This is a genomic window from Microvirga arvi, assembly GCF_016892765.1.
GTDB lineage: Bacteria > Pseudomonadota > Alphaproteobacteria > Rhizobiales > Beijerinckiaceae > Microvirga > Microvirga arvi.
The window spans coordinates 1-109979 of sequence record NZ_JAFEMD010000013.1; the positions used below are offsets into that span (position 1 = coordinate 1).

General features: G+C 64.9%; 112 protein-coding genes and 1 tRNA gene (1 of these 113 running past the window's edge). 43 read left to right on the forward strand and 70 right to left on the reverse strand.

Annotation, left to right across the window (positions count from 1 at the left end; all coding sequences use genetic code 11):
- The 4 genes from ILT44_RS31875 to ILT44_RS10010 form a co-directional block, all read left to right on the forward strand.
- Window positions 1–107: DNA translocase FtsK (locus ILT44_RS31875; RefSeq protein ID WP_203275659.1), on the forward strand; the 107-nt coding region annotated here is incomplete at its 5' end.
- A gap of 100 nt (window positions 108–207) precedes the next feature.
- Window positions 208–1128: an outer-membrane lipoprotein carrier protein LolA gene (locus ILT44_RS10000; RefSeq protein ID WP_204239425.1), complete on the forward strand. Its 921-nt coding sequence runs from the start codon at window positions 208–210 to the stop codon at window positions 1126–1128.
- 421 nt (window positions 1129–1549) lie between these two features.
- Window positions 1550–2365, forward strand: a complete 816-nt coding sequence (locus ILT44_RS10005) for an exodeoxyribonuclease III (protein ID WP_204239426.1) — start codon at window positions 1550–1552, stop codon at window positions 2363–2365.
- Window positions 2366–2428: 63 nt separating this feature from the next.
- A complete protein-coding gene (locus ILT44_RS10010) occupies window positions 2429–3556 on the forward strand; it encodes an HWE histidine kinase domain-containing protein (protein WP_204239427.1) in 1128 nt (375 codons plus the stop codon).
- Between the two features lie 18 nt (window positions 3557–3574).
- Here ILT44_RS10010 and ILT44_RS10015 read toward each other — a convergent pair whose 3' ends face one another.
- Both ILT44_RS10015 and ILT44_RS10020 read right to left on the reverse strand, forming a co-directional pair.
- Complete coding sequence (locus tag ILT44_RS10015; RefSeq protein WP_204239428.1) at window positions 3575–4081, reverse strand: cyclic nucleotide-binding domain-containing protein; 507 nt, start codon at window positions 4079–4081, stop codon at window positions 3575–3577.
- Window positions 4082–4091: 10 nt separating this feature from the next.
- Window positions 4092–4778 carry a response regulator transcription factor gene (locus ILT44_RS10020; RefSeq protein WP_204239429.1) on the reverse strand — a complete coding sequence of 229 codons (687 nt, stop codon included), beginning with the start codon at window positions 4776–4778 and terminating at the stop codon, window positions 4092–4094.
- 236 nt (window positions 4779–5014) lie between these two features.
- On the opposite strand from ILT44_RS10020, the gene ILT44_RS10025 reads away from it, so the two are divergent.
- Complete coding sequence (locus tag ILT44_RS10025; RefSeq protein ID WP_204239430.1) at window positions 5015–5548, forward strand: L,D-transpeptidase family protein; 534 nt, start codon at window positions 5015–5017, stop codon at window positions 5546–5548.
- 232 nt (window positions 5549–5780) lie between these two features.
- Here the strand turns inward: ILT44_RS10025 and ILT44_RS10030 are convergent, their stop codons facing one another.
- Both ILT44_RS10030 and ILT44_RS10035 read right to left on the reverse strand, forming a co-directional pair.
- Window positions 5781–7295: an ABC-F family ATP-binding cassette domain-containing protein gene (locus tag ILT44_RS10030; protein WP_204239431.1), complete on the reverse strand. Its 1515-nt coding sequence runs from the start codon at window positions 7293–7295 to the stop codon at window positions 5781–5783.
- Window positions 7296–7632: 337 nt separating this feature from the next.
- Window positions 7633–8310 carry a YggS family pyridoxal phosphate-dependent enzyme gene (locus tag ILT44_RS10035; protein ID WP_204239432.1) on the reverse strand — a complete coding sequence of 226 codons (678 nt, stop codon included), beginning with the start codon at window positions 8308–8310 and terminating at the stop codon, window positions 7633–7635.
- A 384-nt stretch (window positions 8311–8694) separates the two neighbouring features.
- Here ILT44_RS10035 and leuS point away from each other — a divergent pair, with 384 nt between their 5' ends.
- From leuS to holA, 3 genes are read left to right on the forward strand one after another with little or no spacing between them, the layout of a single operon-like run.
- A complete protein-coding gene (gene leuS / locus ILT44_RS10040; RefSeq protein ID WP_372441148.1) occupies window positions 8695–11337 on the forward strand; it encodes a leucine--tRNA ligase in 2643 nt (880 codons plus the stop codon).
- Window positions 11324–11860, forward strand: coding sequence for an LPS assembly lipoprotein LptE (gene lptE, locus ILT44_RS10045; RefSeq protein WP_204239434.1), 537 nt, complete (start codon window positions 11324–11326; stop codon window positions 11858–11860). Before leuS ends, lptE begins: the two co-directional genes overlap by 14 nt.
- A gap of 4 nt (window positions 11861–11864) precedes the next feature.
- On the forward strand, window positions 11865–12884 hold the full coding sequence (gene holA, locus ILT44_RS10050; protein ID WP_204239435.1) for a DNA polymerase III subunit delta: 1020 nt from the start codon (window positions 11865–11867) through the stop codon (window positions 12882–12884).
- A gap of 65 nt (window positions 12885–12949) precedes the next feature.
- Here the strand turns inward: holA and ILT44_RS10055 are convergent, their stop codons facing one another.
- From ILT44_RS10055 to mnmE, 5 genes are all read right to left on the reverse strand, one after another.
- The gene (locus ILT44_RS10055) at window positions 12950–13834 is read right to left on the reverse strand and encodes a ParB/RepB/Spo0J family partition protein (RefSeq protein ID WP_204239436.1); all 885 of its coding nucleotides are present in this window, start codon (window positions 13832–13834) and stop codon (window positions 12950–12952) included.
- 17 nt (window positions 13835–13851) lie between these two features.
- On the reverse strand, window positions 13852–14691 hold the full coding sequence (locus ILT44_RS10060) for a ParA family protein (RefSeq protein WP_239468060.1): 840 nt from the start codon (window positions 14689–14691) through the stop codon (window positions 13852–13854).
- Window positions 14688–15311 (reverse strand): 16S rRNA (guanine(527)-N(7))-methyltransferase RsmG, encoded by a 624-nt coding sequence (gene rsmG / locus ILT44_RS10065; RefSeq protein WP_204239437.1) that lies wholly within the window; start codon window positions 15309–15311, stop codon window positions 14688–14690. Before rsmG ends, ILT44_RS10060 begins: the two co-directional genes overlap by 4 nt.
- Window positions 15308–17203, reverse strand: a complete 1896-nt coding sequence (gene mnmG / locus ILT44_RS10070) for a tRNA uridine-5-carboxymethylaminomethyl(34) synthesis enzyme MnmG (protein ID WP_239468061.1) — start codon at window positions 17201–17203, stop codon at window positions 15308–15310. Before mnmG ends, rsmG begins: the two co-directional genes overlap by 4 nt.
- Before the next feature lie 218 nt (window positions 17204–17421).
- A complete protein-coding gene (mnmE, locus tag ILT44_RS10075; protein WP_204239439.1) occupies window positions 17422–18732 on the reverse strand; it encodes a tRNA uridine-5-carboxymethylaminomethyl(34) synthesis GTPase MnmE in 1311 nt (436 codons plus the stop codon).
- Window positions 18733–18861: 129 nt separating this feature from the next.
- Between mnmE and ILT44_RS10080 the strand changes: the two genes are divergently transcribed.
- Complete coding sequence (locus ILT44_RS10080) at window positions 18862–20886, forward strand: thioredoxin domain-containing protein (protein WP_204239440.1); 2025 nt, start codon at window positions 18862–18864, stop codon at window positions 20884–20886.
- Between the two features lie 8 nt (window positions 20887–20894).
- Here the strand turns inward: ILT44_RS10080 and ILT44_RS10085 are convergent, their stop codons facing one another.
- On the reverse strand, window positions 20895–21404 hold the full coding sequence (locus ILT44_RS10085) for an Lrp/AsnC family transcriptional regulator (protein WP_204239441.1): 510 nt from the start codon (window positions 21402–21404) through the stop codon (window positions 20895–20897).
- Window positions 21405–21526: 122 nt separating this feature from the next.
- Here ILT44_RS10085 and ILT44_RS10090 point away from each other — a divergent pair, with 122 nt between their 5' ends.
- On the forward strand, window positions 21527–22465 hold the full coding sequence (locus ILT44_RS10090; RefSeq protein ID WP_204239442.1) for a DMT family transporter: 939 nt from the start codon (window positions 21527–21529) through the stop codon (window positions 22463–22465).
- 207 nt (window positions 22466–22672) lie between these two features.
- Here the strand turns inward: ILT44_RS10090 and rho are convergent, their stop codons facing one another.
- Entirely contained in the window at window positions 22673–23938 is a 1266-nt protein-coding gene (rho, locus tag ILT44_RS10095) for a transcription termination factor Rho (protein WP_204239443.1), read from the reverse strand.
- Between the two features lie 259 nt (window positions 23939–24197).
- Between rho and ILT44_RS10100 the strand changes: the two genes are divergently transcribed.
- Complete coding sequence (locus tag ILT44_RS10100; protein ID WP_204239444.1) at window positions 24198–24632, forward strand: pyridoxamine 5'-phosphate oxidase family protein; 435 nt, start codon at window positions 24198–24200, stop codon at window positions 24630–24632.
- A 3-nt stretch (window positions 24633–24635) separates the two neighbouring features.
- On the opposite strand, the gene hemJ is transcribed toward ILT44_RS10100, so the two are convergent.
- Together hemJ and hemE are read right to left on the reverse strand one after the other, a co-directional pair.
- Window positions 24636–25061, reverse strand: a complete 426-nt coding sequence (hemJ, locus tag ILT44_RS10105) for a protoporphyrinogen oxidase HemJ (RefSeq protein ID WP_239468066.1) — start codon at window positions 25059–25061, stop codon at window positions 24636–24638.
- An 8-nt stretch (window positions 25062–25069) separates the two neighbouring features.
- Window positions 25070–26107 (reverse strand): uroporphyrinogen decarboxylase, encoded by a 1038-nt coding sequence (gene hemE, locus ILT44_RS10110; protein WP_204239446.1) that lies wholly within the window; start codon window positions 26105–26107, stop codon window positions 25070–25072.
- Between the two features lie 380 nt (window positions 26108–26487).
- Here hemE and ILT44_RS10115 point away from each other — a divergent pair, with 380 nt between their 5' ends.
- The 5 genes from ILT44_RS10115 to dnaQ are packed head-to-tail and all read left to right on the forward strand — an operon-like array spanning window position 26488 to window position 30141.
- Window positions 26488–27318, forward strand: coding sequence for a pyruvate, water dikinase regulatory protein (locus tag ILT44_RS10115; RefSeq protein ID WP_204239447.1), 831 nt, complete (start codon window positions 26488–26490; stop codon window positions 27316–27318).
- 3 nt (window positions 27319–27321) lie between these two features.
- The gene (locus ILT44_RS10120; protein WP_204239448.1) at window positions 27322–27939 is read left to right on the forward strand and encodes a Maf family protein; all 618 of its coding nucleotides are present in this window, start codon (window positions 27322–27324) and stop codon (window positions 27937–27939) included.
- A gap of 12 nt (window positions 27940–27951) precedes the next feature.
- On the forward strand, window positions 27952–28800 hold the full coding sequence (locus ILT44_RS10125; RefSeq protein WP_204239449.1) for a shikimate dehydrogenase: 849 nt from the start codon (window positions 27952–27954) through the stop codon (window positions 28798–28800).
- Window positions 28797–29402, forward strand: coding sequence for a dephospho-CoA kinase (gene coaE, locus ILT44_RS10130; RefSeq protein ID WP_204239450.1), 606 nt, complete (start codon window positions 28797–28799; stop codon window positions 29400–29402). The genes ILT44_RS10125 and coaE overlap by 4 nt, the downstream gene beginning before the upstream one ends.
- A 16-nt stretch (window positions 29403–29418) precedes the next feature.
- A complete protein-coding gene (dnaQ, locus tag ILT44_RS10135; protein ID WP_204239451.1) occupies window positions 29419–30141 on the forward strand; it encodes a DNA polymerase III subunit epsilon in 723 nt (240 codons plus the stop codon).
- A 93-nt stretch (window positions 30142–30234) separates the two neighbouring features.
- On the opposite strand, the gene ILT44_RS10140 is transcribed toward dnaQ, so the two are convergent.
- From ILT44_RS10140 to secB, 3 genes are all read right to left on the reverse strand, one after another.
- Window positions 30235–30462: a helix-turn-helix domain-containing protein gene (locus ILT44_RS10140; protein WP_307826408.1), complete on the reverse strand. Its 228-nt coding sequence runs from the start codon at window positions 30460–30462 to the stop codon at window positions 30235–30237.
- A gap of 7 nt (window positions 30463–30469) precedes the next feature.
- The gene (locus tag ILT44_RS10145; RefSeq protein ID WP_204239453.1) at window positions 30470–30910 is read right to left on the reverse strand and encodes a type II toxin-antitoxin system RelE/ParE family toxin; all 441 of its coding nucleotides are present in this window, start codon (window positions 30908–30910) and stop codon (window positions 30470–30472) included.
- Window positions 30911–31165: 255 nt separating this feature from the next.
- Entirely contained in the window at window positions 31166–31645 is a 480-nt protein-coding gene (gene secB, locus ILT44_RS10150) for a protein-export chaperone SecB (RefSeq protein ID WP_204239454.1), read from the reverse strand.
- A 265-nt stretch (window positions 31646–31910) separates the two neighbouring features.
- Between secB and ILT44_RS10155 the strand changes: the two genes are divergently transcribed.
- The 5 genes from ILT44_RS10155 to ILT44_RS10175 all read left to right on the forward strand — a co-directional run bounded on the left by ILT44_RS10155 (window position 31911) and on the right by ILT44_RS10175 (window position 36168).
- Window positions 31911–32633, forward strand: coding sequence for a Tim44/TimA family putative adaptor protein (locus ILT44_RS10155; protein WP_239468069.1), 723 nt, complete (start codon window positions 31911–31913; stop codon window positions 32631–32633).
- Between the two features lie 50 nt (window positions 32634–32683).
- A complete protein-coding gene (gene mltA, locus ILT44_RS10160) occupies window positions 32684–33802 on the forward strand; it encodes a murein transglycosylase A (RefSeq protein ID WP_204239456.1) in 1119 nt (372 codons plus the stop codon).
- Window positions 33799–34365, forward strand: a complete 567-nt coding sequence (locus ILT44_RS10165; protein WP_204239457.1) for a Smr/MutS family protein — start codon at window positions 33799–33801, stop codon at window positions 34363–34365. The genes mltA and ILT44_RS10165 overlap by 4 nt, the downstream gene beginning before the upstream one ends.
- 63 nt (window positions 34366–34428) lie before the next feature.
- Window positions 34429–34845: a helix-turn-helix domain-containing protein gene (locus ILT44_RS10170; RefSeq protein WP_204239458.1), complete on the forward strand. Its 417-nt coding sequence runs from the start codon at window positions 34429–34431 to the stop codon at window positions 34843–34845.
- A gap of 321 nt (window positions 34846–35166) precedes the next feature.
- Complete coding sequence (locus tag ILT44_RS10175) at window positions 35167–36168, forward strand: adenosine kinase (RefSeq protein WP_204239459.1); 1002 nt, start codon at window positions 35167–35169, stop codon at window positions 36166–36168.
- 41 nt (window positions 36169–36209) lie between these two features.
- Here the strand turns inward: ILT44_RS10175 and ILT44_RS10180 are convergent, their stop codons facing one another.
- Both ILT44_RS10180 and ILT44_RS10185 read right to left on the reverse strand, forming a co-directional pair.
- The gene (locus tag ILT44_RS10180; RefSeq protein ID WP_204239460.1) at window positions 36210–36905 is read right to left on the reverse strand and encodes a gamma-glutamylcyclotransferase; all 696 of its coding nucleotides are present in this window, start codon (window positions 36903–36905) and stop codon (window positions 36210–36212) included.
- 83 nt (window positions 36906–36988) lie between these two features.
- Window positions 36989–37510, reverse strand: coding sequence for a YidH family protein (locus ILT44_RS10185; RefSeq protein ID WP_204239461.1), 522 nt, complete (start codon window positions 37508–37510; stop codon window positions 36989–36991).
- A 255-nt stretch (window positions 37511–37765) separates the two neighbouring features.
- On the opposite strand from ILT44_RS10185, the gene ILT44_RS31430 reads away from it, so the two are divergent.
- A complete protein-coding gene (locus tag ILT44_RS31430) occupies window positions 37766–38728 on the forward strand; it encodes a DUF2279 domain-containing protein (RefSeq protein WP_204239462.1) in 963 nt (320 codons plus the stop codon).
- A gap of 101 nt (window positions 38729–38829) precedes the next feature.
- On the opposite strand, the gene coaA is transcribed toward ILT44_RS31430, so the two are convergent.
- From coaA to hisB, 8 genes are all read right to left on the reverse strand, one after another.
- Complete coding sequence (gene coaA, locus ILT44_RS10195; protein WP_204239463.1) at window positions 38830–39807, reverse strand: type I pantothenate kinase; 978 nt, start codon at window positions 39805–39807, stop codon at window positions 38830–38832.
- Between the two features lie 21 nt (window positions 39808–39828).
- Window positions 39829–40149, reverse strand: a complete 321-nt coding sequence (locus ILT44_RS10200; RefSeq protein ID WP_204239464.1) for a phosphoribosyl-ATP diphosphatase — start codon at window positions 40147–40149, stop codon at window positions 39829–39831.
- Between the two features lie 7 nt (window positions 40150–40156).
- The gene (map, locus tag ILT44_RS10205; protein ID WP_204239465.1) at window positions 40157–40906 is read right to left on the reverse strand and encodes a type I methionyl aminopeptidase; all 750 of its coding nucleotides are present in this window, start codon (window positions 40904–40906) and stop codon (window positions 40157–40159) included.
- 58 nt (window positions 40907–40964) lie between these two features.
- Window positions 40965–41786: an imidazole glycerol phosphate synthase subunit HisF gene (gene hisF, locus ILT44_RS10210; RefSeq protein WP_204239466.1), complete on the reverse strand. Its 822-nt coding sequence runs from the start codon at window positions 41784–41786 to the stop codon at window positions 40965–40967.
- Between the two features lie 137 nt (window positions 41787–41923).
- A complete protein-coding gene (gene hisA, locus ILT44_RS10215) occupies window positions 41924–42679 on the reverse strand; it encodes a 1-(5-phosphoribosyl)-5-[(5-phosphoribosylamino)methylideneamino]imidazole-4-carboxamide isomerase (RefSeq protein ID WP_307826411.1) in 756 nt (251 codons plus the stop codon).
- The gene (gene hisH / locus ILT44_RS10220) at window positions 42667–43317 is read right to left on the reverse strand and encodes an imidazole glycerol phosphate synthase subunit HisH (protein ID WP_204239468.1); all 651 of its coding nucleotides are present in this window, start codon (window positions 43315–43317) and stop codon (window positions 42667–42669) included. Before hisH ends, hisA begins: the two co-directional genes overlap by 13 nt.
- Window positions 43314–43802 (reverse strand): DUF2628 domain-containing protein, encoded by a 489-nt coding sequence (locus ILT44_RS10225; protein ID WP_204239469.1) that lies wholly within the window; start codon window positions 43800–43802, stop codon window positions 43314–43316. Before ILT44_RS10225 ends, hisH begins: the two co-directional genes overlap by 4 nt.
- A 76-nt stretch (window positions 43803–43878) precedes the next feature.
- Window positions 43879–44466: an imidazoleglycerol-phosphate dehydratase HisB gene (gene hisB, locus ILT44_RS10230; protein ID WP_204239470.1), complete on the reverse strand. Its 588-nt coding sequence runs from the start codon at window positions 44464–44466 to the stop codon at window positions 43879–43881.
- A gap of 317 nt (window positions 44467–44783) precedes the next feature.
- Here hisB and hslV point away from each other — a divergent pair, with 317 nt between their 5' ends.
- The 4 genes from hslV (at window position 44784) to ILT44_RS10250 (ending at window position 48180) form a co-directional block, all read left to right on the forward strand.
- Entirely contained in the window at window positions 44784–45311 is a 528-nt protein-coding gene (gene hslV, locus ILT44_RS10235) for an ATP-dependent protease subunit HslV (protein WP_204239550.1), read from the forward strand.
- A gap of 119 nt (window positions 45312–45430) precedes the next feature.
- A complete protein-coding gene (hslU, locus tag ILT44_RS10240; RefSeq protein ID WP_204239471.1) occupies window positions 45431–46741 on the forward strand; it encodes an ATP-dependent protease ATPase subunit HslU in 1311 nt (436 codons plus the stop codon).
- A 143-nt stretch (window positions 46742–46884) separates the two neighbouring features.
- Window positions 46885–47649: an endonuclease III domain-containing protein gene (locus ILT44_RS10245; protein WP_204239472.1), complete on the forward strand. Its 765-nt coding sequence runs from the start codon at window positions 46885–46887 to the stop codon at window positions 47647–47649.
- Between the two features lie 72 nt (window positions 47650–47721).
- A complete protein-coding gene (locus tag ILT44_RS10250; RefSeq protein ID WP_204239473.1) occupies window positions 47722–48180 on the forward strand; it encodes a BA14K family protein in 459 nt (152 codons plus the stop codon).
- Window positions 48181–48240: 60 nt separating this feature from the next.
- Here the strand turns inward: ILT44_RS10250 and ILT44_RS10255 are convergent, their stop codons facing one another.
- On the reverse strand, window positions 48241–48591 hold the full coding sequence (locus ILT44_RS10255) for a RidA family protein (RefSeq protein WP_204239474.1): 351 nt from the start codon (window positions 48589–48591) through the stop codon (window positions 48241–48243).
- A 134-nt stretch (window positions 48592–48725) separates the two neighbouring features.
- On the reverse strand, window positions 48726–49340 hold the full coding sequence (locus ILT44_RS10260) for a pyridoxamine 5'-phosphate oxidase family protein (RefSeq protein ID WP_204239475.1): 615 nt from the start codon (window positions 49338–49340) through the stop codon (window positions 48726–48728).
- Window positions 49341–49522: 182 nt separating this feature from the next.
- Between ILT44_RS10260 and ILT44_RS10265 the strand changes: the two genes are divergently transcribed.
- Window positions 49523–51163: an adenylate/guanylate cyclase domain-containing protein gene (locus ILT44_RS10265; protein ID WP_239468062.1), complete on the forward strand. Its 1641-nt coding sequence runs from the start codon at window positions 49523–49525 to the stop codon at window positions 51161–51163.
- Between the two features lie 81 nt (window positions 51164–51244).
- Here the strand turns inward: ILT44_RS10265 and pnp are convergent, their stop codons facing one another.
- On the reverse strand, window positions 51245–53419 hold the full coding sequence (pnp, locus tag ILT44_RS10270; RefSeq protein ID WP_204239477.1) for a polyribonucleotide nucleotidyltransferase: 2175 nt from the start codon (window positions 53417–53419) through the stop codon (window positions 51245–51247).
- 217 nt (window positions 53420–53636) lie between these two features.
- Window positions 53637–53906: a 30S ribosomal protein S15 gene (gene rpsO, locus ILT44_RS10275; protein ID WP_204239478.1), complete on the reverse strand. Its 270-nt coding sequence runs from the start codon at window positions 53904–53906 to the stop codon at window positions 53637–53639.
- Window positions 53907–54207: 301 nt separating this feature from the next.
- Between rpsO and ILT44_RS10280 the strand changes: the two genes are divergently transcribed.
- Window positions 54208–54750 (forward strand): ferritin-like domain-containing protein, encoded by a 543-nt coding sequence (locus tag ILT44_RS10280; protein ID WP_204239479.1) that lies wholly within the window; start codon window positions 54208–54210, stop codon window positions 54748–54750.
- 110 nt (window positions 54751–54860) lie between these two features.
- Here the strand turns inward: ILT44_RS10280 and truB are convergent, their stop codons facing one another.
- The 6 genes from truB to rimP form a co-directional block, all read right to left on the reverse strand.
- A complete protein-coding gene (gene truB / locus ILT44_RS10285) occupies window positions 54861–55781 on the reverse strand; it encodes a tRNA pseudouridine(55) synthase TruB (protein ID WP_204239480.1) in 921 nt (306 codons plus the stop codon).
- On the reverse strand, window positions 55778–56206 hold the full coding sequence (rbfA, locus tag ILT44_RS10290; protein ID WP_204239481.1) for a 30S ribosome-binding factor RbfA: 429 nt from the start codon (window positions 56204–56206) through the stop codon (window positions 55778–55780). Before rbfA ends, truB begins: the two co-directional genes overlap by 4 nt.
- A 157-nt stretch (window positions 56207–56363) precedes the next feature.
- A complete protein-coding gene (gene infB / locus ILT44_RS10295; protein ID WP_204239482.1) occupies window positions 56364–59243 on the reverse strand; it encodes a translation initiation factor IF-2 in 2880 nt (959 codons plus the stop codon).
- A complete protein-coding gene (locus tag ILT44_RS10300) occupies window positions 59240–59911 on the reverse strand; it encodes an RNA-binding protein (protein WP_204239483.1) in 672 nt (223 codons plus the stop codon). Before ILT44_RS10300 ends, infB begins: the two co-directional genes overlap by 4 nt.
- 28 nt (window positions 59912–59939) lie before the next feature.
- On the reverse strand, window positions 59940–61559 hold the full coding sequence (nusA, locus tag ILT44_RS10305; protein ID WP_204239484.1) for a transcription termination factor NusA: 1620 nt from the start codon (window positions 61557–61559) through the stop codon (window positions 59940–59942).
- Window positions 61560–61675: 116 nt separating this feature from the next.
- A complete protein-coding gene (rimP, locus tag ILT44_RS10310; protein ID WP_204239485.1) occupies window positions 61676–62293 on the reverse strand; it encodes a ribosome maturation factor RimP in 618 nt (205 codons plus the stop codon).
- Window positions 62294–62546: 253 nt separating this feature from the next.
- On the opposite strand from rimP, the gene ILT44_RS10315 reads away from it, so the two are divergent.
- Genes ILT44_RS10315 through ILT44_RS10325 form a run of 3 tightly spaced genes read left to right on the forward strand, consistent with a single transcriptional unit; the run spans window position 62547 to window position 65493 of the window.
- A complete protein-coding gene (locus tag ILT44_RS10315) occupies window positions 62547–63545 on the forward strand; it encodes an efflux RND transporter periplasmic adaptor subunit (RefSeq protein ID WP_204239486.1) in 999 nt (332 codons plus the stop codon).
- Window positions 63546–63547: 2 nt separating this feature from the next.
- The gene (locus tag ILT44_RS10320) at window positions 63548–64795 is read left to right on the forward strand and encodes an ABC transporter permease (RefSeq protein WP_204239487.1); all 1248 of its coding nucleotides are present in this window, start codon (window positions 63548–63550) and stop codon (window positions 64793–64795) included.
- Entirely contained in the window at window positions 64792–65493 is a 702-nt protein-coding gene (locus tag ILT44_RS10325; protein WP_204239488.1) for an ABC transporter ATP-binding protein, read from the forward strand. The genes ILT44_RS10320 and ILT44_RS10325 overlap by 4 nt, the downstream gene beginning before the upstream one ends.
- Before the next feature lie 3 nt (window positions 65494–65496).
- Here ILT44_RS10325 and trmB read toward each other — a convergent pair whose 3' ends face one another.
- The 10 genes from trmB to ILT44_RS10375 form a co-directional block, all read right to left on the reverse strand.
- Window positions 65497–66180 carry a tRNA (guanine(46)-N(7))-methyltransferase TrmB gene (gene trmB / locus ILT44_RS10330; protein ID WP_204239489.1) on the reverse strand — a complete coding sequence of 228 codons (684 nt, stop codon included), beginning with the start codon at window positions 66178–66180 and terminating at the stop codon, window positions 65497–65499.
- A gap of 153 nt (window positions 66181–66333) precedes the next feature.
- Window positions 66334–67512, reverse strand: coding sequence for a methionine adenosyltransferase (metK, locus tag ILT44_RS10335; protein ID WP_204239490.1), 1179 nt, complete (start codon window positions 67510–67512; stop codon window positions 66334–66336).
- 105 nt (window positions 67513–67617) lie between these two features.
- Window positions 67618–68031 carry a helix-turn-helix domain-containing protein gene (locus tag ILT44_RS10340; RefSeq protein ID WP_204239491.1) on the reverse strand — a complete coding sequence of 138 codons (414 nt, stop codon included), beginning with the start codon at window positions 68029–68031 and terminating at the stop codon, window positions 67618–67620.
- Window positions 68032–68081: 50 nt separating this feature from the next.
- Entirely contained in the window at window positions 68082–69680 is a 1599-nt protein-coding gene (lnt, locus tag ILT44_RS10345; protein ID WP_239468063.1) for an apolipoprotein N-acyltransferase, read from the reverse strand.
- Window positions 69677–70717 (reverse strand): hemolysin family protein, encoded by a 1041-nt coding sequence (locus ILT44_RS10350; protein WP_204239493.1) that lies wholly within the window; start codon window positions 70715–70717, stop codon window positions 69677–69679. The genes lnt and ILT44_RS10350 overlap by 4 nt, the downstream gene beginning before the upstream one ends.
- 21 nt (window positions 70718–70738) lie before the next feature.
- Window positions 70739–71197, reverse strand: coding sequence for an rRNA maturation RNase YbeY (ybeY, locus tag ILT44_RS10355; protein ID WP_239468075.1), 459 nt, complete (start codon window positions 71195–71197; stop codon window positions 70739–70741).
- Window positions 71198–71211: 14 nt separating this feature from the next.
- Entirely contained in the window at window positions 71212–72309 is a 1098-nt protein-coding gene (locus tag ILT44_RS10360; RefSeq protein WP_204239495.1) for a PhoH family protein, read from the reverse strand.
- Window positions 72310–72378: 69 nt separating this feature from the next.
- The gene (miaB, locus tag ILT44_RS10365; RefSeq protein ID WP_204239496.1) at window positions 72379–73737 is read right to left on the reverse strand and encodes a tRNA (N6-isopentenyl adenosine(37)-C2)-methylthiotransferase MiaB; all 1359 of its coding nucleotides are present in this window, start codon (window positions 73735–73737) and stop codon (window positions 72379–72381) included.
- Between the two features lie 230 nt (window positions 73738–73967).
- Window positions 73968–74651 (reverse strand): glutathione S-transferase family protein, encoded by a 684-nt coding sequence (locus ILT44_RS10370; RefSeq protein WP_204239497.1) that lies wholly within the window; start codon window positions 74649–74651, stop codon window positions 73968–73970.
- A 21-nt stretch (window positions 74652–74672) separates the two neighbouring features.
- The gene (locus ILT44_RS10375) at window positions 74673–74912 is read right to left on the reverse strand and encodes a DUF1127 domain-containing protein (protein WP_204239498.1); all 240 of its coding nucleotides are present in this window, start codon (window positions 74910–74912) and stop codon (window positions 74673–74675) included.
- Window positions 74913–75034: 122 nt separating this feature from the next.
- Here ILT44_RS10375 and gcvA point away from each other — a divergent pair, with 122 nt between their 5' ends.
- Window positions 75035–75970, forward strand: coding sequence for a transcriptional regulator GcvA (gcvA, locus tag ILT44_RS10380; RefSeq protein ID WP_204239499.1), 936 nt, complete (start codon window positions 75035–75037; stop codon window positions 75968–75970).
- A gap of 10 nt (window positions 75971–75980) precedes the next feature.
- Here the strand turns inward: gcvA and olsA are convergent, their stop codons facing one another.
- From olsA to ILT44_RS10430, 10 genes are all read right to left on the reverse strand, one after another.
- Entirely contained in the window at window positions 75981–76748 is a 768-nt protein-coding gene (gene olsA, locus ILT44_RS10385; protein WP_204239500.1) for a lyso-ornithine lipid O-acyltransferase, read from the reverse strand.
- A complete protein-coding gene (locus ILT44_RS10390) occupies window positions 76745–77119 on the reverse strand; it encodes a Fur family transcriptional regulator (RefSeq protein WP_204239551.1) in 375 nt (124 codons plus the stop codon). Before ILT44_RS10390 ends, olsA begins: the two co-directional genes overlap by 4 nt.
- 130 nt (window positions 77120–77249) lie before the next feature.
- On the reverse strand, window positions 77250–77735 hold the full coding sequence (locus tag ILT44_RS10395; RefSeq protein WP_204239501.1) for a GNAT family N-acetyltransferase: 486 nt from the start codon (window positions 77733–77735) through the stop codon (window positions 77250–77252).
- An 11-nt stretch (window positions 77736–77746) separates the two neighbouring features.
- Window positions 77747–78430, reverse strand: coding sequence for a tRNA (adenosine(37)-N6)-threonylcarbamoyltransferase complex dimerization subunit type 1 TsaB (gene tsaB / locus ILT44_RS10400; RefSeq protein ID WP_204239502.1), 684 nt, complete (start codon window positions 78428–78430; stop codon window positions 77747–77749).
- 190 nt (window positions 78431–78620) lie between these two features.
- Window positions 78621–79181, reverse strand: coding sequence for a NifU family protein (locus tag ILT44_RS10405; protein WP_204239503.1), 561 nt, complete (start codon window positions 79179–79181; stop codon window positions 78621–78623).
- Window positions 79182–79308: 127 nt separating this feature from the next.
- A complete protein-coding gene (locus tag ILT44_RS10410) occupies window positions 79309–79806 on the reverse strand; it encodes a universal stress protein (protein WP_204239504.1) in 498 nt (165 codons plus the stop codon).
- Window positions 79807–79936: 130 nt separating this feature from the next.
- Window positions 79937–80977 (reverse strand): tryptophan--tRNA ligase, encoded by a 1041-nt coding sequence (gene trpS, locus ILT44_RS10415; protein WP_204239505.1) that lies wholly within the window; start codon window positions 80975–80977, stop codon window positions 79937–79939.
- Between the two features lie 169 nt (window positions 80978–81146).
- Window positions 81147–82670 carry a murein biosynthesis integral membrane protein MurJ gene (murJ, locus tag ILT44_RS10420; RefSeq protein WP_204239506.1) on the reverse strand — a complete coding sequence of 508 codons (1524 nt, stop codon included), beginning with the start codon at window positions 82668–82670 and terminating at the stop codon, window positions 81147–81149.
- Between the two features lie 199 nt (window positions 82671–82869).
- The gene (locus ILT44_RS10425; protein ID WP_204239507.1) at window positions 82870–83496 is read right to left on the reverse strand and encodes a thioredoxin domain-containing protein; all 627 of its coding nucleotides are present in this window, start codon (window positions 83494–83496) and stop codon (window positions 82870–82872) included.
- 125 nt (window positions 83497–83621) lie between these two features.
- The gene (locus ILT44_RS10430; protein WP_204239508.1) at window positions 83622–86261 is read right to left on the reverse strand and encodes a GGDEF domain-containing phosphodiesterase; all 2640 of its coding nucleotides are present in this window, start codon (window positions 86259–86261) and stop codon (window positions 83622–83624) included.
- Between the two features lie 325 nt (window positions 86262–86586).
- Between ILT44_RS10430 and ILT44_RS10435 the strand changes: the two genes are divergently transcribed.
- The gene (locus ILT44_RS10435; protein ID WP_204239509.1) at window positions 86587–87177 is read left to right on the forward strand and encodes a hypothetical protein; all 591 of its coding nucleotides are present in this window, start codon (window positions 86587–86589) and stop codon (window positions 87175–87177) included.
- 45 nt (window positions 87178–87222) lie between these two features.
- Here ILT44_RS10435 and fabI read toward each other — a convergent pair whose 3' ends face one another.
- The 3 genes from fabI to fabA all read right to left on the reverse strand — a co-directional run bounded on the left by fabI (window position 87223) and on the right by fabA (window position 90172).
- Complete coding sequence (gene fabI, locus ILT44_RS10440; protein WP_307826417.1) at window positions 87223–88053, reverse strand: enoyl-ACP reductase FabI; 831 nt, start codon at window positions 88051–88053, stop codon at window positions 87223–87225.
- A gap of 157 nt (window positions 88054–88210) precedes the next feature.
- A complete protein-coding gene (gene fabB, locus ILT44_RS10445) occupies window positions 88211–89434 on the reverse strand; it encodes a beta-ketoacyl-ACP synthase I (protein WP_204239511.1) in 1224 nt (407 codons plus the stop codon).
- A 216-nt stretch (window positions 89435–89650) separates the two neighbouring features.
- A complete protein-coding gene (gene fabA / locus ILT44_RS10450; protein ID WP_204239512.1) occupies window positions 89651–90172 on the reverse strand; it encodes a 3-hydroxyacyl-[acyl-carrier-protein] dehydratase FabA in 522 nt (173 codons plus the stop codon).
- Between the two features lie 248 nt (window positions 90173–90420).
- On the opposite strand from fabA, the gene irrA reads away from it, so the two are divergent.
- Entirely contained in the window at window positions 90421–90891 is a 471-nt protein-coding gene (gene irrA, locus ILT44_RS10455) for an iron response transcriptional regulator IrrA (protein WP_204239513.1), read from the forward strand.
- Between the two features lie 36 nt (window positions 90892–90927).
- Window positions 90928–91803 carry an EamA family transporter gene (locus tag ILT44_RS10460; RefSeq protein WP_204239514.1) on the forward strand — a complete coding sequence of 292 codons (876 nt, stop codon included), beginning with the start codon at window positions 90928–90930 and terminating at the stop codon, window positions 91801–91803.
- Window positions 91804–91818: 15 nt separating this feature from the next.
- Here the strand turns inward: ILT44_RS10460 and ILT44_RS10465 are convergent, their stop codons facing one another.
- Both ILT44_RS10465 and ILT44_RS10470 read right to left on the reverse strand, forming a co-directional pair.
- Complete coding sequence (locus tag ILT44_RS10465; RefSeq protein ID WP_204239515.1) at window positions 91819–91965, reverse strand: DUF3096 domain-containing protein; 147 nt, start codon at window positions 91963–91965, stop codon at window positions 91819–91821.
- Window positions 91966–92038: 73 nt separating this feature from the next.
- Entirely contained in the window at window positions 92039–92587 is a 549-nt protein-coding gene (locus ILT44_RS10470; RefSeq protein ID WP_204239516.1) for an SH3 domain-containing protein, read from the reverse strand.
- 149 nt (window positions 92588–92736) lie between these two features.
- On the opposite strand from ILT44_RS10470, the gene ILT44_RS10475 reads away from it, so the two are divergent.
- From ILT44_RS10475 to ILT44_RS10490, 4 genes are all read left to right on the forward strand, one after another.
- Entirely contained in the window at window positions 92737–93729 is a 993-nt protein-coding gene (locus ILT44_RS10475; RefSeq protein WP_204239517.1) for a 2-hydroxyacid dehydrogenase, read from the forward strand.
- 148 nt (window positions 93730–93877) lie between these two features.
- Window positions 93878–94255, forward strand: coding sequence for a response regulator transcription factor (locus ILT44_RS10480; protein WP_204239518.1), 378 nt, complete (start codon window positions 93878–93880; stop codon window positions 94253–94255).
- A 197-nt stretch (window positions 94256–94452) separates the two neighbouring features.
- Window positions 94453–95172 carry a Crp/Fnr family transcriptional regulator gene (locus ILT44_RS10485; RefSeq protein WP_204239519.1) on the forward strand — a complete coding sequence of 240 codons (720 nt, stop codon included), beginning with the start codon at window positions 94453–94455 and terminating at the stop codon, window positions 95170–95172.
- Window positions 95173–95193: 21 nt separating this feature from the next.
- Window positions 95194–95472, forward strand: coding sequence for a hypothetical protein (locus ILT44_RS10490; protein WP_204239520.1), 279 nt, complete (start codon window positions 95194–95196; stop codon window positions 95470–95472).
- On the opposite strand, the gene ILT44_RS10495 is transcribed toward ILT44_RS10490, so the two are convergent.
- Complete coding sequence (locus ILT44_RS10495) at window positions 95473–96732, reverse strand: flavin monoamine oxidase family protein (protein WP_204239521.1); 1260 nt, start codon at window positions 96730–96732, stop codon at window positions 95473–95475.
- A gap of 167 nt (window positions 96733–96899) precedes the next feature.
- On the opposite strand from ILT44_RS10495, the gene ILT44_RS10500 reads away from it, so the two are divergent.
- Complete coding sequence (locus tag ILT44_RS10500) at window positions 96900–97631, forward strand: sulfate transporter family protein (RefSeq protein WP_204239522.1); 732 nt, start codon at window positions 96900–96902, stop codon at window positions 97629–97631.
- A 19-nt stretch (window positions 97632–97650) separates the two neighbouring features.
- Here ILT44_RS10500 and ILT44_RS10505 read toward each other — a convergent pair whose 3' ends face one another.
- Window positions 97651–98754 (reverse strand): complex I NDUFA9 subunit family protein, encoded by a 1104-nt coding sequence (locus tag ILT44_RS10505; RefSeq protein WP_204239523.1) that lies wholly within the window; start codon window positions 98752–98754, stop codon window positions 97651–97653.
- A 314-nt stretch (window positions 98755–99068) separates the two neighbouring features.
- On the opposite strand from ILT44_RS10505, the gene ILT44_RS10510 reads away from it, so the two are divergent.
- A tRNA-Leu gene (locus ILT44_RS10510) sits at window positions 99069–99153 on the forward strand.
- Window positions 99154–100175: 1022 nt separating this feature from the next.
- Here the strand turns inward: ILT44_RS10510 and ILT44_RS10515 are convergent.
- The 5 genes from ILT44_RS10515 to acnA all read right to left on the reverse strand — a co-directional run bounded on the left by ILT44_RS10515 (window position 100176) and on the right by acnA (window position 107709).
- Window positions 100176–101225 (reverse strand): hypothetical protein, encoded by a 1050-nt coding sequence (locus ILT44_RS10515; RefSeq protein ID WP_204239524.1) that lies wholly within the window; start codon window positions 101223–101225, stop codon window positions 100176–100178.
- Window positions 101200–102573: an MBOAT family O-acyltransferase gene (locus tag ILT44_RS10520; protein WP_204239525.1), complete on the reverse strand. Its 1374-nt coding sequence runs from the start codon at window positions 102571–102573 to the stop codon at window positions 101200–101202. Before ILT44_RS10520 ends, ILT44_RS10515 begins: the two co-directional genes overlap by 26 nt.
- A gap of 347 nt (window positions 102574–102920) precedes the next feature.
- Window positions 102921–103799: a GntR family transcriptional regulator gene (locus ILT44_RS10525; protein WP_204239526.1), complete on the reverse strand. Its 879-nt coding sequence runs from the start codon at window positions 103797–103799 to the stop codon at window positions 102921–102923.
- Between the two features lie 176 nt (window positions 103800–103975).
- Window positions 103976–104941, reverse strand: a complete 966-nt coding sequence (locus ILT44_RS10530) for a Bug family tripartite tricarboxylate transporter substrate binding protein (protein WP_204239527.1) — start codon at window positions 104939–104941, stop codon at window positions 103976–103978.
- A gap of 53 nt (window positions 104942–104994) precedes the next feature.
- A complete protein-coding gene (gene acnA, locus ILT44_RS10535) occupies window positions 104995–107709 on the reverse strand; it encodes an aconitate hydratase AcnA (protein WP_204239528.1) in 2715 nt (904 codons plus the stop codon).
- 178 nt (window positions 107710–107887) lie between these two features.
- Here acnA and ILT44_RS10540 point away from each other — a divergent pair, with 178 nt between their 5' ends.
- Window positions 107888–108643 carry a HugZ family pyridoxamine 5'-phosphate oxidase gene (locus ILT44_RS10540; RefSeq protein ID WP_204239529.1) on the forward strand — a complete coding sequence of 252 codons (756 nt, stop codon included), beginning with the start codon at window positions 107888–107890 and terminating at the stop codon, window positions 108641–108643.
- A gap of 67 nt (window positions 108644–108710) precedes the next feature.
- Here the strand turns inward: ILT44_RS10540 and ILT44_RS10545 are convergent, their stop codons facing one another.
- The gene (locus ILT44_RS10545; RefSeq protein WP_204239530.1) at window positions 108711–108872 is read right to left on the reverse strand and encodes a hypothetical protein; all 162 of its coding nucleotides are present in this window, start codon (window positions 108870–108872) and stop codon (window positions 108711–108713) included.
- 221 nt (window positions 108873–109093) lie between these two features.
- Here ILT44_RS10545 and ILT44_RS10550 point away from each other — a divergent pair, with 221 nt between their 5' ends.
- Entirely contained in the window at window positions 109094–109582 is a 489-nt protein-coding gene (locus ILT44_RS10550; protein WP_204239531.1) for an Hsp20 family protein, read from the forward strand.
- Window positions 109583–109792: 210 nt separating this feature from the next.
- Here the strand turns inward: ILT44_RS10550 and ILT44_RS10555 are convergent, their stop codons facing one another.
- Window positions 109793–109979, reverse strand: the end of a protein-coding gene (locus tag ILT44_RS10555) for a sigma-70 family RNA polymerase sigma factor (RefSeq protein WP_204239532.1). Its footprint extends 365 nt past the window's final position; the window shows 187 of its 552 coding nt (coding positions 366–552); its start codon lies beyond the right edge, outside the window; the stop codon is at window positions 109793–109795.

Genomic DNA, 109979 nt, shown 5'->3' on the forward strand with positions numbered 1-109979 from the left:
CCGCCTCGCTCATGGAACGCATGGAGCAGGAGGGCATCGTCGGACCCGCAAACCACGCCGGGAAACGAGAAATCCTGCTTGAATCTCCGGGAGTGGGAGACGATTAAAGGCTCTCTTCGGAACCTTGGCCGTGGCCCTGCGTCATTGTTGAGCTATGTGCAATGGCCAAGCAGCGGTCATAATCGTTCCGGTCAGGAGATCCTTCGGATGCGCCCCCTTCCTTCCCTCAGCCTGGCCATGGCCCTGTCCGCTTGCGCGGGCATCCTGCCGGCCGCGGGGCAGACGCTTCCGATCGAAATGCTCCTTCCGCCTGCCCGGCCGTCAGCCCAGGGTTTCAGCCGCGCGGTTGCCCCCCTGCCGACCGGCTCCTTCCGTCACGCAGGATCTCCGCAACAGGCAGCCCTGCCGGCCCGGCCCGTGATCCCCAGACCCGCCAACGCGGAGCAGGTTCTGGCCGCGACGGCACCCCTGCCGCCGAGCCGGCCGGTCATGGAGGAGCCAGAGGCGGCTCTCGAGCCCATCATGATTGCGCCCAAGCCCATCGTCACGGCCTCGGCCGTTCCGGTGGCCCTCAACCAGCCGCTGCCCAACAGCGTCGTGGTGGAGCGGGCCAACGCCTTCTTCACGAATTTGAGCTCCATGGTGGCGGACTTCACCCAGGTGGGAGGGGACGGACGCCGGCAGGGCGGCACCCTCTATCTCCAGCGGCCCGGCAAGGTGCGGTTCGAATACGACCCTCCGGCCACCCTCCAGGTGATCGCCGACGGCCGCTCGGTCGCCGTGCGGGACCGCAAGCTGGCAACCCAGGATCTGTATTCCATCTCGCAGACGCCCCTGAAATTCCTCCTGCGCGAGCGGGTCAATCTCGGCCAGGACATCCGCATCACCGGCATCACACATGACGGCAACGGGGTGAGGATCAACCTGGAGGATTCCTCGACGCTGGGCGGCACCTCGCGGATCACCCTCTTCTTCGACCCGCAGATCGAAGCCTTAAGCCAATGGCGCATCGTCGATGCCCAGGGCTTCCAGACCATGGTGTTGCTCGACAAGGTCGAGCGGGGCCGGCGAATCGATCAGGACCTGTTCAAGATCCAGTACGAGACCATCATCGGCAACAACCGGTAGTCCTCAAACGCCATCGGGTAGCTCCTTGAGGCTGCGGTGGATGCTTCCCTCCCCCTTGCGGGGAGGGAGCGAGGGTGGGGGTCGCAAAGTCGGAGCGGCGCCCTTTTCCGGTTCAGCGCTGAAGCTGCCAGAGCCATACCTCTCCCCGGTGGGGAGAGGTCGTGCGCAGCGAGGGTGAGGGGGAGAGCGCTTGCCGGAGAGGACTGCAACCCCTCACCCGCCGCGCTGACGCGCGTCGACCTCTCCCTCAAGGAGAGGTGAAGCGGAGCCTCATCCGGGAATCTCTCACCCGGTCGCACCACCCCTACCCCTCCCCGCAAGGGGGAGGGAATGAGGGTGCGCGAGTCTGGCCTGAAAGCTGCCCTTCCCTCCGGACGAAATCTGTCGTAGCCGGGAAGGAACTTCCGAGGGGCCTCTTTCCGTGCAACTGACCGTCTCGACCTGGAACATCAATTCCGTTCGCCTGCGCCTCGACCAGGTGGGCCGTTTCCTGAAGGAACGGCGCCCCGACATCCTGTGCCTGCAGGAGACCAAATGCCCGAACGACAAGCTGCCCCTGAAGGAGCTGCAGGCCTTCGGCTATCCCTTCGTCGTCCATATGGGCCAGAAAGGCTATAACGGCGTCGCGATCCTCTCCCGGTATCCGTTCGCCGAGACGAGCGTGATGGAGATGTGCGGCCGCCAGGATGCCCGCCACATCAGCGTCACCTTGAGCCGGGAGGCCAAGGCGGCGGCGGGCCTGACCATCCATAACTTCTACGTGCCGGCCGGCGGCGACATTCCCGACCCGGACCTCAATGAGAAATTCCGGCACAAGCTCGACTTCATGGCCGAGATGCGCAGCTGGGGCAGCAAATCCAAGCCGGCTTCAGGCCCCGCGATCCTCGTCGGCGACCTCAACGTGGCGCCGCTCGAGCACGACGTGTGGAGCCACAAGCAGCTCCTCGACGTGGTTAGCCATACGCCGGTGGAGACCGAGGCGCTCGAGGAGCTGCGCCAGGAGGCGGAATGGCTCGATGCCATGCGCGTGCTGCGCCCAGAGCCCGAAAAGATCTATTCCTGGTGGAGCTACCGCTCGCCGGACTGGGCTGCCGCCGACAAGGGCCGGCGTCTCGATCACATCTGGCTGTCGAAGGGCCTGAAGGACACCCTTCGCACCATCGACGTGACCCGCGGCACCCGCGGCTGGGACCGCCCCTCCGATCACGCCCCGGTGACGGCGGTGCTGGAGCTTTAGCCCAGGCAAAAAGCTTCGCCGCTCATCGGTTTCATAGCGGCAAAACTCTGTTATGGTTTTCCCATGACACAAGGGAATGCCGCCGCTCGCGATGAATCGGGCATAGTCCAGGACGACAGTGCGGCTGTCGAAGCAATCGGCCGCATCAATGTCGTCTCCTCCGTTCTGGAACTCCTGCTGGACAGCACGGGCCTCGGTTTCGGAGCGGTCGCCCGGGTGACCGAAACCTCGTGGACGGCCTGCGCCGTGCTCGACCGGATTGGCTTCGGTCTGCCCGTCGGGGGGACCTTGGAGGTCGCCACGACCTTCTGTTCGGAGATCCGCGCCTCCGGCACTCCCATCGTGATCGATCAGGCCAGCACGGACGCAGTCTATTGCACGCATCGGACGCCGAAGATGTATGGCTTCGAGAGCTATATCGCGGTACCGATCATCCTGCGCTCGGGCGAGGTCTTCGGCACCATCTGCGCCCTCGATCCGAAGCCGGCCAAACTCACCGATCCCAAGATCCTGAAGACCTTGCAGCTCTTCGCCGAGCTGATCGGCTCGCAGCTCGAACTCGGAGACACGTTGGCCGATCAGAGGAAGGCGATCGACCATCAGAACCTCCTGATCAACGAACTGAACCACCGGGTGAAGAACACCCTGGCAACTGTGCAGTCCATCGCCTACCAGTCGTTCAAGAATGCTCAATCCCTGGCCCATGCTCATGAGAGGCTCGAGCGCCGTCTCATGGCGCTCGCGCGCGTTCATGATGTCCTGACGCAGGAAAGATGGGACAGTGCCGAGCTGGAAACTGTCGTTCAGAAAGCGATCCTGCCCTTCGAGGGGGTCGATTTGCAGCGTTTTCGCCTGTCGGGCCCTTCGATCCGGCTCCCGCCATGGCAGGTGCTGCCTCTGTCCATGGCTATCCACGAGCTGCTCACGAATGCTCTGAAATACGGAGCGCTGTCTGAACCGTCCGGCTGGGTTGCCATCCGATGGAATCCCGCCAGCGACGGCCGGACCCTGACATTCCGCTGGAGCGAGAACGACGGGCCCTCCGTCCGTCCGCCGTCCGAGCGCGGGTTCGGCACACGCCTGATCCAGCGTGGTCTTGCTCAGGAGCTCGGTGGATCCGTCGAAATCAACTTCAACCCGTCCGGCGTGACCTGCACGATCTCGATTCCACTTACCGCCGAGCCGATCTGACCGATCTCTCCGGCCGCCTCAGTCCTGCGCCTTGCCTTCCTCCGGCTCTTCGGCCGGCACCTCTTCGCCGTCGATGGCGATGAGCTGCTGGCGTACGCGCTCCAGGCCCTCCGTGAGGCGGATCAGTTCCTCGGCCATGGCGTCGTGGATGGCGGCGGCGGCCTCCGGGAATTCCTCCAGTACCCGGCGCATGAGGCTGGGCGTCACGCGGATGATGGCGGAAGGCTCGCGCGCGGTGGCGGTGGCGCGGCGCTCGATGCGGGCGAACAGGGCCGCCTGGCCGATCAGGGCGCCCGGGCCGGCCACGAAGGCGGCGGGCGATCCGTCGTCGCTGGCATCGAGGGCGATGGCGCCGCGGCTCACCACATAGCCGCCGTCGGACCGGTCGCCTTTCTTGAACAGCACATCGCCCTCGCGGTAGCTGCGCGTCTCGGATGCGAAGGCGACGAGGCGCAGGGCGTCCTTCTCCAGCAGGTTGAACACCGGAGCCTGGCTTAAGATCGCGATGTCGTCCTCGAGCGCCATGATGCTTGTCTTAAGGGATCAGCTTGTAGCCACCGGGCTCCGTCACCAGGATGCTTGCATTGGAGGGGTCGGATTCGATCTTCTGGCGCAGGCGGTAGATGTGGGTCTCGAGGGTGTGGGTGGTGACGTTGGAATTGTAGCCCCAGACCTCGGTGAGCAGGGTGTCGCGCCCGACCACGGCCTGGCCGGCGCGGTATAGATAGCGCAGGATCGCGGTTTCCTTCTCCGTCAGCTTGAGCTTGGAACCCTTCTCCGTGGTGAGCAGCTTCGAGCCCGGGCGGAAGATATAGGGCCCGATCTGGAACACCGCGTCCTCGCTCGCCTCGTACTGGCGCAGCTGTGCGCGGATGCGGGCGAGCAGCACGGCGAACTTGAAGGGCTTGACCACGTAGTCGTTGGCGCCCGCCTCCAGGCCCATGACGGTATCCGTTTCCGATCCTTGAGCGGTCAGCATGATGATCGGGCTGCGGAAACCGTTCTGGCGCATGATCTTCACGGCCTCGCGCCCGTCCATGTCGGGCAGGCCCACATCCATGATGGCGAGATCGATCCGATCCCCCTTCACCGCCTCGACGGCCTGCGTGGCGGTTTCGGCCGTGTTGACCTGAAACTCGTCGTACATTCCGAGCTGCTCGGCTAGGGTGTCGCGCAGATCCTGATCGTCATCGACGACGAGGAGGCGGCTGGCATTCGACATCTCAAACCCTTCACACGATGAACTGCATGATCGCTGGAGCGGCGTTCAGCAGGCGACAATCCCTTGAGCCTCAAGCCGATCCGGCCGCCTCTTTTAGCGCAGCACGATCCGGATCGAAACGGCTGCGGCCTTACCTCAAGCCGGCGTGGGTCTTGAGCGTCAAGATCATGCCCGACGCCTAAGAGTAGTCATTCCCAGCTTGACAACAAGGGGGCGTTAAGGCCCTTCCACTGCCGATGAAACACTCTCGCGTCAATGTTATCCGGGTCTTCCGCTCCCCGCTCGACCACCGGCGCGGACGTATTGTTGCAGGTAACCTCGTGATCCCCTGTGCGCTTGGGCGCTCCGGCACCTCTCATGCGAAACGCGAGGGCGACGGCGCCTCGCCGGTCGGACGCTTCAAGCTCCTGCAGGGCTTCTACCGCGCCGACCGCGGCCCGCGTCCGCGCACGGGCCTGCCCTTGAGAGCGATCCGCCCCGGCGACGGCTGGTCCGACGACGTCAGGGACCGCCGCTACAATCGGCTCGTTCCCCTGCCCTGCCCGACCAGCCATGAAAAGATGTGGCGGGACGACCATCTCTACGACGTGGTGCTCGACATCGCCTGGAACCGCGGCCCCATCGTGAAGGGCCGCGGCAGCGCCATCTTCCTGCATCTCGCCCGCCCCGGCTTCCAGCCCACGGAGGGCTGCGTCGCCGTGGATCGCCGCATGATCCGGCGCCTCCTGGAGCGGATCGGGCCGAACACGCGCATCGAGATCATCGGGTAGCATCTGCTGTCATGGCCGGGTACGTCCCGGCCATCCACGTCTCAAACTCTTCTCACCTCATCCTGAGGAGCCTGCGCAGCAGGCGTCTCGAAGGAGGATTCAGTGTTCTCTGGAATCTCCTTCGAGACGGATTGCTCGCGCAATCCTCCTCAGGATGAGGTGGTGTTTTGGACAAAGACGTGGATGCCCGGCACAAGGCCGGGCATGACGGGTCGTGTTGAGTCGCCGCCGATTAACCAACCACACTCTCGTAAAACTCCTCCGGCCCGTCGATCTCTCGCATGCGGCCCTTGTCGATGAGCAGGAAGCGGGTGCCGATGGTGGTCACGAAGCTGCGGTCGTGGGAGACCACGATGCAGGTGGCCCCCGCCTCCAGGATTTCCGCTTCCAGCTGCTCGCGCCCCGGAATGTCCACGTGGTTGGTGGGTTCGTCCATCAGGTAGAAGTTCGGCTCGGACAGGCGCAGGGCCAGGAGCCCGAGCCGCGCCCTCTGGCCCGGCGACAGCTTTGCGATGGGCAAGCCTTGCTTCTCGATGGAGAAGCCCGCTTCCGCCAGCACCGCGCGGCTGCGCTGATCGCCGAGACGGAACCGCGACAGGATGAAGTCGTGCGCGGTGCTGTTCTGCGGGAGCTGTCCCATGTCCTGATCCACATAGCCGAGCGCAAGGCTCGGGCTCACGCGGATGCCGTCGCGTCCCTCGGGCGCAAGCATCGCGTGATGCAGCAGACGCACGAGCTGCGACTTGCCGGCACCGTTGCGGCCGAGCACGACGATGCGATCGCCTTGAGCGACCTCGAGCTTGGTGACGGCGAAGAGCTTTCGCCCATCCGGCGTCTGCACCGTCACGTTCTCCAATGCGACGAGAACCCGCGCATGGGTGCCGCGGTGGCTGAGCCTGATCTCGCCCGGCCGCTCCTTGTGCACGGCGCGGGCACCCTGCTCCAGCGCATCGGCCCGGCGCCTGATCTGCGCCGACTTCACCTGCGCCGCGTCGCTGCCGCTGTTGATGCCCACATTGCGCAATTCCGATGCGCTCTGGCGCAGGCGCTTCACTTCGCGCAGGGTCTTTTCGCGCCGTGTCTGCGCGGCTGAATCATGCGCGTCGAGCAACACCCGCGCGCGGCGGTAGGGATGCGCGAAGGAAACGGATTCCTCCGGCCGTAAGAAAAGCGTTCTGGTGGTGCAGGCATCGAGGAAATCGCGGTCGTGGCTCGCCACCACGATCGGCACCGTATAACCCGCATTCCTGATCCATGATTCCAGCTTGAAGAGCTTCTCGAGATCGAGGTGGTTCGTGGGCTCGTCGAGCAGCAGCATGTCCGGTTCGGTGATCCAGGCCCGCGCGATCAATGCAAACCGCTGCCAGCCGCCGCTGAGCGCGCGCAGCGGCAGATGATGCAGATCGACCGGTGTCTCGAACTCATCGAGCACCATGTCCACGCGCCATTGCTGGCTCTCCCGTTCATCGGCGGAGAGCGCGGTGAGCAGGACATCGTGCAGGGACAGGTCGAGCAGGTTTTCCGGCACGTCCTGCTCCACGAGGGCGACGCGCAGACCCCGCGAGCAGACGATGTCGCCGTGGGTCGGTTCGGCAAGACCTGCGAGGCATTTCAGAAGGGTGGACTTTCCGGCACCGTTTCCGGCCACGAGACCGAGGCGATCCCCTGCGCCGATCACAAGGGTGAGGTTCTGGAACAAGGGCGTGTGGGCGATGACGCCGACATTGCGGAGGCTTAAGGAAGACATGGAGAGATCTCATCGGTGCGGCGCGCCTGGGGCCTGAAGCCATGGAGTGTGCGCGAAAGTCTTGAACGCGTCGGACGCGTCGGACCCTTGCGGAGCCATCAGCGCGATTGAGCCGTTCAGAGCTGACCAGAATGAGATGGAGGCGGTTTTGGGAGACCGTCAGATCCGTTCGTTGGCCGGCCCTGCAACAAGCTGCTGCAGGGCGTGCCAGGGGCCGAACTTGCGTTGATGCATCGCTTCCAACATGCAGCCCTCCCTGGTTCGAACGCGGATCGATGGGCAAAGCTTAACCGGAATGCACGGCGGATGCAACGCCACTCATACCGGGATCGGTATGTTAAGCCTTTGTCCGAGTGCCAAAAATCGCGCTGCCGACCCGCACATGGGTGGCGCCGAGCTGGATCGCGGCATCGAAGTCGGCGCTCATGCCCATGGAGAGCATCGTCAGCCCATTCCTCTTGGCAATGGTGTTGAGCAGGGCGAAATGCGGCGACGGCGGGTGCTCAGCCGGCGGGATGCACATCAGGCCCTCGACCGTGAGGCCGTATTCCGTGCGGCAGGCTTCCAGGAAGGCATCGACTTCGCTCGGGATCACGCCGCCCTTCTGCGGCTCCTCGCCGGTGTTCACCTGCACCAGCAGGCGCGGTGTCCTGCCCTGCTTGGCGATCTCCTTGGCGAGCGCCTCCGCCAGTGAGGGCCGGTCGAGGGTGTGGATCGCGTCGAAGAGCTCCACCGCCTCACGCGCCTTGTTGGACTGGAGCGGGCCGATCATGTGGAGTTCGGCATCCGGGTAGCGCTCACGCAAGGCGGGCCACTTAGCCTTCGCCTCCTGCACGTAATTCTCGCCGAAGACCCGCTGGCCTGCAGCCAAAACAGGTTCGATGGCCTCCGCCGGAAACGTCTTCGAGACCGCCACGAGGGTGATGGAGGCCGGGTCCCGGTCATAGTCGGACGCCGAGCGCCGGATGCTCTCCCGCACCTGCCTCAAACCTTCGACGGCATCGCTCTCGCTCATGGGGTCTTCCTTTTCGTAGGCTCGATTTCCTCCCCCTTGCGGGGAGGGACAAAGGGTGGGGGTGGTGCGACTGGGTGCGCGGTTCTCAGGTCAGGCGCCGTATCAGCATGGCCGATCAATCGTTGACGAACAGCGCTCCGACTTTGCGACCCCCACCCCTCCCCCTCCCCGCAAGGGGGAGGGAAACCGCGCCGCGTCGAATCTTGACCATCTCGCATGCGCGAAACCGTTGACCGCGCAGGAGAGCTGTGTCCTAGTCCGCCGCACCATGCCGGCGCAAGTCGCTTGGATCGTTTAAGCATGATCCGGTGAAGTGGACACCGGTTCACCGATAAGATCATGCGATGATAGGAACAAGAGAGCAGGAAGCCCTTCCTGCTCGAGATGACGGATGATTTGAGAAAAATGAGGCCCGAGCGCTACAACGCCAAGGAAGCCGAGCTGAAATGGCGGAAGGTCTGGAACGACCGCGACCTGTTCAGGACGAACAACGACGACCCGCGTCCGAAATACTACGTGCTCGAGATGTTCCCCTATCCGTCGGGGCGCATCCATATGGGCCACGTGCGCAACTACACCATGGGCGACGTGGTGGCGCGCTACAAGCGCGCCCGGGGCTTCAACGTGCTCCATCCCATGGGCTGGGACGCCTTCGGCATGCCGGCCGAGAACGCCGCCATGCAGAACAAGGTCCACCCCAAGGAATGGACCTATGCCAACATCGCCACCATGCGCGCCCAGCTGCAAAGCATGGGCCTTGCCATCGACTGGAGCCGCGAGATCGCCACCTGCGATCCGAGCTATTACAAGCACCAGCAGCGCATGTTTCTGGACTTCCTGGAAGCAGGCCTCGTCGACCGCAAGACGGCGAAGGTCAACTGGGACCCGGTCGACCATACCGTGCTCGCCAATGAGCAGGTGATCGACGGCCGCGGCTGGCGCTCCGGCGCCCTGGTCGAGCAGCGCGAGCTGACCCAGTGGTTTTTAAAGATCACCGATTTCGCGCAGGATCTCGACGACCGCCTCGACACCCTCGATCGCTGGCCCGAAAAAGTGCGCCTGATGCAGCGCAACTGGATCGGCCGCTCCGAGGGCTTGCTGGTGCGCTTCGCCTTGAAGCCCGAGACGGTGCCGAACGGCGAGACCGAGCTGCAGATCTACACCACGCGCCCCGACACCCTGTTCGGCGCGAAGTTCATGGCGGTCGCGCCCGATCATCCGCTGGCCAGGACCGCGGCCGAGAAGAACCCGGAGCTCGCTGCCTTCATCGAGGAATGCAAGCGCGTGGGCACGGCGCAGGAGGCCATCGACAAGGCCGAGAAGCTCGGCTTCGATACGGGCATCCGCGCCGAGCATCCGTTCGACCCGAACTGGACGCTGCCGGTCTACGTCGCCAACTTCATCCTGATGGAATACGGTACCGGCGCCATCTTCGGCTGCCCGGCGCATGACCAGCGCGACCTGGATTTCGTCAACAAGTACGGCTTGGGCAACACGCCTGTGGTCTGCCCGCCGGATGTGGACCCCGCTGCCTTCGTCATCACCGACACGGCCTATGACGGCGAGGGCCGGATGATCAATTCCCGCTTCCTCGACGGCATGACCATCGACGAGGCGAAGGAGGAGGTCGCCCGCCGCCTTGAAGCCGAGACCCGCGGCAACCGTCCGGTCGCTGAGCGCAAGGTGAATTTCCGCCTGCGCGACTGGGGCATCTCGCGTCAGCGCTACTGGGGCTGCCCGATCCCGATCATCCATTGCGATGAATGCGGCGTCGTGCCGGTGCCGAAGGATCAATTGCCGGTCGTGCTGCCGGAGGACGTGTCCTTCGACGTGCCGGGCAACCCGCTCGACCGCCACCCGACCTGGAGGCACGTGAGCTGCCCGCAATGCGGAGGGAAGGCCCGGCGCGAGACGGACACCATGGACACCTTCGTGGATTCGTCCTGGTACTTCGCCCGCTTCACCGACCCGACGCTTGTCGACAAGCCCACCGACCGCGCCACCGTCGATGCCTGGCTGCCGGTCGACCAGTATATCGGCGGCATCGAGCACGCGATCCTGCACCTGCTCTATTCGCGCTTCTTCACCCGCGCCATGAAGAAGACGGGCCATGCCGGCCTGGACGAGCCCTTCGCGGGCCTATTCACGCAGGGCATGGTGGTGCACGAGACCTACAAGGACGCCAGCGGCAACTGGGTGCTGCCCTCCGACGTGCGTTTCGAGTCTGAGGGCGCCGTGCGTAAGGCCTTCCATGTAGAGACCGGCGCTCCGATCGAAATCGGCTCCATCGAGAAGATGTCGAAGTCGAAGAAGAACACGGTCGATCCGGACGAGATCATCGCGTCCTACGGCGCCGACACGGCGCGCTGGTTCATGCTCTCCGACTCGCCGCCCGAGCGCGACGTGATCTGGACCGAGGAGGGCGTGCAGGGTGCAGGCCGCTTCGTCCAGCGCGTGTGGCGCCTGATCGGCGAGATCGCGGACCGCATCGGCGGTGCTGACGGCGTGTCCGGTGACGGTCCGATCGCGCTCGCCGTGCGCAAGGCGGCGCACAAGGCGCTCGCCGCCGTCGAGGAGGATGTGGAGCGCCTGCGCTTCAACCGCTGCGTCGCCCATCTCTACGAGCTCGCCAATTCCCTGCAGGATCTGGCGAACCAGGCCAAGAGCTCCGACGAGCCGGGCTTAGGTCGGGCCTTTGCGGAGGCCGGCCGCATCTTCGTGCAGCTGCTCGCCCCCATGATGCCGCATCTGGCGGAGGAATGCTGGGAGGGCTTAAGTCAATCCGGCCTCGTGGCCGACACCCCCTGGCCGGCGGTCGAGCGCTCGCTGCTGGTCGAGGACACGGTCACCCTGCCCGTGCAGGTCAACGGCAAGAAGCGCGCCGACGTGACGGTTGCCCGCGACGCGGATCAGGCTACAGTCGAGGCGGCCGTTCTCTCGCTCGAAGCCGTGCAGAAGGCCATGGACGGGAAGCCCGCCCGCAAGATCATCGTCGTTCCCCAGAGGATCGTGAATGTCGTCGCTTAACCTGAAGAGCCTCATCCACGTCGCTGTCGTGACAGGCCTCTCTCTCGGCTTGTCCGCCTGCTTCCGGCCTCTTCACGGACCGACGGCTTCGGGGCTGTCGCTCCAGACGGAGCTGGCTTCCATCGAGGTCCCCGAGGTGGAATGGCCGCCCCAGCTCGCCAATGCCGGCCACTACCTGCGCAGCGAGGTGATCTATGCGCTGAACGGCTCGGGATCGGACGTGCCGAAGCGGTATCGTCTGGGGCTGGTCTTGAGCGAGTCGCAGACGAGCCCGGTGGTGAGCTCGGAGACCGGCACGGCCACGTCGGTCATCGTCGGCGGCTCGGTGACCTACACGCTTACGAGCCTGGACGGGAAGACCGTGATCACCCAGGGCACCGCGACCTCCTCGGCGAGCTTCGACCGCTTCCCGCAGCGTTTCGCCAACATCCGGGCGGCACGGGATGCCGAGATCAGGCTGGCCAAGGATCTGGCGGTTCAGGTCCGGACCCGCGTGTCGGCGATTCTCGCCACCCGAAGCTGAGAGCATGGTCGCCGTCAAAGCGGGTGACGTGGATGGGGCGTTGCGGCGTCCCGATCCGCGCATCGGCGTCTTCCTGTTCCACGGGCCCGACATGGGTCTGATCAACGAGCGTGCCCGCACCATTGCCGAGCGCTCCGTGGACGATCCGGCCGACCCGTTCCAGCTCATCCGCATCGATGGCGACGACATCGCGGCCGATCCGGGACGTCTCGCCGACGAGGCCGGAACCATGGGATTGTTCGGGGGCAAACGCGCGATCTGGGTCAAGGCCACCTCGCGCAACATCGCGCCGGCTGTCGATGCCGTCCTGAAAGGCGAGCTGCAGGACACCGTCATCGTCATCGAGGGCGGCGACCTGCAGAAATCCTCGCCGCTGCGCATTCTCTGCGAACGCTCGCAGAAGGCCCTCGCCCTGCCCTGCTACGCCGATACCGGCCGCGACCTCGGCGCTGTGGTCGACGAGACCCTGAAGGCCGGCGGCTTCTCGATCCAGCGTGAGGCTAGAGCGGCCCTGGTCGCGAGCCTCGGCGGCGACCGCCTCGCCACCCGCGGCGAACTCAACAAGCTGATGCTCTATGCCCATGGCCAGAGGGAAATCACCCTGGCCGACGTGGACGCCATCATGAGCGACGTGTCGAGCCTGGCCATGGACGCGGTGGTCGATGCGGCCTTCGCCGGCGAGGGAACAGGCCTCGAGACCGGCTCGCGGCGCCTGGCAGCCGAGGGCGTGAATGCGAGCGTGCTGCTCGGCGCCGCCCTGCGCCACGCCCTGATGCTGCTCACCGCTCGCCTTTCCGTCGAGGAGGGCCGCCCGATCCCGGCCGTCATGGAGAGCCTGCGCAGCCTGCATTTCAGGCGCAAGCCCCTGGTGGAGCGTCATCTCCAGCGCTGGACTAGCACCAGCCTCAAGGACGCCCTCTCGCTCCTCCAGGCCAATCTGCTCCAGACCCGCCGCATGGCCGATCTCGGCGATACGATCGCAGCGAAGACATTGCTCGATATTGCGCGGGCGGCAAGGCGTTAGCTTCACATTGTCATTCCGGGCTTGCCTTCGGCGCCCCGGAATGACAGCGAAATGTCTGTCAGAGCTTACGGATTCAACCGACGGCACAAGCCGTCGAGCTGCTCCAGGGTCTTGTACTGGATGCGCAGCTCGCCGCCCTTTCCCCGGTGATCGATGCTGACGGTCAGGCCGAGCACGTCCTGCAGGGCCTTTTCCAGGGCGCGGGTGTCGGGGTCCTTCTCGATCTTGCCGGTCTTGGCGGCCTTGGCCGCGGCCTTCGCCGATCCGCCCGTGTCGGCTTGGGCGATCTCTTCGACCTGGCGCACGCTCATGCCTTCGCTGACGATGCGCTTGGCGATGTCGACCGGGTTGTTGACCGAGAGCAGGGCGCGACCGTGGCCGGCGGTGATCTGCCGGTCGATCAGGAGCTTGCGGACGGTCACCGGCAGCTCGGTGAGCCGCAGCATGTTGGCGATGTGGCTGCGGCTCTTGCCGATGATCTTCGAGAGATTCTCCTGGGTGTAGGAGAACTCCGCCATCAGGCGGGAATAGCCCTCCGCCTCTTCGATGGGATTGAGGTCGGCGCGCTGGACGTTCTCGAGGATCGCGTATTCGAGCGAGGTCTTGTCGTCGATCTGGACGACGACCACCGGCACCCGATGCATGCCCGCCTTCTGCGCCGCGCGCCAGCGGCGCTCGCCGGCGACGATCTCGTATTCGTCCCGGTGGTTAGGCAGCGGCCGCACGACGATGGGCTGGATGATGCCGCGATCCTTGATCGACTGCGTCAGCTCCTGCAGATCCGTGTCGTCGAAGACTTTTCGCGGATTGCGCGGGTTTGCGCGCAGGAACTCCACCGGCACGGATTTCGGCACGAAGCCCTTGCGCTCGAGGGTGCCCATCTCCTCCCCGACCTCACCGATCAGGGCGGCCAAACCACGGCCCAGGCGCGACTTTCCTTCTTCAGCCATTATCGTCTCTCGATGGTTCAAGCGGCACGGAGGGCGCGTTCGCGCTGGATGACTTCGGAGGCCAGCCGCAGATAGGCCTGCGATCCGGCGCATTTCAGATCGTAGAGCAGCACCGGCTTGCCGTGCGACGGCGCCTCGGACACGCGCACGTTGCGAGGGATCATGGTCTCGTAGACCTTGGCCCCCATGAACTGGCGCACATCGGCGACCACCTGCCCCGAGAGGTTGTTGCGCGGGTCGAACATGGTCAGCACGACGCCGTGAATCGTGAGATCCGGGTTCAGGGCGGAACGGACCTGCTCGACCGTCTTGAGCAGCTGGCTGAGGCCTTCCAGAGCAAAAAATTCGCATTGGAGCGGCACCAGAACCGCGTCAGCCGCCGTCAAGGCGTTGATGGTCAGGAGATTGAGCGATGGCGGGCAATCGATCAAAATATAGGTAAAAGGTTCGCTTACCTCGGGCGCTGAAAGTTGCTGAATCGCCGAGCGGAGGCGGTGAGCCCGGTTACGCTCACTGGCGATCTCCAACTCGACGCCGAGCAGGTCGAGCGTCGACGGCGCGACGGCCAATCCGGGCACCACCGTCTCGGTGATGCTCTCGGCCAGGGAGGCTTCACCGGCGAGCACGTGGTAGGTCGAGGTCTGGCGGTTCTTGCGGTCGATGCCGAGACCCGTCGAGGCGTTGCCCTGCGGATCGAGATCGATGATCAGCACCTTCTCGCCGATGGCAGCGAGAGCCGTTCCAAGATTGATCGCCGTCGTCGTCTTTCCGACGCCGCCCTTCTGATTGGCGAGCACGAGAACGCGCGGCTTCACCCCAGGCGCGCCTGCTTCGGGTCCGTTGCGATCGGTCATCATGAATGGCTCTCGATGGAGGTTATGCGGAGAATCCGGGCTTCGGAATCGGTCAAGCTCGGCAGGATCTCCGCTTCGAATGTCCACTTTTTCCGGGCTTCGGTCAATTCGATCTCGACATCGCGCCCCTTGGGGTAGAGGCCGATCGTCCCCGCTTTCAACACAGGTACAGTCCAGTCCAGGAGCTGGGTCAGCCCCGCCAAAGCCCGGGCCGAGACTACATCGGCCTTGCCGACGAAACCAGGAATGACGGTTTCGAGCCGTGCTTCATGGATGGTCGCAGCGGAACTGGTCAGCCGCACGATATGCCTCAGGAAGGCGCATTTGCGCGAGTTGCTCTCGACGAGATGGACCTTCAGCCCCCTCTCCGCCCCTGCTATCGCGAGAACGAGACCCGGAAATCCGGCCCCGGAGCCGAGATCGAGCCAGGTTCTGGCCTCGGGCGCGAGGTCGAGAAGCTGGAGCGAATCGGCGATATGGCGGTCCCAGATCCGGTCGAGGGTTGCCGGACCGACGAGGTTCTTGATCGCCTGCCAGCGGCGAAGTTCCCGTTCCAGAAGCTCCAGCTTGTCGAATGTTTCACGTGAAACATTGAGGTCAGCGGCAGTCCTGGCCGGCGTCATGCCTGCACCGGACGGATCGCACGGCCAGAACGGGACGGTGACTTCCGGGCATGGGCCGCCAGGAGCGTCAAGGCCGCCGGGGTAATGCCTTCAATGCGGGCGGCCTGCCCCAAGGTCTTGGGACGCACGAGGTCGAGCTTGGCCTTGATCTCGTTGGAGAGGCCCGGCAGCCCTTGAAAGTCGATGCTCTCCTCCAGGACCACACTCTCGTCGCGCCGGTAAGCGGCGATATCCGCCTGCTGCCGGTCGAGATAGACCGCATAGGTGGCATCCGTTTCCAGGCGCTCGCGCACCGGAGCACTGACCGCTGCGAGGTCCGGCCAGGCCTGGATCAGGTCCGGCCAGCCGATGCTGGGATAGGAGAGAAGCTGATAGGCGGAGCGCCGGACACCGTCCTGATTCAGCTCCAACCCATGCCGCGCAGCCTCCTGTGGGGTAAGGGTCAGAGTGTGGAGCCGCTGACGAATATCCCGGATCTCGGCCTGGGAGCGTCGGAAATGCGCCTCGCGCTCGGTGCCGACGCAGCCGATCTCCAGCCCCTTGCCGGTGAGCCGATCGTCCACATTGTCGATGCGCAGGCTCAGGCGGTACTCGGAGCGGGAGGTGAACATGCGATAGGGCTCGCTCACCCCGCGGGTGATCAGGTCGTCGACAAGCACGCCGATATAGGATTCCGCCCGGTCGAAGACGACAATGTCCTGACGGCAAGCACGGCGGGCGGCATTAAGGCCTGCGACCAGCCCCTGGGCTGCCGCCTCCTCATAGCCGGTGGTGCCGTTGATCTGGCCGGCGAGGAAGAGCCCCTGCACCGCCTTGGTCTCGAGCCCTGCGTTAAGATTGCGCGGGTCGACGTAATCATACTCGATGGCATAGGCCGGCTGGAGCATATGCACCTTCTCCAGGCCCGGAATGTGCTTGAGGAATTCCAGCTGCACATACTCCGGCAGGGAGGTCGAAATCCCGTTGGGATAGACTGTGGTGTCATCGAGGCCTTCCGGCTCAAGGAAGATCTGATGCCCGTCCCGGTCGCCGAAACGCACCACCTTGTCCTCGATGGAGGGGCAGTAGCGCGGCCCCGTGCCCTGAATCTCGCCCGAATACATGGCCGAACGGTGCAGGTTGCTGCGGATCAGCTCATGCACCTTGGCCGTGGTGCGGGTGACGCCGCACTCGATCTGGGGGTTAGTGATCCGGGTGGTCAGCAGGGAAAACGGCACCGGCTCATCATCCGCCGCCTGCTTGTTGATTCCGGCCCAGTCGATGCTGCGCCCGTCGAGACGGGGCGGGGTGCCGGTCTTGAGGCGGCCGAGAGTGAAGCCGAGCCGGGCAAAGGTCTTGGGCAGGCCCAGCGACGGGCGCTCGCCCATGCGCCCAGCCGGGATCTTCCGCTCGCCGATATGGATCAGACCGGACAGGAAGGTGCCGGTGGTGATGACCACGGCGCCGGCCTTCAGCTGCCGGCCATCGGTGAGGAGCAGGCCGGAGACCCGGTTGCTCTGCACGATAAGATCGTCGGCCTCGCCTTCGACGATGGTCAGGTTCGGCGTGCTTAGGAGCTCCGCCTGCATGGCGCGGGCATAGAGCTTGCGGTCGGCCTGGGTGCGGGGTCCACGCACGGCAGGGCCCTTGCGGCGGTTGAGCAGACGGAACTGGATGCCGGCCCGGTCGGCAATGCGGCCCATGACGCCGTCGAGGGCATCGATCTCGCGCACAAGATGGCCCTTGCCAAGGCCGCCGATGGCCGGGTTGCAGGACATGGCGCCGATGGTCGACAGCTTGTGGGTGACGAGAGCCGTCCGGGCGCCCATGCGGGCCGCAGCCGCAGCCGCCTCGGCTCCGGCATGGCCGCCTCCCACGACGATCACGTCGAACGACTCACTCATGGCGCTCATCTTCTCCATGCCGGGGGTCTAGGCTCTCGCGTCAGGAAGGTCAAAAGGGCAAAATGTTTCACGTGAAACATTTTGAGGAATCCCCACATCTGCACAGCTGTTCCACAGCCTCCGCAGGAGGGATTCAGCATCGTTCCACCGATTCGTGAACAGGCGAAAATGGAAGCCACACCGTCTCGCGAAAAGGTTACCGTAGCGGCTCGGTGCCAGGACAGACCCTACTTGCCTATGCAGAAGCTGGAGAACAGCCGGTCGAGCACATCCTCCACATCCACCCGCCCGGTGATCTCGCCGATGGCCCGGGCCGCCAGACGGACTTCCTCGGCGGCCAGCTCCAGCGGACCTCTTCCGGCCAGCATGGCACGGGCGCGCACCAGGGAGCCATGGGCCCGCTCCAGGGCTTTTCGATGGCGCTCGCGGGTGATGACGGCATCCCCCTGCCCCATCATGCTTGCCGCTTCCGCTTCCAGTCGCCGGATCAGTTCCGGCAGACCCTGGCCGGTTGCAGCCGCGACCAGCAGGTCGCAATCGTGCCGGCTCCGCTTCAAATCGGCCTTTGTCCCCACCTTCAACAGGCGCCGGACCGATGGCGGGGTGCTCTCCTCCCCCTCCGGCGGCACGAGCCACAGAACGAGATCGGCATCCTGGGTGCGGGCAAGGGCCCGGGAAACACCCTCCTGCTCGATCAGGTCGGCGCTCTCCCGCATCCCCGCCGTGTCGGCGATGATCACCGGCAGGCCGCCGAGATCGCAATGGACCTCGATCACATCGCGAGTCGTGCCGGGGATCGGCGACACGATGGCGACATCCCGCTGGGCGAGCGCGTTGAGGAGGGTCGACTTGCCGGCATTGGGCGGCCCGGCGAGGACGACGGTCAGGCCTTCCCGCAGGCGTTCACCGCTCCGGTTGGCCAGTGCCCGGCCGATTGCCCCTTGGACCTCATCGATCATCCGGAGAATGTCCGCCTCGAGATCCTCCGGCACGTCGCCCTCGTCGGAAAAATCGAGGCTCGCCTCCAGAAGCGCCAGGATCCGAAGGATGGTCTCGCGCCATTCCTCGGCGGCATGGCCGAGACGCCCGCCGAGTTGGAGCATCGCCTGGCGGCGCTGAGCCTCCGTCTCGGCATCGATGATATCGGCGAGGCCTTCGACCTGGGAGAGATCCATCCGCCCGTTGAGAAAGGCCCGCCGGGTGAATTCACCGGCTTCAGCCGGCCGGCAATTCTCGAACGAGCCGAGGGCCCGCAGCACGGCGGCGCGGGTGGCAAGGCCGCCATGGATGTGGAGCTCCGCCTGGTCCTCGCCGGTAAAGCTCTGCGGTCCCGGCATCCACAGTATGAGCGCCTGATCGAGGGGTTCGCCGGTTGAGGGATCGCTCAGGGTCCGCACCACGGCCCGCCGGGGGTCGGGCACCCTCCCCGCCATCCGCTCCAGGATGCTGCGGCTCTCCGGCCCGCTGATCCGGATAAGGCACACGGCAGCCCGGCCGTGACCGGAGGCAATGGCGAAGATGGTGTCGTCCGATCGCATCGGCGTGAACCTCGTGAGGAGAACAGGACTTAACTCTGGCGAAGCCCTAAATCAAAAAGACACTCGGGATCGGTTCAGATCTGGGCCGATCAACCCGGCCGGATCAACGCGGAAGCAGGAGCAGGATCCATGAATCGCCTCAAGGACGCCTCTTCTCCCTACCTCCTGCAGCACCGGGACAATCCTGTCCATTGGTGGGAATGGAGTCCTGAAGCCATGGCCGAGGCCAGGCGGCAGGGCAAGCCGATCCTGATCTCCATCGGCTATGCCGCCTGCCATTGGTGCCACGTGATGGCGCACGAGAGCTTCGAGGATGCGGACGTCGCCGCGGTCATGAACGAGCTCTTCGTGAATATCAAGGTCGACCGGGAGGAGCGGCCCGATGTCGATCATGTCTATATGAGCGCGCTGCACCTGCTGGGCGAACAGGGCGGCTGGCCGCTCACCATGTTCCTGACGCCGGAGGGGGAGCCTTTCTGGGGCGGCACCTATTTCCCGAAGGAGCCGCGCTTCGGCCGTCCCGGCTTCGTCGCGGTGCTGCGCGAGATCAGCCGCCTCTACCATGCGGAGCCGGAGCGGGTGCTGAAAAACCGGGATGCGATCAAGCAGCACCTCGCCAAGGTCGAGACGAGCGACGGTGGGGTTCTCGGACTTTCCGATCTCGACCAGATGGGCTTGCGCCTGACAGAGCTGATCGACACGGAGCATGGCGGGCTTCAGGGAGCGCCGAAATTCCCCAACCCGCCGATCCTCGAATTTCTCCTGCGCTATGCCCGCCGTACCAGGGACGGCGCGGCCCGGCATCGCTTCCTCCTGACCCTGGAGCGCATGGCGCTCGGCGGCGTCCATGATCATCTCGGCGGCGGCTTTGCCCGCTACTCCGTCGACGAGCGCTGGCTCGTGCCGCATTTCGAGAAGATGCTCTACGACAACGCGCAGCTGCTGGAGCTCTACGCCTTGGGCTTCGCGGAGACCGGCCGCCCCCTCTTCCGGCAGGCGGCCGAGGGTATCGTCGCCTGGCTCAAGCGGGAGATGACCACGGCGGAGGGTGCCTTCGCCTCGAGCCTCGACGCGGATTCGGAGGGCAAGGAGGGCCGCTTCTACGTCTGGAGCCTCACCGAGATCCGCGAGAGCTTAAGCGAGGAGGACGCCGCCTTCTTCGCCAAGGTCTACGACATCACCGAAGCGGGAAATTTCGAAGGCCACAACATCCCCAACCGGCTGATCTCCGGCGAGGCGCCACCCGCCGTCGAGGAGCGGCTGTCCAGCTTACGGGGGAAACTCCTGGAGCGACGGGCTGCGCGGGTGCGGCCTGGCCTCGACGACAAGGTGCTGGCGGATTGGAACGGGCTGATGATCGGCGCACTGGTCCGCGCCGCTCCCCTGCTCGGCCGGCCCGACTGGATCGCCCTGGCCGGCCGAGCCTATCGTTTCGTCTCCGGGTCGATGAGCCGAGACGGACATCTCGGTCATTCCTGGCGCGGCGGTGCGCTGATCTTTCCGGGCTTCGCCCTCGACCATGCCGCCATGATGCGGGCGGCCCTCGCCCTCTATGAGGCGACCTCCGAGGCCTCCTATCTCCAGGATGCCCTGGGCTGGCGCGACGTGCTGCTGAGGGAGTTCATGGTCGGGGAGACAGGCTGCCTCGCCATGACTGCGAAAGGCGCAGACCCTCTGGTTGTAAGGCCTCAGCCCACTCATGACGACGCGGTGCCCAACGCCAACGGCGTCTTCATCGAGGCCCTCGTCCGGCTGGCGCAGATCACCGAGGCCGGGGACGACATCCGGAGAGCCGCCGAGATGGTGAGCCGGCTGGTCGGCGTCGCCCGCTCGGCGCCGCTCGGCCATACCTCGATCCTCAATGCCCTCGACCTGCACCTGCGGGGCCTCAGCATCCTCGTCACGGGAAACGATGCGGGGACGCTCCACGAGACGGCCCTGCAGGTCCCCTACCCCGACCGCAGCGTCCGCTGGCTGCGCGAGGGCGCAACGCTCGACGACAACCACCCGGCCAAGGCCCTTGCCGCTTCGGGGGCGCAGGCCCAAGCTCTGGTTTGTGCCGGCCAGCGCTGCTCACTGCCAGTCACCGATGCGGAGGGGTTGAAGGCGCGGGTGCGGGAGATGCTGGCGGCAGAACCCGGAAACGCCGGATAGAACCCGCCTCAGCAGTCCGGGTCTGGCTTCTCTGCCTCACGCTTGAGATGCGACAGCGGCAAAGCCCCATCGGATTTCACCCGTGTGAGAGCGAAGTTGGAGCGGATATCGCCGATCATCGGCAGAATCAGGAGCTTTTCGGTGAGCAGCCTCTCATAGGCCTTGAGGTTCGCCACGACGATCTCGACGATGAAGTCGGCCGTGCCGGACACCATCTGGCAGGCCACCACCTCCGGCATGGCCGCGAGCGCCTCCTGCAATGCCTGCGCATTGTCGCGGGAATGCTTCTCGACCTTGATCTCGACGAAGACCGTGAGGCCCAAGCCCACCGATTCCCGGTCGAGAACGGCCCGATAGGAGCGGATGAAGCCCTCGCGCTCGAGGCGGCGGACCCGGCGCAGGCAGGGCGAGGGCGAGAGCCCGACCTGATCGGCCAGTTCCTGGTTGGTCAGTCGACCGTCGGATTGCAGAGCATTCAGGATTCTCAAGTCGATGGCGTCGAGGTCGATGTAAGGCATCGATCATTCCTATCCGCTTTCACGCAATATTCTGCCAAGGATTAGACCGAAATAAGGATCAACTCGCAAGGACATGCTATACTCTGACATGGTATGCTCAACCACATCAAAGGGGTCTCGTCATGTCCGATATGGCTGCGGCTACACGCAGGAGCAGCACCCGCCCTGCCCTCATCGGCTGGCTTGCAGCGCTTGCCACGGTGACGATCTGGGGTGTCTGGGCTGTGGCGACCCGCCATGCGGTCACGCATGACCTGCCGCCTGCGGCCGTGGGTCTGCTCAGGTTCGGCGTGCCAGCTCTTGTCCTGATCCCCTTCAGCTGGCGGTCCGGTTTGTTTCCGAAAGGTCTGAGCGTTCCGAAAGGGCTGGCGCTCCTCGGCTCCGGCGCACCGTTCTTCCTGATCGTGGCGCTCGGCATGCAGTTCGCGCCGGCTGCCGAGATCGGCCCGCTCCTGCCCGGCACCATGCCGCTCTTCGTCGCTCTCATCGGCTGGCTTACGTTCGGGGAGCGCGTGGGAGGCGTGCGGCTTGCCGGTTTCGTCCTCATCCTTGTGGGCGTGGTGTGCATCGGCGGCTACGGGCTTCTGCTCACCGGCAACGGGGCCTGGCGCGGGCATCTTCTTTTGCTGAGCGGGGCCTGTCTCTGGGGCATCTACACCCATGCCTATCGCCGCAGCGGCCTGTCGGCCCTGCAGGCTGCAGCCCTGATCGGACTCTGGTCCGTCCTGATCCTCCTGCCGTTCGGAGGCCCGCCCCTGATCCACGCCGTCGGCAGGGGGCTTGCCGCTCCCCTTCTGATGCAGATGATCCTGCAGGGTCTCCTCTCGGGTGTTGCGGGTGTCGTGCTCTATGGAATCGCGGTCGACCGGCTTGGTGCTTCGCGCGCAGCCGCCGTCTCCCCACTCGCGATCGTACTCGCTGCCCTGATCGCAATTCCGGTTCTCGGGGAATATCCCGAGCCTGCCGCCCTGGTCGGGATAGTGATGGCGACCCTGGGCGTTGTGCTCGCAAGCAGTATCGTCGGCCGACCCGCGCCGGCCCATGTGGTCTCGAAGGGTTGAGGATGATGCTCAGGCTTCACAGGGCAACGGAGCACCCATGTTCTTCTTCTTTTCGAACCGCCTGGGCTGCGCCGGCTCGCTCGTGATCTCCGCCGTGCTGACCCTGATCGTGCTGGCGCTCATGGGCGTGTTCTGAGCGCAAACAAAAACCCCACCCTCCGCCTAGAGGATGGGGTTGAAATTCGGCAGGCGGACCGTCCGCCTGCCTCAGGTGTTCATCGAATCGAAGAAGTCCTGGTTCGACTTGGTCTGGCGCAGCTTGTCGAGCAGGAACTCGATGGCGTCCACCGTGCCCATCGGGTTGAGGATGCGGCGCAGCACGTACATCTTCTTGAGCGTGTCTGATGGGACCAGCAGCTCTTCCTTACGGGTGCCCGACCGGGTGATGTCGATCGCCGGGAAGGTGCGCTTGTCGGCGACCTTGCGGTCCAGGATGATTTCTGAGTTGCCGGTGCCCTTGAACTCCTCGAAGATCACCTCGTCCATGCGCGAGCCGGTGTCGATCAGCGCGGTGGCGATGATGGTGAGCGAACCGCCCTCCTCGATGTTGCGCGCCGCGCCGAAGAAGCGCTTCGGGCGCTGCAGGGCGTTGGCATCGACACCGCCGGTGAGCACTTTTCCGGACGACGGCACCACCGTGTTGTAGGCGCGGCCCAGGCGGGTGATCGAGTCGAGCAGGATGACCACGTCGCGGCCGTGCTCCACGAGGCGCTTGGCCTTCTCGATCACCATCTCGGCCACCTGCACGTGGCGGGTCGCCGGCTCGTCGAAGGTGGAGGCCACGACCTCGCCCTTCACCGAGCGCTGCATGTCGGTCACTTCCTCCGGGCGCTCGTCGATGAGCAGCACGATGAGGTAGCATTCGGGATGGTTGGTGGTGATCGACTGCGCCACGTTCTGCATCAGCACGGTCTTGCCGGTGCGCGGCGGCGCGACGATGAGCGCGCGCTGGCCTTTGCCGATGGGCGAGACGATGTCGATGATGCGCGGCGAGAAGTCCTTGCGCGTCGGATCGGCGATCTCGAGGTTGAAGCGCTCGTGCGGAAAGAGCGGCGTCAGGTTGTCGAAATGCACCTTGTGCCGGATTTTTTCCGGATCCTCGAAATTGATCGTGTTGACCTTGAGCAGCGCGAAATAGCGCTCGCCTTCCTTGGGTCCGCGGATCGGGCCGTCCACTGTGTCGCCGGTGCGCAGGCCGAATTTCCGGATCTGCGACGGCGAGACATAGATGTCGTCGGGACCGGGCAGATAGTTCGAATCGGCCGAGCGCAGGAAGCCGAAGCCGTCCTGCAGCACCTCGACGACGCCCGCGCCGATGATCTCGACCTCGCGCGCCGCCAGCTGCTTGAGGATCGCAAACATGAGCTCCTGCTTGCGCATGGTGCTCGCGTTCTCGACCTCGAGCTCCTCGGCGAAGGCGATGAGTTCGGTGGGTGTTTTGGATTTCAGGTCTTGAAGCTTGATTTCCCTCATCGGGGAACACTCTCGGGGTAAGATCGCGGGCAGGTTGGGCTGGACGCGGGAGGAGATAAAGGGAACGTTCGACAGGGCCGCCGGGTTCACGAACCGTGACTGTGGGAGGCCTGAAGCCCCGTGCAGCGCACCTGTCTTTGAGGAGGAGGACTTCGTTCTAACCGTTTTCTCCGGAAATCACAAGAGCCTTCGTCACACCTGCCTGGAACGGAACCCTCCGAAGAGAGGTTATCGGTGGCCGATCAAGGAGATAACCGCCGTGAGCCAGCTGACCCTCGCCGACCTGTCCGACAAGATGCGCGACATCGACTTCGCCATGCTCTCGACCCATGCGGAGGGAGGGGAGATCGCGGGCCGTCCCATGAGCAACAACGGGGACGTTGCCTACGAGGGCGATTCGTATTTCTTCTCCTACGAGGACACCCGGACCGTCGAGGATATCAAGCGGGATCCGAAAGTGTCCCTATCGTTCCAAGGCAGCAAGAGCCTCCTCGGCAAGCCTCCGATCTTCATCGCCGTCGAAGGCCGCGCCGAACTGATCCGTGACAGGAAAGCCTTCGAGGAGCACTGGACCAAGGATCTCGAAATCTGGTTCAAGGACGGGGTCGACACACCGGGCCTCGTCCTGATCAAGGTTCACGCCACCCGCATCCATTACTGGCACGGCATGGATGAGGGCGAGATCAAGGTCTGAGCATCATCCAAACGGCTTCACGATCACCAGGATCACGATTCCGATCATCAGCACCGTCGGCACCTCGTTGAGGATGCGATAATATTTCGCTGGCTTGGTGTTCCTGTCGGCGGCGAACTCTTTCAGCCGGCGCACATAGACGCCGTGCAGGCCGGAGAGGATCAGCACGAGCAGCAGCTTCCCGTGCAGCCAGCCGGATGTGTACCAGCCGCCGTCCCAGACGAGGTACAGGCCGAGCACCCAGGTGACGATCATGGCGGGATTGATGATCGCCTTGAGCAGGCGCCGCTCCATGATCTTGAAGGTCTCGGACTGGATCGAACCTTTTTGCGTCTCGCTGTGATAGACGAACAGGCGCGGCAGATAGAGCATGCCGGCCATCCACGCGATGACGGCGATCACGTGAAACGCTTTCAGCCACAGATACAGCATTTCTCTTAAGCCCCCCGCACGCGGGCGATCATCTGCGCCACGTGCTCGATCGGCGTCTCCGGCAGGATGCCGTGTCCGAGATTGAAGATGTGCGGGCGGCCGCGGGCCGCTGCGAGAACATGATCAACGCCCTTTTCGAGTGGATCTCCCCCTGCGATCAGGGCCAGAGGATCGAGATTGCCCTGGGTGGCGAGCGTGTTCGGCAGGGTCGGCAGCACCTGTGCCGGATCCAGCGTCCAGTCGAGCGCCAGCGCGTCGCCGATCCCGGCCGAGGCGAAGCGATGAAGGTTCGCGCCGCCGCCGCGCACGAACACGATGACCTTGGCATGCGGCCGTGCCTGCTTCAGGCCCTCGACCATGCGGCGGATCGGGTTCAGCGACAGCCGGTCGAAGAGCGCCGGCGGCAGCGCCGACCCGAAGCTCTCGAAGATCTGCACGGCTTCCGCGCCCGCATCGATCTGGCGGATGAGGTAAGACGTGGAGGCCCGCACCAGCCGGTCGATGAGCGCGTCCATGAAGGCGGGATCGCGATAGGCGGTGAGCCGGGCCGGCGCCTGGTCCGGGGTGCCCTTGCCGGCGATCATGTAGCTCGCCACCGTCCAGGGCGCGCCGCAGAAACCGAGAAGCGTCGTCTCCTTCGGCAGGCTCTTGCTCAGGCGGTCGAGGGTCTCGAAGACCGGATCGAGGCGCTCAAGCGGCAATTCATCGGCGAGCCTCGCAAAATCCGCCTGGGCGGTGACCGGATCGAGCCTCGGCCCCTCGTTCTCGACGAAGCGCACGTCCTGGCCGAGCGCATGGGGAATGACCAGGATGTCGGAGAACAGGATCGAGGCGTCGAAGCCGAAGCGGCGGATCGGCTGAAGCGTCACCTCCTCGGCGAGCCGCGGATTGTAGCAGAGATCCAGGAAGGAGCCCGCCTGCTTCCGGGTCTCCCGGTATTCCGGCAGGTAGCGGCCGGCCTGACGCATGATCCAGATCGGCAGAGGCCAGACCGGCTCGCCATTCAGCACGCGCAAAATCGCCTTGGTGGAACGTGTGCTCACAGGCCCTCTCTTAAAAGAAGAATCTTTGAATCTTAGAATCTGATGTTTCTCTTGGGCCGTGAATCACAAAGCCGCAACCCCGTCCACAAGCGGTCCACACAGGGCTTGGGTTTAACGGTTCATTAACGGATGGGGCACGCTCGCCACAATCCTTTCTGAAATCTTAAAGCTTAACAGCCCGTTAACGAAGGTTAACCAAAACTGAATTCGGCGCTTGGAGGTGATTCGTGCCGGATTCTCCCAATGCGGGACCTCGAGAGGCGCACAACGGGCACCCCTGTTGATGGCTTTGGCCGTATCCCACAGGCGCTTGTGCTGGACCTCTTCGCCTGAGCGTTTTATCCACACTGATCGACTCCTTTCCCTGGAGAACCGGATCCGTGGGACGCAGTTACTTTCATCTCCATCTCGTCTCCGACTCGACGGGCGAAACGCTCATCACCGTCGCCCGCGCGGTGGTCGCCCAATATGAGGGCGTCGCCGCCATCGAGCACGTCTATCCGCTCGTGCGCTCCAACACCCAGCTGGAGCGCGTGATCAGCGAGATCGAGACTGCGCCCGGCATCGTGCTCTACACCCTCGTGGAGCAGGACCTCGCCAGCCGCCTCGAGGAGGTCTGCCGCGCGACCGGCTCGCCTTATCTCTCCGTGCTCGAGCCGGTGCATGCCCTGCTCTCCTCCTATCTCGGCACCCATTCCACCGCGCGACCCGGCGCGCAGCACATGCTGAATGCGGAGTATTTCAAGCGCATCGACGCCATGAACTTCACCCTCATGCACGATGACGGGCACCTGCCGCACGATCTCGACGAGGCGGATGTGATCCTGGTGGGCGTGAGCCGCACCTCGAAGACGCCGACCTCCATCTATCTCGCCAACCGGGGCCTCAAGACCGCCAACATCCCGCTCGTTCCCGGCGTGCCGCCGCCAGCCATCCTCGAGACGGCCAGGAAGGCGCTGATCGTCGGCCTGGTGGCGACGCCCGAGCGCATCGTGCAGATCCGGCAGAACCGGCTTCTGAGCCTGAACGCCGATGACGACACCTCTTATGTGGACCGCGAGGCGGTGGCCGAGGAGCTGGCGGCGTCCCGCCGGCTCTTCGCGCGCAACGGCTGGCCGGTGATCGACGTGACCCGCCGCTCGATCGAGGAGACGGCGGCCGCGATCATCGATCACTACCGGGACCGCCGCCAGCGCCAGAACGCGGAATAGGCGATGCCCGCTCTCTGGACCCCCTCCGAAAACCTGCTGCTGGCCTCGACCAGCACGACCCGTCTCACGCTGCTCGTAAGCGCGGGCCTGCCCGTCGAGACGCAGGACTCGCGCATCGACGAGCGGGAAGTCGAGGCGGCGGCGGCGCATGAGGGCCTCGATCCCCCTTCGCTCGCAGGGCGGCTTGCGGCCGAAAAGGCTCTCGCGGTCAGCCGCCGCCACCCGGAGCGGGTGGTGCTCGGGGCCGATCAGGTGCTCGCCTGCGAGGGGGAGGTGTTCCACAAGCCGGCGGACCGGGCTGCCGCGCAGGCGCAGCTGAGGCGCCTCGCCGGGAAGCGGCATGCCCTCCACTCGGCCGGAGCGGTTGCCATCGGCGGGCAGGTGGTCGAGCGCTTCTCGAACAGCGCCCATCTCACCATGCGGCCGCTGACGGACGAGGCCATCGCCCTCTATCTCGACCTTGCAGGCCCCGACGCGCTGAGGAGCGTCGGCGTTTACCAGCTCGAAGGGTTTGGCGTTCATCTCTTCGAGACGGTTGAGGGAGATCATTCGACCATCCTGGGGCTCCCCCTGCTCCCGCTTCTCGCCGCCCTGCGCCGTCTCGGCTGCCTGGCCCTCTGAGGATAGGAATCCATGGCGAAAGCCTTCATCGTCGGCCACCCGATCAAGCATTCGCGCTCGCCGCTGATCCATGGCCATTGGCTGAAAGCTTACGGCCTCGACGGTTCTTATGAGCGGATCGATGTGGAGCCTGTGAATTTCGGGGAATTCCTGAGGAGCTTCCGGTCCCGGGGCTTTGCCGGGGGCAACGTCACCCTGCCCCACAAGGAAGCGGCCTTTGCCGGTGTCGACCGGCGAACGGCACAGGCGCAGCGCGTGGGGGCCGTCAACACGCTCTGGGCTGAGGACGGGCTGATCTGGGGCGACAACACGGATGTCACCGGATTCATGGCCCATCTCGATGCCAGCTTGGGGACAGGCTGGGAACAGGATGTGGACACGGCCCTGGTGCTCGGCGCCGGCGGAGCCGCCCGTGCCGTGGTCGCGGGCCTCCAGGACCGTCCCATCAAGCGCATCTTCGTGGCAAACCGCACCGGGTCGAAGGCGGAGGATCTGGCCCGCGATCTCAGGCCGGGCAGCCCCGTTGGTTTGGAGACCTCGGCCTGGGAGGCCCTCGGGCGGGTGATCCCGCATGCCCAGCTCATCGTCAACACCACGTCGCTGGGCATGGCAGGCCAGCCTTCCCTCACCTTGGATCTCTCCCGGTCTCCCCGGCGCGCGGCCGTTGCGGACATCGTCTATGTTCCCCTTAAAACGCCGCTGCTGGCCGCTGCCGCGGCGCAGGACCTGAGAACCGTCGACGGTCTCGGCATGCTGCTGCACCAGGCGGTGCCCGGTTTCCGGCGCTGGTTCGGCGTGACGCCGGAGGTCACGCCTGGCTTGAGGGCGCTGATCCTCGCCGACATCGAGGGCACCCGATGACCTTCGTGCTCGGGCTCACCGGCTCCATCGGCATGGGCAAGTCCGCCACCGCCGATCTCTTCCGCAGCCTCGGCGTCCCCGTTCACGATGCCGACGCCATTGTGCACAGGCTCTACCGCGGCCGCGCCGCGCCACTGATCGAAAAGGCGTTTCCGGGCACCGTCGCGGAAGGCGCCGTCGACAGGGCCAAACTCGGAGCGGCGGTTCTGAACGATCCCGCACGGATGAAGGAGCTCGAAGCCATCGTGCATCCGCTGGTGCGGGAGGAGGAGGAGAGTTTCCTCGAGAGAGTGTCCGCATTGTCGCCGGTGGCCGTGCTCGACATCCCCCTCCTGTTCGAGACCGGAGGCGAGAGGCGCTGCGATGCCACCCTCGTGGTCACGGCGCCATCCCATGTGCAGCGCGCGCGTGTGCTCGCCCGGCCCGGCATGACGGCGGAGAAATTTTCTGCCATCCTGGCCAGGCAGATGCCGGACGCCAGCAAGCGCGCCCGGTCCCATTTTCTGGTCGACACCAGCCGCGGCTTCGCCTCTGCCGAGGCGCAGGTGCGGTCCATTCTTGCCTGTCTCGCCGGCCGTCCGGGACGGCGCCACCGTTTTTGATGAAGAGTTGTCTCAGATGTTGCGTGAAATCGTCCTTGATACCGAAACCACCGGCACCGACCCCGCCAAGGGCGACCGGGTGATCGAAATCGGCTGCGTCGAGCTCCTCAACCACATCCCCACGGGCAAGAGCTATCACGTCTACATCAACCCGGAACGGCCGGTCTCAGCCGGCGCCTTCGCCGTTCACGGGCTCTCCGACGAGTTCCTGGCCGACAAGCCGGTCTTTGCCACGATCGCCGACGAGTTCGCCGATTTCGTCGGCGATGCCCGGCTCGTCATTCATAATGCGGCCTTCGATATCGGCTTCCTCAATGCGGAACTCGCCCGCACCGGGCATCGGCCGTACAACCTCGCGGATGCGGTCGATACGCTGAGCATGGCCCGGCGCAAGCATCCGGGCGCGGCGAACAATCTCGATGCGCTCTGCACCCGCTATGGGATCGACAATTCCCGGCGCACCAAGCATGGGGCGCTCCTCGACGCCGAGATCCTGGCCGAGGTCTATATCGAGCTCATCGGCGGCCGGCAGGTGGGCTTCGACCTGTCCCTGAGGCCCTCCGCCCGGAGCCGTGCGGCGCAGGAGCAGGCCGCAGCCCGCGACGCACGGCCGCGGTCCCTGGTCTCGCGGCTGACGGATGCGGAGCGCGCTGCGCACGAGGCCTTCATCCAGTCGCTGGGAGAGAACGCGATCTGGCGCGAGTATCTCGGCAAGGCCACGCCGGAAGCATCTTCCTGAGGTGCACAGCTTCAAAGAGCAGGTGTCCTTAGCGAGGCTAGGCGTCTCGGATAGATTGGTTGAATACCGACTTTCAATGGTAGGATCGAAGCCCTAGAGGATAGTCTCGATCCCTTTCTTATCAGCGAGAGCTAGCAGCTTAAGGGCGGAGCCGGTCGGCTTCTTCTCCCCACGCTCCCACTTGCTCACCATGTTGGCAGTGACGTTGAGAGCTGCTGCAAAGGTCGCTTGGCTCATAAGGGATTTCTCCCGGATCCGCCTCACGTCATCTGGCTCTATAGGGTCCACAGGGGTGAGACATGCCACATCGAAGTGGCGCATCGTTGCCTTATCGATGGCGCCTACCTTGTGGAGGCCCTTCATCGCCAGATGGACTGATCGAAGCGGATCGCTCCGATATGCCTTTCTGGTACTTTTCATATTCAATCTCGATCCATTCTCCGGTGTCGATCAACGCCGGGATATGCACGTCTCCGATATTCGCAAGCACTTTGGCCGCGTCTCGAAAGACGGTTTCCTCGTATGAGGATAGATTGGCTTTCCGACTCTTCGGAAAGATGTGGAGAAACACCGCTCTATCGCCCCGCTTGTAGACGATAACAGTCCGGTAATCTCCAGAGCGGCCCATCCGCTGCTTGATCAGGAACTTCCCGACTTCAGAATCGATATGGCCTTTTTCTGCGCGGGCAATTGCTTCGCACAGGTCTTCATCACTGATCTTGTTCTTACGCGCCTCGCGGGCCGCGTCCTTTAACTTGTAAACTTTCATAGCGACCTCGGATCGCAGGGAAGGCGAATGTCATGCCTTTGGTCATCGGGTTTACTCCTTGTGGGGTGGATGTCGGGCGGTGTTGACGGAAGCATCGAAGCGCTACCGGCATCGTTGATGCCGCCGGATCAACGATGCCAATAATCTATAGTCCCTAGGACCACAAATCAAGACAGCCTGAAACGAGCTGGACAATAAAAAAGGTGGAGCGGTTGTCCGCTCCACCCAAAGATCGCAATAAAGCTACGTTCGTTTTTACGACAGCGTCTGGCCGCCGTTCTGCTGACCCTGCACCTCGGCGGCGCGCTGGCGGTAGAGAGCCACGAAATCGATCGGGTCGATATAGAGGGGCGGGAAGCCGCCGTTGCGCACCGCATCGGCCACGATCTGGCGGGCGAAGGGGAACAGCAGGCGCGGGCACTCGATCATCACGACGGGGTGCAGCTGCTCCTGCGGGATGTTCTGGATGCGGAACACGCCCGAATAGGTCAGCTCGAAGGCGAACAGCACCTCCTTGCCGCCGATCTTGGCATCGCCCTCGAGGGTGAGGTCGACTTCGAAATCGGCCTCGGCAAGCTGCTTGGCATTCACGTTGACCTGCAGGTTGATCTGCGGGCCTTCCGTCTGCTGCTGTAGGGAGCGGGGCGCGTTGGGGTTCTCGAAGGAGAAATCCTTGCAGTATTGCGCAAGGGCGTTGAGCGCGGGCGCTCCGTTGTTTGCCGGATTCTCGGCCATGGTCTCATGCTCCCTAAGGGGGTGTGTCTCATCGGGCCCGGATGGAACGCTTTATCAGCAAAGCTCCGGCTCGCCTCGGGCCATCGGTCTCCGCGCTACCACGCTTCTCATGCGGGAAGCAAGATTTGAGCCGACGCATTCGCTTGTCGGAGCCGGAGGTGGATGTTACGACCTCAAGACCCCATATGCGAAGGATGACACCTTCGCCTCCTCGATACAACGTCCGGCGACAACCGGGCGCGGGCAGGCTCACAACGGATCGACGATGCAGGAATCCTTCGACATCACGACCCTTATTTTCATCGTTCTCGCCGTATTCGTGATCTGGCGCCTCCGCTCCGTTCTGGGGCAGAAGACCGGGAGCGAACAGCCGCCCTTCGATCCGATGTCGCGCCGTGATGCCCCCTTGCGTCCGGGCAATGCGCCGGCGGAGCCGGATCACAATGTGGTGCGCCTCCCTGGAGCCAATGGGGCGCGTCCCGCCGCCGAAATTCCCCCGGCCGAGCGCTGGAAGGGCATCGCCGAGCCGGGCACGCCCATGGCCGAGGCCCTCGACGGCATCGTGCGCCTCGAGCCCGACTTCAATCCCGCCGAGTTTCTCGAGGGCGCGAAGGGCGCCTACGAGATGATCGTCACCGCCTTTGCCCAGGGCGATCGCAAGACCCTCAAGGACCTGCTTTCCCGCGAGGTCTACGAGGGCTTCGAGCGGGCCATCACCGAGCGCGAGCGCCGGGGCGAGACGGTGGAGACCACCTTCGTGTCCATCGACAAGGCCGAGATGGCCGGGGCCGAGCTCCAGGGCAAGAATGCGCAGATCGTGGTGCGCTTCCTCTCCAAGCTGATCACCGCCACCCGGGACGCCTCCGGCACCGTAGTGGACGGCAGCCCCGAGGCCGTGGCCGACGTCACCGATGTCTGGACCTTCGCCCGCACCCTGGGCAGCCGCGATCCCAACTGGCAGCTCGTGGCGACCGAAGCGGGGCAATGAGGCATGCCGGGCGGGTCCTTTTTGCCTGTCTCCTTGCCTGGACGCTGAGCATGTCCGATGCCGCGGCCGGATTGGCGCTAAAGGATCAGGCGCGGCTCGAGCCTCTCAGCTTCGCGGATCTCGCCGGATGGGCGGCGGACGACCACGCCGCCGCCTTCCGGGCCTTCCTGCGCTCCTGCCGGGCGCTCGATACCGCCTCGGCCGAATTGCGGCCGGCGCAGACGCCTCAAGGTAGCCTGCTCGCCGTCTGCCGGGAGGCCCTGAAGACGCCCGATGCGGACGGGGCCGCGGCAAGGCGCTTCTTCGAGACGCATTTCCAGCCCCTTGTGGTCGTTCCCCATTTCGGCACCGGCTTTCTCACGGGCTATTACGAGCCGGAATTCCAGGGGTCGCGCGTTCCGGACGCCATCTACAGATTTCCCCTCCTCGACCGCCCCGAGGATCTGGTCACCATTCCGCAGGGCGAGACCCTGCCCGGTCTCGACAAGGGCCTTCACGCGGCCCGGCGCACCAAGGATGGCTTTGAGCCCTATCCCGACCGGGCCGCCATCGAGGAAGGGGCCTTGGGTCCGCTTGCCAGGCCGATCGTCTACTTGAGCGAGCCGGGCGAGGCCTTCATCATCCATGTGCAGGGCTCGGCCCGCATCCGCCTGACCGACGGCTCCGTGATGCGCATCGCCTATGCCGGGCGCAACGGGCGGCCCTACACCTCCATCGGCCGCCTGCTGGTGCAGCGGGGCGAGATGGACCTGGAGACCATGACCCTCGACAGGCTCATGGGCTGGCTGAGGGAGCATCCGGAACCGGCCAAGGCCCTGATGCGGCAGAACCAATCCTACATCTTTTTCCGCGAAGCGGCGGAGCTGGCACCGGAGGACGGCCCCATCGGCGGCGCCGGCATTCCGCTCGTGCCGGGACGAAGCCTCGCGGTCGACCGCTCGCTCTGGGCTTACGGCCTGCCGGTCTGGCTCGACGGGCAATTGCCTCTGACCCTCGACAAGACCGAGCCCCTGCAACGGCTCATGATCGCGCAGGATACGGGCTCGGCCATCGTCGGCCCGGCCCGGGGCGATTTCTTCTTCGGCAGCGGCGAGGAGGCCGGCCGGCGGGCCGGCCTCCTGCGTCATCCCGTGCGCTTCGTGGTCCTTGAGCCCAAATCCCGTTCATGACCAAGAGAAGCCGTACGCGCCAGCTCAGCCCCGAGGAGAAGCGGCTCTGGTCCCATGTGGCCCGGCATGTGAAGCCCATGCAGGGCAAGGTCCTGCCGCCCGAGCCCGAGCCGGAGGACAAGCCCGCCACGGCCCCTGCCCCGCAGGTGACGGCGCCCGTATCCGCGCTGCCCCCGCTCCCGCCCTCCAAACCCCTCATGCCTGCGCTTGCTCCTGTCGAGCGCAAGACGCTTCAGGCCCTGCGCCGGGGCCGCAAGGAGGTGGACAGCGTCATCGACCTGCACGGCATGCGCCAGGAGGAGGCGCATTTCGCTCTCCTGAGCTTCCTGCATCGGGCGCAGGGCTCCGGATACGGGCTCGTCCTCGTGATCACCGGCAAGGGCGGTGCGGCCGTGAGCAGCGGCCTGTTCGAGGAGCGCGGCGTGTTGCGGCGCATGGTGCCGCATTGGCTGCGGCTGCCCGATCTGCGCCACCTGGTGATCGGCTTCGAGGAGGCCTCCTCCCAGCATGGCGGATCCGGTGCAATCTATGTCAGGCTCCGCCGGCGGCGGGGCTCCCGTTGATTGGTGTCGAATATTCTCACATAAAACCGGCAACCATTTTTGTGAAAACGCTCCAGGTAGACAATGACTCCCTTCGGTGAACGGGTGCGGCAGCTGCGTCGCGAGCATGGGCGGATGTTGAAGGACATGGCCGCGCATCTCGGCGTCTCGAGCGCCTATCTCTCGGCCCTGGAGCGCGGCGAGCGCGGCAAGCCGACCTGGACCCTGCTCCAGGGTGTCCTGCAGTATTTTCACATCATCTGGGACGAGGCCGACGAACTCGCCCGGCTCGCGGACCTGTCCGATCCGCGGGTGAAGATCGATACGGCCAACACCGACGCCAAAGCGACGCTGCTGGCCAACCGCCTGGCGCGCGAGATCCGTGGCCTCACCCCGGACGAATTGGGTCAGATGCTTGCGGTGCTCGACCAGGCGCAGGAGCGGGAGCGCAGGGCTGCTTTTGACGGCGTCTCTTCCCTCCCCCTTGCGGGGAGGGATTGAGGGTGGGGGTCGCAAAGCCGGAGCGATACTCTTCATCCAGAAGGCGTGACGGTCATACAGCCTTACCTCTCCCCGGTGGGGAGAGGTCGAGCGCAGCGAGGGTGAGGGGGAGAGCGTTCTCCGGATAAGCCTGTAACCCCTCACCCGGACCTCTCCCTCAGGGAGAGGTGAACCCGTGCGACACCGCACTGTCGCTCACCCGGTCGCACCACCCCCACCCCTCCAAGCAAGGGGGAAGGGAATCAGCCAAAGGGCTTCAGCCCTTGACCTGCCCTGCCCCGGATGCGAAAGCGCCCCGTCTTTTCTCGAAACCGGTGGCTCATGTCCCAGACCCGCATCGACGTTCTCACTCTCGGCAATGCCATCGTTGACGTGCTCGCCCATACGGACGAGGCCTTCCTCATTCAGAAGAAGGTCCACAAGGGCGCCATGCAGCTCATCGACGAGGCGCGGGCGGAAGAGCTCTACGGCGACATGGGCCCGGCGATCATCGTGTCGGGGGGCTCGGGCGCCAACACGGCGGCGGGCGCGGCCTCCTTCGGGGTCAAGGCGGGCTTCATCGGCAAGGTGAAGAACGACGAGACGGGCAAGCTCTTCGCCCACGATCTCAAGGCCATCGACGTCCATTACGACGTGACGCCGGCGCAAGACGGCCCGGCCACCGCCCGAAGCTTCATCCTGGTGACGCCGGATGGCGAGCGCACCATGAACACCTATCTCGGCGCCTGCCAGAACCTCACTCCGGACGACGTGAACCCGGACACGGTGCGCGCCTCGTCGATCGTCTATCTCGAAGGCTATCTCTGGGATCCGCCGGCCGCGAAGGAAGCCTTCCGCAAGGCGGTGAAGATCGCCCACGAGGCCGGCAACAAGGTCGCACTCACCCTGTCCGACGCCTTTTGCGTCGACCGCTACCGCGACGAGTTCTTAGGGTTGATGCGCGACGGCAGCCTCGACATCCTGTTCGCCAACATCCATGAGCTGCAGAGCCTCTACGGTACGTCGGACGCTGACACCGCCCTGGCGGCCCTGCGCGAGGAAAACGTGCTCGGCGCCATCACCCGCTCGGCCGACGGCGCGCTGATCGTCAGCCGCGGCGAAACGAAGGCCGTGCCGGCCTTCCCTGTGGAGCGCGTGGTCGACACCACCGGCGCAGGCGACCTCTTCGCCTCGGGCTTTCTCGCCGGCCTCGTCAACAACCTCGACCTCACCGACTGCGCCCGCCTCGGAGGCCTCGCCGCCGCCGAGATCATCAGCCACCTCGGCGCGCGTCCGCAGGTGAGCCTCAAGGAACTGGCGCAGCAGCAGGGTTTGCTGGGCTGAAGCAGCAGCATGACAAGCGCCACAGCCCATCAATTGTGGCGCTATCCGTCATCTGCCCCGTCGATCTTCGCGGCCACGAGGCTTTGCAATCTCCAGAGATTGCTGTCGTGGATCCCGTGCTCTTCCAGATGCATGACCGTGTTGTGGAGGTATTCGGCCCCCGAGCCCCAATGGCCGCAGGCTTTGGCAAGCATGTCCGCCACGTTCTCAGGGGTCAGTCGTCCAACATAGGCAGGCGATTGGCGGTTCATCACGAAGGCAATGGCCGTCACCGGGCCTTCGTCCGTCGTGACCTTGATCCAGCGTGGCATGCTGTTCGCTGGTTTTGCGGTAAATTCGCGCCGGAACAGCTTTCCCAATTGTGCTTGCAGGGATTGCGCAGGAAGCCGGTAGAGAATCCCTCGGCATTGCCCTCCCCGGTCGAGCGCCATCATGAGGCCCGGGCAGTCCTTCGTGGCCCGGAAGCGGGTGATCCTGAAGCAGAAGGAGCGGTGCCATCCATGGGCCGTGCCTCGTCGCGCCTCCACATGCTCCACCTCAGGCTTCCAGATCAGCGAGCCATAGGCGAAGAGCCAGACGTCCTGTTCCGGCGAATGCGAATCCAGCATCCTCTGCACGATCGCGTCGTAATCATCATCGGAGTGATAGACGAGGCCCGGCTCGGGGCCGGGATCCTCCAGAGCGCGATGAACGCGCGCCACGTGATCGCGCGTGAGCACCATCCGCCGGCTCCGCATCGGATCATCCTCCCGGCTTGAGACCCCAATCGGCAAAGACTAGCTCAGGCCGGTTCACCCGTCCAAAAAGCAGAGGGCTTGGTTCAAACCCCGCCCGTCTGCCCGAACCACAGCCCGAACAGGGCTGCCAGCGAGACGAGCGCCAAAAAGCCGTTGAACAGCACCAGCAGGAACGGCGGAAGGCGCTCCACGTCAGGATGGGGCGGCTGCGAGCCCGTAAAGATCTGACGCCAGACGGCGGCCGCGAAGCAGAAGGCGCTGAACAGGATCAGGACCGAGCCGGTGGAGAGGATCATCCAGTCCGGCACCACGCCCTCCAACAGCTTCTTGGCGCCGATGCCGGAGGCGAGCGCGGCGAGCCCCGTGCGTACCCAGGCCGCATAGGTGCGCTCGGCGGCGAAGACCGTGCGGTTGGCGGCGAGCTCCGTGCGCCGGTCGGCGCTGTCCTTCATCTGCACGCTGGCGACAGCGGTCGTCTTCGCGGCAGCCTGGGTGTGTTCGGCTGCTTCCTGCGTGTTCTCCGCGGCCTCTTGGGTCTGCTCAGCCGCTTCCTTCGCGTGCTCGGCGCTGCGCTTGAGCTTTTCGTCGACGGGCTGCGTGGCCATGCATCCTCCGAACTTTCGGAAGCACAACGCTCAAGATTACCGAATGGTTGGCGACTTTCTGCCCTCGGCAGAAGCCTGCATCCGCCCAGGGATTGCCTTCTGCCCCTTGTTATAGAAGGATCCCGCTAGGGGGCTCTGAAAGAGGATCGGCCAATGCGGGTGGTCGCCTTTGTCGTTTGCGTTGCAGTCCTCGGGACCGTTTTGAGTCCAAAGGCATCCGTGGCACAACCGAGTGGACCATCGGAGCCCCGCCCCGTGGCCCGAGCAAAGGGGCAATCTGCGCGAACGCCGACGGTCGCAGCCAGCCCGACGGTGCCGACCACGAAAGCAAGCCTTGAACCGACGCCCCTCCCTCCGACATTCTACTCGTTCAGCCGGCTCGGCGATCATCTGCATGCGGTCCGGTGGGAGCTGGCCCTCGTCGGAGCAGGATTTGCCGTCATCGGCTTTAAGGACTGGGACTGGGGCAACACGTCCGGGTTCCAGACCATCGAGGAAGGGTGGTTCTCCAAGAACACCCGGCATGGCGGAATGGACAAGATCGGCCACTCGTTCTCGACCTATGTCATCGCCGACCTCCTGACGGACAGGATTCGGGCCCATGCCACGGATCCCACGGGTGCCCCGATCACGGCCGCACTCCTCGCCTTCAGCATCATGAGCCTCGCCGAAGCCATGGACGGGTTCACGGGCCGGCACCGCTTCTCGCACGAGGACATCGTGGCTAACGGCGTCGGCGCGCTCTTCTCTATCGTCCGGAACTCCGTTCCCGGGCTGAGTGAGAAGCTGGACTGGCGGTTCATGTACACGCCCGCGAGCTATGAGCGGCCCGGCATAACAGGTGATAACGGCATTCTCCCCCCGTACGAGCGCCAGCGCTACATTATGGCGTTGAAGGGCAGCGGGTTCGAGACGCTCAAGAACACGCCCCTGCGCTACGCGGAGCTGCACGTCGGCTTCGATGCGCGCGGCTTCGAGGACAAGGAGCGCGAACTCGGCTATCCGATCGAGCGATCATTCTATGTCGGGGTCGGGCTGAACCTCAACGAGGTGCTCTTCGGATCCGGACCCAATCCGAACTTCGCCCGGTACAGGGATACGCTTCCGGGCTGGGCTGCCCGCAAGACGCTCGAATACGTCCAGGTGCCCTACACGTCCGTTTACGCCGAAAGCCGCTTCTCGACGATCCGCCGCGTGGGAACGAGGTTCCAGGATTAGCGCATCGTACGGACCTCCGATTCGGCCACCCAAAAATGCGCCTGCCAAGAGGAGCAGCATCGGGTTGATCCCAACTGGCCACCACTTTTGGATCCGATGCCCTAGAGTCTTCTCAGCGCCACCGTCTCGATCCGGTGGCTCGGGCCCTTCTTCAGGATCAGGCTCGCGCGCTGGCGGGTCGGCACGATGTTTTCCTGCAGGTTCAAGAGGTTGATCCGGTTCCACAGGCCGTCGGCGATGTTGATCGCCTCGGTCTCGGGCAGTTCCGCATAGCGGCGGAAGTAGGAGAGCGGATCGCGGAAGGCCGTGTGGCGCAGGCGCAGGAAGCGGTTGACGTACCAGCGGTGCAGGTCCGCCTCGTCGGCGTCGATATAGACCGAGAAGTCGAAGAAGTCGGACACGAAGGGAATGGCCGTGCCGTCCTTGGGCATGCGCGCCGGCTGGAGCACGTTGAGCCCCTCGACGATCAAAATGTCCGGCCGGTCGACGGTCGTTTCCTCGCCCGGCACCACGTCATAGACGAGGTGCGAGTAGAGCGGCGCCTTCACGTTGCGCTTGCCGGCCTTGATGTCAGCGAGGAAGTGGAGGAGCTTGCCGGTGTCGTAGCTCTCCGGAAAACCTTTCCGCTCCATGAGCCCGAGCCGCGTCAGCTCCGCATTGGGCAGAAGAAAGCCGTCCGTGGTGACGAGGTCCACCTTCGGGGTGTTGGGCCAGCGGGCGAGCAGCGCCTTCAGCACGCGGGCCGTGGTGGATTTGCCCACCGCCACCGAGCCCGCCACGCCGATGATGTAGGGCACCTTGGCGTCCTTCTCGGCGAGCAGGAAGCGCTGGGTCGCCTTGAAGAGGCCTTGGGTCGCCGCGACGTAGAGGGAAAGCAGGCGCGAGAGCGGCAGGTAGATCGCCGCGACCTCGTCGAGGGAGATCGGATCGTTGAGGGATTGCAGCTGCACCACCTCGTCGGCGGTGAGCGTCATCGGCGCGTCGGCACGCAACTTCGCCCATTCGTCGCGGGAGAAGACCCGGTAGGGCGAGAGGCCGTCATCGGCCTCGGGCGGGGAAACCACGTTGGGCTGGTCCATGCGAACCACCTTTGCAAGTTTTCAGGTCCCGCGCGCGGCCTTCTCCGCAAGACCCGACTGCGCCGTGCGGCGCTCCAGTTCGGCCATGACATCACTTAGAGGAATACGCGCGCCCTGCAACACGACCAAAAGATGATACAGCACGTCCGCAGCCTCCGCCGTGAGGTTTTCGCGGTCGCCCTGGACGGCGGCAATCGCCGCCTCCACCGCCTCCTCGCCAAGTTTCTTGGCCGCCTTGGCCGGTCCGCCGGCGATGAGCTTGGCCGTATAGGACTCGGTTTCGGGCGCCGCGGCGCGTTCGGCCACGATGCGGGCAAGGTCGACGAGGGTGAAGGAGGTCATAGCCGCATTATCCGGGCAAGGTCACGACAAGGGGTCCGTTGCGGGTGGCAACGACGGTGTGTTCGTACTGGACAGTGAGGGCGCGGGGCTCGCTGAACAAGGTCCAGGGATCGTCGCCATCCTGGGCCCATTCCGCCCCCAGGGACAGGAAGGGCTCCACAGTGAAAACCAAACCCTCATTCATGATCCGGCGTTCGGAACGGTCCGGCCAAGTGGCAATTTCCTTCGGCTCCTCGTGCAGGGAATGGCCGATGCCGTGGCTCGCCAGATTGCGCACGAGGGTATAGCCGTTCTTCTGCGCGAAGCTGCCGATGGCCTCGCCGATGCCGGCCAGAGGCCTGTTCGCGCCGACCTGGCGCAGGCCCATCCACATGGCGCGGCGGCCGTCCCGGCACAGGCGCTTGACCGCGTTGGTCACGGGAGGAACCGCAAAGGAGGCGCCGGTATCGGCAAATACGCCGTTCTTTTCCGCCGAGATGTCGATATTGACGAGATCCCCCGCTTCGATCCGCCGGGAGCCTGGAATGCCGTGGGCGATCTCCTCGTTCACGCTGATGCAGGTGGCGCCGGGAAAATCGTAAACGAGTTCCGGGCCGGATCGGGCGCCGGCATTCTCAAGGTAGCGGCGCCCGACCGCGTCGAGTTCCGAGGTGGTCATCCCCGGCTCCAGGGCCGCCGACATGGCTTCGAGCGCGTTGGCGACGATCCTGCCGATCTCCTGCAGCCTGACCAGGTCCTCATCGCCGGAAACCGTCATGGTCTCACCCTCCTTCGGCCTTGCTCGCTGCATCCTTCCAAGACGGGCAACACGGCACCTACGACAGGGCCATGGCGGCCGTTTGGGCAGCCGCACCCTGCGCCGGCTCGTCGAGCCGCATCTTCAAGCCCTTGCCGGCCATGTAATGCTTCGCTTCGCCGATGGAATGCGTGCCGAAGTGGAAGATCGAGGCGGCCAGCACCGCGCTGGCATGGCCCTGCTCGACGCCATCGACCAGGTGATCGAGATTGCCGACGCCGCCGGAGGCGATGACCGGCACGGAGACCGCATCCGCGATGGCGCGCACGAGCGCGAGGTCATAGCCGCCCTTGGTGCCGTCCCGGTCCATGGAGGTGACGAGCAGCTCCCCTGCCCCGAGTTCAGCCACCTGCCGGGCAAACGCGATGGCGTTGATGCCAGTAGCATTGCGGCCGCCATGGGTGAAGATCTCCCAAGCCGCGGGCTCGCCCTCCCCCGACACCTTCTTGGCGTCGATGGCGACGACGATGCATTGATTGCCGAATTTTTCCGAAGCCTCGCGCACGAAATCCGGGTTCTTCACGGCACTTGTGTTGATCGAGACCTTGTCGGCGCCGGCGAGCAGCAGGTTGCGGATGTCCTCGACATTGCGAACGCCGCCGCCGACGGTGAGCGGCATGAAGCAGGCCTCCGCCGTGCGCCGCACCACATCGAGCAGGATCCCCCTCGCCTCGTGGCTCGCGGTGATGTCGAGGAAGCAGAGCTCGTCGGCGCCGGCCGCGTCATAGGCCTTGGCGGCTTCCACGGGATCGCCCGCATCGACGAGGTCGACGAACTGCACGCCCTTCACGACGCGTCCGTCCTTCACATCGAGGCAGGGAATGAGACGGACTTTCAGCATGGTTCACTCTTAATCACCTTCCCCTTGAGGGGGAAGGTCGGACCGCAAGGTCCGGGATGGGGTGGATGCGCGAGGCGTGCAGAACGAGGTGTTTCCACCCCACCCCGCCGCTGCTCGCGCAGCGTCGACCCTCCCCTTCAAGGGGAGGATGGAACGGGCACTTTTCTCAACAGCGTCAGCGCCTCAACCGGATCGATGCGCCCGTCATAGAGGGCGCGGCCGGAGATGGCGCCGTTGAGCACGGCACAATCGGGTTGGGTGAGGCGCTCGATATCGGCCATGGAGGCGAGGCCGCCCGATGCGATGACCGGGATCGAAACGGCGCGGGCCAACCCTAAGGTCATCGGGAAGTTGAGGCCCTTCAGGATGCCGTCGCGGGCGATGTCCGTGTAGATGATGGCGGCAACGCCCGCATCCTCAAAGCGGCGGCCGAGTTCTTCCGCCGACAGGGTCGAGGTCTGGGCCCAGCCCTCGACGGCGACCAGCCCGTCCTTGGCATCGATGCCCACCGCGATCTGGCCCGGATGGAGCCGGGCGGCCTCGCGCACGAAGGCGGGATCGCGTACGGCCGCCGTGCCGATGATCACGCGGGACACGCCCTTGGCGAGCCAACCCTCCACGGTCTTCATGTCGCGGATGCCGCCGCCGAGCTGAACCGGAATTGTCACGCGCTTGAGGATGTTCTCCACGGCGGCCGCGTTCATCGGCTTGCCGGCGAACGCGCCGTCAAGGTCGACCACGTGCAGCCATTCGAAGCCTTGTGCCTCGAAGGTGGCGGCCTGATCGGCGGGATCGTCGTTGAAGACGGTGGCTTGGTCCATGTCGCCCTGGATCAGGCGGACGCAGCGGCCTTCTTTGAGATCGATGGCAGGATAGAGGATCACGGGCGCCACCTCAAAAAATTGGCGATGAGCTTGAGGCCGAGCGCCTGGCTCTTCTCGGGATGGAACTGCGCGCCGACGAGGTTGTCGCGCCCGACGATGGCGGTGACCGGCCCGCCGTAATCGGTGGCGGCGACCACGTCGCCCGGATTGGCGGGGGTGAGCGCATAGGAATGCACGAAATAGGCGTGCAGCCCGTCCGGTCCAGTCGGGATGCCGTCGAGGAGCGGGTGCGGCTTCACCAATGTCAGCGTATTCCAGCCCATATGCGGGATCTTCAGGCTCGGCTCGCTCGGCGCGATGGCCTTCACGTCGCCGCGGATCCAGTCGAGGCCGTAGCTCGTGGTGTGCTCGAGGCCTCGCGTCGCCATGAGCTGCATGCCGACGCAGATGCCGAAGAAGGGAGCGCCCTCCCCCCGAACGCGCCGCTGCAGCACCTCCACCATGCCGGGCACGGAATCGAGGCCGCGCCGGCAATCGGCGAAGGCGCCGACGCCCGGCAGCACGATCCGGTCGGCTTTGGCGACAACGTTCGGATCGGACGAGACGGTCACGGCAAGGTCGAGCTCCGCCTCGCGGGCGGCCCGCTCGAAGGCCTTGGCGGCGGAGTGCAGGTTGCCGGACCCGTAATCGATGATGACGACGCTCACCGGGGACGCTCCGCATCGGGGAAGAGGCCGATCACCGGCTCGGACCTCCGAGGGGACAGCACGGCTGAGGGTGCCGGATTGCGGGCTAGGAGCGTGAGCCTGGCGTCGAGCCAGCGGGCAAAGGCCTTGGCCTCCGCCTCGTCCTGATCGGCGGCCGTGACCACGTCGACAGCCGGCCGGCCACGGCGGCCTAAGGTCCAGCGCCTAAGGCTGTTGGCCTCGAGCCCGATCAGGCTCTGGAGCAGCAGTTGGGCAACGGTCGCGGCGAGGGGATGCACGTCCAGCACGGCCATGAGGCCGCCGAAGGCCAGCACCAGAAGCAGCACGGCGAAGCCTGCGAGCCACAGCCGGTGAAAGAAGAACCACAGGAAGGTGAAGAAGAAGGCCCCCCAGGAGAAGGCATCCTTCACGAGCTCGGATTCGTCCAAAGCGCTCGGATCACCCGACCGCGCTTCGCGCGGGAGATGCAGGGTATAGGTGGTCATGGCGACGTTTCCTCAAGCCTCGTCCGGTGAGGTGACGCTGGCGTACCCGCCGGACAAGGTGCCTCTTGCTTAGAACTTAGAGCGTACCCTTGGTGGAGGGAACGCGGCCCTCTTCCCTTGGGTCCAGTGCCACGGCGTGACGCAAGGTCCGTGCCAGGCCCTTGAAGCAGCTCTCGGCGATATGGTGGCTGTTCTCGCCGTAGAGCGTCTCCACATGCAGGGTCAGGCCCGCATTGATGGCGAACGCCTGGAAGAACTCGCGCACCAGCTCGGTGTCGAAAACGCCAATCTTCTCCGTCGGGAAGGTGGTCCGGAACACGAGGAAGGGGCGGCCCGAGATGTCGAGCGCCACCCGCGTCAAGGTCTCGTCCATCGGCAGATGGATGTCGGCATAGCGCGTGATGCCCTTTTTATCGCCAAGCGCCTTCAGGATGGCTTGCCCTAAGGCGATTCCAGTATCCTCGGTGGTATGATGCTGGTCCACATGCAGGTCGCCGGTCACCTTCACGGAGAGGTCGAAATGACCGTGCCGGGCGAACAGTTCGAGCATATGGTCGAGGAAGCCGACCCCCGTGGAGATCTCGGCCTTGCCGGTGCCATCGAGGGCAATCGACAGGGCGATATCGGTCTCGGCGGTGCGACGGCTGACGCTCGCGGAGCGCATCATCAAAATCCTTTGCGGAACAAGAGACGAGGCGTTCTAGCAAGCCGCGCTGAGAATTGCCACCCGGTGCTTCTCCCTCTCCCGTGTGGGAGAGGGTTGGGGTGAGGGAAGGCCGATGCCGGATGAGGTGCTGCGGAGTCCGTGTTGCGGCGGCGGTGCTTTGCTGGTGAAGCCGCACACCCTCACCCCTGCCCCTCTCCCGCCCGGGAGAGGGATACACTCGCGTTGTTTTCGAGCGATGAATGCTTAAGTGAGGGTCCGAACGATCTTTCCTGCCCGCCGGAGCCCGTGCCTTGTCCGAAGACGCCACCCCCCGCATGCATGCCACCACCATCCTCATGGTTCGCAAGGGCGGCCGCGTCGTCATCGGCGGCGACGGGCAGGTCAGCCTCGGCCAGACCGTAGTGAAGGGCAACGCGAAAAAAGTCCGCCGTCTCGCCAAGGGCGGGGTGATCGGCGGCTTCGCCGGCTCGACGGCGGATGCCTTCACCCTGTTCGAGCGCCTCGAGGGCAAGCTCGAGCAGTATCCCGGCCAGCTCACCCGCGCCTGCGTCGAGCTCACCAAGGACTGGCGCACCGACCGGTACCTGCGCCGCCTGGAGGCGATGATGCTCGTCGCCGACAAGGACGTCGGTCTGCTGCTCTCCGGCGCCGGCGACGTGCTCGAGCCGGAGAACGGCATCATGGCCATCGGTTCCGGCGGTAATTATGCGCTCGCCGCAGCCCGGGCTCTCGCCGACAGCGGCATGGATGCGGAAGCCATCGTGCGCCGCTCGCTCTCGATTGCGGCCGAGATCTGCGTCTATACCAATGCGAACATCGTCATCGAAACACTGGAAACTTAATTGCCCGTCATGGCCGGGCTTGTCCCGGCCATCCACGTCTTCAACCCCTCCACGCCGGAAGGCGTGGATCCCCGGAACAAGTCCGGGGATGACGATCACCCTTTGAGCCAAGATATCCCATGACCACCTTTTCCCCCCGCGAAATCGTTTCCGAACTCGACCGCTACATCGTCGGCCAGAACGACGCCAAGCGCGCGGTCGCCATTGCCCTGCGCAACCGCTGGCGCCGGCAGCAGCTCGAAGGCAGCTTGCGCGAAGAGGTGGCGCCCAAGAACATCCTGATGATCGGCCCCACCGGCTGCGGCAAGACCGAGATCTCCCGGCGCCTCGCCAAGCTTGCGGGCGCGCCGTTCCTCAAGGTCGAAGCGACCAAGTTCACGGAGGTCGGCTATGTGGGCCGCGACGTGGAGCAGATCGTGCGCGACCTCGTGGAGATCGGCATCGGCCTCGTGAAGGACGAGCGTCGCCGTCAGGTTCAGGCCAAGGCTCATATCGCAGCCGAGGAGCGCGTGCTCGATGCGCTCGTAGGCACCACGGCGAGCGCCCCCACGCGCGACTCGTTCCGCCGCAAGCTGCGCGCCAACGAGCTCGACGACAAGGAGATCGAGATCGAGCTGCAATCGGGAGGAGGGCAGGGGCTGCCCATGTTCGATATTCCCGGCATGCCCGGCGCCGCGGTCGGTGCGATCAACCTCTCCGACATGTTCGGCAAGGCTTTCGGCGGAAAGCCCAAGACCCGACGCACCACCGTGCGCGAGGCCTACGATCCGCTGGTCACCGAAGAAGCCGACAAGATGCTCGACCAGGATGCCATCGTGCAGGAGGCCCTGCGCCAGGTGGAGAACAACGGCATCGTGTTTCTCGACGAGATCGACAAGATATGCGCCCGCGAAAACCGTGGCGGGGCCGATGTCTCCCGCGAGGGTGTGCAGCGCGATCTGCTGCCCTTGATCGAAGGAACCACCGTCTCGACGAAATACGGATCCGTGAAGACGGACCACATCCTCTTCATCGCGTCGGGCGCCTTCCATGTGTCGAAGCCCTCGGACCTGCTGCCGGAGCTGCAGGGCCGCCTGCCGATCCGCGTGGAGCTGTCGCCGCTGACGGTGGAGGATTTCCGACGCATCCTGACCGAGACGGAGGCGAGCCTCATCAAGCAGTCGGTCGCGCTAATGCGCACGGAAGGTGTCGAGCTCGTCTTCACGGACGATGCCATCGATGCGCTGGCGCAGGTGGCCGTGGACGTGAACAACTCCGTCGAGAACATCGGCGCGCGTCGCCTGCAGACGGTGCTGGAGCGCGTGCTCGACGACGTCTCCTTCACCGCGCCCGATCGCTCGGGCGAGATGGTGACCATCGATGCATCTTACGTGCGCGGCGAGGTGGAATCGCTGGCGAGGAACACGGATCTGAGCCGGTTCATTTTGTGATGTGAAAGTCTTCATCGTCATCCCCGGACTTGTTCCGGGGATTTACGTCTTTGCCGTGGGTTGAAGACGTGGATGGCCGCAACAAGTGCGGCCATGACGCGAAAAGCACGGAACCACCTCGCTGATTCGCGACTTGCCTCGGGATGAATCCAGACCTGCAGGACTCGAAGGAGAAAGCGCTCGTCATCCATGAGCGCCTCTGCGCGGTCTATGGCTGTCCAATCCCCTACTTCCATTCCCTCGATCCTTTGAGCGAGCTGATCTCCTCGCTTCTGTCTCACCGCACCCGCAACGCGGATTCCGGACGCGCCTTCAAGGCGCTTCGTGCGCGCTATGCCGATTGGCATGCGCTGTCGAACGCCCCGACGGATGAGGTGGAGGCAACGATCCAGGGCGTGACCTGGCCCGAGCAGAAGGCGCCGCGCCTGCAGGCCGTGCTGCGCGCCATCGAGGAGCGGCACGGCAGCCTCTCGCTGGACTTCCTGAAGGACATGCCGGTCGAGGAGGCGCGGGCCTGGCTCGAGAGCATCCCGGGCATCGGGCCGAAGACCAGTGCGGCAGTGCTGTCGTTCTCGGTGCTGCGCCGGGCGGCCCTTCCCGTGGACAGCCATCACCACCGGGTGGCCCAGCGCACGGGCCTCATTCCGCAATCGACGGCGGTCGGACCGTCCCATGCGGCCCTGGCCGCTCTTCTGCCGGAGGATTGGGACGCACAACAGGTTTACGACCATCACGAGGTGATGATGCTGCACGGCCAGCGCTGCTGCTTCTTCAAGAACCCGGCCTGCGGGCGCTGCGCGGTCCTGGATCTGTGCCCGACGGGGCAGGGCCGGGTGGAGGGGAGGCGGGTTGTAGCCGCGAGGCCTGGAAGCGCGGATCTTCACGCCTCACGTTCCCGCGAGAGCTAGCCCTAAATTCCTGAGAAACGGAACGACATTCGGGTTTCCGCGTTCGCCTCCCGACATTGGAGGAATAGTCCCATGCGTAAATTCTTTGTGGCTCTGGCCGCAACGGCCACTCTCGGAACTTTCGGCCTTGCACCGGCCTCGGCCGCCGAGGCGCAGACCGCGCCTGTGCAGGATCTCGTTGCAGCCCTCCAGAAGGGCGAGGTTCAGTCCGACTACGTTCAGTATCGCCGCTATTACGGTGGCCGGCATTATTATGGCGGCGGCCCGCGCTACGTGGAGCGCCGGTATTATGGCCGGCCTTATGCGGGCCGCTACTACCGCCGTGACTACGGCTACGGCTCGGCTGCCGCAGCGGGCGCCATTGGTCTCGCCACCGGCGCCATTATCGGGGGTGCCATCGCCCAGTCGCAAGCTCAGGCCGCTCCGGTCTATGGCGGCAATGCTGCCTATTGCGCTCAGCGCTACCGGTCCTACGACCCGGCTTCGGGCACCTATCTCGGCTTCGACGGCCTGCGCCATCCCTGCCCGTAAGACTATGCAGGTGTAAATGAATGAAGCGGGCCTTTATGGCCCGCTTCTTTTTTGACGAACTTACTTCGCGGCGATGACGGCGATCTCGACCTTGAAGGCGGGCGTGGCGAGCTTCGCCTCGACGGTGGCGCGGGCCGGGGTGTTGCCGGGCGAGACCCAGGCGTCCCATACGGCGTTCATTTCCTGGAACGTGCCCATGTCGGTGATCCAGATGTTGGTCATCAGGATCTTCGACTTGTCGGTGCCGGCTTCGGCCAGCAGGCTGTCAATGATGGACAGGATTTCCTTCGTCTGCTCGGTGACGCTCTGGCCGGCGGTCTGGTTGGCGACCTGGCCTGCGAGATAGACCGTGTTGCCGTGAACGACGGCGCCGCTCATGCGCGGGCCGGGCTTGATGCGCTGAATCGTCATGGATTGTCCTTGAGCCTCACTTCGGAAAAAACGAGACTTGTCTTTTCGGGGGCAGGGCGCTTGAGGTCAAGCGCATCGTGCGCAAAAGGGGTCCCGGTTCAGCGCTTCCAACGATGCGCTCGATGAAATGACCATCAGTAAAGAGTTGTGCGCTGCCGTTCCGGCAACGCCTTGTCGTAGGCCTCGCCGTCGACCTCGTCGTTCGTCAAAGCTGCCAGGATCTGCCCTGCGCTCGGCAGGCTCGCGCGCGCCACGTGCCGCTCCGGATTCCACAGCTCGGAGCGCAGGATCGCGCGGGCGCACTGGAAAAACACCGTGTCGACGGTGATCACGATCACGGATCTCGGCGGCTTGCCATCGATGGAAAAGCTCTCGAGCAGGCCCGGCTCGACGGAAATCACTGCCTGCCCGTTCACGCGCAGGGTCTCGCCGATGCCGGGAATCAGGAAGAGCAGGGCGACGCTCGGGTCGCGCACGATGTTTTTCAGCGAATCGATGCGGTTGTTGCCGCGCCGGTCCGGCAGGAGCAGGGTCTTGTCGTCCCGGATGCGCACGAAGCCCGGTCCATCGCCGCGGGGCGAGCAGTCGAGCCCCTCCGGCCCGCGTGTCGCCAGCGCCGCGAAGGGCGCCGCCTCAATCAGGGCGCGGTATTCCGGCACGAGCCGGTCCGTCTCCTTCCGGAGCGAGGCCTGGTTGACCTCGCCGTAATGGGCTTCGAGTTCGGAGAGGGTAGTGATGGTGTGGGGCATGATTCGAGGCGTGTTTCCGCTGTCCTGGGAATAAACTGATTCAAAGCCCAGTCTAGGAGGTGTGATTTGACTTTGGCGAGAGGGGCTGCACCTGCATACCCGATGCCCGCCACAGATGCAGGATCGTGACCTCTCATCCGCCCATGAAGCAAACCAGCACAAAACCTGCATCCGAGGCGGCTTTGCCCGGAACCCCGATTCCCTGGCGGGAAATCCGCCTGATCTCGGGCCTCGTGCTTGCCGCCTTTCTCCTCACCCATTTCAGCAACCATGCCCTCGGGCTCGTCTCCGTCGAGGCGATGGAAGCCGGGCGCGCCTGGTTCAACCGGCTGTGGCGCAACCCGATCAGTACGGTCCTCCTTTACGGCTCCCTTCTTCTGCACTTCCTGCTCGCTCTGCAGGCGCTCTACCGGCGCCGCACCCTGCGGATGCCCCTCCGCGAGGCGGCGCAGCTGATCCTCGGCGTGAGTCTGCCCTTCCTCCTGATCGGGCATGTGGTGGGAACCCGAATCGAATGGGCTTTGACCGGGCATAATTCCGGCTATCCCGAGGTGGTCCGCAACCTCTGGCTCCTCAGCCCCGAGATCGGCGCCCGACAAGCCGCGGCCCTCGTCATCGCCTGGCTGCACGGATGCCTCGGGATCTATTTCTGGCTGCGCCCGAAACCCTGGTTTCCCGCTTACGCGCTGCTTCTCTACACGGGAGCCGTGCTCGTCCCCGTCCTCGCCCTGCTCGGCTTCGCGGAGGCAGGCCGGGAGATCGCCGAGGCGCCGGAGCGGTTTGCCACGCCCCCGGCTCCCACCTCCAACATCCTGCCCCTGATGGGTCCGGGCCTCTATGCTTTCTTCGGCGGTCTTCTGGCCTTGACGATCGCCGGCCGCATCGTTCGCAGCGCTAACTTATGGTCGCGGCGGGTCCGCATCCGCTACCCCAACGATCAGGTCGTCACCGTGCCGGCGGGGTTCAGCGTGCTGGAGGCCAGCCGCACCGCCGGAATCCCGCACATCTCGGTCTGCGGCGGGCGGGGGCGCTGCTCCACCTGCCGGGTGAGGGTACTCGACGGCTTGCAGGACCAGCCGCCGCCCACCGCCCAGGAGCGGGGCACGCTCGCGCGCATCAAGGCGGGCCCCAATGTCAGGCTCGCCTGCCAGTTCAGGCCGGTCCGCGAGATCACCGTCGTGCCGATCCTGTCCACCGGACGCAACGGCGTGACTGCCCTGGTGCGCGGCGGCCGGGCCCAGGGGCAGGAACGGGAGGTCGCGGTGCTGTTCTGCGACCTGCGCGGCTTCACCAGCCTCACCGAGAAGCGCCTGCCCTTCGACACGGTGTTCATCCTCAACCGCTACTTCGAGGCGGTGGGCGAGGCGGTGGAGGATGCGGGCGGCTATATCGACAAGTTCATCGGCGACGGGGTGCTGGCCCTGTTCGGCCTGAGCACGACTCCGCAGGAGGCCGCCAAGCAGGCACTGGACGCGGCGCTCAGGATCAAGGCGGGGCTCGCCCGCCTCAACGAGGATTATGCCAGCGAGTTCGAGCATCCTCTGCGAATCGCCATGAGCCTTCATGCGGGCCCCGCCATCGTCGGGCAGATGGGCTACGGCCAGGCCACGAGCCTCACGGCGGTGGGCGACACCATCAATGCGGCGAGCCGCCTGGAGGGTCTTGCCAAGGAGCTCGACGTGGAGCTCGTGATCTCCGAGGACCTCGCCACCCGCGCCGGCCTCGACCTCTCCGACCGCAACCGCCAGATCGTCTCCATCCGCGGCCGCGCGGCACCGCTGGGGAGCTGGATCATTCCGGAGGTGGGGAGCCTTGTGCGCTGATCTCCAGCAATATTTCATTGGAGCAACAAAAAAGCGCGGCGAGAGCCGCGCTTTCTCCATTCTTAGTCAGGCTTAATGCAATTACTCCCCCGCAGCCTTCTGCTGGTCGCGCTGGTTGCGCTCGGCGTCGCGTTCGGCCTTGAGCTGCTCGGTGATGTCCTCGCCGGTCTCCTGGTTGACCACCTTCATGGAAAGACGGACCTTGCCGCGCTCGTCCATGCCTAGGAACTTCACCTTCACCTTGTCGCCTTCCTTGACCACATCGGTAACCTTGCCGACGCGGTTCTTGGCGAGCTCCGAGATGTGCACGAGGCCGTCGCGGGAACCGAAGAAGTTCACGAAGGCGCCGAATTCCATCACCTTCACCACCGTGCCCTCGTAGATCGTGTTGATCTCGGGCTCGGCCACGATGGAACGGATCCAGTTATAGGCCGCCTTGATCGACTTGCCGTCGGCGGACGCGATCTTGATCAGGCCGTCGTCGTTGATGTCGATCTTGGCGCCGGTCTTCTCCACGATCTCGCGGATGACCTTGCCGCCCGAACCGATGACTTCACGGATCTTGTCGACCGGGATCTGCATGGTCTCGATGCGCGGGGCATGCTCGCCGAGCTCGGCGCGCGGTGCGGTCAGTGCCTTGTTCATCTCGGCGAGGATGTGCGTGCGGCCGGCCTGAGCCTGGTCCAGCGCCACGCGCATGATCTCTTCCGTGATGCCGGCGATCTTGATGTCCATCTGGAGCGAGGTGATGCCCTGCTCGGTTCCGGCCACCTTGAAGTCCATGTCGCCGAGGTGGTCCTCGTCGCCGAGGATGTCTGACAGGACCGCATAGCGCTCACCCTCGAGGATGAGGCCCATGGCGATGCCCGCCACCGGACGGCGCAGCGGCACGCCCGCATCCATCAGCGCCAGCGAAGCGCCGCAGACGGAGGCCATCGACGAGGAGCCGTTCGACTCGGTGATCTCCGACACGACGCGGATCGTGTAGGGGAAGTCGTGAGCCGCCGGAAGCATCGGGTGGATGGCGCGCCAGGCGAGCTTGCCGTGGCCGATTTCGCGGCGGCCAGGCGAGCCCATGCGGCCCGTCTCGCCGACGGAATAGGGCGGGAAGTTGTAGTGCAGCAGGAAGGTTTCCTTGCGGGTGCCCTCCAACTGGTCGATGAACTGCTCGTCCTCGCCGGTGCCGAGCGTGGTCACGACCAGCGCCTGGGTCTCGCCGCGGGTGAACACGGCCGAGCCGTGGGTGCGCGGCAGAATGCCGACTTCCGACTGGATCTGACGCACGGTCTTGAGATCGCGGCCGTCGATGCGGGTGCCGGTATCGAGGATGTTCCAGCGCACGACCTTGGCCTGGGCCTCCTTGAAGACCGCCTTGACCTTCTCAGCCTCGAAACGGGCCTCGCCTTCGGCCGGGCAGAGCGCTTCCATCACCTTCACCTTGACGGCGTCGACGGCGGCATAGCGGTCCTGCTTCTTGGTGAGCTTGTACGCTTCGCGCAGGTCCTTCTCGGCGATTTCGAGAACGGCCTTCTCCACCTCGGACATATCGGCCGGCTGATAGTCGCGCGGCTCCTTGGCGGCCTTCTCGGCGAGGCGGATGATGGCCTCGATCACCGGCTGGAAGTGCTTGTGGCCGAACATCACGGCGCCGAGCATCACGTCTTCCGCCAGCTCCTTCGCCTCGGACTCGACCATGAGCACGGCGTCGGCGGTGCCGGCGACCACGAGGTCGAGGGAGGTCTGGTCCATCTCCTGCAGCGGCGGGTTCAGCTTGTACTGGCCGCCGATATAGCCGACGCGGGCCGCGCCCACCGGGCCCATGAAGGGCACGCCGGAGAGGGTGAGGGCAGCGGATGCCGCCACCATGCCGACGATGTCGGGATCGTTCTCAAGATCATGCGAGAGCACGGTCACGACAACCTGGGTGTCGTTCTTGTAACCCTCGACGAAGAGGGGGCGGATCGGGCGGTCGATGAGGCGGGAGACCAGGGTCTCCTTCTCGGTCGGACGGCCTTCGCGCTTAAAGTAGCCGCCCGGGATGCGGCCGGCGGCATAGGTGCGCTCCTGGTAGTTCACCGTGAGCGGGAAGAAATCGAAACCGGGCTTCGGCTCCTTGGCCGAGACGACGGTGGCGAGAACGGTGGTCTCGCCGTAGGTGGCGACGACGGCGCCGTCGGCCTGGCGGGCCATCTTGCCCGTTTCGAGCACGAGCTTGCGCCCGGCCCAGATCAGTTCTTCGCGTTGAATATCGAACATGCTTTTTCGTCTTTCATGACAGCAGGGGCGGGGGCTCGATGCCATGAGCAAGACGGCAAGAGGCTCGGCAGCGGGTTTGGCCCGCCTGCGTAAGCCCCTTGCGATCCTGCCATGGTCATCGCGTCTGCCGCCTCCTTCGAGAACACCGGGACCCTATGGTCCAAACCGGTGCAGAGGCCGTCCGGAGCCGGGCTCCGGACGGAAGTCTTTGAAAAGCTTAGCGGCGGATGCCGAGCTTCTCGATCAGGGTCTTGTAGCGGCTCTCGTCCTTCTTCTTCAGATAGTCGAGAAGCGAACGGCGGGCCGACACCATCTTCAGGAGACCACGACGGGAATGGTTGTCCTTCGTGTGGCTCTTGAAGTGCCCGGTCAGGTTGTTGATCCGCTCGGTGAGGATCGCGACCTGCACCTCGGGGGAGCCGGTATCGCCAGCCTTCTGGGCGAATTCCTTCACAAGCGCGTTCTTGCGCTCAGCCGTAATCGACATCGTCAGTCCTTTCAGGTTGGTTTTGTCAGGAGACCTTTTAGCCCTTCAGGCTTCGGGTCCGGTTCGTCCGGAAGGGCCGGGCCGGGATGTCGTCCAGCGCGGTCCGAACCAGGACGCGTCTTTCAGGGCTTAAAAGCCTCCGAAAAGATGGCGCACCATACACGAAAAGCGGTGAAGTGCCAGAGAAATCATTTTTCCCAAGCGGGGCAATAGGATGCTCCCGTTCGGCAAGGCTGGCCGGAACAAGTTTTCGCGGCTGCTGTTGGTGAAGCAGACATCCCCAATACAGGAAGCTGATATCATGAGTGCCACCACAGGCATGGCCGACCTTACGTCTTCGGAAGACATCCGGAACATCTTCATCACCGGCCTCGAAAATGCCCACGCCCTCGAGAAGCAAGCCATCCAGCTCATGGAGCGGCAGGTCGAGCGGTTCGAGAACTATCCGGAAATGTCGGACCTCCTGCGCCGGCACATCACCGAGACGGAAGGCCAGATCCGCCGTCTTGACGAGATGCTGCACTCCTTCGGTGCGGACCGCTCGATCCTGAAGGACATGGCCACCCAGTTCATGGCCAACCTGGCCGCCGCCGGCCACATGCCGATGGCCGATGAGGTGCTCAAGAACACCTTCGCCAACCACGCCTTCGAAAACTTCGAGATCGCGTCGTACAAGTCGCTGATCGTCATGGCCGAGGCGTCCGGGAACCAGAAGTTCATCCCGGCTCTCCAGGAGAGCCTGCGGGAGGAGCAGAAGACAGCCCAGGCGATCCACGACATGATCGAGCCGATCACCCAGAAGTTCCTGACACGCTCGGCGCAGGGGCTGAAGGCTGACCGATAAGCTTTTATCCGAAATCTTCGTCATGGCCGGGCTTGTCCCGGCCATCCACGTTTTAAGGGCGTAAAGACGTGGATCCCCGGAACAAGTCCGGGGATGACGCTTGAGGATGATCAAACCCCCAGATTGAACACCCGGTGCGGCACGAGCTCACCGCGCTCCACATCGCCCACGGCGACGAGCACGCCGTTGCAGGTGGCATAGACTTTTCCTGAGAGCGGCGCTTCGCGGCCGCGCAGAATGATCGACTGGCCACGCATCAGGCGGGCGGCCATATCGCGGCTGACCGCAATCGCAGGGATCTCGTTCAAAGCGGTTTCGACCGGGCGCAAAGCCGCCGGATCGGCGGCGACGTCGTCCACTGTCACGGCATCATGCTCCGTGAACGGTCCGACGCGGGTGCGCCGCAGGGCCGCGATGTGGCCGAGGCAGCCGAGCGCTCGGCCGAGATCGCGGGCGATGGCGCGCACATAGGTGCCCTTGCCGCAATCGGCCTCGATCACCGAGCGGTTGCCCTCATGGTGGATCAGGGAGAGGCGATCAATCTCGACCGTGCGGGGCTGCAGCTCCACCACCTCGCCATCGCGGGCAAGGTCATAGGCGCGCTCGCCGGCGATCTTGATGGCGGAGAAACGCGGCGGCACCTGCTGCACCTGTCCGGTGAAACGGGGCAGGTGAGCTTCGATCTCGACCGGGTCCGGCAGCTTGTCCGTGCGCTCGACGATCTCGCCCTCGGTGTCGTCCGTCGTCGTCTCCGCGCCCCAGGCGATGGTGAACACGTAGGATTTGCGTCCGTCCATGACGAAGGGCACGGTCTTGGTCGCCTCGCCCAGCGCAATCGGCAGGATGCCGGAGGCGAGCGGGTCGAGGGTGCCGGCATGTCCCGCCTTCTTGGCGGAGAGGCCGCGCTTGACCACGGCGACCGCATGGGTCGAGGTCATGCCGACGCCTTTGTCGAGGATGATCCATCCGTTGACGTCGCGCTTCTTCGGGCGGTCGCCGTGCGGCCTCCGCTGCGGGCGTTCCTCGCTCATCGCTCTGACTCGCTGTCCTCGTCGGAGAGGTCGGGCCTGACGGTGTCGCGGGCGACGCGCTCGGAGCGCAGCAGCGCGTCGATGCGGGCGGCCTCATCGAAGCTCTCGTCGCGGCGGAAGCGAAGATCGGGCGCGAATTTCAAGTTCACCCGGCGGGCGACCTCCTGGCGCAGCAGCTTCCTGTTCTTGTCGAGGGCCTTGAGCACGGCTTCCTCGTCCCGGCCGCCCAGCGGCATGACATAGGCGGTGGCGAGCTTGAGGTCCGGCGACATGCGCACTTCGGGGATCGTGATGACGTTCTTCGTCAGCACGTCGTCCTGCAGATCGCCGCGGGAGAGGACCTCGGCGAGCGCGTGACGCACGAGCTCGGCGACGCGCTGCTGGCGCTGGGTGGGTCCAGTGGTTTGTTCGAAACGTTTGGCCATTGTTTGTCTCCGGGGTTGGACCGGACCATTGCGAGATGAATGGCCGGGTCGGGCCCAGCCTCTCGATTCTGTGAAAATTCAAGCCCATCAAAGCGAGATCACCGGGACAAGCCCGGTGACGACGCATTGTTTCAGGAATGAGGAGCGAAACGACGCCTTACAGCGACCGCTTCACCTCTTCCACGCGGTAGCATTCGATCAGGTCGCCGACGCGCATGTCCTGGTAGTTCTCGAAGGACATGCCGCATTCCTGACCGGACGTGACCTCGCGGGCATCATCCTTGAAGCGCTTGAGCTGCGAGAGCCTGCCTTCGTGGATCACCACGTTGTCGCGGATCAGGCGGACATGGGCGCCGCGCTGCACCACGCCGTCGAGGACGCGGCAGCCGGCGATCTTGCCGACCTTCGAGACGTTGAACACCTCGAGGATCTGCGCCTCGCCGAGCCGCTCCTCGCGGAGCGTCGGAGCGAGCAGACCTGACATCGCCGCCTTCACGTCATCCACGAGGTCGTAGATGATGTTGTAGTAGCGGATCTCGATGCCGGCACGCTCGGCCGCCTCGCGCGCTTCCTTATGGGCACGCACGTTGAAGGCGAGGATGATGGCGTTCGATGCTTCCGCCAGGGTGACATCGGATTCCGAGATGCCGCCGACGCCGGCCTGGATGATGCGGGCGGCGACTTCCTCGTTGCCCACCTTTTCCAGCGCGCCGACGATGGCTTCCGCCGAGCCCTGCACGTCGGCCCGGACCACGAGCGGGAATTCCTTGCGGCCCGCTCCGGCCTTGAGGTCGTGCATCATGTCGGCCAGCGTCCGTCCGGCCGAGCCCATGCGGGCGGCCTGACGCTCGCGCTTCTGGCGGGTGCGGTACTCGGTGACCTCGCGGGCGCGGGCCTCCGACTCGACCACCGCCACGCGGTCGCCGGCTTCCGGAGTGCCGTTGAAGCCCAGAACCTCGACCGGGACGGAGGGACCTGCCTCCTTCACGTTGGCGCCGAGATCGTTGATCAGGGCGCGCACGCGGCCCCATTCTGCACCGGCCACGACGATGTCGCCGGTGCGTAGCGTTCCGCGCTGCACGAGCACGGTGGCCACGGGACCACGGCCGCGATCGAGCTTCGCCTCGATGACGGTGCCTTCCGCCGAGCGCTCGGCATTGGCCTTGAGCTCGAGGATTTCGGCCTGGAGCTGGAGACCTTCGAGCAGGGTCTCGAGACCGTCCCGCGTCTTGGCGGAGACCTCGAATTCGAGGGTTTCGCCGCCCATCGACTCGACGACGATGGAGTGCTGCAGCAGCTCGGTGCGAACCCGCTGCGGGTTGGCGTCGGGCTTGTCGATCTTGTTAATCGCCACGATCAGCGGCACGCCGGCCGCCTGCGCGTGGTTGATGGCCTCGATGGTCTGCGGCATGACGCCATCATCGGCCGCCACCACCAGCACGACGATATCCGTCACCTTGGCGCCACGGGCGCGCATGGCCGTGAAGGCGGCGTGGCCGGGTGTGTCGATGAAGGTGATCTTGCCGCCGAGGGGCGAGGTCACCTGATAGGCGCCGATATGCTGGGTGATGCCGCCGGCTTCGCCGGAGACCACGTTGGTCTTGCGGATCGCGTCGAGCAGCGAGGTCTTGCCGTGGTCGACGTGGCCCATGATGGTCACGACCGGCGGACGGGTGACGAGGTTCTCGTCCACATCCGGCGTATCGAACAGACCTTCCTCGACGTCCGATTCAGCAACGCGCTTCACCGTATGGCCGAGCTCTTCCGCAATCAGCTGGGCTGAATCGGAATCGATCACGTCGGTGATCTTGTGCATCTGGCCTTGCTTCATCAGCATCTTGATCACGTCCACGGCGCGTTCCGACATGCGGTTGGCGAGTTCCTGGATGGTGATCGTCTCGGGAATGATCACCTCGCGGGCGATCTTTTCCTTCTGTTCCACCTGGCGGTGACCCATGAGACGCTGGTTGCGACGACGGAAGGCAGCGAGCGAGCGGGTACGCTCGTCCTCGCCCGAGGTCGCGTTGGCGAGCGTCAGACGGCCGCGGCGCTTCTCCTCGCCGGGGGCAGCCTTCGGGGTCTTCGGCAGAGCCGCGGGCTTTGCCGCAACGCCCGGACGACGGATGGTGCGTGCACCCTCGTCGTCATCCACCACGACAGCGCGGGCGGCAACGGGCGGAGCCGTGCGGGCATGGGGCTTTGCCGTTTCCGGATCGGGCACGACCGGCGCAGCCGGGCGCGCCATATGGTTCAGGCTCGGCGGACGGCCACCCGTAGTTCCGACGCCTGGACGGCTGAAGCCACCCGAGCGGGGTCCGTCAGAACGCGGGCCGCTCGGGCGCGGGCCGTCGGAGCGGGCCCCGGCGGGACGCGGGCGATCCGGGCGGGGACCATCGAAACGGCCACCCTCCTGGCGCGGAGCGCCGGTTCGGGCTGATGGAGCGGAATTCTGAGCCTGACGCGGGGCCTCTTCGCCCAAGCGGCGACGGGCCTCCTCCTCGGCGCGGCGCTTACGCTCCTCGTCCTGGCGACGGCGCTCGTCTTCCTCGCGCTTGCGGGCCTCGGCGGCTTCGCGATCCTTGGCCTCGGCGGCCTCGCGCTCGGCGCGGCGGGCATCCTCTTCGACCTGCTTTTTGCGGTCTTCCTCGTCACGGCGGCGCGCATCGACGAGCGCGTTCATGCGGGCATCGCGCTCCTGCTCGGAGAGCGTCTGCAGCACCATGCCGCCGGAACGGGGCGTGTTCGGCGCGGACCGCTGCGGACGTGCTCCTTGAGCGGGAGCCGCCGGCTTCGGCGTCGGGGCAGCCGGCCTGGGCGCAGCCGCGGGAGCCGCGGCCTGTTGCGGCGCGGGTCTTTCGTCCTTGCCCCCGGTGGGGCCGACAGCAGGCCGACGCTTCACCGTCTCGACCACGACCGACTTGGATCGGCCATGGGAGAAGCTTTGGCGCACCACGCCCTGTTCGACGGGGCGCTTCAGAGAAAGCGTCTTGGGCGACACATGAAGAGTCTTGTCGCCCTGGTTTTTCGTATCGGTCATTCCGCCTCAGTTCCTGCGGGTTTCATAGTCGTGGGTTCGCCGGTCTCGTTTTCGAGGCCAGTTTGATCGGCGTCGATGCCGCGAAAGGTGCGGTAACGATGCCAGCGGTTCAGAAAGCCGTCGCTCCCAGCGCCCGCGACGAGGGCAGCATGTATCACATGTGTCCGGCCTAATGCCAAATCCAATTCGTCATTCGACAATTCTTGGATGACCGGAAAGTGAGATATTGCGTCGCCGAGGCGTTTTCGCAACTGGTTCGCTAATTTTCTTCGCCCATCTTCTGCCGCCTCTGCGGCATGAATAAGGGCAACGATGGGTTTATCCGTGATCGCCGACTCGACTTTGTGAAAGCCGGTGATCACCCCGCCCGCCTTGTTGGCGAGCGCCAAACCCTGGCGCAGGTCGTCCCGGAGAAGGCGCTCGATGTCCTGGGCCAGGGTCTCGGGAGCCTTGGCCTCGGCCTTGAAGGCGCGGGAGAAGAGGCGGCGTTTGGCCGCTTCCTCCACGATGTCGGAGCGGGCCGTGACCCAGACGCCGCGGCCCGGCAGCTTAGCCTTAAGATCGGGCACGACCTGGTGGTCGGGTCCGAGGACAAAGCGGATCAGTTCCGCGGGGCCTTTCGCCTCGCGGGTGACGATGCAGGTGCGCTCCGGTTCATGCCGCGGCACGGGTGCTGACCTCGCTTTACCATGACCGTTAGGACGGCTGAGCTTCGGTCTCGGCCTCTTCGGCCGATCCCTCGGTCTCCACGATCTCTTCCGGCTGCTCGATCCAGCCGGCCTTGACGCGGGCGGCCATGATCATGTTTTCGGCGTCCGCACGGGACACGTCGAAGCCGTCGAGGGCACCCTTGTAGCGAGTGGCCTCAGGCCCACGGCCTTCCGTCCAGCCGGAGAGATCGTCGGTGGCGCAACCGGCCAAGTCCTCGACCGTCTTGATGTCGTTCTCGCCGAAGGCCACCAGCATGGCGCTGGTGACGCCGTCGATCTCCTTCAGCTCGTCGGCAACGCCCAGCTCCTGGCGGCGGGCTTCGTTCTCGGCCTCGATACGCGAGAGGTATTCCTGAGCGCGGCTCTGGATCTCGGCGGCGGTATCCTCGTCGAAGCCTTCGATGGAGGCCACTTCGCCCGCGTCCACGTAGGCGATCTCCTCGACCGAGCGGAAGCCTTCCGAGGCAAGGAGCTGGCCTACCACCTCGTCCACGTCGAGCGCGTTCATGAACAGCTCGGTGCGCTCGGCGAATTCCTTCTGGCGGCGCTCCGATTCCTCAGCCTCGGTCAGGATGTCGATGTCCCAGCCGGTGAGCTGCGAGGCCAGACGCACGTTCTGGCCGCGGCGGCCGATGGCGAGCGAGAGCTGGTCGTCGGGCACCACCACCTCGATGCGGTCGGCCTCCTCGTCGAGCACCACCTTGACCACTTCGGCCGGCTGGAGCGCGTTGACGATGAAGGTCGCCTGATCGGGGGACCAGGGAATGATGTCGATCTTCTCGCCCTGGAGCTCGCCCACCACCGCCTGAACGCGGGAGCCGCGCATGCCGACGCAGGCGCCGACCGGATCGATGGAGGAATCGCGCGAGATCACGGCGATCTTGGCGCGAGAGCCGGGATCGCGGGCCACGGCCTGCACCGTGACGATGCCATCATAGATCTCCGGCACTTCCGATGCGAAGAGCTTCGCCATGAACTGCGGATGGGTGCGCGACAGGAAGATCTGCGGCCCACGGGCCTCGCGGCGCACGTCGAAGAGATAGGCGCGGACGCGGTCGCCGGGGCGGAAGGTCTCGCGCGGGATCAGCTCGTCGCGGCGGACGATGGCCTCGCCGCGGCCGAGATCGACGATCACGTTGCCGTACTCGACGCGCTTGACCGCGCCGTTCACGATCTCGCCGATGCGGTCCTTGTATTCCTGGTACTGGCGGTCGCGCTCGGCGTCGCGCACCTTCTGCACGATTACCTGCTTGGCCGACTGCGCCGCGATGCGGCCGAAATCGAAGGGCGGCAGGGTATCGGCGATCACGTCACCCACCTGGGCGGCCGGGTTGTGTCGGCTGCGGGCCTCGGTGAGGGTAATCTCGCGGGAATCGTTCTCGACCGCGCCGTCCTCGACCACGAGGAGGTGGCGCGACAGGCGCAGCTCGCCGGTCTTCCCGTTGATCTCGGCATGGATGTCGGTCTCCGCGCCGTAGCGGGACCGGGCCGCCTTGGCGATGGCGTCCGCCATCGCGTCGAGGACGATCTGCTTGTCGATCACCTTTTCGCGGGCGACCGCATCGGCGATCTGCAAGAGTTCAAGCCTGTTGGCACTGATAGCCATCGAGGTCGCTCCTTAATTCGGTTTCTTCTCAGAGCAGGATGCCGTCACGGCCTCCCGCTCATATTCCTTTGGTTTGCGCATGATCGTGTCGGTGAACCGGGGTCCACTTCACCGGATCATGCGTTGGACGGGTCCCGCGGCTCATCGGGCGCTTCGACCATATCCGTGTCTTCATCAAGATCGTCCGTGGTCGGCGCGGTTCCCCGGCGCAGCGATTCACGGATGAGGTCATCGGTCAGAACGAGGTGAGCCTCGCCGAGATCCGTCAGGGGCAGGCGCGCGATGGGGTCGAGGCCTTCCTTCACGTCCGGCAACTCGACAACGAGCATTCCGTTCTCCACGCCCCGGAGAAAACCCCGGAAACGCTTGCGGCCTTCCAAGGGCACGGCCATCTCGATCTTCGCGTCGTAGCCGGTCCAGCGCTCGAAATCGCTGATCCGCACGAGCGGGCGATCGATCCCCGGCGAGGAGATTTCGAGGTAATAGGCGGTGTCGATCGGATCTTCGAGGTCGAGAACCGGCGAAATCGCCCGGCTCACCGTCTCGCAATCGCTGACCGACATGGTGCCGTCCGGCCTCTCGGCCATGATCTGCACCGTGCATCCGTTTTGGCCGGTGACCCGCACCCGTACGAGATTGAAGCCCAGATCCTCGATCACGGGCTCGACGATGGCCGCCACTCGGGCGGCTACGCCGTTCTCGGTAATCAGCCGCTTGTCGCGTTCGTTCGTCATGGTTCTCCGCACGCTCCGGCGTTCAAGCAATAAAAAAGAGCGGACCCGGTGGGGCCCACTCTTGACCAGCAGCTTGACGCTGCAACCAGAGCTGACGTGCAACTTATAGCGATTCAAGCCCAAAAAAGCAAGAGTCATGCAAAAGACCTGCCCGACCCACCCGGCCCGACAGGCCAAGCTGCCTCCGGAAGGCTGCGCCGTCGCGGCACCGCTTGGTCTATGATAGGGAATCCTGTCTCTCGGGAGCCGTGCCTTGAAGCTGTCCCGCCTCCTCATCCTCTTGGTTCTTCTGCTGGCGGCAGCCGCCGCCTTCTGGCGTTTCAGTCGGCCCCAGGAGGTCGCTCTCGTGCTCCCGAGGCGCGGCGAGGCCGCCGAGATCGTCTATGCCACGGGTATCGTCGAGCCACGCATCTGGGCCAAGGTGACGCCCCTGCTGCGGGAGCGGATCATCGAACTGTGCAATTGCGAGGGCGAAGCCGTAGAGCGCGGGGCCGTACTCGCCCGCCTCGACAGTCGCCAGCCCGAGGCGACCCTGGCGGAATTACGGGCACGGCAGAAATTCGCCGCTGCCGATTACGACCGGGTTGCAGCTCTGGTGGAGCGCCGGGTCGCCAGCGAACAGGCCCTCGATCGGGCGCGCAGCGAGCACGGCCAGATCCAGGCTCTCATCGCGGGCCAGGAGACGCGGCTCGAATCCTATGTCCTCCGAGCGCCGGTCAGCGGCATCGTCCTGCGCCAGGACGGGGAGGTGGGAGAGGTGGCCGAGCCCGGGACGATTCTGTTCTGGGTGGGAGAGCCCAAGCCCCTCCAGGTGGAGGCCGAGGTGAACGAAGAGGACATCCCCCGCGTCGCCGTCGGGCAGCGCGCCGTCCTCAAGGCCGATGCCTTTCCGGATCAGGTGCTGGAGGCCAAGGTCGGGTCGATCACGCCCAAGGGCGATCCCGTCGCCAAGACCTACCGCATTCACCTGGCCCTGCCGGAGGACACACCCGTGCGCATCGGCATGACGGTGGAGGTGAACGTGATCGTCCGCGTCGCGTCCGGTGCGCTTCTGGTTCCCACCAACGTTCTGCGGAGCGGCAGCCTCTTCGTGGTCGAAGGCGGCGTGGCCCGCCGGCGGGACGTGAAGGTCGGCATTCGCGGAACCGGCCACACGCAAATCCAAGAAGGGCTTGTCGAAACGGACAGGGTGATCGCTCCCTTCCCGGATGATCTGACGGACGGGACGAAGGTTTCGGAAAAGAGGGGATAAGCATGCGCCTCGTCCTCGAACTCGCCCTGACCCATATCGCCGGACGCGGCCGGCAGACCCTCGTGGCGATCCTGGGCGTGGCGCTGGGCGTCGGCTTCTCCATCGCCATGGCGGCCCTGATGCAGGGTACGGAGAAGGACTTCATTGCCCAGCTCGTCGACACCATGCCGCATGTGCAGATCAGCGACGAACGCCGCACGGCGCGCCGGCAGCCGGCGGAGGATCTGTTCGCCGCCACGCAGTTCGAGGGCCTGCGGCCGAAGGAGGACCGCCGCGGCATCCTCAATCCTGCTGCCGCCACGGCCGCCTTGCGCTCCTGGGTGCCCGGAAGCATGGCCCAGAGCCTGCGGACGCAGGGCGTGATCCGTTATGCGGGCCGTGACGTCGGCGTCTCGGTCATCGGCATCGAGCCGGAGATCGAGGTCCGGGTCTCGTCGGTGGCAGGCGACTTCGTGGAGGGCAGCTTCGATGCCCTGCGCGCCGGCGGCAACAACATCATCGTCGGCGATGCCCTCGCGCGCCGGATCGGCGCCTCGACGGGCACCACGATCCAGGTCGTCGCACCCACCGGCCAGTCCCGGGGCTTTCGCATCGTCGGGCAGTTTCACACCGGCAACAACGCCCGCGACGAGGGTGAGACCTATGTGCTCCTGAAGAGCGCGCAGATCCTCTCGGAGCGCCCCAATGCCATCAACGACATCCGCCTGCGCCTCGCCGATCCGGAGGCGGCGCCGCGGGTCGCCCGCCAGGCGGAGGCCGAGCTCGGCTACAAGGCCGTGCCCTGGCAGGAGGCGAACGAATCCCTCCTCGAAGCCCTCGTGGTGCGCAACGTGGTGATGTACACGGTGGTGGGCGCAATCCTGCTGGTGGCCGGCTTCGGCATCTTCAACATCATCTCCACCATCACTCACGAGAAGGCCCGGGATATCGCGATCCTGAAGTCGCTGGGCTTCACGCAAGGGAACATGCGCCGCCTCTTCCTCGTGGAAGGGCTGGCCCTGGGAGCCGCCGGCTCGCTGGTCGGCTGGCTGATCGGCTTTCTGCTGTGCTTTGCCCTCTCGCAGGTGGAGTTCAAGCTCTCGGGCGCAGCGATCGGCCGCGAGCTAACCCGCCTGCCGCTGTTCTGGAGCCCCTGGCATTACGTCATCGCCTCGGCCTTCGCGCTCATCGCCTCGGCCGTCGCCGGCTATCTCCCGGCACGCCAGGCGGCGCGGCTCAATCCCGTCGACATCATCCGGGGCGCCACATGACGCTGCTCATCGAAGCCCGGCATCTCACCCGGATCCTGCCTGCCACCGTGCCGGTGACCCTGGTGCAGGACGTGACAATGAGCGTGGGCGAGCGGGAGTTCATCGCGATCACTGGCCCGTCCGGCTCGGGCAAGTCCTCGCTTCTGTATCTGCTCGGCCTCCTCGACCGGCCGACGAGCGGAAGCTTGAACATCGCCGGGCAGGATACGTCCGCCATGGACGACGATGCGCTCGCGCGGCTGCGGCTCGAGATGCTGGGCTTCGTGTTCCAGTTCCACTTCCTGCTGCCGGAATTCTCCCTGCTGGAGAACGTGAAGCTGCCCATGCGCAAGGCGGGCCGTCTGTCATCGGCCGAGATGCGCGAGCGCGCGGCGGCTCTTCTCGAAGAGCTCGGACTCGCCGGCCATCTCGACAAGCGCCCGGACCAGCTCTCCGGCGGCCAGCGCCAGCGGGTGGCCGTGGCGCGCTCGCTCGCCAACGACCCGCATGTGGTCCTGGCGGACGAGCCGACGGGCAGCCTCGACAGCAAGAGTTCGGAGCAGGTCTTCCAGATCCTGCGCGACCTCGTGCACAAGCGCCGCAAGACGGTGATCGCCGTCACGCACGACATGGACATCGCGGCGCGGGTGGACCGGCGCATCCACCTCGTCGACGGCCGGGTGGTGAGCGACGAGCGCGTGGCTCAGCCGGTCGTGTGAGAATCAGACCCGTTTGAGGGTCAGGTAGCTCGGCACGCGGCCTTCTCGGATCGCCTTGGCCTCGTAGCGAGTGCCCGGCCAACCCTCGTAAGGAGCCCGCCAGTCATCGGCGCGCGTTGCGGTCCAACGGAAATGCGGGGAGCGCAGGGTCCGGGCGAGCACCCAGCCGATGTAATCGTCGATATCGCTGGCAAAGCGCAGCTCGGCGCCCGGCTTCATCACGCGGGCGAGCATCTCCAAACTCTCGTCCGAGACGAGGCGGCGCTTGCGCTGCCGGCGCTTGGGCCAGGGGTCGGGATAGAGGATGTAAACCCGGTCCAGGCAAGCGTCGGGCAGGGTCGGCAGCAGGTCGGTGACGTCGTCGTCCCAGACCCGGATGTTGTCGAGACGCTCGTGCTCGATCACGGCCAAGAGCTTCGCCATGCCGTTCACGAAAGGCTCGCAGCCGATGAAATTCACATCGCGATGGGCGCGGGCCTGGGCCGCGAGATGCTCGCCGCCGCCGAAGCCGATCTCGAGCCAGGTTTCCCGCGCCTGGCTATTCGGAAACTGGCCGGGAAGGTCGCTGCCCGGAATCACGCGGATCGCGGGCAGAAGATTCTGGACCAGTTCGTCCTGGCCGGCGCGAAGCTTCTTGCCTTTCCGGCGCCCGAAGAAGGCGCCGGCCCGTTCATTCGCTTCGCTCATCAGACAGATGCTCCTGAAAACAGCACGATCTGGTTCATGGACCAGGTGTCTTCGTATCGGACAACACGTTGAGAGCCGGTCCTCCTCGCGGGGAACCGGCTCTTTGTGGTGATCTCAATATGACCGAATCTCTTCGGCCTGTCGGAGACGTTCTTAGCGGAATGCCGCCTTGAGGCGATCGGCGAGGTCCGTGCGCTCCCAGGAGAAACCGCCGTCGGCGTCCGGCTTGCGGCCGAAATGGCCATAGGCCGAGGTGCGGGCATAGATCGGCCGGTTGAGGCCCAGATGCGTGCGGATGCCGCGGGGCGAGAGGTCCATGGCGTCCATGAGCACGGCCTCGAGCTTGCCCTCGTCAACCTTGCCGGTGCCATGCAGATCCACGTAGATCGACAGAGGCTTGGCCACACCGATGGCGTAGGCTAGCTGCAGGGTGCAGTTATCGGCGAGGCCGGCAGCCACCACGTTCTTGGCGAGGTAGCGCGCGGCATAGGCCGCCGAGCGGTCCACCTTGGTCGGATCTTTTCCTGAGAAGGCGCCGCCGCCGTGGGGAGCCGCGCCACCGTAGGTGTCGACGATGATCTTGCGGCCGGTGAGGCCGCAATCGCCGTCGGGGCCGCCGATCACGAACTTGCCGGTGGGGTTCACGTGCCAGATGGTGTCGGCCGAGATCCAGCCGGCTGGCAGCGTCGAGCGGATCGTGGGCTCGACGATGGCGCGCACGTCCTCGGAGGAAAGGTTCTCGTCCAGGTGCTGGGTGGAGAGAACGATCTGGGTCGCCGCGACCGGCTTGCCGTTCTCGTAGCGCACGGTGACCTGGCTCTTGGCGTCCGGGCCGAGCTTGGCGGCGTCGCCCACCTTGCCTTTACGGGCGGCGGTGAGGTTCTCGAGGATCTTGTGGGCGTAGTAGATCGGCGCCGGCATGAGCTCGGGCGTCTCGTTGCAGGCATAGCCGAACATGATGCCCTGGTCGCCCGCGCCCTCGTCCTTGTTGCCGGAGGCATCGACGCCCTGGGCGATATGAGCCGATTGGGCATGCAGATAGACGTCGACCTCGGCATTGCGCCAATGGAAGCCGTCCTGCTCGTAGCCGATATCCTTGATGGCGTCGCGGGCGAGGCTGATCACTTTGTCCTTGGTGATGGAGGCGGGGCCTCGCACCTCGCCGGCGATGACGACGCGGTTGGTGGTGGCAAGCGTCTCGCAGGCGACGCGCGCCTCCGGCTCGGCAGCCAGGTAAGCATCGACGACGGCATCGGAGATCCGGTCGCAGACCTTGTCCGGATGACCTTCGGACACCGATTCGCTCGTGAAAAGATAGCTCGAACGCCGCACGACAGAATTCCTTCAGGCAATGGAAAAGCAGAACCTGCGGTCGGCCGCAGGGATTAAACCATGCTCATGACGCAGGCTGAAGGAAAGGTCAAGCGAACGCGTTCTTTATGCCGAACGTTCCGTTTCCTCCTGCCCGGCAAGGGACGCGACGAGTTGGACGATGCTTTTGCGGACTTTGGAGTTCTTGATGCCGGTAAAATGCCGCACGAGCTGCAGGCCTTCCGGCGTCGACATCATATCGGCCACATAGGCGGGCGCGCCGCTCTCTGCGAAGCCCGGTCCGCTCTTCCCGCCCTTGAGGCCGTCGAAGAAGAACGCGATCTCGACTCCCAGGATCTTGGCAATCTCGACGAGGCGGGCCACGCTGATCCGGTTCATGCCTTTTTCGTATTTCTGAACCTGCTGGAAGGTCAGGCCCAGCATATCGCCAAGTTTCTCTTGGCTCATGCCGATGGAGATGCGGCGCATACGAACTCTGCTGCCGATTTCGATATCGATAGAACCGGTCGATTTCTTCATAAGGCCCCACTTCCTTACCGGATCCATTGTAACGCAAGGTCATGGGTTACTTAAGGAAAAGTTGAATGCTTCCCACGACGTACAACCAGGAGCATTAAGCAGATTACAAGCGTAACCGTCAAAGAAAACTTGCCCCCTTTGCTGTAAACAGTGGCAGCTTCCGCAACTGGTAGAGTTGAGTTTATGTTACCTTCAACTCCCAGTGGAAGTTCATCCACTATCCGTCCATAAGGATCGATCACAGCGGAGATCCCGGTATTGGCTGCGCGCAGCAGCGGCAGGCCTTCCTCCACGGCGCGCAGGCGGGCCTGAGCGAAATGCTGGTAAGGTCCGGGCGTCTGCCCGAACCAGGCATCGTTGGTCACGTTCAGGATGAGATCCGGGCGGGGGCCATCGGCCAGGATCTCGTTGGGAAAGATCGCCTCGTAGCAGATCGTCGCAGCGACCGGCGGCAATCCCGGAATAGCAAGCGTCATGCGCTTGTCGGCAGGTTCGAACCCACCCGGGATGTGAACGAACTGGCGCAGTCCAAAAGCCTTGATCAGGGCATCGAGGAATTTCGGCACGTACTCGCCGAAGGGGACCAGATGCACCTTGTCGTAGGCGCCCAGAATCGTGCCGCGATCGTCGATGACCTGGATCGCGTTGTAGAACTTGCCTACCGCCTCCCCCGGCAACGGTTCGTCCATGCGGGCGGCACCCGTGATCAGCACGGAGCCCGGCTCCAGGAGGGCCCCGATCTGGGCGAGCGAGGCGGGGTCGCGATGAAGCAGGAACGGGAAGGCCGATTCGGGCCATATGATGTGCGTCGGCGCGGCGCCGTCCTTCCCCGGTCTCGCGCTCAGGGTCAGGTAGTGCCGCATGATGGCATCGCGGTTGCGCGGGTTGAACTTGGCATCTTGCGGGAGATTCGGCTGCATGATGCGCAGGCGCACATCCCGGACGGTGGCGGAGGCTTCCGCCGGCAGGCGCCAGTAGCCGAAGCCGGCCATGCCGAGGAGCATCATCGCCGCCAAGGCCGGTACCGCCCATCGTGCGCGGCCTGCCGGTCCGGTCAGAAGGACCGCAGGAGCGGCGCCGATGCAGAGGCTCAGGAAAGTCAGGCCATAGAGCCCGACAAGGGAGGCGGACTGCATCAGCCAGAGATTCTGACCGAGCGCCATGCCGGGACTGTTCCAGGGAAAGCCCGTGAAGAGATGGCCCCGCAGCCACTCGGCGATGGTCATTCCGAAGGCAAAGGCGAGGATGCGCCTGGCATCGGGCAGCCAGAGCAGGCGGGCGAGCGCAAAGCCGGCGGCCGGAAAGAAGGCGAGGAGAGCCGGCAGGCCCAGCACCCCGAAGGGCATGGCCCAGGCGAACTCCTCCGCCTCAACGAGGAAAGCGGCACCGAGCCACCAGAGGCCGGCCACGAACGTGCCGAAGCCCCAGAACCAGCCCAGCAGCGCCGCCGGTTTCAGAGGAGCCAAGCGGGACGGCCCCTCCTTCATGGTCCCGTCCAGAAGCCAGATGGCGGGAGCAAGCGACAGGACGAGCGCCGGCAGAAACCCGAAGGGCGGCATGGCCAAGGCACCGATGGCCCCGGCCGTGAAGGCCGCAAGCCAGCGGCGCCAGCCTCGTAAAAGGCCAGCGCGCTTCGCCAACAGCCTCATTCGGCGGCAGCGCTTTCAGGGCGCGGCGGAGCGAGCGGCTGGCCTTCGCTGATCTCCACCTCCGAGGCGGCCGGTGAGCGGCGCAGAATGCGAAGCCGCTTCACGCGCCGGGGATCCGCATCGAGAACCTCGAATTCGAGGCCTGCCGGTCCCACGATCACCTCGCTGCGGGACGGCACCCGGCCGGCGAGCGTCACGATGAAGCCACCGATCGTGTCGATGTCCTCGGCGCCCTCTTCCTCGGTGAGATCGACGCCCAGGGTTTCCTTTACCTCGTCGAGGCTGGCCCTGGCATCGGCGATGTAGGTGCCCTCCGCCGCCTGCACGATGGTGAGGGTCGAGTCCTCGTCGTGCTCGTCCTCGATGTCGCCCACCACCATCTCTACGAGGTCCTCGATGGAGACGAGGCCGTCGGTGCCGCCGTATTCGTCGATCACGAGGGCCATGTGGGTGCGCGTCGCTTGCATCCGCACCAGGAGATCGATGGCAGGCATGGAGCGCGGCACGAAGAGGACCGGGCGCAGGATGTTGGCCGACGAGAGCGCCATCGACAGGTCGATGAGGCCAAGGCTCGGCAGGGGGGCCTCGTCGCTCGCTCCCGATTCCGAGGCCCCGCTATCGGCCCGCATGGCGATGAAATCGAGGAAGTCCCGGATGTGGACCATCCCCTTGGGATCGTCGAGGGTCTCGCCATAGACCGGCAGTCGGGAATGGCCCGCTGTCCGGAACAGGTTGAGCAGATCGCCCAGATTGGTGTCGGCGGCCACGGCCACGATGTCGGCACGGGGCACCATCACGTCCTCCACCCGGATGCGGTGGAAGGAGAGCACGTTCTTGAGCATCGCCCGCTCCTGGGGCGAGAAGTCCGTGTCTTCGACGGATTCCTCGAGGGCGTCCTCGAGATCGTGGCGGATGGATTCGCGGGGTTTCAGGCCCAGCCGGGTCAGAACCCGGTCGTACCAGTGGTCGCGTGTGTCGTCTGTCTCGGGAAAGGTTCGGACAGGAGGGCGTTCGCTGCGACTTCGATCTTCGTTCATGGTCGTGGGTTAAGCCAGCCGTTATGCTGCCATATCGCGATAGGGATCGGCGATGCCAAGGGAGGCGAGCGCCTTGACCTCGAGACCTTCCATGATCTCCGCCTCCGCCTCGACCTCGTGGTCGTAGCCGAGAAGATGCAGAACGCCATGGACGATCAAATGGGCGAAATGATGCGCGAGTTCCTTGGATTCCTCTTCGGATTCGCGCACCAGGGTTTCGTAGGCTAAAGCAATATCGCCCAAATGGCGAGGGCCGCTCAAGCCCGGCGGCTCGGGTGCTGGGAAGGACAGCACGTTGGTGGGCTTGTCCTTGTCCCGCCAGGTGCGGTTCAATTCCCGGATCTGGGCGTCGTCGGTGAGCATGACGCTCGCCTCGAACTCCTCGTCCGCCTCGTAGGTGACGGCGAGCGCAGCCTCGGCGGCCTTCTGGGCCAGGGCCTCGGCGTCTTCGAGCCGGTCCCAATCGCCCGCTTCGATCATGATGTCGAGGGTGATCACGGCCTGCGGTCCCGGTAATCCTGGCGCGGCGGCTCCGGCGGCGCTTCGCGGGCGGCCTTGTCATAGGCGGTGACGATGCGGCGCACGAGGTCGTGGCGCACCACGTCCGCCTCCTTGAAGGTGACGCGGGCGATGCCCTCGACGCCGTTCAGGATGCGCACGGCCTCGACCAGCCCCGATTTCTGGCCCGGCGGCAGGTCGATCTGGGTCGGGTCGCCGGTGATGATCATCCGCGAGCCCTCGCCGAGGCGGGTCAGAAACATCTTCATCTGCATCGACGTGGTGTTCTGCGCTTCGTCGAGCAGCACCAGGGCGTTGGTGAGCGTGCGCCCGCGCATGAAGGCTAATGGCGCGATCTCGATCATGCCGGTCTGCAGGCCCCGGTCTACGTGCCGCGCTTCCATGAAGTCGTAGAGCGCGTCATAGATCGGGCGAAGGTACGGGTCGACCTTCTCGCGCATGTCGCCGGGCAGGAAGCCGAGTCGCTCGCCCGCTTCCACGGCCGGGCGGGAGATGATCAGGCGGTCCACCTGCCCCGCTTCGAGCAGCGAGACCGCGTAGCCGACCGCCAGCCAGGTCTTGCCGGTGCCGGCCGGGCCTTCGGCAAAGATGAGCTCGTTCGTCTTGAGCGCCTTGATATAGGTGTTCTGCGAGGCGTTGCGGGCGCGCACCGGTCCGCGCCGGCGGGTGGAGATCTGGTCGAAGGCGGTCAGCCCCGAAGCGGACTGTTCCTCGGCCGCCGGGAAGAGGCTGCCCTGGAGGGTACTCTCCTCGATGGCGCCGTCCACATCGCCGGTCCCGAGCGCCCCACCCTGGCGGGCGCGCTCGTAGAGCCCTTCCAGGACACGCCGCGCCATCTCGGAGGCTTCCGGCGTGCCCTTCACGGTGACCCGGTTGCCGTTGGCGATCGCGGTCACGCCGAGGCGTCGCTCCAGATGGGCGAGGTTCTGGTCGTATTGTCCGAAAACGAGGCTGGCGAGGCGGTTGTCGTCGAAGGTGAGGATGATTTCGGCCTCTTCGACGACTCCGGGATGCAAGCTGCCTGTGTTGCGTCCCTTTTGTGCGCGTGCGGTCGCGTTGTCCGCTGGGCTCAAATGCCTCTCCTCTGATGATCCGCTGCCGGTGTGGCGACGGACGAATATGGGGCCTCGTTGGGCAATAGACTAGGCAGCGGCCTGGCTGCCGGGTCCGATCCATTCCCCGAACAGGCTGTTCGAGCCTGCCTGAATGATCCGCACCGTCACGATCTCACCGACAGCGTGGCGATCGCTCTCGAACTGCACAGGCTGCAGATAAGGCGACTTGCCGGCCATCTGGCCCGGATGACGACCCGGCTTCTCCAAGAGAACGTCGAGAGTCCGCCCGACGGTTCCGCGATTGAAGGCCTGTCGCTGCATTTCCAGCAGATTCTGCAGGCGGCCTAAGCGCTCGGCCTTCACGGCTTCCGCAATCTGCGCCTCGATCTCCGCCGCGGGGGTGCCGGGGCGCGGGCTGTACTTGAACGAGAAGGAGCTGGCAAAGCCCACATCGGAGACGAGCCGCATGGTCTCCTCGAACTCCGCATCCGTCTCGCCGGGAAAGCCGACGATGAAGTCGGAGGACAGCGCCAGATCCGGCTGAGCCTTGCGGATGCGCTCGATCAGACGCCGGTACTCGTCGCCCGTGTGCTTGCGGTTCATAGCGTCGAGAATGCGGTCGGAACCAGACTGCACCGGCAGGTGCAGGTAGGGCATCAGGGCCGGTAGGTCGCGATGGGCGGCGATCAGCTCGTCGTCCATGTCGCGCGGGTGGCTGGTGGTGTAGCGAAGCCGTGCGATGCCGGGGATCTCGGCCAGGCGATGCAGCAGCCGGCCGAGCGACCACACGGCACCGTCAGGCCCCTCGCCGTGATAGGCATTCACGTTCTGCCCGATCAGCGTCAGCTCGCGCACGCCGGCATCAGCCAAGCGCATCGCCTCGTCGAGGATCTTGGCGACGGGGCGGGAGATCTCGGCGCCGCGGGTATAGGGCACCACGCAGAAGGTGCAGAACTTGTCGCAGCCTTCCTGGATGGTCAGGAAGGCGGACACGCCGCGGTTCCGGATGGCGGCCTTCGAGGGCTTGGGCAGGTGGTCGAACTTATCCTCGACCGGGAACTCCGTGTCGACGACGCGCTCCGAGCGCGGCTTCTTCAGCAGGCTCGGCAGGTTGTGATAGTTCTGCGGGCCCACCACCACGTCGACGGCAGGTGCCCGGCGCAGGATCTCCTTGCCTTCCGCCTGGGCGACGCAGCCGGCCACCACGACCTTGGTCTCGTGGCCGTGAGCCTGCCGCTCCTGCTTCAGCTCACGCACGCGGCCGAGTTCGGAATAGACCTTCTCGGCAGCCTTCTCGCGGATGTGGCAGGTGTTGAGGATGACGAGGTCCGCCTCCTCCATGGCTTTGGTTTCGCTGTAGCCCTCGGTGGCCAGCATGTCCGCCATGCGCTCGGCATCGTAGACGTTCATCTGGCAGCCATAGGATTTGACGAAGACTTTTTTCACGAGGTCGGCCTGTCTGCTGAAACGATCGGGCGGTCGAAGGTGAGCGCCCTTTTAAGCGGTTTGGGGCCTAAAGAGAATAGCGGCTGTTTGGCTCAAGGTTTTTCGTCTGCTCCCGTCGTTAGAAAGCCTTTCTCGTCATCCCCGGGCTTGCCCCGGGGATCCCCGTCTTTAGCAACGTCGTGGTTCTAACACGTGGATGGCCGGATCAAGTCCGGCCATGACGGGGATTCTCACTCTCGAAACGCACCCGCCACCGGCGCCGACAGTTCTGCATCGGCAGCAAGAATCTCAGAGACAATCCTCGCAAAAGCGAGGCGCATGCTGAGCCGCGCATACCAAGCCGCCAGATTGTCATGTCCCTTGAGCGAGGGCCCACCCAGGCGACGGGCCCAGAACACGGTCATGAACACGGCAATGTCGGCCGCCGAGAAGGCGCCGCAGAGATAATCCCTGCCGTGGAGCTCTCGGTCGAGTTCGGCAAAATGGCCGGCGATGACAGGCTCGGCCCCCCTCGCCTTCATCTCCTTCGCCTCCCAGCGCCCGAGATCCTCCGGCTTCGGCTCGGTCCGGTGCATGAGGAAGCGCAAGGGGGCCAGCATGATCTCGTCGGCGAAGAGGTCGAAAAGGCGGCAGCGGGCGCGCTCCCGGGGAGCCTTCGGGTAGAGCGCCGGCTCGGGATGAGCATCCTCCAGATATTCGAGGATCACCGTCGAGTCGTAGAGCGACAGATCCCCGTCGACGAGGACCGGCACCTGCCCCTTGGGGTTGAGGGCCAGCACGTCGGGGTGCTTGGGGGAGTAGCCCCGCGTCTGGCTGAACACGACCTCGATGCGCTCGAAGGCGAGCCCCTTTTCGTAAAGGGCTATCTCCACCTTACGCGAGAAGAGGCTGACGGGACCGGAATAGAGCTTCATCGGGGGCCTTTCGGGTTGAGATTACCGGCTGATCGACGGCGGCAGGTGATCCTGCCAGGAGGCCGCATTCAACCCCTCCACGTCGGCGCGCGACAACCCGATATCGGCGAGCGCGTGGTCGTCGAGTTCATACAGGATCTTGGAGGTCCTGCGCCGGTCAAGCCAGGCCTCATAACGCAGAAGCAGGTTCATAAGCGTGTTTCCAGGGTTGCGGTGGGTGGTGTGGAACCCAAGATTTGCTGTGGCATGTCCGATCGCCATGATGGTTCTCCTCCAGGCGCTTCACTGGAGATAAATGTGGTCCTATAGTAGGTTGTAAGCAAACGAGAACTTCTTAAGCTCTACCCAAGAAATACTTGGGCAAAGTACCTCAAGGGTCCGCCATGTCCCGCCGCCGATTGCCGCCGCTCAATGCCTTGCGTGCCTTCGAGGCCGCCGCGCGCCACCTCAGCTTCGAAAAGGCCGGCGACGAGATCGCCGTGACCGCAAGCGCCGTGGGCCAGCAGGTGAAATCCCTGGAGGCCTGGCTCGGTCGACCGCTCTTCGTTCGTCAGCCGAGCCGCGGCGTTGTGCTGACGCCCTTGGGGGAGCGCTATGCCACCTCCCTGTCCGACATTCTCGACCGGCTCGACGAGGCGACGGCGCAGGCCCTGCGGTCCGACCGATCCAACGTGATCACGGTGAGTTCCATGCCGAGTTTCGCCTCCGGCTGGCTGATCCCCCGGCTCGGATCCTTGAAGGAGCGGCATCCCGAATTGGAGGTGCGGGTCTCGGTCGACACGCGGCTGACGGACTTCGCCCGCGAGGATGTGGACGTGGTGATCCGCTTCGGACAGGGGAATTATCCGGGCCTGCGCGCGGACCTGCTCATGGAGGAGTTCTTCTTTGCCGTCTGCAGCGCATCGTTGCTGAACGATCCGAAGCGTCCCTTGAGGGAGCCTGCGGATCTGCGCCACCACACCCTGATCCATGAAACCGTCTACAGCATTCCGGATTACACCACCTGGGACCGCTGGCTGGCGGCCATCGGGGTCGAGGGCGTGGACACCTCCCGCGGCCCGAGTTTCCCGCACACCTATCTCTGCCTGCAGGCGGCGGCGGCCGGTCAAGGCGTGGCGCTCGCGACCAGCGTCCTGATCGGTGATTATCTCCAGGCGGGCCGTCTGGTTCAGCCCTTCCTGCATCAGGTGAAGGGAGCCTACCGCTATTATGTCGTCTGCCCCGAGGCGACAGCCGACCGGCCTGCCATCGCAGCTTTTCGGGCTTGGCTGCTGGACGAGGCGAGGCTTCAGGGGGTGGCGGAGGGGGCGCGGCAATAGCCGGGAAGGCTCACGCCGCCAGGGCCCGCCGCACCTCGGCCTCGGCAAAGGCGGTCGCCTGCTTGCGGCTGCCGTTGAACGGCATCGGCTCGCCCCAGGTCACCACCACGTCCAGGGGAACGCCCTGGATGAACAGCTTGAGATGGGGCCCGAGATCCATGTCGCCGTACCAGGCGACGAAGGGGCGGTCGCGGCGGGTCACGGGCAGCCCGTTGCGGTGGGTGTAGGAGATGGCGAGCGGTTGCAGGAGCACGCGCTCGACGCTGTCATGCATGAGCGCCGTCTGGGCCGCACCCACCAGCGATGAGCGGAAGGGCAGGAGCCGGTTGCCGTCGCTCGTGGTGCCTTCCGCGAACAGCACGATCACCTCGCCCTTCACCAGCCGGTGGGCGAGGGCATCGTTGACCTCCGCCGTGGCCTTGCGGCGCTGGCGGTCGATGAACACGGAGCGCTGAAGCCTTGCCATCGTTCCCACCACCGGCCAGCCCTCGATCTCCGACTTCGCGATGAAGGAGAGCGGATGCAGCGATCCGATCACCGGGATGTCGAGCCAGGACACGTGGTTCGAGACCACGATGGTGGGCGCCTTGCCCGGCGGCGTGCCCCGCTCGGTCACGCGCACGTTGAAGATCGCGACGAGCGCCCGGTGAAACCACATCGGCAGCACGTGAAGCAGGGATGACCAGCCGAAGCGCAGGGCCAGCATCTGCAACGGCACGAGCACGAGGCTGCACAGGCCGAGAAGCGCCAGCCTGAAGACGACGGCGATTTTGGTCACGCATCATCCTTGTCGAGGGGCACCGCGTAGAGTTCGAGCCGGTGGTAGACCACCTTGTAGCCCAGGCGCCTGGCGATCTGGTTCTGCAGCGCCTCGATCTCCTCCGAGCGGAACTCGATCACGTCGCCCGTCTCGAGGTTGATCAGATGGTCGTGGTGCTCGCGGGCCGCCTGCTCGTAGCGCGAGCGCCCGTCGCGGAAATCCAGCCGCTCGAGAATGCCTTCCGTCTCGAACAGCTTCACGGTGCGATAGACGGTGGATAGCGAGATGCGGTCGTCCACCTCCGCGGCCCGGCGATGCAGTTCCACCACGTCGGGATGATCCGCGGCAGAATCGAGCACCTGCGCGATGATCCGGCGCTGGCCCGTCATGCGCAGGCCCTTGTCGCGGCAGGCGCGCTCGATGGCGTCCGACCGGCGCGTTCTGGCGGATGTGCTGTTGCGTGTGGCCAAGGTTAAGCGACTCCTTGGGCAGCCTTATAAGCGAGGTGAGCGCAGCGGGCTATAGGTCCAGCGCCATGGTGAGGGCGGAAGCCTTGGTTCCATCGGCCTTCTGGTAATACCCCTCCCGCCGCCCGGTCTCGCGAAAACCTGCCCGACGGTAGAGGGCGATGGCCGGTCCATTCCCCTCCTCGACCTCCAGATGCACGCGGGCGACGCCGCGGCGGGAGAGGGCGTCCAGGTGGCGGGTGAGAAGGGCGCGCGCATGGCCCTTCCCGCGAGTGTCGGCCGCGATGGCGACCGTGATGATCTCCGCCTCGTCCAGCACGATCCGCGACAGGACGAAGCCTGAAGGTTTCGTGGTGCGGCCCAGGAAGAGCCCGTCGGCCATGACACCGCGTTCGCCGAGCAGACGCTCGAAGTCGAGGGTGCTCCAGGGCCGCGGGAAGGCGGAGGCGTGGATCGCCGCGAGCCGCGCGGCGGCCTCGGTGCCCACGGGCTCGACATGGGGCGAGGGCGGCTGGATGAACCGGTCGAGAATTCTCATTGCAAGAATTCTCACTGTCTGGCGATTCGCGCCCCGTCCTGCGGCTTGGCGTCGGGATCGCGCAGGTAGAGCGGCTTCGGCAGGGCCTGGGCCGGATCGGCGAGCGCCCCGAGGCGGGCCACCCAGGCGATGTCGGGGAAGGCCGACACGTCGCAGATCTGGGCCTCGACCCCCTGCGCCCTCGCCTCGGCGGCCAGCATGGCCGCCGCCGATCCGGCCACGATGATAGGGCCGGAGCCGAGGAGCCGGATGGCGTCGCGATAGGTCATCAGCCCCGGTGGGATGATGCTGCGCCCACCCGGGGCGACGGCCTGGATGTAGAGGTGGCCGTGCTTGGCATCGATGGCGGCGGTGTAGAGCCCACGCCTGTCGCCGACCATGAGCGGGGCGAGAAAGGCCGAGAGCGTCGCCACCCCGACCACCGGGATGCCGGCGGCAAGGCCGATGCCGCGGGCGGCGCTGATGCCGACCCTCAGGCCCGTATAGCTGCCGGGCCCTACCGTGACGGCGACCCGGTCGAGGCTTTCGAAGCTGCCGTCGACCTGCGCGGAGAGCCGGTCGAGGAGCGGCATCAGCGCCTCCGCATGGCCGCGCTCCATGGGGATGGTGTCGGCCGCCAGCGGCACGGTCTCGCCCGCCTGGACGATGCAGGCCGAGCAGGCGCCGAGGGCGGTATCGATGGCTAGGACGCGCAAGGGTCGTCTCCGTGGGATCGTGGGGTTTCTTTAGAGCATGACCGGGATGGGTGGAAACCGGTTTGTTGCTCCTTCGGCATTCCGGTGCTGCCCGCCTCGGATCACGGCTACGGAGGAAGCCAAACAAAAAGCGCGGCTCTCTCAAGCCGCGCTCTGGATAATGAGACTGAGGTCCTGAAGCAAACGGCCCTTAGACCGCCTGCACCTCGCGCACGTCAGGCAGGAAGTGGCGCAGCAGGTTCTGGATGCCGTGGCGCAGGGTGGCGGTCGAGGACGGGCAGCCCGAGCAGGCGCCCTTCATGACGAGGTAGACGGTACCGTCCTTGAAGCCGCGGAAGGTGATGTCGCCGCCGTCGCCCGCCACCGCCGGCCGGATCCGGGTCTCGAGCAGCTCCTTGATGGTCTCGACGGTTGCTGCATCCGCATCGTCGAAGAATTCCTCGCCGTCCTCTTGGCTAGCCCCGTAGCCGTTGGCGAAGAGCGGCGCGCCGGTCATGAAATGCTCCATGATCGCGCCCAGGATCGCCGGCTTCAGGTGCTGCCACTCGCCGTCCGCCTTGGTGACGGTGACGAAGTCGTAGCCGAAGAACACGCCGGTCACGCCCGGCACGGCGAAAAGGCGCTCGGCCAACGGCGAGACTTCGCCCTGTTCGGGAGTCTTGGCCTCGAAGGTGCCCTCCGGCATGACCACGCGGCCAGGCAGGAATTTCAAGGTGGCGGGATTGGGAGTGGCTTCTGTCTGGATAAACATTGTCGTTTCGTCCTCTGCGCCGGTTCAAGGCCGGCCGAGCGGTGGATTTAGAATGGTTCTAACAGGATCCTCTCCCAATGTGGAGCGAATCGGGGCGGATTCCAAGGGGAGGCCTTGAGCCGGTCCGTCAGCCTGCCAGCGCGTCGATCTCCTCGTCCGTCAAGCCGCCCGGAACGATCACGATGGGCACCGGGAAGGACGCGGCGGCGCGGCCGCCCAGCGTCGAGACCAAGGGGCCGGGGCCTTCCTTGCTGCTGCCGGCGCCGAGCACCAGAAAGGAGATGTCCTCGTCCTCCTGGATCAGCTTCATGATCTCGTCCGCCCGGGTACCGACGCGGATCACCTGCTCGGGTTCGACGCCCGCCGCGTTGCGGGCCTCACGGGCGGCGGCATCGAGGAGCTTCTGAGCTTCCTCGCTCGCCTCCTCAATCATGGCCTCGCCCACGCCGATCCACTCGAAATTGTCGGGCGGATCGACGACCGCGAGCATCACCATGCTGGCGCCGGTGCGAACGACGCGGCGCGAGGCGAAGTGCACCGCCCGCGCGCATTCCGGGGTCTTGTCCACCACCACCATGAATTTCGGGCGATGGCCCGATTCGTAGGATCGGCGCTTGTCGCTCACGGAACGCTCTCCTGCCTGAATCCGATGCTGCCTTGCCTTTGGGGGAAGGGCAAGCCGGTCCGCTGCCGCTCTTTTAAGCAGCGCATCGTCCGCGGCGGAGAACCGGATTCACGTTCAAATCCCGACGTGCCTAACGGGACCGCAAGAATCCGACGATGTCCTTGACCGCATTCATGGTGACGGACGCGATGGCGCGGGCGCGGGCCGAGCCGTCCGCCAGCACCGCATCGATATGGCCGGGATCGGCCATGAGACGGCGCATCTCGTCGGCGACCGGCGAGAGCTTCGTCACCGCCACGTCGACCAGCGCCGCCTTGAAGCCGGAGAACTGCGCGCCGCCATGCTGGCGCAGCACCTCTTCCGGAGTGGTGTCCATGAGCGCCGCATAGATCGCCACGAGGTTCTCGGCTTCGGGGCGGGTCTTCAGACCCTCGACCTCGGAGGGCAGCGGCTCGGGATCGGTCTTCGCCTTGCGCACCTTCTGGGCGATGGTGTCGGCGTCGTCCGTCAGGTTGATGCGCGAATAATCGGACGGGTCCGACTTCGACATCTTCTTCGAGCCGTCGCGCAGCGACATGACGCGGGTGGCCGGACCCTGGATCATCGGCTCCGTGAGCGGGAAGAAGGCATCGCCGAAGCCGTGCGCCGCGATCGACTCGGACCAGTCGTTGTTGAACTTCTGGGCGATGTCGCGGGTCAGCTCAAGGTGCTGCTTCTGGTCCTCGCCCACCGGCACGTGGGTGGCGCGGTAGACCAGGATGTCGGCGGCCATCAGGTTCGGATAGGCATAGAGGCCGACCGAGGCGTTCTCCCGGTCCTTGCCGGCCTTGTCCTTGAACTGGGTCATGCGGTTGAGCCAGCCGAGGCGCGCGACGCAGTTGAACACCCAGGCGAGCTCCGCGTGCTGGGGCACCTGGGACTGGTTGAAGACGATGTGGCGCTTCGGATCGATGCCGGCTGCGAGGAACGCGGCGGTCACTTCCCGGATCTGCCGGGTCAGGTCGGTCGGGTTCTGCGGCAGGGTGATCGCATGCATGTCCACGACGCAGTAGATGCAGTCGTAGTTCTCCTGCATGGCCACGAAGCGCTTGATGGCGCCGAGATAATTCCCGAGATGAAGGTTTCCGGTGGGCTGAACGCCCGAGAACACCAGCTCCTTGAACTGCGCCATCGCCTTGAACTCCCACGCAGGGTGCATCGCGCGGACTTCGATGAGCCGCAGACCGCCCCAGACCCTTTTCCAAATGCATCGCCCGCAGCCGGCTTAATAAGCTCGCCTCGCGGGAAAACGCTACTCTGCGGCGGGGTTACGACAGGCCTGCGCCACCATGCAAGGGTTCTCACGATTTTTTCGTCAGAGCGGCCCAATCGTCGCGGGTGACGGCACCGGTCATCCATGCGGCAAGCGCATAAAGGGCAATGCCACAGAGGCAGAGAGCGGCCAAGGCGGGGGCTTGGACCTGTGGGAGTATGCGACCGGCCCCGAGGAGCCCTGAACTCATGGCGAGAACCGCCGCCGCAATCCGCAGGAGGCGGGCCTGAATCTGCCGGTCCGGCGCCCAGAGGCCGAATCGCTGCAGGCCCAGGATCACGGCTCCCGCATGGCCGAGGCATCCGAGGCTTAACCCCAGCGCGATGCCGGCCGGCCCGAGGGGCCAGGCGAGCAGGAGAGAGCCGGTCACCGTCACTGCAAGGCCGAAGCCGGCGGCGGCGAGCGCGGCCCTCAAGGAACCGCAGGCAAAAAGGGTCTGGCTCAGAACCTTCGCCACCGTCGCGAAAGGAAGACCCAGGCTCAGCGTCATGAGCACCAGGGCCGTGCCCTCCGCATCGGAGGATTCGAAGGCGCCGCGCTCGAACAGAACGGCACTGATCGGCCGGGCGAGGATGAGCAGGGCGGCGCTCGCCGGCAAGGTCAGCAGCAGCGCCACCTCCAAAGCCCGGTTCTGCGCCGACACGAGGGCCTGCCTATCGCCGGCCCAGTGACGCCGGGCGAGCTCGGGCAGGAGCAGGCCGGAGCTCAAGCCCGCCATCAGGCCCAGCGGCAGCTGCATCACCCGCTCGGCATAGTAGAGCCAGGAGACACCCGACGGCCAGAAGGACGCGATCTGGGTGGCTGCGAGAAAGAAGATCTGCACCGCGCCGCCGGCCGCCAGCACGGGAAGCCCGGCAACGAGCAGCCTCTTCAGCAGGGGCGACCAGCGGGGCCTGCGCAAGAGGACGAGGCCCGAGCCGCCTTGCAGGAGCGCTGCAGCCACGATGATGAGCTGGCTCAGGCCGGCGAGGCTCGACGCGGCGGCAAGCCATGCGGCCTTCTGCGCGAGGGCATGGCTGAACCCGAATTCGAGGACGACCAGCGCCAGGATCAATCCGCCGTTGACCGCCAGGGGCGCCAGGGCCGTCGCGGTGAAGCGCCCGCGCAGGTTCAGGATGGCGCCGCCGATGGAGGCAAGCGTCACGCACAGCACGACCGGGAAGGAGAGGCGGGTATAGAGCGCCACCAGCGCCAGCGTCTCCCCGTCGCCGTGAAGGCCCGGCGCGAGCAGCAGGGCGAGCAGACCCGCCCCGATCTCCACGAGGCCCGTGAGCGCCAAGAGCGCGAGGCCGAAGGCGCCGAGCACGTCGCCAGCCACGTCCGCCGCCTCATGGGGCTCCAGACGGCTCAGAGCGGGCACGAGCGCCGGGTTGAGCCCGCCCTCGGCGACGATCCGGCGCACGAGGTTCGGCAGGCGGAAGGCGGCGAGGAACGCATCCGCTACGGGACCCGCCCCCAGGGCCTGCGCGAACAGCACGTCGCGCGCGAAGCCGAGGATGCGCGAGGCGACGGAGCCGAGGCCGACCACAAGGGAGGAGCGGATGAGCGACATGCGCTTTGGGGCTTAGCGGGTCGCCATGAATGCCGCAACTTTTCGTACTCATTTGCGAGAAGAAGTGCCGCACCGTGTCATCCCCGGCGCACGAAGTGCGGGAAGGGGATCCACACACACGTTCAGTGCTCTGGATTCCCTTCCCCTTCGCTGCGCTCCGGCCGGGAATGACACCCAGGGCGTGATGCGGAAAGGTTGATCAGCCTCTCGCCTCGGCAATGGCCTCGCGCTTCTGGGCGAGATTCATGCCGCCGACATAGGATTGCGTGGCGACCAGGAAGGACGGCGTGGCGACGAAGCCCAGGGAATTGCCGAGGGTGAAGGCGTCCTTCATCCATTGCGTCGTGCGCTCGGCATCGGCGGCCTCTTCCAGGCGCCTGCGGTCGCCGCCGAGGCGCTGCGCCTCCGCCAGCACCCGCTCCCCGTCCACCGCGCCGCGGAGGCGGAAGAGGGCGAGGTGCAGGTCGAGATAGCGCTCGGGGCCTTGGAGCTGAAGATAGGCGAGCGCCGCCTTGTGGGCCGTCACGGAAGCGATGCCGAGCACCGCGAAATTCACCAGCACGTAGGAGAGATCGGGCTCGGCCTTCAGCAGGGCGGGCAGGTCCTGGGCCGAGCGTTTGCACCAGGGGCAATTGTAGTCGAAATACTCGATCATGATCACGTCGCCATGCGGGTGGCCGAGCCGCACGGCGGACGGCAGGGCGAGCGTGTCCTCCACCAATTCGATGGGGACGAGCTGCGGCTCCGGCGCGGATTGCGCGAAGGCGGGAAGACCGGTGCTCGAGACGGCAAGACCGGCGAGAAGGGTGCGGCGGGACAGGATCATGACAAGGCAACTCGACTGACGGGAAGCCTCTCGTGCCGTCCGATCGTGGCGACGGCAAGGCCAAGCTCGTGAGTGTCATAGCTTCGTGAAATCAAGTTTGGAAAAAGCGATGGTGTCAGGTCGCGCTACACCCCCTGCCATGATGCGATGAGGGACGGCACGTCGCCGGCCGGCATCGGGCGTCCGAAATGGTAGCCCTGCACCAGGTCGCAGCTCATGCGCTGCAGGAGAGAGGCCTGGAAGGCCGTCTCGACGCCCTCGGCCACGACCTCGATCCCGAGATTGTGCCCGAGGCCCAGCACGGCTTTCACGATAGCCGCATCACCTGCATCGGATTCCAGGCCGCTCACGAATGTTCGGTCGATCTTGATCGTATTCACCGGAAACCGCTTGAGATGGGACAGGGAGGCATAGCCCGTGCCGAAATCGTCCAGCGCGATGGTTATGCCCTCGGTGCTCAGGGTTCGCAGGGCCCGTTCCACGAGCTGGGTGCTGGATCCGAGGAAGACGCTCTCGGTCACCTCCACCTCGAGGCACCGGGCCGGCACGCCGGCGCGCCTCAGCTCCTCGAGCACGCGCTCCGCATAATCGCCGCGCCGGAACTCGGCGGCCGATGCATTGATGGCGACGCGCCCGATGGCCAGGCCCGCATCGAGCCAGCGGTGCATGTCGTTCATGACGCAGGAGCGCATGCGCTCGCCGATGGCGGTGCCGAGTTCCGTGTCGTTGAAGGCCGCGGCAATCTTTTCCGGCGACTGGATGCCGCCGCGGGGGTGCTGCCAGCGCAGGAGGGCCTCGAAGCCGCCGAGGGCGCCGGAGGCCAGCACCACCTTGGGCTGGTAGAACGGCATGATCCAGTCGGACGCGATCGCCTTGGCCGCCACCTCCAGGGCCGAGGCCGTCTTCTGGGCTTCCTGACGCAGGGCCGGGACGAACATCCTGAACGCGCCGCGACCGGACGACTTGCTGTGGTACAGGGCGAGATCCGCCTGCTTTTGAAGCTCCTCGGGGCTCGTCTCAGATCCGAGAGCGACCGCGCCCCCGATGCTGGTACGGCAGTCCAGCGTCTTGCCGCTGCGCTTCAGCGGTTCCTGCATCCGGCACAGGATGGCTCGGGCGGTTGCGGCAATGTCCTCCTCCCCGGTCACGCCGGGCAGGATCACGGCGAACTCGTCGCCCCCTAAGCGGGCCACGACGTCGGTGGGCCTCACCACGTCGCGCAGGCGCTGGGCGAACTCCCTCAGAAGATCGTCTCCGGCGTCGTGGCCGAACCGGTCGTTGATCTGCTTGAGGTGGTCGAGGTCCATGACCAGGAGGCCGATGGCGCACGAGGCGTCCAAAGCCTCGTCCAGAATTTGCTTGAGGCGTTCGCGAAAGAACCTCCGGTTGGCGAGGCCGGTCAGGTCGTCATGATAGGCCGCCCGATGCAGCTGCTCCTCGGCGAGCTTCCGGTCATGGATGTCCTCGACCGTCCCGTACCAGCGCATCACCGTGCCGTCCTCGGCGAAACGCGGAATCGCCCGGCTCCGGAACCAGCGGCAGGTTCCATCCGCAAGATACCCGCGGCATTCCACATCGAGCGGTTCGCGCGTGCGGACCGCCTCGATCCATTTCTGTCGAACCAGGGGCAGATCATCAGGGTGCACGACCTGAGCCCAGCCGGAGCCCACGGTATCGTCAGGCGGGATCCCTATCAGCTGATTCCAGCGTGTGGAGGTGCTGAGGATGTTGCCCTGACTGTCCGCCGTCCAGGGAATCTGAGGATTCAGCTCGACCGAATGGCGGTAATGCTCCTCGCTCTCGCGCAGGGCCGCCTCGGTCCGCTGGCGCTCAATGGCCAGAGCGGCCAGATGCGGCACGGCGTCGATACTGTCCATCTCGGCCTGCGTGGGGATTCGCGGCTCGGCATAGTAGAAGCCGAAGGTGCCGAGCACGTCGCCGGACCGCGATAGGATCGGCTTCGACCAGCAGGCCCGCAAGCCGTGCTGCAGGGCGAGGGCGCGCTTCGAAATCCAGAGCGGATCGTTTGCGATGTCCGATACAATCACGCTGCTGCGGCGATAGGCGGCCGTGCCGCATGACACGGCCGCCGGCCCGATCGGGAGGTCATCGATGGCCGCGTTGTAGGCGGGAGGAAGGTTGGGTGCCGCTCCGTGCCGGAGCAGCTGGCGCGATGGATCGAAGAGGAGGATCGAACAGCGCGCCCCGGTGAGCTGGTCCTCGGTCAGATGGCAGAGAGCCGTCAGGACCTCGTCGAGAGGGCGTCCGGCGGCGACCATTTCAAGTACCCGCGTATGGCCCTCATGGGTTAGTTCGGCGAGCTTGCGGTCATGGATGTCCTGGGTGGTGCCGTACCAGAGGATGACGGTGCCGCTCCCGTTGCGGCGTGCTCCGGCGCTGGAGCGGAACCAGCGGTAGTGGCCGTCGGCCGTCCTGATCCGGTATTCGCACTCGTAGGATGCGCCGGAGGCGAGGGTCTCCCGGCGGGCCTGCTTCAGGCGGGCGGCGTCGTCCGGATGCACGAACTGCATCCAGCCATATCCCAGCAGGTCTTCGAGAGGATGCCCGATCATCTCCGCCCAGCCGGGCCCGATATAGAGGATGTTGCCTTCCGTATCGGACACCCAGGGGATCTGGTGGCTCAGCTCGATGGCGTAACGGTATAGATTCTCTTTTTCAGAAAAAGCGCCGCCGAAAGCATCGAACGCCTTCTCGCGATAAGGTCTACCTCCCGGAAAAGGAGCTATGGGTTCTCTGCTCTGCATGTAACGGGCTGAAAAATTACCATCGAAGGAAGCGCAAAATCTTGGCTGACGCTGACCCTTCTGTCCATTGGGCCGAAAGATCTATCGGCTTTCAGAGCTGAGCTGAGTGGGGATTTGCCCCTTCCGTTACGGCTCGAAGAGAGCAGTTCGAGCCGGCATCGACGTCTCTCTGCATAGGGAGCCCCCTGTGCTTCAGGGGCTGAGGGAGAGGTCGTTAAGGATGTTCGCAGAATGGCCGGGCAGAGCCTGCGCGCCGCCGAATACAAAAAGGCTGGCCGCTGGTGCCGACTGGCCTTGAGGGTGCGCCCGTAGAGGTGAGGTCCTCGTGCTGGTCGTCCTCGCCTGTGAGGCCTGCGGTATCCTAGGCCTTTTGATAGGTGAACATGAGCTACGCATCGGCGATGTGCCGGCGCACATCCCTGCAAATGTTACGAAATATAATAAGGTGGTATCCTTAAGCTCTCAAGAGGAGGCTTCCTTGGGCAAAGCGGCAATTCTCCGGAATTTACTTTTCGCTTTTACTCTGATCGGCGCATCAAGGCTCGCATCGGCTGAGTCTCTCTCGCTCCTATCACAAGCAAAACCTGTATTTGAGCGGGCTGCGAAGTCAGCGATCGCAGAGATCAGGAAGAGCGGGATTGCCGGCCTCAATGCAGTCCTTCAAGACTGTTACGACCGTTCAATGATCAAGCAGGATTTAAGGGGCGTTCAGTATTGCTTCGCGATGCACATCGCGGCCATTCAATATGATATGGCCGTGATTGAATCATTGGGAGGTAAGGGATCATCCGAAGGAATGGATCTGGCCGATGCGTTTAACATGGCAGCTCCAACCCTTAGGCGTGCAGGATATGAGAGTGCTGGCGCAATCCAGTCCGTTCTTCAGGCTTGGATCGATTCCTTCATAAAGGAGTAAATCCGCCAATCAGGCGAGATCTAACTATTGCCTTGGACGGAGTTTCTAGCCTTCTTCCCCCGTCACGCCCGCGGCATCCTGGGCCTTGAGCACCTCGGGGCGCGGCATGGAGATGATGTTGTAGCCGGAATCCACGTAGTGGATCTCGCCGGTCACCCCGCTCGAGAGGTCAGAGAGCAGGTAGAGGGCCGAGCCGCCCACATCCTCGATGGTGATGTTGTGGCGCAGAGGCGAATGGGCCTTCTGGTAGGTGAACATGAGGCGCGCATCGGCGATGCCAGCGCCCGCAAGCGTCCGCACGGGGCCGGCCGAGATGGCGTTGCAGCGGATGCCGGCCGGGCCGAGATCGTTGGCGATGTAGCGCACGCTCGCCTCGAGCGCCGCCTTCGCCACGCCCATCACGTTGTAGTTCGGCATGACCCGGGTGGAGCCGCCATAGGTGAGCGTCAGGAGCGAGCCGCCCTTGCGCATGCGCTTGGCGGCGCGCTGGGCGATCTCCGTGAAGGAGAAGCAGGAGATCACCATGGTGCGGGAGAAATTCTCGCGGGTGGTGACGTCCACGTAAGGGCCCTTGAGCTGCGACTTGTCGGAGAAGCCGATGGCGTGGACCACGAAGTCCAGGCCGTCCCAGGTTCTGTCGAGGGTGTCGAACACCGCATCCAGCGAGGCGAGATCCTCCACGTCGCAGGGGATGACGAGGCTGGAGCCGAGCGACTGTGCCAAAGGCGTCACGCGCTTGCCGAGCGCCTCGCCCTGATAGGTGAAGGCGAGTTCCGCCCCATGCTGGGCCAGCGCCTTGGCGATTCCCCACGCGATGGAGTGGTCATTGGCGACGCCCATGATGAGGCCGCGCTTTCCTTGCATCAGACCGGTCACGTGGATCCCCCTCTGCATCGACTCCAAGGTGCGATGCCAATTGTTATGAAAGTGTGCATCGCGAGCCGGAATTATGGTGTGGTTAAGCCTGTCCGTGCGAAGCCCTCTGGAAAAACGGGGCATCGTACGGACCTGTCTCAGGTTAATGACGTCAGTCTTATCCGTTGTAGCGGCTGAAGACGAGTGTGGCATTCGTGCCGCCGAAGCCGAAGGAGTTCGACAGGACGGTGTCCATCCTGGCGTCGTCGATCCGCTTGCGCACGATGTTCATGTCGGCGAATTCCGGATCGAGCTCCTCGATATGGGCGCTCTCGCAGATGAAGCCGTTGTTCATCATCAGCAGCGAATAGATCGCCTCCTGCACGCCGGTCGCGCCGAGCGAGTGGCCGGTGAGGGATTTCGTCGCAGAGATCGGCGGGCACTTGTCGCCTGAGCCGAAGACCGTGCGGATCGCCTCGATCTCCTTCTGGTCGCCCACCGGGGTCGAGGTGGCGTGGGGATTGATGTAATCGACCGGATTGTGCACGTCCTTGAGGGCCATGCGCATGCAGCGGATGGCGCCCTCGCCCGAGGGGGCCACCATGTCGTAGCCGTCCGAGGTCATGCCGTAGCCGACGATCTCGCCGTAAATGCGCGCGCCGCGGGCTTTTGCATGCTCCAGCTCCTCCAGCACCAGCACGCCCGCGCCGCCGGCGATGACGAAGCCGTCGCGGTTGACGTCATAGGCGCGGGAGGCGCGTGCCGGGGTGTCGTTGTACTTGGTGGACATGGCGCCCATGGCGTCGAAGAGGTTGGACATGGTCCAGTCCAGATCCTCGCAGCCGCCGGCGAACATCACGTCCTGCTTGCCGTACTGGATCATCTCGTAGGCATTGCCGACGCAGTGATTCGAGGTCGCGCAGGCCGACGAGATGGAATAGTTCACGCCCTTGATCTTGAACCAGGTGGCGAGCGTCGCGGAAGCCGTGGAGGACATGGCCTTGGGCACCGCGAAGGGGCCGATGCGCTTGGGCCCCTTCTCGCGGGTGATGTCGGCCGCTTCCATGATGATGCGGGTCGAGGGACCGCCCGAGCCCATGATGATGCCCGTGCGCTCGTTGGAGACGTCGCTCTCCTCGAGGCCGGCATCCCGGATCGCCTGGTCCATGGCCACGTGGTTCCAGGCCGTTCCCCGGGCGTGGAAGCGCATGGCGCGCCGGTCGACGATCTCCTCCGGGTTCAGGCTCGGGGCGCCGTGCACCTGGCAGCGGAAGCCGTATTTCGCGTAATCCTCGGCCTTGCTGATGCCGGATCTCGCTTCACGCAAAGAGGCCAGCACCTCCTGCGTGTTGTTGCCGATGGACGACACGATGCCCATTCCGGTGACGACGACGCGCCTCATAGCCTACCTCTTCAAAGGACCTTCACTGCCGGCCTGTCCCGGAGACGTAAGGCCGACCCTGCTCAATCTCAACCGTGAGCCCGCGATTGATTGACGGCACGATGCGAAAACCCGAGGCTCCTGCTGCCGAGCAGTGAGGCCGGTTTTCCGAAAAGATCGCGCTTTGTCAACATGATGTGGGTACAGTGTCAGTTAGGACCGGCACTGTGCCGAATTCTAGCCGCCGACCGGAGCGTCGGCCTGGAACAGCCCGACCCGCATGTCCTTGGCCTCGTAGATCCGGCGCCCGTCGGCCTCGAGCCAGCCGTCCGCGATGCCGAGCACCAGCTTCGAGCGGAAGACACGCTTGAGATCGACGCCGTAGACCACCTTCTTGACGTTGGGCAGCACTTGGTCGGAGAATTTCACCTCGCCGACGCCGAGCGCCCGGCCGCGGCCCGGGGAACCGCCCCAGCCGAGGAAGAAGCCCGTCATCTGCCAGAGCGCGTCGAGCCCGAGGCAGCCCGGCATCACCGGATCGCCCTTGAAGTGGCAGGGGAAGAACCAGAGGTCCGGCCGCACGTCGAGCTCGGCCACCACATGGCCCTTGCCGTAGGCGCCGCCATCCTCGCCGATGGAGGTGATGCGGTCGAACATCAGCATGGGCGGCAGCGGCAACTGGGCGTTGCCGGGGCCGAACAATTCTCCGCGCCCGCAGGCAAGGAGCTCTTCATAATTAAAGCTGGACTGGCGGGCCATGCCGGATGCCGATCCTTTCCCTAGGGTCTCAAATGGGCCTCAAGAAAGCCTCGGGGCCATGGTGCGGCTCTGGTAGCACAGGCTTGGCCGTCCATCAAAGGGACCTGAGCCGGGATTCTTCGATCCCTGAGGATCCTTAAGAACCCTGTCGTTCCAAAAGCCGACCTTGGGCTAGCCTTGCGGCAACCCTCTCGCTTTCTTATTATCGTGATGTTAGAAGCGCGCATTCGTCCATTCAGTTCCGTGACATGACCGATCCTTTGTCCGCCTATATCGAGTCCACCGCCGCTCCGGCTCATCGGAAGGGCTGCCCCGTGTCCGAGCTGCGGGACAAGCTGCGCCGCGTGGGCCTGCGCCCGACTCGGCAGCGGGTGTCCTTAGGCTGGCTCCTGTTCGGCAAGGGTGACCGTCATATCACGGCCGAACTGCTCTTCGACGAGGCGACCCGCGCCCGCGTGCCGGTGTCTCTGGCAACCGTCTACAACACCCTGCACCAATTTACGGAAGCCGGCCTCCTGCGCCAGCTCGCGGTGGACGGGGCCAAGGCCTATTTCGACACCAACCCGACCGAGCACCACCATTTCTTCCTGGAGGAAGAGGGCGAACTCGTCGATATGCCCTCCTCAGGCCTGAGCGTCGCCGACCTGCCCCAGCCTCCCGAAGGCATGGAAGTGGCGGGTGTCGAGGTGATCGTGCGCCTGCGCCGCAAGGGCGCCTAAACCCATCCCTTCAAGCGGCATCCCGGTTTTTGATAGATGCCGCTCAGCCACAGCCTCTTTGCTCTTCTCGTCACGGCCATCTGGGGCCTGAGCTTCGTCGTCATCAAGCTCGGGGTCGGCACCACGCCACCCCTGCTGCTGGCCGCCCTGCGCTTTCTCTTCGCGGCGGTTCCGGCCGTCTTCTTCGTCCAGCGCCCGAAGACCGATTGGAAGAACGTCGTGGCCTACGGCCTCTTCCTCGGCGTCGCCCAGTTCGGGCTGCTTTTCGCCGCCGTCGCCATCGGCATGCCGGCAAGCCTCGCCTCCGTGGTCATGCAGGCGCAGGTGTTCTTCACGATCCTCTTCGCGGCGCTCTTCATGGGCGAGCGCCCCTGGCCGCATCAGATCGCCGGCGGCCTCGTCGCCGCTTTCGGCCTCGTCCTGATCGCCTGGCCGCGCATGACCGGCGGGGGAGCCGGGCCGTTCCTCATGACGGTGATCGCCGCAGCCTCCTGGGGCGTGGCGAACATCGTCTCCAAGCGGGCCGGCCGGGTCGACATGCTGGGCTTCATCGTCTGGTCGAGCCTAGTTGCGTCGCTGCCGCTGCTTGGCCTGTCCCTGTGGCTCGACGGTCCCGCCCAGGTGATTGCCGCCCTGACCCGGATCGATGGCGGGACTCTCGCGGCGGTGGCCTATCTCGCCTATCCGACCACGATCTTCGCCTTCGGGATCTGGGCCTATCTGCTCTCCCGCCACCCGGCGGCCACGGTGACGCCCTTCGCCCTCTTCGTGCCCGTCGCCGGCATCCTGGGCTCGGTCCTCATCCTCGGCGAAGCCGTGCACCCGATCGAGGCCGTCGGCGGTGCCGTGATCGTTCTCGGTCTCGCCTTCAACGTCTTCGGCCAGCGACTCATGGGGCACCGGGCGGCTTAGCACAGGCCGTGGTTCTCAGCGGATGAAGCCGTAGCCCACGAGGCCGTAGACGATTAGGAAGATCGCCACGAAAATGTTCAGAAAACGGGGAACGACCAGGGAGGCGACGCCCAGGGCGATGCCTAAGATCGGGAGCAGCTTGAAGCTCAAATTCAAGGACATGGGGAAGGCTTTTTGCGGAACGGGTTACGGTGTTGCCTTCTAACCCTGCAATTCTTGAGAAATCGGTAAAAGCCTACTCGACCGTCTCGTTGGGATAGACGCCCCACAGCTTCTCCTGCTGGATGTAGCCGTCCACGTCGCGGGCGCCGTCCATCGCGATCATCACCCGGCACCACTTGCCGTCGCAGCCTTTGACGTTCGTGATCACGCCCGGCTGGAGATGGGCCAGCACGCCGCCCTTCTCATCCGCTTTGTCGAGGAGGTTGATCGGGGGCTGCTTGCCCTTGGCCCAGGGCATGACCAGGGCCGTCCGACGTCCCGACAGAAGGGAATGGAGAACCCAGCCTTCGGTGCCCTCCGAATCGCGGATGCGGCGCCAGGTCTCGTATTCGGCGATGATCTCGACGGGAAGTCCCGCGCGCTGGAAGACCCAGGCCGTGCGATGATCCTTGGACGGGCCCTCGCGCAGGTTGACCCGGTCCGTCTTGAGGCTGACATAGCGCGGGACGGGCAAGCCGGTGCCAAGGCGTCCGCCGGGAAGCTGCTGGGCCTGGGCCGATCCGGCACTCAGGCCGACAACGGCAAGGGCAAGGACGATCTTGCGCATGGTTCCCCCGATCATGGCTTTGTCTTGGATGGCGGCTCTGGTAGAGAAGCTTGACGGATACCGCACTGTGGCGGGTCGTCACCTTTGATCGCCGAAGCAGGGTTAAGAGAGCGTGAAACTCTTTGCACTTCGCGGCTTTTTCTGTGCTGGGGACGTTTGAGCCGATGAAAAAGAGACCCGTGGTCGTTGTCACCCGCCGCCTGCCCGACGTGATCGAGACGCGCCTGCGCGAATTGTTCGACACGCGCCTCAACCTCGAGGACAGGCCTCTCTCCGCGGAGGAGCTCACCGAGGCGGTCAGGACGGCTGACGTTCTGGTTCCCACCATTACCGACGAGATCACCGCGGCGATCGTCGAGCAGGCCGGGCCCAACCTGAAGCTCATCGCCAATTTCGGCAACGGCGTCGACAACATCGACGTCTCGGCCGCAGTGGGGAAGGGCATTACCGTCACCAACACGCCCGGCGTCCTCACCGAGGACACGGCGGACATGACCATGGCGCTGATCCTGGCGGTGTCCCGCCGCCTCCCGGAGGGCGCGCGCGTGATCCCGGACGGGAATTGGACCGGCTGGTCGCCCACCTGGATGCTGGGGCGGCGCATCACGGGAAAACGCCTGGGCATCGTCGGCATGGGCCGCATCGGCCAGGCGCTCGCCCGGCGCGCCAAGGCCTTCGGCCTGTCGATTCACTACCACAACCGCCGCCACGTCCCGCCGAAGATCGAGGCGGAGCTCGAGGCGACCTACTGGGAATCCCTCGACCAGATGCTGGCGCGCATGGACATCGTCTCCGTGAACTGCCCGCACACGCCGGCGACCTATCACCTTTTGTCCGCGCGGCGGCTCAAGCTCATGAAGCCCGATGCGATCCTGGTGAACACCGCTCGCGGCGAGATCATCGACGAGGGCGCGCTGACCAAGCTCATCGAGGCCGGCGCCATTGCCGGCGCGGGCCTCGACGTGTTCGAGGAGGAGCCCGCCGTCAATCCGCGCCTCGTGCGGCTCGCCAAGCAGGGCAAGGTGGTGCTGCTGCCCCATATGGGCTCGGCCACCCATGAGGGGCGCGTCGCCATGGGCGAGAAGGTGATCGTCAACATCCGGGCCTTCGTGGATGGCCACAAACCCCCGGACCGCGTGCTGCCCAGCATGCTCTGAGCCGTCGATGACGGCGATGACTGTTCTGCGGATCCTGTTCCCGCAGCCTTGTCGGCCCTTGCCGTTGCGTCTTAATAACATATGTTAATCACAACGAATCGCGTGGGATCAACCCTGCTCAACCCTGTGTCGCGAGAAAGCTTGTTCGATGAACGGCCATTCCACGTCTCTGCGACCCGTCGTGCTCCTCGTCGAGGACGAGCTTTTTGTCCGCATGGCGACGGCCGATGCCCTCATGGATGCGGGCTTCGATGTGATCGAGACCGCCCATGCGGATGCTGCGCGGGAGATCCTCCTCCATCGCGCCGACATCCAGGTTCTGTTCACCGACGTAAAGATGCCCGGTTCCATGGACGGGCTTGAACTCGCAGCTTTCGTTCGCCGCCGATGGCCTCACATCCTGGTCGTGATCACGTCCGGCCACCTGGAGCCGGAGAGTCGCCATCTGCCCGAAAACACCGCATTCATCGCCAAGCCCTATCATGAAAAGGTCCCGGCAGCGGTGATCCAGTCCCTGCTGTCCTGACGCCGACACAGCGAGGCTTCGCTCCTTCAGGCCACGCCCGAACGATGGGATCGCAGCCTAGCATCCTCACCCGGCTGTGAAGATGTGGGCTGCGGCGTTGTGCAACCAAAATCCATCTTGAGCATAAACATATGTGAGTGCGGCTAAGAACGGAGTTTGGCCAGAACAGGGCTATTCCTACCCCAGCAATGACCCGTATGACCAACCCTCTGATCCTAAAGCTCGAACAGCGCGACCAGCTCTCCGATGCCGAGAAGAGAGCACTGGAAAATGCTGTTTCGCGCGTGAGGATCGTCGAAGCCGATGAGGATATCGTGCGGGAGGGCGACCGCCCGAGCGAGAGTTCACTGCTTCTGGACGGCTTTGCCGTCCGCTACAAGATCGTGTCGAACGGGCGGCGGCAGATCTCCGCCATTCATGTTCCCGGTGACTTCATCGACCTGCACAGTTTCCTGCTGAAAACGATGGATCACGGCGTTCTGGCGCTGACCACCTGCCGCATCGCTCTCGTTCCGCATACGACGTTGGAAAAGATCACCGACGAGTTCCCTCATCTCACCCGGATGCTCTGGCTCAACACGCTGATCGACGGCGCTATCCACCGGGAATGGCTCACCGCCATGGGGCGCCTCTCGGCAACCGCCCACATGGCGCATCTCATCTGCGAGCTGTATCTGCGCCTGAAAATGGTCGGTCGAGCCGAAGGCGATACGGTCCAGCTTCCCATCACCCAGGCCGAGCTCGGCGACACGCTCGGCCTTTCGACCGTTCACGTGAACCGGGTGCTGCAGGAACTGCGCAAGGAAGGCCTGATCCGGTTCCAGGGCGAGGCGTTGACCATTCTCGACTGGGAACGCCTGAAGAAGGTGGGTGAATTTACCTCCACCTATCTCAGCCTCCAGAACGAGGATCGGTGATCCCAGGATTCGTAACACGTCATGCGTGAGATCACCCTGCAACCCATTTCAGTGATGACCGACGGCGGCGGCTCCGATGGACACATGATCCTCGCCGACGGACTTCTGGTAGCCATTCTGTCCCGCGTCACGGAGGAGCAAACCCTCGGCGGGCAGGCGCAGGTCGAGGGATGGTTTCTGGAAGCGGGCTTCGGCCCCTGCGGGGTCCTGATGAGCGTCACCCCGCCTGTCTTCGCCGATGTCGACGAGGCCGTGGTCTGGGTGCGTGCGAGGCTGGAAGCCGGGTTTTCTCCATCCTGATCATCCCAGCCGCCCGATGATCTCCCCGGCGGCGCGCTCGCCCTCCTCCCAGGCGCCGCCTGCCGTGCCCCATTGCGCGCGCGACAGCGCCTCGCCCGCAAACCAGATCCGCTCGCCGACCGGAGCCTTCAGGATATCGCGGATGGTAGAGAGCCCCGGCGGCACCACCGCCCAGGATGCCCGCGACCAAGGGTCGTTGCGCCATGTGGTGCTGTGCATAGCGGTGAGATGGCGGATGGCCTTGTGGCCGAAATGCTCCGCCAGCACCGCGCGTGCGAAGCGGGAGGGCGCATGCTCATCCCGTCTGTCGAAGCCGGTGGCGGTGGGCTGGTCGAGCTCAAAGAAATGAAACGGGGTGCCGTCGATGCAGGTGAGGAGCCCCGGCGGCGAACGATGCGTGCCCGTGAGGCTTGCGAGCCGGTCCGCGCCGCGAAACGGCGAGTCCGGCCAATGCAGCACCACGTGCTCGTACACGCCCTGCGTAAAGCCGTGGATGGCCTCATGGACGGCGTTCGGCAAGGCGGGAGCGAAGCGGATCATGCCCTGCTGCAGCACGGCCATGGGCGTGGTCACGATGACGGCCTTCGCATGAAGCGTTCCGGCGGCGCTCTCGACCCACACGCCCTGGCCCGACCAGTCGATGGATTGGACGGCGGTGCCGAGCCGGATCGGCAGGTCTCTCGCCAAGCGGCTCACATAAGCGCCGAGGCCGCCGGCCATGAAAAGGTTGTCCGCATATTCCATGCTCGGGAAATCGTGCAGGCTCACCTCGTCGAGGGGGCGGCCCGAGACGAGCCCGTGGATGGCGGCGACCCGCTGTCCCTGAGGTCCCATGGGCGGCAGGACCCTGGCCGCCGGCTGGTCCTCATGGGCTTTCGCTCCTTGAGTCATCGCCCGGTCGGCCATGGCGAAGGCGCGGTCCAGCGCCGCCCTCTCGGCCCGGCTGCCCGGCCGGTCGCGCACGAAAAAATGTCCGTCGACGGGGGCACGGCGCAGGGGCTCACGCCGCTCACGACCCAGTTTCACCAGCGGGTTGATCGGACCCGCGTGCAGCCAGTGGGCGCCGAGATCGAGCGGATGCCCCCTGAAGCGCCGCGTGAGCGCCCGCCCGCCGATGCGATCCCGCGCCTCCAGCACGGCGACCGCCAGTCCCGCCGCCAGCAGACGCCGCGCCGCGGCGATCCCCGCGCTTCCCGCTCCGACGATCACCACATCGGGGTTCGCGCCAAGGCTGTTCGACGATCCGGCTTCCAACAACACAGGCTTCTCCACCCCTCGCTTTGCAGCAGCTTCGTTCATAAGTAAGCTTCGCACCTCACATCAAGCGTGGCCCTAGCGCATCGTGCGGACCTCCGGTTCCGCTCCACACGATGCGTACGGCACGAAGAGAAGGCTGGGGCTAAGCCCCTCAAGGAGACGAACGACAGATGCTGATCCAATCGGTTTTCGCGGCGGCCCGCGAGGTGTTCTCGCCCGCGCTGCGGCGCATCCTCTGGAAATCGATTGGGCTGACGCTGGCGCTGTTGTTCATTGTCGGTTTCGGTCTCGTTCGACTCGTGAAGTATTTTATTGAAAACCACTCCGTCAGCGCCGATTACCCGATCCTCGACAGCATTGCCCTGTTCCTGACGGGAGCCGGCATCATCTTCGGCCTCTTCTATCTTCTGCCTGCGGTCTCGGCCATCGTGGCAGGTTATTTCCTCGACGATGTCGCCGATGTGGTGGAGCGCCAGGACTATCCGGCCGATACCCGGGGGCAGGCTCTGCCTTTCGGCAGATCCATTCTCTACGGTCTTCGGTTTGCCGGTTTATCGCTTCTGGTCAATCTTGCCGCCCTGTTCCTGCTCTTCATCCCCGGAATCAATATCGGGGCGTTCTTCATCGCCAACGCCTATCTGCTCGGGCGCGAATATTTCGAACTTGCGGCGGGTCGTTTCTGGTCGGCGGAAGAGGTGGCGCGGCTGCGCACCGAGAATCGGGGCACGGTGCTCGCCGCCGGCGCCGTTCTGGCAGGTCTGGTTCTGGTGCCGGTGGTGAACCTCATCACACCGATCTTCGGCGCGGTAATGATGGTTCACCTGCACAAGAAGCTCACGCACGGTCCGGCGAAGTGGACGCCGGTTCGCCGAGAAGACAACGCGTCTATCGAGAAATATTGAGGGGTTGCTTTCCAACCCTTCAGTGGCTCGCCGATGGGCCGATGGCCGGGCCGGGGGCCCGCTCCGGGTGGAAGTCGGACGCAGGCCCTCCTGAGCGGGGCGCCAGCAGATCCGGATTCGTCTGCGTCGCGTTGCGCTTGAGGTCGAACTGGCCGGTTTTGCGGAAGCGCACCAGATAGCTCGGCACGATGGCCTCAATGGTGGTGGGCGTGATACCCAGACCCTCGATCGTGCGGCCTTCGCGGATGGCGTTCTCGGATACGACGTTGTCGCTCTCGAGCAGGATTGCCTGGTCGCGGGTGGTGACGAGCTCGTTCGGGATCAGGCCGAGCGTCAGCATGTCCAGGAAGCCCATGACACTGCCCATCGCCCGGGCCATGTTGTTCGGCATCGGAACGATGACGCGCTTGCGCTCCGTGACCTCGAAGACGAACTCCATCATCTGGCGGAGCGTACGAATCTCGGGGCCGCCGAGCTCGTAGACCCGTCCGGTCGGCACCTTGCCGTCCACCGCCGCCACAATGGCCGCGGCCACATCACCGGCATAGATCGGCTGGAAGCGGGTGTCGGCGCCCGGCAGAGGCTGCACGGGGAGCATGCGGGCGAGGGTTGCGAAGCGGTTGAAAGAACTGTCGCCCGGGCCGAACATGAGGGAAGGGCGTAGAATCACCGCGTCGGGCCGCACCTGCAGCAGGGCGGCCTCACCCTCGGCCTTGGAGCGGGCATAGGCCGATTCGGAATCGGGATCGGCGCCGATGGCCGAGACATGGGTGATGGAAACCGCCTTCTTGGCGGCTTCCGCGATCAGGGCGGGCGCCTTGGCCTGTATCGTATCGAAGCGCTGGCGGCTGCTCTCCTGCAGGATGCCGACCAGGTTGATCACATGATCGGCGCGGGCCACCGCATGGGCCACCGAGTCGGGATGGCGAAGGTTGGCGTGGATCGGGTGGATCTGCCCCACCTTCCCGAGAGGAAGGAAATTCGCCATGTTCGGCTGCCGGGTAGGCACGAGCACCCGGTAGCCGCGCTGGGCGAGAAGGCTCACCACATAGCGGCCCAGAAAGCCCGATCCGCCGAAGACGGTGACGATTTGCTGCTCAGGCGTGCGAAGGGCACCGATCATGAAACTCTCCTGCCCGGATAAGGACTTGGTCCAGAGCTTGGGTGTGAATTTTCGAATGTCTCTATAGCATCGGACCCGAAAGTGAAATCCACTTTCGGGCTCCATCTGATGCTCTCACTTGATGCGGCACATATCGTTCTTTAGGAAAGCCGGGGTCATCTTTTACTGGCGTAGCCCTTTCGGGTCCGCACGATGTGCCGGCCAAACGCCGCTCCCTGTGAAGAGGGGCAGGCCGAAGAAAGCGCATCGGTCGCATTTTCGGCGATTGACGTCCCGCCCGAAGCACCGTAAACGAAGCCTCGCCGAACAGGCAGGCCCAGGTGGCGGAATTGGTAGACGCACTGCTTTCAGGTAGCAGCGGGTAACACCGTGGAGGTTCGAGTCCTCTCCTGGGCACCAACATCTCGCTAAGGTGTTGATCCGCAAAGAAATCCCATAAAATCATATGGCTTATCGTTTGCCGACTGGTACGGGCGGGGGGTACATATGGTTCTTGCGATGAGTCGCCCCTGGAAGCATCCTGAGACAGGTCCCTACCATTTCCGGAAGTCGGTTCCTGACGATCTGCGCTTGGAAAGCGGGAAGAGAAGCGTTCCCTTCGGACCGAGAATCCTGCGATCGTTAAGCAGCGCCACGCCGATAAGCAGCGCCACGCCGAGGCGGCAGCCGAGATTGAACGAGCCTGGAGAATCCATCGCGCTAAACCTGAGCCTCTAACTCAACTTGAGATCATCGCATTGGCCGGCTTAATCCATGACGAGTGGGTGAGCGGAAAGCTAAGAGAAGAGCCCGGCACTCCAAGTTCATGGGAGCAGGTGCTTCGGCTTAACCGGCAGGCTCGGGAGGCAGGCAAACTGGAGCAGTGAGGGGGTCCCGTCGTGGATGAGCTTCTTGTCAGGCGGGTCTTCGGACCGATGCCCATAGCCGTGACCGCTTGATTGATGCCCTTGAGAAGGCCTTTACCCAAACGGTGGAGCAGCTGAAACGCAATGCGGAAGGCGACTATAGTCCGGATCCGAGAGCTACGGAGCCTACGGACGCTACATCCTGGTCGAGGAGACTACGGATACCTTCGATAGGGTCTCCGCTGAGAGCAAGCGGCCGCGCGACGTGCGGTGAGGTTGTGCTGTCCGGCAGGATTCCAGAATGGCTTTCAGAGCCAGCGAATGTCGGTTCTTGAGCGCTGAAGCAGACCACGCGCATACTTCTCGGAAATGACAGAGGGTGACGCTTAGGATCCGGCATGGTGACCAGTTGCGGAGAATCCTGTCCATGCTTGTCCGTTTGATGCTTGGGCGCTCGACTGTTAGCCTGCGGATTGCTCCACTCGTGGACGGTCCTGATATCGATGCCGACCAGAGATTGCACCATCTTGCCGGCGATGCAGGACGAGCTTGAGCCGAACCCGAAGGTGAGAAGCGTTAGTGAAGCCGCCGCAGCGTTGCGGCAATGTCCGCCTCCATCGCTTGTGCGATGGGCTGCCGGTAGTGGATCTTGTCGAAGAACCATGCGGGATTCCTGATCTCAGGACGGTCGGTCCGCCAATCGACCAGCGCTGTGCGGGCATGGCCCCTTTGCGCCGCCCCCGCGATCGCAACCTTGCAGGCCTGCAGGCGAAAGGCCTGCTCTGTCCCCTCGGGCGGCAGCCAATTCTTGTACAATGGGGGCACGACCAGAATAAGAGCTGCATCCTCCGGGAGAGAGGCGGCGACAATTCCGATCCGATCGGCGGCGGGGAAGTTCCGCATCCCCGCCAGAGGATCCCGGTCGTGACGCGGGGCATTCGCATAGGGCTTGGCCGCAAGCTCCTGGCGGTGGGCTGCAGCCATCTTGTCACCCCGCTGCGTGTATTCGGCATCGTAATCCCAGTAGCCGTCTGGTCGGGAGCGCTCGGCATTCATCCCCAGCAGATAGGCCAAGCGCGGAGGTACCTCCTCCAGAACCTCCCAGCGCAACAGCCCGCGGGCATACGCGAGCGGGCTGGCCTCATAGAGCCAGAAGGGAAAGGGCCTCTCGTTCGCCAAAGCGGGATCGGATGTGCACCACGTCTCATCGATGCTCACCAGCAGCGCCTTCGCTGGCTCCCTCCGATGGCTCAGGAACCAGTCGATCAGGGCGAGTTGCTCCTTGGGGCCCGAGCCCGGAACCGACATCTGGACGAAATCCAAACCGGTCGCTTTCTTCAGCCGCTCGGGCGAGATGAGCTGGATTCTGGAATTTCCCACGATCATGGCCTTGAAGGCGGGATCCCGTCCGCGGCTGGCATTTCCCGTCGCCGGGGCCAAGGCACGCACGCCTGCATGGGAGAAGAAGGGCGACCGGCCGGTGTCATAGGGCTCGATCAGATAGATGCCCGCCAGCATAATAGCGAGAACGATCACTGCTGCTGCCACGAGCATGACCGCGAAACGCCGCCAGAGCGCGTCGTCTTGCCGGGCGGCGGCCTCAGAACTGGAAATAGATGAATTCATAATTCGCATCATCGCCGATCTTGAACAGCACAACCACGAGGAGGATCGCGAAGCCGATGGCGATCCAGCGGCGCGGCGGAAGCCGGTGCACGAAGGTCCAGGCCGTGGGGCCGAGCACGGCGACCAGCGCCGCGATCAGGATCGTGCGCCACTTGATCGACGGATCCGCGCCACCGAGGCCGACCAAGCCCTCGTAAACCCGCAGCGCCGCCTCAAAGCTCGTGGCGCGGAAGAGCACCCAGGTGAGCATCACGAACAGCAGGGTCAGGGCCCAGCCCGCCGGGCGCGGCATGGAGAGCCCCGCCCGTCTCCAGAGGAGGCCGGCTCCGAGCACAAGACCGTGGGCGGCACCCCAGGCCACGAAAGTCAGCCCCGCGCCATGCCAAAGGCCGCCTAGGGTCATGGTGGCGAACAAGGCCCCCAGCTGGATCGCCAAGCCTTTCCGATTGCCGCCCATGGCGATGTAGAGGTAGTCGCGCAGGAAGCGCGACAGGGTCATGTGCCAGCGCCTCCAGAAATCCTGCAGCGACACCGAACGGTAAGGCGCATCGAAGTTCTGCGGCAGGACGATGCCGAAGAGCAATGCGAGGCCGAGCGCCATGTCCGTGTAGCCCGAGAAGTCGAAATAGATCTGGAAGGTGAAACCGAGCATCGCCTGCCAGGCCTCGCCCAACGCGATGGCTTTTCCTGCGGCAGCAGCCTGAAAGATCGGATTGACGTATTCGGAAAGGGGATCGCCGAGCAGGGCCTTCTTCGCCAGGCCGCAGACCAGCAGCATGAGACCCCGCGTGAAGCGCTCGACGGCGTCAGGCTTCCGATAAGGCCGCTCCTCGAACTGGTGCATGATCTCGCTCCAGCGCACGAGAGGCCCTGCGAGAACCTGCGGAAAGAAGGCGATGTAGAGGCCGTAGCGGACGGGATCGTAAAGGGGCGCTTTGCCCTTCTTCAGATCCGTCAGGTACATGATGTGATGAAACGTGAAGAACGAGATGCCGAGCGGCAGCGCAATCTCGAAGTGGCGCGTCGGCAACCCCGGGATGTAGGCAGCGAGATCGGCGAAGAAGTTGAAGTACTTGAAGATCGCGAGGACGAGCAGGTTGGCGGCGATTGACAGGGAGATCAGAATGGAGAGCCCCGAGCGCACGAAGGCGTTCGCGACGAGCCAGTTGAGTGCCATGGAGCCGACCAGCAGCGGCATGAACCGCCAGTCCCAATAGCCGTAGAAGATCAGCGACAGCCCCAAGAGCACAGCCAGCCGCCATTTGGGCCAAAACCGCTCCACGGCCCAATGGGCCAGCAGTGCGGCAGGCAGGAAGGCGAACAGGAAGATGAACGAGTTGAAGAGCATCCCTGCTGAAGCATCGTTGGATGGTGCGGAACGCTCTGTTCCGCACCTTGAGAGCGCGTCCTTGTGCGGGAATGCAGGCCCAGCGTCAACTTTCGATGATGGAAGTTACTGAGGGCTGACCGGATGCGTGTCACACCGCCGCGGCCTGTGCGCGGCTCATTCGAGCCTGCAGGATCAAAAACTTAGGCCTCAGAGATACCTGTCCTCTTCTGGGCACCAATCTTCTCTTAAGGGTTCAATGCTTGATATCCCGCCTATTCATAGGCTCGTAGATCCAGTCTGATACAGACGAGTCCATTGACGGCTTCTCGATTGGATCTCTTCCGCCGTCCTGTCCAGAGAGGGCATCAGCGCTCCAGAATGGGCCTGATCTCCTGAAAACTCTCGATCGTGTGCTCCAAGTGGCGGCGTAGCGCCTGCGAGGCCTCAGCGTTTTTTCCGCGTTCCAGGAGCTCGAGGATCTGCAGGTGTTCCTCGCATTGCCGGCGGTAGCGCTTGCGGTCGATCATCGAGCGGTACGAGAGCAGGCGGCGAACACGGTTGATACGCCGGACGGCATCGAGAAAGAACGGATTGCCGGACGCGCCGATGATCGCCTCATGAAACCGCACGCCGCGTTCATGGAGCGCATCGGCGCTGTCGGTCTCGATGGCGCCTCCGAGAAGCCGGAGCTCGGCCTCGCGACAGCGGGCGGCTACTTCGGGATTGAGATGGTATGTCGGCTCCAGCAGAGCGGCGGGTTCGAGGGCGAGGCGCACGCGATAGGTCTGCTCCAGGCATTCGGGCGTCGTGAGCATGGGTGAGAAGGACCAGCCGTAGCCGGGGCGGCGCTCGGCCCAGCCTTCCTGGGCGATCCGGCCCAGCACCGCGTTCAGCTGCGCCTTCGTGACGCGATAGGTTTCCTTGAGGTAGGCCTCGGAGGCCGGATCCGGGAGGCGCCCATGCAGATGGTCCTCGGCCATTCTGAAATAGATCTGGGAGGTCTCGTCCCGCCTGTCCAAGCCAAGGGCTTCCGCCGATGCCTGCCTGGCATCCGACACGAAGTAGCCCCTGTTGCGCTCATGGATGAGAACACCCTTCAGGGCGAGCAATTGCAGAGCCTGGCCGATGGGAAACCGGGAGACGCTGAACCGCTGCGCCAGTTCCTGCGCCGTTACATGCGTCCCGGCAGCCAGTCCGGATCCGCGGATGTGGTCGAGGATCTGCGCGGCCAGCCCTTCGGTCATTTCCCGTTTGCTGCCTATGGCGCGCTCACTGACTGAGGAACTCATTAAAACCCTGACCCTGTCCTTGGAAACCGCCCGTCTTCGCATCGGCGATTCCTGTCAGGTATAGCACCACATTCCTGGCTCCGCAGGAGCCCGGACGGAAGAGGGCGGATCCCTCTCCCGTCCGATCCTTGTCAGGACTTCACGAGGCCGACCGACTTCAGCACGTCGCCGACGCGCACCTGCTCTTCCTTGAGGAAGGCCGTGAAGGGCTCTCCGGCAAGATAGAAGTCCTCCCAGCCGCGCTGCTTCAGAAGCTCGGCCCATTCCTTGGACTTCACCAGCTTATCGACCGTCTCGGTCAGGGCTTTCTTCTGGTCGGCCGTGATGTCGGGGCCTGCCATGATGGCGCGCCAGTTCACGACCTCCACATCCATGCCCTGCTCCTTGAGGGTCGGAACGTCAGCATTGGCAAGCCGCTTGCCGGACGAGATGGCGAGTGCCCGCAGCTTGCCGGCCTTGATCTGGCTCTCGAACTCGCCGTAGCCGGAGATGCCGGCCGTCACGCGCCCGCCGAGCATGGCCGCCAGAGCCTCGCCGCCGCCCGAGAAGGCGATGTAGTTGACCTTCGATGGATCGGAGCCTGCCGCCTTGGCGAACAGGGCTGCCAGGATGTGATCCGCGCCGCCTGCCGAGCCGCCGGCCCAGGTCACCTTCGCCGGATCGGCCTTGACCGCGTCGGTCAATTCCTTGACCGATTTGATCGGCGAATTCGCCGGCACCACGATCACGAGCGGATCGCCGGTGAGGCGCGCAATTGGTGTCACCTGATCGAGAGTCACCGGCGCCTTGTTGGTGAGGATCGCGCCCACCATGGTGATGCCGTTGACCATGAGCTGGCTCGGGTCGCCCTTCGCCTGGTTGACGAACTGCGCCAAGCCCACGGTGCCGCCGGCGCCGGTGACGTTGATCACCTGGACGCTCTTGGCGAGCCCCGTCTGGGTGAGCACCTGCTGGATTGAGCGCGCAGCCGAGTCCCAGCCGCCGCCGGGCCCGGCTGGGGCCATGATCTTGAGTTCCTGCTGCGCGAAGGCCGACGACGCGACGAGCGTCATAGCGGCGACGGCGACGCCGCGGATTGTCTTGGTGAAGTGGCTCACGAGTTCCTCCCTTGGGTTGCGTGAGGTGTTGAACGCGAAGCGGACGTTGCCGCTCAGCGTCTGATGATCGGCGAAGCCTCTCGCCGATGGGTGTCACCGTTGCCGGTGATCTCGGGTGCAGACGTCTCGCGGCTTGTGGCCTCCGCGTTGGTGACGCGACGCAGGATGAGGGGAATGATGCCGCCGCCGCGCAGGATCTCAACCTCGAGGCCGGTCTCGATGGCGGCGGTGGCCGTGAATGTCTCGCTGCCTCCCGATGCGCGTCGGATCGTGACGGGCACGGCGCAGCGCGGGCTGATCTTCGCCGGATCGGCGTCGACGACGATCTGATCGCCGGGGCGCAGGTGCAGAATGCTCGGATGCCGTTCCGCTGGCAGGCGCAGGGGCAGGATACCCATGCCGATCAGGTTCGAGCGATGAATGCGCTCGAAGCTTGAGGCCAACACGGCGCGGGCACCGAGGAGGGCGATGCCTTTTGCGGCCCAGTCCCGGGACGAGCCCATGCCGTAGCGTTCGCCTGCAACGACTACGACGGAGGCGCCCTCGCTTGCGTAGCGTTCGGCGGCCTGGAACAGAGGCAGGTGCTCGCCCGAGCCGGCATGGATCGTGGAGCCGGGGGCGATCTGTGGATCGAGCAGGTTGCGCACGGACTTGTTGGTGAACAGGCCGCGCACCATCGCCTCCCAGTTGCCGCGCCGGGACGCGAAGACGTTCAGGTCGCGGCGTTTCTCGCCGCGTTCGACGAGATACTCGGCGGCCTCGCCCGTCTGCGGGATCTGCCCGGCGGGCGAAATATGGTCGGTGGTGATGTCATCGCCCAGCACGAGCAGAGGATGCGCCGCATAAGAGCCCAGCAACGTGCCCTTGCCGAAGCTCGCGAAGGGCGGACGGCGGATGTAGGTCGAACTTTCGTTCCATGGGAACAGGGGAGTGGCGGGTGCATTGAGCGCGTGCCAGGTCTCGCTCGCCTCGGCCTCGTCGTAGGAGGTGTCGAAGTCGGCAGCATCCATGGCGGCCATAGCCAGCGCTGCATCGATCTCGTCGCCGCTCGGCCAGAGATCGGCCAAATGGATCTCCTCGCCTGAGGGGGAGCGTGCAATCGGATCGGCAAGGATGTCGCGATTGACGTCGCCTGCGAGTGCGAAAGCGACAACGAGCGGCGGCGAGGCGAGAAATCCTGCCTCGAGCTGCGGATGCACGCGTCCCGGGAAGTTGCGGTTGCCCGACAGGACGGCCACGGGAAGAATTCCGCGCTCAGCCATGGCCTGCTCGACGATGGCGGGCAGCGGGCCGGAATTGCCGATGCAGGTGGTGCAGCCGTAGCCCACAATGCCGAAGCCTAGAGCCTCCAGGTCCTCCAGCAGTCCGGCGCGGCGCAGGTAGCGCTCGGCCGTCGGCGAGCCGGGCGCCAGCGACGTCTTCACCCAGGCGGGTGGGGCAAGGCCGAGGCGGCGCGCCTTGCGGGCGACAAGGCCGGCGGCGACCAGGAGCCTCGGATCGGACGTGTTGGTGCAGCTTGTGATGGCCGCGATCGCCACGGAACCGTTGCCGGGCTGCTCGGTCGACGCAATCGCAGGGCGCGCCGCCAGCATCGGCGCAAGGGCCTCGACGGTCCGTCCTGCCGGAATGCGGTCCTGCGGCCGGCGCGGACCGGCGAGACTGACCTCGACCTCATCGAGGTTGATCTCGACGACATCCGTGAACCGCGGAGCCGCTTTCGGGTCGAACCAAAGCCCCTGCCGCTTGGCATAGTCCTCGACGAGGCGGACTTGGCTCGCGGAGCGGCCCGTTTCGCGCAAGTAGCGCAGGGTCTGGTGATCGATCGGGAAGAAGCCGGAATTGGCGCCGAATTCCGGTGTCATGTTGGCGATGACGGCGCGGTCGCCGGCCGATAGAGACGAGACGCCGTCACCAAAGAACTCGACGAAGCGGTCGGCCAAGTCGATCCGGCGGAGACGCTCCGTGACCGTGAGCGCGAGGTCGGTGGCGAGCACGCCCTGCCTGAGGCGTCCCGTGAGGCGAACGCCGACGATATCCGGCACGCGGATCATCACGGGCATGCCGAAGAAGACGCTTTCCGCCTCAAGCCCGCCGACGCCCCAGCCGAGCACGCCGATGCCGTTGATCATGGGCGTGTGGCTGTCAGTGCCGATCAGCGTGTCGGGCATGGCCCATGACACACCGTCCCGCTCCATGATGGTGACGACACTCGCCAGCCGCTCCAGGTTGAGCGTGTGCATGATGCCGGTGCCGGGCGGATGGACGCGAAATCCGGCAAGCGCCCGCGTGGCCCATTTCATGAAGCTGTAGCGCTCGGCATTGCGTTCGAACTCGCGCTCCATGTTGCGCCGGAAGGCGTCTGGGGAGCCGAACACGTCTACGCCGAGGGAATGGTCGGTCGAGACATCGACGGGCAGGACGGGATTGAGGTGGCTCGGATCGTACCCCGCCGCGGCGAGGGAGGCGCGCATCCCGGCGATGTCCACCAGGGCAGGGCCGCAGGTGGTGTCATGCATCATGACGCGACCGGGCAGGAACGGGATCTCCTCCTCGCTGCGTCCGTTCTCAAGCCAGCGCAAAATCGCCACTACGGCGCGGGGAGCATCGTCGCCTGCGGTCCGCAGCACGTTCTCCAGCATGATCCGCAAGATATGCGGCAGCCGGTTGAGGGCGCCGCCTGCCGCCGCAGGAAGATCCACGATGCGATGCCGCTGCCCGTCAAGCGCAAGCGTTGTCTCGGCAGATCGCATTTCTGGACGAGTGACCATGCAGTCATTTTGCATAATGAATCTATCAAATGCAAATCATTTTGCATTTGATAGATTCATAAATGCTCTTTGGCCCAATGCTGCATTGGTCGAGCCGCGAGTTCTCACGGCGAGGGATGCTTAGCGGCTTAAGGGACAAGGGTGTATAAGCGTAGAACCGAGCGCTGGAGGAGGCACCATGGGAAAAGATCCATTCCTGCCTGTCGACGACGAAGCCCGCGCACTGGCGAAAAATCTCATGCGCACGGTGCGCTCCGGAGCTCTCGCCACCAACGACGGTGAGACAGGCATGCCGTTTGCGAGCCTCGTGCAGGTGGGAACGGATCTCGACGGCTCGCCGGTGATCCTCACCTCGCAGCTCTCGGTGCATACCCGTCTGCTCGACGCCGACCCGCGCTGCTCCCTGCTGCTCTCCGCTATCGGCAAGGGCGATCCGCTGGCCCATCCGCGCCTGACCCTGCTGGCGAAGGCCCACCGGCTCGAGCGGGAGAGCGACGAGGCGCGGAACATCCGTCGGCGCTACCTGCTGCAGCATCCCAAGGCCGAGCTCTACGTGGACTTTCCCGATTTCGCCTTCTGGCGCTTAGGTGTCGCATCGGGCAGCCTCAACGGCGGCTTCGGCCGGGCCTATCGCATGGGGAAGAAGGACCTGCTGGCGGACCTTTCCGAGCTGTTCGACTTTTACGATTTCGAGGCTCAGGCCATCGAGCACATGAACGACGATCATGCCGACGCGGTGGCGCTCTATGCCACGCAGCTCTGCGGCGCGCGCGAGGGCGCCTGGCGCCTGATCGGCATCGACCCGGAAGGCATCCAGATGGCGCTCGTTGACGAGATCCTGCGTCTGCCCTTCCCGAAGGCGCTCACCGGTCCGCACGAGGTGCGGCCGATGCTCATCCGCCTGGCGAACGAGGCGCGTAGTAGAATTTCCTAGAGACAGGTCTTCCTAGAGGAACGCCAGAGAACCTTGTGGCATCAGAGCCCGCATCGGCGGTTCGGCTCTAGCTTACGCCCTCGTCCTGCTTTCTCTCGCAATCCCGCTTCGGGGTCTGCTGCGGAGGCCGCTGCTCCTGGGCAATGACGGTGTCGGCGGTGGGCGCCTCGGTCGCAAAGGACGGAGTGGTAAAGATTGCGAGCAAGGCAAGGGAGAGGATGCGAAGCATATCGGTCGTTCCCTGGTCGAAGCAGCCTGATGCTAGGGCCTGATGGGCCTGATGGCCAGCCCGCTTCACAGGCAAGTGAACAGGCCTATTTCACCCTCTTGAAAACCATTAAAACCGCTCCTACAATCAGGATTGCCAAGGCCTTTCAAAGGCTTGGCCATGCGGGCGCCGGCGGGTGTCCGGCGCTCTCGGACCCATGTTGCTCAAAGGAGGATATGGTTATGAGATCAGCTTTCGACTTCTCTCCCCTGTACCGTTCGACGGTCGGCTTCGACCGGCTGTTCGACATGCTCGACCAGTCTGCCCAGCTCGAGCCCATGACCAACTGGCCGCCCTACAACATCGAGAAGATGGGCGAAGACCAGTATGTCATCACCATGGCCATCGCAGGCTTCTCGCCCGATGAGATCGACCTGGTGCAGAAGGAAAGCCAGCTTTTCGTCACGGGCCAGAAGAAGGGCTCGGAAGAGGGCAGGCAGTACCTGCACCGCGGCATCGCGACCCGCGCCTTCAAGCAGACTTTCAATCTTGCCGATCACGTGAAGGTCACGGGCGCAAACCTTGAAAACGGCCTGTTGACGGTCGAGCTCAAGCGCGAGGTGCCCGAGGCCCTGAAGCCGCGCCGCATCGAGATCAAGTCCGATGGCGGTGTGAAGAGCGTGGGCCAAAACAATCAGCCTACGCAGATCGAGCACGGCAAGGCCGCCTAACTCGCACCATTTCAACGGCACCGGCTCCATCGCCGGTGCCGACCCCCATCGTTGTGAAAGGAGGGTGGCATCATGAACATGCGCGATCTCATTCCATGGGGTCGCAATTGGCAGCGGACTCCGAGCCGCTACCGCGACGACGACGATCGACAGGCATAATGAATTGCGCCGGCCCCAGGCAAAAAAGGCCGGGTAGCGAGCCTTTTCCGTTTACGGCTCCGCGTGCATGAAGAGGGCGGCCTTGACGAGACGGTCGGGGCCAAGATCGTTGTCCGGATCGAATTTCAGCAGCTCCGCCAGACGGCTGCGGGCCCGGTTGATGCGGCTCTTGATGGTGCCGATGTTGGTGCCGCAGATCCGCGCCGTGTCTTCGTAGGACAGGCCTTCCGCGCTCACC

Excerpts from the sequence above, each read along its gene's own strand:
- ILT44_RS10000 (WP_204239425.1), top strand. The coding sequence starts at position 208 with ATGCGCCCCCTTCCTTCCCTCAGCCTGGCCATGGCCCTGTCCGCTTGC.
- ILT44_RS10010 (WP_204239427.1), top strand. The coding sequence starts at position 2,429 with ATGACACAAGGGAATGCCGCCGCTCGCGATGAATCGGGCATAGTCCAG.
- ILT44_RS10015 (WP_204239428.1), bottom strand. The coding sequence starts at position 4,081 with ATGGCGCTCGAGGACGACATCGCGATCTTAAGCCAGGCTCCGGTGTTC.
- ILT44_RS10020 (WP_204239429.1), bottom strand. The coding sequence starts at position 4,778 with ATGTCGAATGCCAGCCGCCTCCTCGTCGTCGATGACGATCAGGATCTG.
- ILT44_RS10025 (WP_204239430.1), top strand. The coding sequence starts at position 5,015 with ATGAAACACTCTCGCGTCAATGTTATCCGGGTCTTCCGCTCCCCGCTC.
- ILT44_RS10030 (WP_204239431.1), bottom strand. The coding sequence starts at position 7,295 with ATGTCTTCCTTAAGCCTCCGCAATGTCGGCGTCATCGCCCACACGCCC.
- ILT44_RS10035 (WP_204239432.1), bottom strand. The coding sequence starts at position 8,310 with ATGAGCGAGAGCGATGCCGTCGAAGGTTTGAGGCAGGTGCGGGAGAGC.
- leuS (WP_372441148.1), top strand. The coding sequence starts at position 8,695 with ATGACGGATGATTTGAGAAAAATGAGGCCCGAGCGCTACAACGCCAAG.
- lptE (WP_204239434.1), top strand. The coding sequence starts at position 11,324 with ATGTCGTCGCTTAACCTGAAGAGCCTCATCCACGTCGCTGTCGTGACA.
- holA (WP_204239435.1), top strand. The coding sequence starts at position 11,865 with ATGGTCGCCGTCAAAGCGGGTGACGTGGATGGGGCGTTGCGGCGTCCC.
- ILT44_RS10055 (WP_204239436.1), bottom strand. The coding sequence starts at position 13,834 with ATGGCTGAAGAAGGAAAGTCGCGCCTGGGCCGTGGTTTGGCCGCCCTG.
- ILT44_RS10060 (WP_239468060.1), bottom strand. The coding sequence starts at position 14,691 with ATGATGACCGATCGCAACGGACCCGAAGCAGGCGCGCCTGGGGTGAAG.
- rsmG (WP_204239437.1), bottom strand. The coding sequence starts at position 15,311 with ATGACGCCGGCCAGGACTGCCGCTGACCTCAATGTTTCACGTGAAACA.
- mnmG (WP_239468061.1), bottom strand. The coding sequence starts at position 17,203 with ATGAGCGCCATGAGTGAGTCGTTCGACGTGATCGTCGTGGGAGGCGGC.
- mnmE (WP_204239439.1), bottom strand. The coding sequence starts at position 18,732 with ATGCGATCGGACGACACCATCTTCGCCATTGCCTCCGGTCACGGCCGG.
- ILT44_RS10080 (WP_204239440.1), top strand. The coding sequence starts at position 18,862 with ATGAATCGCCTCAAGGACGCCTCTTCTCCCTACCTCCTGCAGCACCGG.
- ILT44_RS10085 (WP_204239441.1), bottom strand. The coding sequence starts at position 21,404 with ATGCCTTACATCGACCTCGACGCCATCGACTTGAGAATCCTGAATGCT.
- ILT44_RS10090 (WP_204239442.1), top strand. The coding sequence starts at position 21,527 with ATGTCCGATATGGCTGCGGCTACACGCAGGAGCAGCACCCGCCCTGCC.
- rho (WP_204239443.1), bottom strand. The coding sequence starts at position 23,938 with ATGAGGGAAATCAAGCTTCAAGACCTGAAATCCAAAACACCCACCGAA.
- ILT44_RS10120 (WP_204239448.1), top strand. The coding sequence starts at position 27,322 with ATGCCCGCTCTCTGGACCCCCTCCGAAAACCTGCTGCTGGCCTCGACC.
- ILT44_RS10125 (WP_204239449.1), top strand. The coding sequence starts at position 27,952 with ATGGCGAAAGCCTTCATCGTCGGCCACCCGATCAAGCATTCGCGCTCG.
- coaE (WP_204239450.1), top strand. The coding sequence starts at position 28,797 with ATGACCTTCGTGCTCGGGCTCACCGGCTCCATCGGCATGGGCAAGTCC.
- dnaQ (WP_204239451.1), top strand. The coding sequence starts at position 29,419 with ATGTTGCGTGAAATCGTCCTTGATACCGAAACCACCGGCACCGACCCC.
- ILT44_RS10140 (WP_307826408.1), bottom strand. The coding sequence starts at position 30,462 with ATGCGCCACTTCGATGTGGCATGTCTCACCCCTGTGGACCCTATAGAG.
- ILT44_RS10145 (WP_204239453.1), bottom strand. The coding sequence starts at position 30,910 with ATGAAAGTTTACAAGTTAAAGGACGCGGCCCGCGAGGCGCGTAAGAAC.
- secB (WP_204239454.1), bottom strand. The coding sequence starts at position 31,645 with ATGGCCGAGAATCCGGCAAACAACGGAGCGCCCGCGCTCAACGCCCTT.
- ILT44_RS10155 (WP_239468069.1), top strand. The coding sequence starts at position 31,911 with ATGCAGGAATCCTTCGACATCACGACCCTTATTTTCATCGTTCTCGCC.
- mltA (WP_204239456.1), top strand. The coding sequence starts at position 32,684 with ATGTCCGATGCCGCGGCCGGATTGGCGCTAAAGGATCAGGCGCGGCTC.
- ILT44_RS10165 (WP_204239457.1), top strand. The coding sequence starts at position 33,799 with ATGACCAAGAGAAGCCGTACGCGCCAGCTCAGCCCCGAGGAGAAGCGG.
- ILT44_RS10170 (WP_204239458.1), top strand. The coding sequence starts at position 34,429 with ATGACTCCCTTCGGTGAACGGGTGCGGCAGCTGCGTCGCGAGCATGGG.
- ILT44_RS10175 (WP_204239459.1), top strand. The coding sequence starts at position 35,167 with ATGTCCCAGACCCGCATCGACGTTCTCACTCTCGGCAATGCCATCGTT.
- ILT44_RS10180 (WP_204239460.1), bottom strand. The coding sequence starts at position 36,905 with ATGCGGAGCCGGCGGATGGTGCTCACGCGCGATCACGTGGCGCGCGTT.
- ILT44_RS10185 (WP_204239461.1), bottom strand. The coding sequence starts at position 37,510 with ATGGCCACGCAGCCCGTCGACGAAAAGCTCAAGCGCAGCGCCGAGCAC.
- coaA (WP_204239463.1), bottom strand. The coding sequence starts at position 39,807 with ATGGACCAGCCCAACGTGGTTTCCCCGCCCGAGGCCGATGACGGCCTC.
- ILT44_RS10200 (WP_204239464.1), bottom strand. The coding sequence starts at position 40,149 with ATGACCTCCTTCACCCTCGTCGACCTTGCCCGCATCGTGGCCGAACGC.
- map (WP_204239465.1), bottom strand. The coding sequence starts at position 40,906 with ATGACGGTTTCCGGCGATGAGGACCTGGTCAGGCTGCAGGAGATCGGC.
- hisF (WP_204239466.1), bottom strand. The coding sequence starts at position 41,786 with ATGCTGAAAGTCCGTCTCATTCCCTGCCTCGATGTGAAGGACGGACGC.
- ILT44_RS10225 (WP_204239469.1), bottom strand. The coding sequence starts at position 43,802 with ATGACCACCTATACCCTGCATCTCCCGCGCGAAGCGCGGTCGGGTGAT.
- hisB (WP_204239470.1), bottom strand. The coding sequence starts at position 44,466 with ATGCGCTCCGCGAGCGTCAGCCGTCGCACCGCCGAGACCGATATCGCC.
- hslV (WP_204239550.1), top strand. The coding sequence starts at position 44,784 with ATGCATGCCACCACCATCCTCATGGTTCGCAAGGGCGGCCGCGTCGTC.
- hslU (WP_204239471.1), top strand. The coding sequence starts at position 45,431 with ATGACCACCTTTTCCCCCCGCGAAATCGTTTCCGAACTCGACCGCTAC.
- ILT44_RS10245 (WP_204239472.1), top strand. The coding sequence starts at position 46,885 with ATGAATCCAGACCTGCAGGACTCGAAGGAGAAAGCGCTCGTCATCCAT.
- ILT44_RS10250 (WP_204239473.1), top strand. The coding sequence starts at position 47,722 with ATGCGTAAATTCTTTGTGGCTCTGGCCGCAACGGCCACTCTCGGAACT.
- ILT44_RS10255 (WP_204239474.1), bottom strand. The coding sequence starts at position 48,591 with ATGACGATTCAGCGCATCAAGCCCGGCCCGCGCATGAGCGGCGCCGTC.
- ILT44_RS10260 (WP_204239475.1), bottom strand. The coding sequence starts at position 49,340 with ATGCCCCACACCATCACTACCCTCTCCGAACTCGAAGCCCATTACGGC.
- pnp (WP_204239477.1), bottom strand. The coding sequence starts at position 53,419 with ATGTTCGATATTCAACGCGAAGAACTGATCTGGGCCGGGCGCAAGCTC.
- rpsO (WP_204239478.1), bottom strand. The coding sequence starts at position 53,906 with ATGTCGATTACGGCTGAGCGCAAGAACGCGCTTGTGAAGGAATTCGCC.
- ILT44_RS10280 (WP_204239479.1), top strand. The coding sequence starts at position 54,208 with ATGAGTGCCACCACAGGCATGGCCGACCTTACGTCTTCGGAAGACATC.
- truB (WP_204239480.1), bottom strand. The coding sequence starts at position 55,781 with ATGAGCGAGGAACGCCCGCAGCGGAGGCCGCACGGCGACCGCCCGAAG.
- rbfA (WP_204239481.1), bottom strand. The coding sequence starts at position 56,206 with ATGGCCAAACGTTTCGAACAAACCACTGGACCCACCCAGCGCCAGCAG.
- infB (WP_204239482.1), bottom strand. The coding sequence starts at position 59,243 with ATGACCGATACGAAAAACCAGGGCGACAAGACTCTTCATGTGTCGCCC.
- nusA (WP_204239484.1), bottom strand. The coding sequence starts at position 61,559 with ATGGCTATCAGTGCCAACAGGCTTGAACTCTTGCAGATCGCCGATGCG.
- rimP (WP_204239485.1), bottom strand. The coding sequence starts at position 62,293 with ATGACGAACGAACGCGACAAGCGGCTGATTACCGAGAACGGCGTAGCC.
- ILT44_RS10320 (WP_204239487.1), top strand. The coding sequence starts at position 63,548 with ATGCGCCTCGTCCTCGAACTCGCCCTGACCCATATCGCCGGACGCGGC.
- ILT44_RS10325 (WP_204239488.1), top strand. The coding sequence starts at position 64,792 with ATGACGCTGCTCATCGAAGCCCGGCATCTCACCCGGATCCTGCCTGCC.
- trmB (WP_204239489.1), bottom strand. The coding sequence starts at position 66,180 with ATGAGCGAAGCGAATGAACGGGCCGGCGCCTTCTTCGGGCGCCGGAAA.
- ILT44_RS10340 (WP_204239491.1), bottom strand. The coding sequence starts at position 68,031 with ATGAAGAAATCGACCGGTTCTATCGATATCGAAATCGGCAGCAGAGTT.
- lnt (WP_239468063.1), bottom strand. The coding sequence starts at position 69,680 with ATGAGGCTGTTGGCGAAGCGCGCTGGCCTTTTACGAGGCTGGCGCCGC.
- ILT44_RS10350 (WP_204239493.1), bottom strand. The coding sequence starts at position 70,717 with ATGAACGAAGATCGAAGTCGCAGCGAACGCCCTCCTGTCCGAACCTTT.
- ybeY (WP_239468075.1), bottom strand. The coding sequence starts at position 71,197 with ATGATCGAAGCGGGCGATTGGGACCGGCTCGAAGACGCCGAGGCCCTG.
- ILT44_RS10370 (WP_204239497.1), bottom strand. The coding sequence starts at position 74,651 with ATGAAGCTCTATTCCGGTCCCGTCAGCCTCTTCTCGCGTAAGGTGGAG.
- ILT44_RS10375 (WP_204239498.1), bottom strand. The coding sequence starts at position 74,912 with ATGGCGATCGGACATGCCACAGCAAATCTTGGGTTCCACACCACCCAC.
- gcvA (WP_204239499.1), top strand. The coding sequence starts at position 75,035 with ATGTCCCGCCGCCGATTGCCGCCGCTCAATGCCTTGCGTGCCTTCGAG.
- ILT44_RS10390 (WP_204239551.1), bottom strand. The coding sequence starts at position 77,119 with ATGACGGGCCAGCGCCGGATCATCGCGCAGGTGCTCGATTCTGCCGCG.
- ILT44_RS10395 (WP_204239501.1), bottom strand. The coding sequence starts at position 77,735 with ATGAGAATTCTCGACCGGTTCATCCAGCCGCCCTCGCCCCATGTCGAG.
- ILT44_RS10405 (WP_204239503.1), bottom strand. The coding sequence starts at position 79,181 with ATGTTTATCCAGACAGAAGCCACTCCCAATCCCGCCACCTTGAAATTC.
- trpS (WP_204239505.1), bottom strand. The coding sequence starts at position 80,977 with ATGGCGCAGTTCAAGGAGCTGGTGTTCTCGGGCGTTCAGCCCACCGGA.
- murJ (WP_204239506.1), bottom strand. The coding sequence starts at position 82,670 with ATGTCGCTCATCCGCTCCTCCCTTGTGGTCGGCCTCGGCTCCGTCGCC.
- ILT44_RS10425 (WP_204239507.1), bottom strand. The coding sequence starts at position 83,496 with ATGATCCTGTCCCGCCGCACCCTTCTCGCCGGTCTTGCCGTCTCGAGC.
- ILT44_RS10430 (WP_204239508.1), bottom strand. The coding sequence starts at position 86,261 with ATGCAGAGCAGAGAACCCATAGCTCCTTTTCCGGGAGGTAGACCTTAT.
- fabB (WP_204239511.1), bottom strand. The coding sequence starts at position 89,434 with ATGAGGCGCGTCGTCGTCACCGGAATGGGCATCGTGTCGTCCATCGGC.
- fabA (WP_204239512.1), bottom strand. The coding sequence starts at position 90,172 with ATGGCCCGCCAGTCCAGCTTTAATTATGAAGAGCTCCTTGCCTGCGGG.
- irrA (WP_204239513.1), top strand. The coding sequence starts at position 90,421 with ATGACCGATCCTTTGTCCGCCTATATCGAGTCCACCGCCGCTCCGGCT.
- ILT44_RS10460 (WP_204239514.1), top strand. The coding sequence starts at position 90,928 with ATGCCGCTCAGCCACAGCCTCTTTGCTCTTCTCGTCACGGCCATCTGG.
- ILT44_RS10465 (WP_204239515.1), bottom strand. The coding sequence starts at position 91,965 with ATGTCCTTGAATTTGAGCTTCAAGCTGCTCCCGATCTTAGGCATCGCC.
- ILT44_RS10470 (WP_204239516.1), bottom strand. The coding sequence starts at position 92,587 with ATGATCGGGGGAACCATGCGCAAGATCGTCCTTGCCCTTGCCGTTGTC.
- ILT44_RS10475 (WP_204239517.1), top strand. The coding sequence starts at position 92,737 with ATGAAAAAGAGACCCGTGGTCGTTGTCACCCGCCGCCTGCCCGACGTG.
- ILT44_RS10480 (WP_204239518.1), top strand. The coding sequence starts at position 93,878 with ATGAACGGCCATTCCACGTCTCTGCGACCCGTCGTGCTCCTCGTCGAG.
- ILT44_RS10485 (WP_204239519.1), top strand. The coding sequence starts at position 94,453 with ATGACCAACCCTCTGATCCTAAAGCTCGAACAGCGCGACCAGCTCTCC.
- ILT44_RS10490 (WP_204239520.1), top strand. The coding sequence starts at position 95,194 with ATGCGTGAGATCACCCTGCAACCCATTTCAGTGATGACCGACGGCGGC.
- ILT44_RS10500 (WP_204239522.1), top strand. The coding sequence starts at position 96,900 with ATGCTGATCCAATCGGTTTTCGCGGCGGCCCGCGAGGTGTTCTCGCCC.
- ILT44_RS10505 (WP_204239523.1), bottom strand. The coding sequence starts at position 98,754 with ATGATCGGTGCCCTTCGCACGCCTGAGCAGCAAATCGTCACCGTCTTC.
- ILT44_RS10515 (WP_204239524.1), bottom strand. The coding sequence starts at position 101,225 with ATGAATTCATCTATTTCCAGTTCTGAGGCCGCCGCCCGGCAAGACGAC.
- ILT44_RS10520 (WP_204239525.1), bottom strand. The coding sequence starts at position 102,573 with ATGCTCTTCAACTCGTTCATCTTCCTGTTCGCCTTCCTGCCTGCCGCA.
- ILT44_RS10525 (WP_204239526.1), bottom strand. The coding sequence starts at position 103,799 with ATGACCGAAGGGCTGGCCGCGCAGATCCTCGACCACATCCGCGGATCC.
- acnA (WP_204239528.1), bottom strand. The coding sequence starts at position 107,709 with ATGGTCACTCGTCCAGAAATGCGATCTGCCGAGACAACGCTTGCGCTT.
- ILT44_RS10540 (WP_204239529.1), top strand. The coding sequence starts at position 107,888 with ATGGGAAAAGATCCATTCCTGCCTGTCGACGACGAAGCCCGCGCACTG.
- ILT44_RS10545 (WP_204239530.1), bottom strand. The coding sequence starts at position 108,872 with ATGCTTCGCATCCTCTCCCTTGCCTTGCTCGCAATCTTTACCACTCCG.
- ILT44_RS10550 (WP_204239531.1), top strand. The coding sequence starts at position 109,094 with ATGAGATCAGCTTTCGACTTCTCTCCCCTGTACCGTTCGACGGTCGGC.